Here is a 115,343-nt window from a genome sequence, read left to right on the forward strand (position 1 = left end):
GGATCGGGATTCCGGCAGACTTGTCCGGAACAAGGATGATTTTACTGCGGCAACATGGCAAGAGCTGCAAGCTGCGCTGACTGCTGCCAAGGCATTGCTGGCTCAGGGAGAATATACGCTGGAAGAGATCAAGGTGGCAACGGATCAAATGCGGATGGCGGTGGATAACCTTAGATACAGAAATGCTGCCCTTTTGGCTGCCCCTAGTGCCTCATACACTTCGGCATGGGAGTCTGTGTATGGCATTAATGATGGTTATATCCCTTATACTTCAGCAAGTATTTACAATAGCGAAGCAGAAACTCAGTATGGGAACTGGGGCGGTCCCGGTGAAAGCCACTGGTTGCAACTGACCTGGAAAGAGCCCGTGACTTTGTCAGGCAGCTCCGTGTACTTCTATGATGATGAAGGCGGTGTGCAGGTACCGGGAGATTACAACTTCGAATATTGGGATAAGGATGCTGGAAAATATGTACCGGTAACGGGCTTGAGCGAGAAAGGCAAAGCAAGAAATGCATTTAACGAGGTAACCTTTGACGAGGTGAAGACGGATAAACTCCGTTTGATTCTTAATAAGCAGTCCACCAGTATTTGGACAGGCGTTAAGGAATGGCGGGCTATTTCGTCTAAGCCAGAAGGAGAAGTTCCTGCTCCCGGCGACCATGGTGCGATTGTGAGCATTGAACAGATTGCGGTGAGTACGACAGTTAACGTCGTGCCTACGCTTCCAGCTAAGGTTACAGTAACTTACGCCGATAAAACGACAGGCTTGGCAAGTGTGGTATGGGAGGAAATTCCCCTTAACAAACTCACCATTGCTACAGACTTCACTATATTTGGTAAAGTGGCGGGCACCGATATTGCTGCCAGCTGCCGCATCAGTGTGAGGTACGATAAATCTAAACTTAAAGCAGCCATTGATACAGCGGAAGATCCTTCGGTAAATGAAGAGAATTATACCGGAACGCTTGAGCAATGGGAGGCACTACGCATTGCACTAGAGGCTGCTAAAGCCACTTATGCAAATGACGGTGCTACCGATGGTGATATTAATGTGGCATATTCCAATTTGAAAAATGCCTTTGAAGCCTTACAGCCTGTCGAAGCTCATGATGCAACGATCAGCGGAATCACAATTCCGGGCGGATCTATTGATCAGGTAGCCAAAGAAATTATTTTACCGGATACGACTACGCTTGATGAGCTGAAGGAAGGACTTACTGTTCCGGTAGGGGTTACCTTCGCTGTGTACGAACCCGATAGCATTACTATTGCGGGAGAAATCCAAACGGGTTACAAGGTCATTGTGACGGCACTGGATAAAACAACGACCAGAACGTATACCTTAACATTAGTTTCTGTAAATCCACCTCTCATAACGGCACCCTTGGAGGAGAAGCTTAGAGCAATAGAGACTCTGGATAAGAGCCTTTATGTAGAGGAGAGCTGGAATACTCTTGAGAAAGAGGTAGCACGTGCAGTGATGTTGCTGGAGAGTGGAACTGCCACTCAGGCAGACATTGATGAGGCATTAAGTCAGCTTAATGCGGCGGTTGCGGGCCTGAAGTTGCTTTCAGAAGTTACGCCAACACCTACGCCAACATCAACACCTGTACCGACAGCGACACCAACGCCAACGTCAACACCAAAACCAACAGAGGCACCGGGTACTTATGTGCCGGTAGCTACGGCCAAACCGTCTCCTAGCGCGTCTGCGACAGCCCCTGCTGTAAGCAGTGGTAAAATCGTGGTCCAGACGGTCATCGGAGCAGATGGAAAAGCATTGGCTGAACTCACTGCCGCAGATGTTGAAAAGGCAGCTAAAGATGCAAAGGATGGTATTCTGTCCATTGTCGTGAATCCTGCCGGAAACGCGAAACAAATTGTAATTGAGCTGCCACTGCAGTCACTGGCAGCAGCGGGAAATGTTAAATCCCTCAAGATTGATACAGGAACAGCAAGCATAATGCTGCCGGAAAGTTTCTTGAAGACTTACACAGATGCTAAGAACGGCAAACTTAAGCTTATTGTGGGCACTGGAGATGTATCCGGATTGCCACTGTCGGTAAGCAGTCAGTTGAATGCTGGTACAATTAAAGACATCAGTCTTAGCGTAGACGGTGTGGTTATTCCGAGTGATGTTCTGAAGACAACGGGGATCAAGCTGGCACTTCCTTATACGCTGAAGTCTGGTGAGAAAGCTCATAAAGTAGTGGTTTATTACTTGAACAGTAATCAGCAACTAGAGATCGTTAAGAACGGAAGATTTAATACAGGAACACAGATGCTTGAGTTAACTTTGCCGCAGCTTGGCAGTTATGTAGTGGGTCACTCGAATGTTTCATTCAAAGATATCGCTACAGCTAATTGGGCGGTAAACAGCATTGAAGCACTCGCAGCACGAGGTGCAATCGAAGGGATGGATGCTGAACACTTTAATCCAAGTGGAAATGTGACCCGTGCAGAATTCATCAAAATATTGATGAACGCTTTTGATTTACTAGATGAGACGGCTGTAAGCACATTTACAGACGTTAAGGATGGGGCATGGTATGCCAGTCCGATTGCGAGCGCTCAAAAGCTCGGCATTGTTAAAGGCAAAGCGGATGACAACTTTGGTGCAAGCGAGGAGATTACTCGTCAGGAAATGGCAGTCATGATTTATCGTTTGGCTCAGACGATTAATATCCCATTGACTGCCGGAACAAAGGCTTCTGGTGAAGCATTCTCTGATGTGAATCAGTTGTCTGCGGATGCAGCCAAAGCTGTAGAAGCGATGCGTATTAGTGGAATTATTAACGGTATGACATCCAACCAATTTGGGCCAAACGGTAAGGCTACAAGAGCGCAAGCAGCGACAGTGATCTTCCGCCTGTTTGAGCAGCTTCAATAATCGTGCAGCAATACAAGATATAAAAAACACAGGTGTCCTAGTCATGCCATTGACTGGTGGGGTACCTGTGTTTTTTTGCTGCTGACCGTATGTCCCGAACGCCAGCTTTATTAGTTCAAAGCTGCTAGCTCAAAGGTGCCAGCCCCAAACGCCTAACTCAAAGTTGCTGGCTCAGAGATGCCAGTGCCAAACGCATAGAACAAGCTGGCAACCCCTAAGGCCTAACTCAAAGTTGCTAGCATAGAGATGCCAGCCTCAAACGTCTAGATCGAAGTTGCTATCTCAGAGCTGACAACTCAAAAACACCTAATCACATGCTCGTATCCCCCATGCTCTTAAAACAAACTTTGCTTCATGGTATGTCATTTGCACGCAAGAGATCGCTAACGGACCCAGTAGCCGCTAAACACAGCATTTATCGACTTTTGGCTTGCTATCGGACTCCATAGTCACTATTGGCATGAAAAACGCCCAATATGAGCCTCTTTTGATAAAATAGCTGCACTGGAGTCCGAAAATGTGCCAAAAAGGAGATAAATGAGCAAATAACGCCTCCTGAGTCCGTAAGTGCCTGAGGATGCAAGTGGTGTTATCGCGGCTAAGTCCGTAAGTGTCTGAGGATGTGTTCGGTGTTATTGTGCTAGGTCCGTAAGCTCCCCGGGAAGAGGGTGTTTTGGCGCTAACGGACCCAGTAGCCCCTAAACGTAGCATTTATCGACTTTTGGCGTACTATCGGACCCCATAGTCACTATTGGCATGAAAAACGCCCGGTTTGAGCCACTTTTGATGAGATAGCTGCACTGGAGTCCGAAACTGTTCGCAAAAGGCAATAATTGAGCAAATAACGCCTCCTGAGTCCGTAAGTGCCTGAGGATGCAAGTGGTGTTATCGCGGCTAAGTCCGTAAGCGCCTGATGATGTGTTGGGTGTTATTGTGCGAGGTCCGTAAACCCCAAGGGATGAGTGTGATTCGGCGGTAACGGACCCAGTAGCCCCTAAACGTTGCATTTATGGACTTTTGGCGTGCTATCGGACCCCATAGTCACTATTGGCATGAAAAACGCCCAATATGAGACTCTTTTGATGAAATAGCTGCACTGGAGTCCGAAAATGTGCCAAAAAGGCGATAAATGAGCAAATAACGCCTCCTGAGTCCGTAAGCGCCTTAGGATGTACTTGGTGTTATCTTCCCTAGGTTCATAAGCATTTGAGGATGTACTCGGTGTTGCGTGCCTGAGCCGAAAGCGTCTGAGGATATATGCGGTGTTATCGTGCCTGAGTCCATAAGCGTCTGAGGATGTTATGCGGTGAGTCACTATTGGCATGACCCCAAGGGCTGATTGGGTTACTTACCTGCCGAACCCGGCGTATGGAGTAGTCTCGTTTCTTTCTTGTTGATCCCTTTTCAGTATAATTTTGGCGGATAGGATTTGGAGAGACGGGGGATAATTTCTAGGAAACCTAATTCTGACAGGAGTGACTACTGTGGAGGAACGGCCAGCAGGTGGAAACAGCAATACGTCTCAAAAAAACACAAAATCTGAGCAGACTCTGAGTACGTCACTGGATGAAATGATGACTTTGTTTCGAAACATATTCAAGGACGATGAAACGCTTAGAATCAGAGTGTTTAGCAACATGTTTACTGATAGTCTTCGCTTTGGGTTAGTCTATGTTGACGGAATGGTTGACAAGCATTTGATCCAGGAAGGGATTATTAAGCCTGTTATGGCTTTTGATTTTACCAAAAAGAATTGTGACAATAAAGCCGAGCTGATGGAGAACATCCGGACGCAGGTCATTAGCATTAGTGATGTGGTCGCCTCTGAAGATTTTGATGAAATGATTTATTCGATTATAGCTGGCAAGACCTTACTGCTGATAGACGGCTTTGCGGGTGTTCTGAACATTGGTGCGCAGGGTTGGGAGACGAAAGCTCTTGCGGAACCGGTGACCGAAAAAAGTGTCAAAGGTCCAAGGGAAGGATTTACGGAATCACTGTTAGTGAATCTCACCCTTATTCGTCGCAGGGTGCAAGACTCCGAGTTAAAGTTTGTTTTCAGTTCACTGGGAACACGTTCCAAAACACCGATATGTATCTGTTATATGGAGAGCTTGGCATCACCGGCTATTCTCAAAGAATTACAGAATCGAATTGAACAGATTGACATAGATCTTATTCTGGACACGGCATCTCTGGCGGAATTAATTAGAGACGAACCCTATTCGCCCTTTGAGATGACAGGAAGTACAGAGCGCCCGGATGCCGTAGTCAGTAACATGATGGAGGGCAGAGTTGCCGTGCTTATAGAAGGCAGCCCGTTTGCAATGACCGTTCCCTATCTATTTGTAGAGAATTTTCAAGCCAGCTCGGATTATTACATTAACTTTTATTTTGGTTCGTTCAATCGCATGTTAAGAGTTTTTGGAGCTTTTTTGTCGATCAGTATTCCTGCTCTTTATGTAGCTTTAGTTACCTATAGCCAGGAAATGATCCCCACCATGTTGTTGCTCAGTATTTCTACAGCAAGAGTAGCAGTCCCTTTTCCTACAATAGTAGAGGCGCTATTCATGTTAACTATTTTTGAAATATTAAGAGAGGCGGGCGAGCGGATACCTACCTATATAGGGCAGGCTATCAGTATCGTAGGCGCTCTCGTGTTAGGACAAGCGGCAGTGGAGGCCAGAATAGTGAGTGCTCCAATGATTATTGTAGTCGGTTTAACAGGGATCATGACGCTACTTAATCCTAGGTTGACCGGTCCTTTAATTATCGTAAGAACATTGCTGCTGGGTGCGAGTTTTTTCCTGGGGATATACGGATATTTTCTTGGAATGCTTGGTTTAGTAGTACATTTGATGAGTTTGCGCAGCTTTGGGGTTCCATACATGCTTGAAGTAGGCTCTATCCGTCCTCAGGACATTAAAGATACAGCGATCAGGGCGCCGTGGTGGCATATGTATCTGCGTCCGGCGTTGATTGGGGCACGAAATATGAGGAGAAAAGGTTCCAATAAAGTAAGGAGAAGACCATGAGCAAGCTGAAAAGGATACTTCTGATTGTTATATCCATGATGCTTCTGATCTGCAATACAGGCTGCTGGAACTACTTTGAAATTGACGATATGTCGATTGTTGCTGGGGTCGCAATTGATAAGGGGAAAAAAGACGGTCAGTTATTGGTAACGACAGAAATTGTAGATACGAAGGAAGGGTTGAAATCAAGTCAGGCTGGTTTCAAAATGATTACGCTCGCGGGCGAGACCATGTTTGATATTGTGCGGGGGATGATCTCGATTACTGGAAAAAAGTTATTTTGGAGCCATTCTAAGGCGATTATCCTCAGTGAGGAGATTGCAAGGGAGGGAGTCACCAAAGTAATTGATTGGTACAACAGGGATACGGAAACCCGATCAGATGTGTATATCTTTGTCGCTAAAGACAAACCGGCTCAAGAAATCATAAGCCTAAGTAGTTCAACTGAGAGTATTATGTCTTACGCACTTGCACAGCAGATGAGAACTGAGAAGAATGTCAGCACAGCGCCTGTTGTGGAAATCTGGGACTTCATTGACAAGCTTGAGGCTTCTGGAGAATATGCTATCGCTCCGTTAATTTATGTCCATGAACAAAATAAGATGAAGAATGCACGAGTTAGCGGAACAGCTATATTCAAAATGGATAAAATGATCGGTATGATCAGTGGCGAAGAAACGAAATACATGCTGTTTGCCAACAATCAAATCCAGGGAGGTGTGTTAATCGTAAAGGATGAAAGTGGAGAGCCTAACTTTTCGCTCGAGATTTTATCCAATCGCACAAAAATAAAACCTGTATGGGTAAATGGTAAGCTCCAAATAAAACTTAATACACTGACACATGCCGGATTGGACGAGGTCAAATCTTCGGGCGAATTCAATAGTCTGGACAGCAAGAAGACGATAGAAAGGTGGGCTGAAAAAGAACTAGAAGAGCAGATTTTCTCAGTTATTCATAAGGTTCAGAAGGATTACCATGCAGATATTTTTGGGTTTGGAGAGCTCCTTCATGAGAAAATGCCGCGGACCTGGGAGAAAATCGAGAAAAACTGGGTGAAAGAATTTTCCAACGTAGAAGTAGTAGTGAATTCCAAGGTGATTATTGAGAACAGTGCACAAACGACAAGGTCTATCAAGATTCATCAAAAATAGGTGATAATATTGGTTGTGGTGGTCATGTTTATCTATGTAGTAATTGTTTTAATCGATCCTTATGGTCTGTGGAAGCAGGGGATGAAGCGGGATTTTTATGTTTCTTCTGCATTATGTCTAATTTCATTCTGTATTGCCTTTGCATTGGCAATGAGATGGTCGATTCCTAGTCCGTCACCATTCCTTGTGTATTGGATCAAGAAGCTATTCTAGGTATTAGCCTAAAGGGAGAATAGAGTATGAATAAAGAGATCATATCAACAGGGCATGCTATTAGTATTGCTGTCTTATTTATTATGGGGACTTCAATATTTATGGGCGTACCGGGACAATCCGGTAACAGTAACTGGATCGCCGTATTGTTAGCTATGGTGCTGGTTGCCCCACTTTTGCTGATATATGCCAGACTCCACGTCCTATTACCGGGTAAGGATCTATTTGATATGTTGATTACCGTGTTTGGCGGAATCCTGGGTCGAATCATCTCCACTCTTTATATATGGTATTCCTTTCATTTGGGGGTACTAATTATTAGAAACTTTGGAGAATTCAGTCGCACAATTACCTTAACGGATACCCCTATGTTAGCACCTATGATATGTCTGGGACTATTGTGTGTTTGGGTGGTTAAGGCGGGGATTGAAGTGATGGGGAGAAGCGCTAAGCTCCTGTTGCTGTTTGCTGTATTTGTTAATTTAGTACTGATAACACTCGCCTTTTCCAGACTGGAATATCATCATTTACTTCCTCTGTTGGACAAAGGCTGGCAGCCTTTATTAAGCGACACTCTGGGTACTTTTTCTTTTCCATTTGCGGAGATTGTAATATTTCTGGGAGCATTCAGTAATTTATCGGACAAGAGCTCAATACGGAAGATATTATTTGGTAGTCTAGTAATTTCAGGGGTGATTATCATTATGGCTACTTTGCGTAACCTGTTGATGCTGGGTCCTGAAGTTCTATCCAGTTTATATTTTCCCGCTTATGTGTCTGCTGGCCGTATTAATGTAGGTGATTTTCTGACCCGAATTGAAGGTTCATCGGCAGTTGCTTTTGTAATCACTACTTTTATCAAGACAAGTTTATGTCTGTATGTAGCGAGTAGTGGGATAGCAAAAGTACTTAAGCTCAAGAGTTACCGCTCTGTTGTGCTTCAGATGGGACTACTCATGATCTATTTTGCGGATTTTGTGTACAAGGATATTATGGAAATGTACTATTTTTCTTACCATATTTATAAAATATACGCCTTTCCTTTTCAGGTGATTATTCCACTGATGTTATGGATTTGCGCTGAAATTGTTGTGAGCCGGCGTAAAAATAAACAGCTAGCGCCGCAGTCACAGCAATAGCTCTAATAGGAGGATACAGGTGTCTCGTAAGCCTTAAAGTGGCTGGTTGCCCGTGTCTTTTTTTATTTCGTTTTATTTGATCACATTTACGCTTTTAAAGCCGCGGGAAATGTGCAAATAGCGTCCTCTGAGTCCGTAAGTTTCAGGAGAAGGCGATGATGCTATAATGATAGATACATAGATAGAGTTTACTTTTTTATTGAGAACAGGGGAGCTGATCTATCATTGAATACATATATTCTTATATATGATAGCTTTGTGCAGTTTGAGGTTACATTGGCAGCTTATTTTATGAAAACAAAGGGCGAGGTCTATACCTTAAGCTTGGAAGATAAGGCGGTAATTTCCTGCGAGGGTTTTTCTGTGAATCCATTAGTATTGGTTGAAAATGTGGACGTTAGCACCATAGATTTATTGATTATCCCTGGTGGGGAAACAGATAATTTAATAGGGCAGGAGGCTCTATTAGATTTAATCAGAAGCCTGAATCGAGCAGGAAAAGTCATCGCGGGCATTTGCGGTGGGGTATCCATTCTTAAGGCTGCCGGAGTACTGGATGGTAAGGTTTATGTGGACAATGAATCTGGGGTATCTAACGTCGTTGTCGATGGAACAATCATTACCGCTAAACCGAATGGATATGTAGACTTTGCGCTTGAAATTGGGCGAATAATGAGTATCTATAAAGATGAGGCAGATTTGCAAGAAACGATAGATTTCTTTAAACATTTTAAATCCGTCTAAGGAGTAGAAGAGGGGAAACATGTATGAACGTTAGCAATATCATTATGTCCTCTTATTGGGGTAGAGAGGTTAAACATAAATATATCACCCAAGGGTCCAAAGCGCTGGCTGTTATTTTTCCGGGTAAAAATTATTCAGCTGATCGCTCTCTGCTAGATTATGCGGCTAAAGCTGCCCGGGAGCATAATTGTGATGTTCTGCTTTTAGAATATGGTTACCAGAGTGCAAGGGTGGATTTCAAACGTGAAGAAATGAGTATTATCATTGAGGAATGTAAAGCTGTGATCGCTTCTCTTCCGGATTATAAGAGATTTCTTTTTATAAGTAAAAGCATGGGCGCTGTTATTGCAGGTAGAATAGCTGAAGAGCTAGAAATACAGAAGAAGACGTCTCATCTATATATCACCCCGTTGCCTGAGGCGGTGCCGCTGATTCAGCGGAGTCGTGGTACTGTAATCTATGGCGGCAGTGACCCCTTATTTGGTCAAGAACATTCCGGTGAAATTAGTGGGCTGAATCATTTGAAGGTGTATAGAATCGATGATGCTAATCATTCGCTGGAGGTAGGCAGTGTCAATGAGTCACTAGCTATACTGTTGGTCATCATTAATTTCTATCATGAGTTTTTCCGTGATGCTTTAAATACATAACTTTAGGAGATGATGATTGTGATTTTGGAAGCTGCGATGCTGCAAGTAAAGCCTGGTTTGACTACTGAATTTGAGCAAAGCTTCAAGGAGGCGTCAAGTTTAATCTCCTCGATAGAGGGTTATATGGGCCATGAATTACAACATTGCTTGGAGGATGATCATAAGTATCTGTTGCTGGTGAAGTGGAGAACGCTTGAAGACCACACTGTTGGTTTTAGAGAATCCAGCCAATATCAGGAATGGAAAGCACTCCTTCACCATTACTACGACCCATTTCCGGTAGTTGAGCATTTTACCCGCATTAATCTGGACTAAATGGAGGATACCGAATGAAGGCGAAGCTTGTTGGGGAAGGCAGAACAGCGGAGATCTGGCAACATGACGATCAGAGGATTCTTAAATTGTACCGGGAGGATATAGCAGAGCAACACGTCAGCCGGGAATATAAAATCAGCCGGTTTGTACATGCGCGGGGTGTTCGGACCCCTCAGCCTTTTGAGCTTATTACTGAACAGAATCGACAAGGTATCGTTTTTCAACAAATTCAGGGTCCCTCTTTACTAAAGGTGATGGGTGAGAAGCCTTGGAAAGTTACCCAATATGCCAGGCTGATGGCGGGGCTTCATTGTGATTTGCATAAGCTTGAAACTACAGAGGAAATCGGCCAGCAAAAGGATATGCTGAAAAGTCAGATCATGGTTGCCCCTATGCTGAGCGAAGAGGAAAAATCCGTCATTTTGAAGTATCTGGAGAAGCTGCCGGAAGGCACTCGTTTATGTCATGGGGATTTTCATCCCGACAATGTGCTTATGGATGAACAGCTCTGGGTGATCGACTGGATGACGGGTGTAGTGGGAGAACCTGCTGGAGATGCTGCGCGTTCCGTAGTGATGTTCAGTTTGGGAGCTATGCCTCCGGGAGCTTCTGCCTTCTCCAAATTAATGTTAGGTTTTATAAGAAAAAGATTAACTAAGGGATACATTCAAGAGTATCTCAGATTATCAGGACACACTTATGAGGACGTAGACCGCTGGATTTTGCCGATCGCGGCCGCGCGTCTGGTGGAGGGGCTTTCGCCTCCAGAGAAGGAGCTGCTGGTAAAAGAAGTTCGTAAACGTCTACACACCTTAGCCGCAGAGGTAAGCTGATCATGGCACAAAACGGAGGCGTATTCTATGACTACCTATATAGCGCTGCTGCGTGGAATTAACGTCGGCGGGAACAAAATTATTAAAATGCTGGACCTGAAGGCGATGTTTCAAGCTCTTGGATTTGCAAATGTACGAACGTATATTCAGAGCGGAAATGTCGTATTTGAGAGTGATGAAGGTTCGGTGAGCCTGCTTAGCGGAGTCATTGAACGTCAGATTCATGAGGTTTTTGGATTCGAGGTCTCTGTTATTATCCGTACTTTAGCGGAGATGGAGAACGTGATCGCTAACGATCCCTTTCAGCTCTCCGAGCCAGAGGAATTCAAAAGATGGTATGTTACTTTTTTACCAGCCGAGCCTTCAGCGGAAGCATTGGATAAACTGCGCACTTATGAGAATGGACCGGATAAGGTGCGTTTTGTCGGCAGAGAGATGTATATATTATATGAGGTCAGTGTGAGCCAATCGCCGCTTTTTAAAGTCCCTTTTGACAAAATACTCGGGATGCCCATTACCGCACGCAACTGGAACACGGTGAATAAGCTTGTTGCCATAGGCAAGATGGAATAACATAGTTTGGATTGAAAAGAGTACCGAAAGGCTCCACATTGTGGGGTCTTTTTTGCGTTCTGGCAGCCTCATTTATTCAGCAAACATTCAGCTTGCACTCATTGAGAGTTAAGGTATGGATGAAATAATACACCTACGGAAAGCTTGGGCCGGAGTTACAGAACTGCCGGCATATAGAATGATCAAGGGATAGGAGTGAATGGAGATGAGTTTTGCTAAAAAAATAAGCTCGGATCTTATACTGTGGCTCATTTTAATACTCGCTGCTTTTTTGTACGGTTATGGAGTTTGGAATGACCACTATGTGAATACATACTACACCACTGCTGTGGGAAGTATGCTGCAAAACTTTCATAATTTCTTCTTCGCTTCACTCGACTCTGCGGGTTCAGTCACGGTGGATAAACCACCGGTCACCTTTTGGATTCAGACTCTTAGCGCGCTCATCTTCGGGCTTCATGGCTGGAGTGTAATTTTGCCTCAGGCGCTTGGGGGCGTGGGCTCCGTGTTGCTCGTATACCTTCTGGTTAAACCTACCTTTGGTAAAGCGGCAGCACGTTTAGCAGCGCTGGCCATGGCAACAACTCCAGTAGCGGCGGCTGTTAGCCGGACGAATAACATTGATGCTTTGTTAGTATTCACGTTACTGTTGGCGGTTTGGTTTTTATTTAAAGGAACGAAGAGTAATAAGCTGGGCAGTCTCCTTGCCGCATTCGCTTTAATCGGTGTTGGGTTTAATGAGAAGATGCTGCAGGCTTATATGGTTTTGCCGGCTTTTTATCTCTTTTATGTCTTGGCTGCGAAAGTGAACTGGAAGCGAAAAACTGGAGTATTAGCGGCCTCGACAGCTATATTACTCGTGGTCTCGTTATCCTGGGCAGTGATAGTGGATTCGATTCCCGCTAGTAAACGACCTTATATCGGCAGCAGCGGTACTAACTCCGTGCTCAATCTTGCCTTTGGTTATAATGGTGTCGCGCGATTGACGGGTGATCGGGGAACAGGTGGCGGAGGTGGAATGCCTTCAATGAATGGTGGTGAGATGCCGAACATGAATGGCGAGATGCCAGCTATGAACGGTGAAAGACCCGCTATGAACGGGGCAGATGCTGAAAATGGTACGGATAGCGGACGTGGAGCATTTTCGGGTCGGCAAGGCATAAATTCAACCTCAGACGGTCAAAATGGCGCCGATGATGGAGGTTCACCAGGGCAACCACCCGGCGGTGGAACAGATAATCAAAACCGGCAATTTGGTGGTGAAGGTGGGGGCCAAGGACAACGCAGCGGCATGAATGGCGGCGGAGGTGGAATGTTCAATACTGGAACCGCAGGTCCACTGCGCCTGTTCCAATCAGAGCTGTCAGGTCAGGCAAGCTGGATGTTGCCTTTTGTATTGTTTGGTTGTATTGGATTATTCGCTAATCTGCGGAGAAGGAACTTTACGCAAGGGCATAAAGAAGCTCTATTCTGGTTAGCATGGCTGGTCCCGGTGATGGGATTCTTCAGTATTGCGGGATTCTTCCATCAATATTATCTGGTGATGATGGCTCCGCCGATAGCCGCGCTGGTCGGTGCAGGCTGGTCAAAGCTCTGGAGTCTGTATCGCGAGCACTCTGGTTGGCTGTCATGGCTATTGCCAGTTGCGACGCTGGTTACAGCAGTTTTTCAATGGTACATTATTCATCCTTATGACGATACGATTGGCAGGGGCTGGTCGATTGGCATTCTGGCAGCCGGTATAGTTGTTTCTTTGGTGCTGGTCGTTCTTAAAGGCAAGCAGAAGCCATTTGTTTTCTCGGCAAGTATTGTCGCTGTACTAGTATTGTTAATTGGCCCGCTCTACTGGGCAGCTACCCCAATTACTTATGGCCTGAATAGCCAAACCCCTGAAGCAGGACCAGGCAGCAGTGAGGGCAGAGGAGGAATGGGCGGCAATTCTAGCAACTTTGGGCGTAATAGCGCCACAAGTGCGAATGAGAGTCTGCTGTCCTATCTGGAGGAAAATAATACTGGGGAGCCTTATCTGTTTGCCGTATTGGATTATGGCACAGCAGCTCCTTATATCGTCGATAAGGGGGCATCGGTTGTTATTCTGAACGGTTTTTCCAATTCGGACACAGTATATACCACAGATACCCTAAAGGCGTTAGTAGAGAGTGGCAAGGTGAAATACTTCCTGCTGAGCAGCGGCGGTATGGGTGGTGGACGTGGAGGGAATTCTACGCTATCTACCTGGATTACCGACAATGGCACAGAGGTTCCAGCAGCGGATTGGGCAGGAAACGACGCTGGCAACAGCGGAACGTTATACAAAGTTACAGTTAACTAGTTCAGTGTTTTAGGATACGAAGCGTGCTAATACATTTGCAGGCACGCTTCAGCATTCAAATTAAAGGAGGAGCTGCTCATGAGTATCAACGTGCGCTATTCCATTATTATACCGATGTTTAATGAAGAGGCAGTCATTCAGGAAACGTATCGTCGTATTAAAAAAGTGATGGCAATGACGGAGGAAGTATATGAGCTGATCTTCGTGAATGACGGCAGCACAGACAACTGTGCCCAGATGATCGAGGAATATAGCTATTGGGATGAGAGTGTGAAGCTGATCGATTTGTCACGTAACTTTGGACATCAGATCGCTATTACTGCCGGAATGGACTATGCCCTTGGGGATGCAGTTGTCATTATTGATGCTGATTTGCAAGACCCGCCTGAATTGATCTTGGACATGATTGCAGAATGGAAGAAGGGGTATGAAGTTGTATATGCTAAACGGGTGAAGCGAAACGGTGAATCCTTATTCAAAAAGTGGACGGCCAGCCTGTTTTATAGAATTCTGCGTTATTCAACCGATATTTCTATCCCTGTGGATACAGGTGATTTTCGGCTCATAGATCGTAGGGTTTGCGAAGAGCTCAAACGTCTACCGGAGAAAAACCGTTTCGTACGCGGACTGGTCAGCTGGGTTGGTTTCCGTCAGAAGGCGATTGAATATGAACGGGATGAACGTCTGGCGGGGGAAACAAAATATCCACTAAAACGTATGATCAAGCTCTCTTTGGACGGAATCACCTCCTTTTCTTATAAGCCGCTGAAGCTGGCAGGATATTTGGGCGCACTGCTGTCGGCTTCTGGTTTTCTGTACCTTATGTATGTATTGTACCTGGTAATTTTTACAGACTCAGTCGTTAAGGGCTGGGCTTCGATGATTGGAATTACGCTGACCTTTAATGGCTTCGTACTCATTATGCTAGGAATACTAGGTGAGTATATCGGCCGGATTTATGATGAAACTAAGGGACGTCCGCTTTATATTGTCCAAGAGTTCTATGAAGGTAAGGGGCAGCAAAAGAATGTTCGTGAGCACCCTGTGACCCATCTCCGTAAATAAACTGCAAGGGAGGGATTCCTGATGAAGATTAGAAAAGCTGTCATTCCCGCCGCGGGCTTAGGCACTCGTTTCCTGCCTGCAACTAAGGCTCAGCCAAAAGAAATGCTGCCCATTGTGGATAAACCAGCGATTCAATATATCGTAGAGGAAGCCGTTCGGTCTGGTATTGAAAGTATTATCATCGTGACCGGCCGTAATAAGAAGTCGATTGAAGATCATTTTGATAAATCGGTGGAGCTGGAGCAGACGCTTCTGGAAAAAGGGAAAGAGGATCTACTTCGTGAAGTCCAGCTAATTAGTGAGCTAGCGAGCATCCATTACATTAGGCAAAAGGAGCCGCTGGGACTAGGCCATGCCATCCTTTGTGCGGAACAATTTATCGGTGATGAACCTTTTGCTGTTCTGCTTGGTGACGATATCATGGTCTCGGAGGACCCGGCGCTGTTGCAGATGATGAGATTGTATGAGCAAGAGGAGCAGACCATCGTCGGTGTGCAGCATGTGCCACGGCAGGAGGTTAACAAATATGGGATTATCTCCTCCAGCGGCCCACTAAATGGAGTTCATGAAGTAAAAGGATTGGTAGAGAAGCCCTCGCCTGAAACAGCTCCTTCAGAGTATGCCATTATGGGGCGATATATTTTGGAGCCTTCGATATTCACAGTGCTGGCTAACCTCGAACGTGGAGCGGGCGGTGAATATCAACTGACGGATGCTTTGCACGAGGTATGCCGGCATGAAGGATTGCTGGCGCTCGATTTAATCGGCAAGCGTTATGATATTGGTGATAAATTCGGTTACATTAAGGCCACGCTGGAGGTAGGTTTGATGCGGGAGGATTTGCGCCCATTATTGGTTCCGTATTTGCAGGAGCTGGCTGCTAGTCTTAAGGGAAGAGAAGAAGAAGTGGACTCCTTGCATCGGAGTATACACAGTTGAGGGAGAGGAACTGTTTCAAATGATCATAACATCGGCTTCGGCGGTGGCATGAGGTTTTGAAGCAGTTTTTTTGCGTGTGGTGTTCAATGGGCAGGTGAGGGACGAGCAAATAGGTGTACTTTATACAATTAAAAGTATGGGGGGACAGCTGCAAATCGATTTAGTTGCACTTGATACATCTATATCTTCACATCTTAGCTATAATGCTCATTTAGCCTGTTTTTAGTTGCATAAAATACACTTAAAACAGCCGTGTGGGTGTTATTGTTTGAAATAGCTGCATCAAGTGCAGTTATTTTAAAATCTCGTAACTTGGTTCTCCTTGGTGACGAAAAAATCCGGAAGACCGATTCCTAAGAATCATCCTCCGGATTATGATTTGAGTACTGAAGATTAAGCTTTCAACACATCATGATCAACGTAACGCGCGCCATTTAACTCGCTAATTACATTAATAGCTACCTTCGCACCATCGCCTGCGGTAATAATGGCATGTACACTTACTCCAGCAACAGTACCAGCAGCCCAAATACCTGCGATATTCGTTTTGCCTTCAGCATCAACGGCTACTACAGTTTTGATTCTTGGCTCTGTACCATCCTTAGTCTCTACGCCAGCTTTGGCAGCTAGATCTGTAAGGGCGCCTGTGGCAAGAATAACATGTTTTGCTTCATAGATAATTCCATCTTCAGTTTCAATGACAAAACCGTTGCCGCTGGAGGTGAGGTTGATAGCCTGCTCGGAAACCAGCTCAGCGCCAAATTTAACGGCTTGCTTATGCCCAGTTTCGACCAGCTCAGGACCACCTACTTCGGAAATTCCATAAAAGTTCTCAAACCAACCTCTGCGGGTCATGCCCTTATCGTTGTCGATCAGCAGCGTTTTTTTGCCCGCCTTGGCGGCGAACAGGGCTGCGCTTGCACCGGCAGGACCGGCGCCAATTACGGCGATTTCGTACATGTATTTACCTCCTAAAAGTTTTGTGGAGCGATGCTCCTTAGAATGGACTACATAGCAAAACTGGCAACGAAAGCATACGCTTGGTTTTGTGGAGCAAAACTGGCAACGAAAGCATACGCTTGGTTTTGTGGAGCGATGCTCCAGTTCCTCTTAATTATAACGGTTGTTACTGTTCCTTGGCTAATCCTTCCTCACAAGGCAGGCTGACCGTAAATGTTGTCCCCTCGCCGACGGTGCTATTTACACTAATCTTGCCGTGATGCGCCTCGACAATAGATTTTGTGATAGAGAGGCCTAAACCTGATCCGCCATATTTACGTGTGCGAGAGGAGTCACTGCGGTAGAATCGATCAAAGATATGTGGGATATGCTCTGCGGGAATTCCGCAGCCATTATCCCGCACGCTTAAGAGAGTCTGATTTCCTGCGGCTTGTAAAGAGAGATGAATGCTGCCTGCCGCGGCATCGGTATGCTGAACTGCATTGTGGAACAGATTCAGAATCACCTGCTTGAGCTTATAGGGATCATATTTACCACGGATGCCATAGGAGATATCAAAAGTAACTTTACGTTGATCTGCGAGCAAAAGCAGATGCGGCTTCATTTCGTGAATTACCTCGCTGAGAATCAGGTCAGTCATCTGCAGCTGTGGAGCTCCATCCATTCGAGCGAGCAGTAGCAGATCCTCGACCAGCTTATTGATCCGTTTCGATTCACCATGCATGCTTCGCAACGAGTTATATAACTGTTCTTTATTATCGGCGGCGCCCCGCAGCAAGACCTCAAGAAAACCGTGTATTGAGGTAAGCGGAGTTCTAAGCTCGTGAGAAGCATCGGCAGCGAACCTGCGCATCTGCTCCTTGGCCTCCCGTTCATTATGAAAGGATATTTCGAGACGTTCGAGCATACCATTGAATGAATGAGCAAGCTTGTCGATCTCGGCCTGTCCTTGGTCAACTGGAAACCGAATGTCCAAATTACCGGCATTAATGATCTCAGCCGATTCTCCCATATTAGAAAGAGGAACTAACGTCTTTCGCAGGGCCGGCAAGTATAGGAATAATCCAGTCAATAAAGCAATCACTGACAAACCTGCGTAGATCAGCAGCTGCTGCATAATCACATCCGTTAATGGCCCCGTGCTCACACTCATTTGCAGCAGCAATCTAGTATTTCCAGGCCTATAAAGATTCATGAATATGGCTAGATGTTCAGTGCCGTCTTCAGCTTGGATGAGCTTGTAATTTCCTGTTGCCCTATCTGTGGTGTGAATCAGCAGCGCATCGTATTGCTCATTGGTCAGCCTGGGTGCTGCTATATCTGAGAGGGTTAATTGCTGTAAATCCCTGAAGGTGCCATCCGAGCTGTACATGGCGAGAGTTGTATGGGCATCAAGCAGAAGCGGGCGCCGGTTCTCGCCAGTTCGCAGCCCACTTGGCATTTTATTCATGTCTTCTCTTTCCAACGGGAAATTGCTGTTAAACTCATTGTTTGTGTCATTTATACCTGTGGTGTCCTCGTCATAGGAATTAAAAAAGTTAAAAAACATCTCACGGGGGACAGAACGTATTTGCGCTTCCATAGACTCCGCTCTATTGCTGTATATAAAATCTCGCATAAGGATATATTGTAAGACTCCAATTAGCAGCAGCAATCCTGATAGAATGAGCAGCGATGTGGCAAGCAGCTGTTTACGCAGGGAACGTGGTGCAGGTAGTCTGCGAAGCCATCTGAAGATGGGAGTGCTCATAGATCCACCCGGTAGCCTGCGCCCCGCAGGGTACGGATAATACGGTGCTCCTTATCTCCGAGCTTCTCACGAAGCGAACGGATATAGACCTCAACGATATTTTCCTCACCGCCAAAATCATAGCCCCACACTTTATCAAGAATCATAGGCTTGCTGAGTACAAGGCCGTGATTGATAACGAGATACTGCAATAACTCGTATTCCGTAGGGGAGAGCTCAAGTACTTCTTCCCTGAAGCGAATTTCCTTTCGCCGGCTGTCAATTCGGAAAGGACCGCAGCGGACCTCGCCTAGCAGCCCCGGAAACTGATTCCGCAGCCGCGCTTGGATCCGCGCTAGTAATTCATCAAAGCTGAAGGGCTTGACCATATAGTCGTCAGCACCAATAGATAGTCCTTTTACGCGATCATCCACTTCGTCTTTTGCAGTAAGCATGATGACAGCTACCTCTGTCTCTTCTGAGCGCAGATAGTGACATACCTCGAATCCATCCATACCCGGCATCATAACATCCAGGATAGCTACATGGGGCTTGAATTCAGCTGCAATCGAAATGGCGCTTAGCCCGTCCGACGCGGTTCGTACTTCAAAACCTTCGTTAAGGAGACCCAGCTCCAGGAACTGTAATATATGAGGCTCATCATCTACGAGCAGAAGTCGAACTCCTTGTACTGCTTTCATCATAGGTTCCTCCAAATCGGTGATAGATAGCTTCATTATGCCATATCCGGTTGAATGTTTGCTGAAGACCGGATGATTCTTTTTCTAGAATAAATGAGTGGATTTCTTTCACATGGCTTTAAATTGGTTAATCTAGTTATAAGGAATATTAACGTGTTTAATGACAAACAGGGTTAAAAATTCCGGATTTTCGGAATTGCGATAAAGGGTTTTGACGAAGAATATAGAACACTTTACAATAAGGATAATCTCCTGATTCAGGCTCCTGATTTTGGAGAATGCTCTCCCTATTTTAGGTTAGATCATCCGAACGTGTAAAATTTCCTTCCTCGTTTTTTCAACTTTGTCATCTTCCTATCAAGGCTCATTTCTTTCTGGTGTATTTCTTTTCTAATTCACTTCTTTCTGGAATTCTGTTCATTCATCCTAGGTTTGCTGAACTTTATATTACCCATAAGTCAAGGGAGGCTCTTCCATGAAGAAAAAAGAAATGGTAGCCATGCTATTGGCTGGAGGCCAAGGCAAAAGATTGAAAGGTTTAACCAAATCGCTTGCCAAGCCCGCTGTCTATTTTGGGGGCACTTATCGGATTATCGACTTTCCTTTAAGTAACTGCTCCAATTCGGGTATTGATACTGTCGGTGTATTGACACAGTATGAGCCACTTATACTACATTCTTACATCGGAGTAGGCAGTGATTGGGATTTGAACCGTAAGAATGGTGGAGTATTCGTATTGCCACCGCATGAACGTGAGAATGGAAGCAGCTGGTATCGGGGAACAGCCGATGCGATTTATCGAAATCTTAAATTTGTAGATCAGTTCGACCCCGAGCATGTCCTTATTCTATCCGGTGATCACATTTATAAAATGGATTATCATGCTATGCTGCAATACCACAAGGAGAGAAACGCAGATTGCACGATTTCTGTGATTGACGTTCCGCTGGAGGAAGCAAGTCGATTTGGAATCTTAAATACGGAGGACGATCTGAAAATTTACGAATTTGAGGAAAAGCCTGCACAGCCAAAAAGCACGCTAGCTTCTATGGGTGTGTACATCTTTAAATGGGAAATTCTCCGCAAGCATTTACTGGAGGACGGAGAGAATATAGGATCATCTCACGATTTTGGTAAAGATATCATTCCTTTGATGCTGGAAGACGGGAACTCTTTATTTGCGTACCCTTTTGAAGGGTATTGGAGAGACGTTGGTACGGTAGCAAGCCTGTGGGAAGCGAATATGGATTTACTGAGCGATAATCCACCGCTTAATCTAAATGATCCCAGCTGGCGCATATTTACACGCAATCCGAATCAACCCGCCCAATATGTCGCACCTGGGGCGAAAGTGTCAGGATGCATTATTAATGAAGGCTGCATTGTGCATGGTGAAGTGAAGCACTCGGTTCTTTTTTATGGCGTAGAAGTAGGTGAAGGCAGTGTGATTACGGACTCCGTAATTATGCCTAAGGTTAAGATTGGTAAGAACGTACGCATTCATAAAGCGATTATTAGTGAGAATACGGTAATCGACGATTATATGGAAATAGGCATCGAGCGGGAGAACGAGAACGAAATTCTGCTGATCGACAATAAAAGCAAGAAACGTAAATCAGCTGTGGCCAAAACCATATAATCAAGCTAAAACGCCTTCGGCGTCCTTCTAGGGACGGTAAGCGTTTATGCGAGATTTATAAGGATAAAGTATATAGTGAAACTTATACTTTCTTATAAATTATAAGAGGACGGTGGATTCCGATGAAGCAACTCATGGGTGTAATTAATCTGGATCATGAACTCGATAAACTAAATGAACTCACTTATTTCCGCTGTGGTGCAGCCGTACCTTTTGCCAGTCGTTATCGGTTGATAGATTTTGTGCTTTCCAATATGATGCGTGCGGATCTGGAGAGCGTGGGCCTGTTTGTTCGCCGTAAATATCGTTCTTTAATGGACCATTTGGGTGACGGGAAATCTTGGGATATGAATCGCAAGCATGGGGGACTATTTATTTTGCCTCCGGACTGGAATGATCCCACCGATACTTCTCTTGGCGACCTTCAGCATTATCATAATAATCTGGATCTTTTTAAACGGGGATCTGCTAAATATATTGTGTTTTCCGGTAGCCAGCATATTAATACTATCGATCTCCAGGACTTGTACAGCTATCATTTGGAGAAGGGTGCCGACGTTACAGTAGTATACAAAAAAATAGAGCAGTTGCAGCCAGAACATGAGTTATGCCAGCGTATTGAAGTGGACGAAGAGAATAATGTGACCAATATCCATCATGAGAAGGATCATCCCAATTTATATCTCGATATCTTCATTATGGAGAAAAAACTGTTCCTGGAGCAGGTGGAACATTGCATTGCACATGGTGAGAGTTATTTTTTCCGTGATGTGATTCAGAAAAACCGCCATAAATTCAAAATCGCTGCTTATGAATATCATGGCTATCATGCCGTAATTAATTCGTTGGAAAGCTATTATAAGAATAGTCTGGAGCTGCTTCAGCAGGAGAATTACTTTAGTCTGTTCAAAGAAAGTCCCGTGCAGACGAAGATTAAATATGAGGCTCCTACCCGATATTTAGAAAGCGCAAATGTCAGCAATTCACTGGTGGCTAACGGCTGCATTATAGCTGGAACGGTGGAGAACAGCGTGATCTTTCGTGGGGTTCAGGTACGTAAAGGAGCGAAGATCATCAATTCTGTAATTATGCAGAAGTGCATTATAGAGGAAGATGCTGTTATTGAGAATGTGATCATGGATAAGGACGTACATTTAAGTAAGAATCGAATTCTCGTCGGGGATAGTAAACGTCCATTTGTGATCGCCAAGAGCAGCAAAATATAAACCAACTGGATTAGATGAAACGAAACAGTATAACCTATCTGATCTACAGGCATAGTCTAATGCATCCCTAAAAAAAGCTTTTGTCAGGAGGAACCTGCTGTTGTTTAACGATAAAGAAACTTTCAAACAGGTGTTTCGCGAGACGCTCATCAGTAAATTGGGCAAACCTTTGGAGGAAGCCTCGAATGCTGATGTCTATAAAATATTAGGCAACATGATTCGCGAGAATGCCGGGAAAAATTGGGCGGATACCAATCAAAAGTACAAGACGGATAAGGATAAGCAGGTATACTATTTTTCTATGGAGTTTCTGATCGGAAGACTTCTGGGGAACAATCTGCTGAATATGGGCGTGCTGGAGGTCGTGCGTGAGGGATTGGCCGATCTTGGTTTCTCGCTGCAGGATATTGAGGAGGTAGAAGCCGACGCTGGGCTTGGCAATGGAGGACTTGGACGTCTAGCTGCTTGTTTCTTGGATTCACTGGCCTCCCTGCAATATGCGGGGCATGGTTGCGGTATACGTTATAAATACGGCTTGTTCGAGCAGAAAATCGTTGACGGGTATCAGGTGGAACTGCCCGATTACTGGCTGCAAAATGATAATGTATGGGAAGTGCGTCGTGAAGACAAGCAGGTAGAAGTAAGGTTCTGGGGCGTGATTGAGACTCGCGAGGAGAACGGGCGGCTTATCTTTGAGCATAGTCAATATGAGGCCGTTCGTGCAGTTCCGTATGATGTGCCTATCATTGGTGCAGATCGGCGGCATGTGAATACACTGCGCAACTGGAGTGCGGAGTCCATCACTCAGCCAGCGAGAACATTTGGCTCTTTTGCGGGTTCAGACTATCATAAATTCCTGGAATATAAGCGTTCCGTAGAATCCATCTCGGAGTTTCTGTATCCGGATGATTCACAATACGAAGGCAAGCTGTTGCGGTTGAAGCAGCAATACTTCCTCTGCAGTGCTGGCCTGCAAAGTATTCTGCGAACCTTTGGAAAGCTTGGACTCCCTATACAATCGTTGCCCGACAAGGTTGCACTTCATATCAATGATACACATCCGACGCTTGTAATCCCTGAATTGCTGCGGATTCTGATGGATGTACATGGATTAGGATGGGATGAGGCGTGGAGTATTACAACTCGTATGGTGTCCTATACTAATCATACGATCTTGAGCGAAGCGCTGGAGAAATGGCCTATTCAAATGGTCAGGGACTTGCTTCCACGTATTTTTCTTATTATTGAAGAGATCAATGCCCGCTTCTGCGGCGAGCTGATGAGCCGTTATCCCGGTGATCAGGACCGGATTTCACAGATGGCGATTATTCATGACGATCAGGTTCGCATGGCCCATCTGGCGATTGTGGCGAGCCATAGTGTCAATGGGGTAGCGGCGCTGCATACAGAAATATTGATGAAACGCGAAATGCGGCTTTTTAATGAAATGTACCCGCACCGCTTCAATAATAAGACGAATGGGATTACTCACCGGCGCTGGCTGATGCATGCCAATCCGGATCTGGCTAACCTTATCAATCAATCGATAGGAACCCGCTGGATGAGCCATCCGCAAGAAATGATTGGCTTGATTAAATATTGTGAGGATGCTTCCTTCCAAGAACAAGTGGCCAGCATTAAACGGCGGAATAAGCTCAAGTTGGCTGAATACATCTACAGCAAGCATTCAGTACATGTAGACCCCGACTCTATCTTTGATGTTCAGGTGAAGCGCCTGCATGCTTATAAGCGGCAGCTGCTTAATATTTTGCATATTCTGCATATGTACAACCAAATCAAAGATAATCCTTCGATGGATATGGTACCGCGCACGTTTATATTCGGAGCAAAGGCGGCACCAAGCTATCATTTGGCGAAGCGAATTATCAAGCTGATCAATACTGTGGCAGAGGCTGTCAACAACGATCCGGATGTTAGAGGCAAGATTCGTATCTTTTTCCTTGAGAATTATTCGGTATCTTTGGCCGAGAAAATCATTCCTGCTGCGGATATTAGTGAACAGATCTCTACAGCGAGTAAAGAGGCCTCCGGTACGGGGAATATGAAGTTTATGATGAACGGTGCATTGACCGTAGGTACGATGGACGGCGCTAACGTGGAAATGCATGAGATGGTAGGGGACAACAATATGTTCCTGTTCGGTCTTCGCGCTGAGCAGGTAATGGATTATTATCAGCATGGCGGCTATCACGCACGTGATATCTACAATGGGGATAGCCGTGTGAAGGAAGTATTGGATCAGTTGGTTAATCCGGGACCTATATGCTGTCATGGTGCGGAGTTTGAGACCATTTTCCATTCTCTTTTGGATAATAACGATGAATTCTTTGTGCTTAAGGATTTCGCAAGTTATGTCGAGACTCATGTCGAGATTGACCGGGCATACCGCAACCGTCAGGAATGGCTGAAGAAGTCTATTATAAATATTGGCCATTCCGGTAAATTCTCTAGCGATAATACGATTAGCCGCTACGCCGCGGAGATTTGGAATATCAGTCCGGTACGGCTATAGGCTCAACAAGATTAGGCTGTCTTATAAGTAGGAGATTCCTACAAATGAGACAGCCTATTTCTTATGCTTTATAAGGCAGAGCTGCTTTAGATAACTTCCGATACCAGGGCAGCGAACCGCTCTAGGAACCGGCGTTCCTCATCATCAAAACGATCTTTCAGCGGACTGTCGATATCGAGTACGCCAAGCAAACGATCATCCTTGATCAGCGGTACAACAATTTCGCTGTTTGAAGCGGCGTCACAGGCGATATGTCCCGGGAATGCATGGACATCTCCAACTACTAGCGTGCGTCGTTCCGCAGCAGCCGTTCCGCAGACTCCACGAGACAACGGGATGCGGATGCAGGCAGGAAGACCTTGGAAAGGTCCGAGCACAAGCTCCTTGCCATCAAATAAATAAAAACCGGCCCAATTCGTATCCGGCATAGCGTGTTTAAGCAGTGCCGAAGCATTGGCCAGGTTGGCCGTAGCACTTGGTTCGTCCTTTACTAATGCTTCTAGTTGGATTAGAACCGCTTCAAACTGCTCGTTGCGTGTTCCATCGTAAGGCATAGCTTGAAACATGAAGCATCACCTTCCTGTACTTTAAATTCAAATATGAACTCCTAACTGTAATTATCAACATAGTACAGCTAGACATGATACGTCAAGCGACAATACCAATCTGTAACAATATGGAATGTTCCTTGAAGTCCATGAAATGCGCAACAGCCACAATAATGTTTCCGAGGATCGGTCAGAGGGTAATGCTAGTATAAATACCGAAGGCTATATAGCCGGAAGAGGTGGAATATGCGCGCTGATGTACAGAACTTGTTCATAGGAATTCATATGCTTTATTGTGCACGGGATAAAGATGTGACGATCTCAGAGATGCTGCTCGGACTTGAAGATCTGGGGTATCGTGTAGGAGAACGCGAAGTGAAACAGGAATTGGAAAAGCTGACACTGGACAACTTTCTGACTGCCCATACCGAAGGGTACAGTATTACGGGGACTGGAATTGAAGAGTTCAAGGATATTCGAGCCAAACTTCAGGTGTTATGCAGTGAAGTTATTCATGAAGCGGAATGAAATCATTGTAGTTAAGTTTAATAAAAAGCGTCTGTATTAAGGGAGTGTATGCCCCCTGATGCAGACGTCTTTTTATGTTAACGCGTAGAATTTGTTCTTTTCAATGTTAAAGAATTTAGAACTTTTATCTTAAGGATATACTCTTGAATGATGTATAATTGATAAGTTGAAGGGGGGCAGAGATTTGTATATCTGCAATGGAGTGATACCCACACTGGTCGGCAGTAGATTGAAGCTGTGCGCTATGACTACTGAGCATGCTTCAGCATTATATCAGATCTGGTCTCATCCAGAGGTCACCCGCTGGCTGGGGGCTCCAGCATTATCCTCTATAGAAGAGACTAAGCAACTGATTGCTTTTTTATTACAGATGGCTCAGGAAGAGGAGAGCTTGCGCTGGAGTATTGTAGGACCCGAAGGTGAAGTTATAGGGAGCTGCGGTTATAACTATTGGCAGTTGCAGGGAGCTTACCGCGGGGAAATTGGCTGCGATCTGGCGCCTGCCTTTTGGGGACTTGGATATATGAAAGAAGCGCTTGGTTTAGTGCTCGACTTCGGCTTTAATAGGATGGGGCTGAATCGGATAGAAGCGCTGTGTCATCCTGATAATAATCGTGCGGAGAGGCTGGTTCAAACGCTCGGCTTTCAGAAGGAAGGTATACTGCGTCAATATCGCCAGACACCTTCCGGCTTTCAGGATGTGACCCTACATGCGCTTCTACGTGGGGAATGGGAATGATTTTATTACATAAAGAGAGGGTTTGGAACATTGAAGTCAACAGGGGATTTAGAACGTAAATTAATACTGATAGGGGTGCTGCTAGCTACCTTTCTAGCTGCGATTGAAGGAACGGTAACAGGACCAGCGGGTCCAGCTATCGTAGGTGAATTTCAGGGAATGCAGTGGCTTAGCTGGATATTCACTTCTTATTTGCTGGCAATGGCTATTACTACTCCTATTTTCGGCAAAATCAGTGATCTCTTTGGACGCAAGCCGGTGTTCATGTGGGGAGCAGCTGTTTTTTTATTAGGCTCGTTATTATGCGGTATTTCGCAAAGTATGGAGCAGCTGATCCTGTTCCGTGCAATACAGGGGATTGGCGCGGGTGCGCTCATTCCAATGACCTTTACCATCATCGGGGATATTTACAGTATCGAGGAGAGAGCGAAGACACAAGGATTACTTAGCTCTGTATGGGGGATTTCCTCTTTGGTAGGTCCTCTTCTTGGGGGATATGTAGTAGATTACCTAAGCTGGCGCTGGGTATTTGTTTTTAATCTGCCATTCGGTTTATTAGCAATGGTATTTATTGCCCGTTATCTGAAGGAAGAGAAGGTACGTCGGAAAGCACAAATTGATGTGGCAGGGGTGCTGCTGTTCGCTGCTGGTATGGGCGCATTGCTCTTCGGTCTCTCCACAGGAGGACAGAATCTGGAGTGGACATCCCCACTGCTAATCGCAACTCTAAGTGTGGCTGTTATCCTGCTAGTCTTATTTTTCTTTGTGGAGCGTCGTGCTCCTGAACCTATGTTGCCGCTGGGTCTATTCTCGAACCGCAACATAGCGGTATCTACTGGCGCTAACCTGCTGGTAAGCACATTAATTATTGGGCTTTCTACGTATGTGCCATTATGGGTGCAGGGTGTATCCGGAAAAAGCGCCGCCATCTCAGGTTTGCTATTGGCGCCGATGTCGGTAGGCTGGATGTTTGGTTCGATCGCCGGAGGGCGGATGATTCTAAAAGCAGGCTCGCGTCGAACCGCAATGCTTGGGTTGATTATGATCGCTGCCGGGGCTATTGGCCTGGCTTTCTTAACAGGTGAGTCTTCACAGCTGCTGCTTTTATGCTTGATGCTGGTCTGTGGAGTTGGCTTTGGGTATTCTTCTACAGTCTTTACGATTATTGCGCAGTCCTCTGTTGCGTATGAGCAACGGGGAGCATCTACAGCGCTTAATGCGTTCACGCGTTCTTTAGGACAGACTGTTGGGGTGGCTATTTTTGGTTCTTGGCTGAACTTGAATATTGATAAGCTGTTAAGAAAACAACCGGATTCGAACATCTCAGGAGATGATATTAATAAGCTGCTTGGATCGCATGCAGGAACTAACCTGTCTGGGGAAGTATCAAATAGTTTGCGTGATGCCCTTGAAGGTGGTCTTCATTCATTATTTATCGTAATGGCAGTTTTCGCTGTTTTGTCGCTGATAATATCCTGGGGTTTGCGCAAGGGTGTGCCTTCAGTAGAGGATGCTACATCGTCCTTGAAAAAGGCATAACTTATTAGGTAGATAGCGTGTTAAAGTGGTTGAACCATACGAATTGACTCTTGGAGTGGCGTACGGAGTGACACATAGAATGACGCATGGAGAGACACATGGACTAACGGACGGAGTAGCACATGGAATCACGCACGGAATAACGGACGGTGGCACGCCAGATTGATGTAACCTCTAGAGTAGAGAGTCGATGGAAGCAGTGGATAGACGCGTTTAGTTGTATTTCGTACAACTATAATCCTGCTGGTAACTTTTTCAATGGATATAGCTGTATTTAGTACACCTATTTTCTTGATTTACTCGCCTAGGGGTGGTTTGTCTGGTTTTTAATTGTACAGAATACACTTAAAGTTAGAATGAGCGGATTTGCATACGAAATAGCTGTATAGAATGCAGTTATTCCCTAAGTTACTGCTCAGGTTCATCAAGATCCGGCGCTGAAAATATAGCGGGTTACATCAAAAGTGAATTTTACCGAGAGCGATAGTAACGGTCAGCTGAAAGGGACGCCCAATCGGAAGCGTGCTCGCCAAGTCTAATCGGAATCGTGCTCGCAAGTCCCGCCTGCCGAATAAGGATGACTATGATCCGAGGGTTGCCAAAAGCGGACCTCAAAGTCCGTCTTCGGCATCGACTTACCGATCATCTGCTCAAGTAAGCCGGCGCAGAACAAAAAAACCAATAGGCGATTCTCAAATAAATCGGAGAATCGCCTATTGGTTTTCTTTTTACCATTAACAGAAATCAATAACAGCTTGTCTGTAACACATAAATAAGCGACTCTTACTTACGGGGAAGAGGGGACAGCTTCTCAGCTTGTAGACCCATCTTTTTGAGGAGAACAATCATTTGTTCCTTCTCATCATCATTCAGACCGCTGAAAGCAAGATGCAGGCGTTCTGAATATTTCGGATACATCTCATTCATGAGACGTTCACCTTCCGTAGTCAGCTCCGCAAAAATCACGCGGCGGTCGCTCGGACAAGGCTTACGCTGCAAATAGCCGCGTTCCTCAAGCTTATCGATTACGTAAGTAACGTTGCCGCTTTGCAGCAGCAGCTTGGCGCCAATTTGTTGAATGGGTTGTGGTCCCTTATAGTACAACACTTCCATAACGGCAAAGGCAGTCGGATTAAAACCTTCAATTTTGCTGCCGGTAACAGCATGTTCATTAATGCTCTTAAAAGACTTGGCAAATACCCGGTACAAATGTAGTGTTAATTGCGTATCACGTTCGTAAGATTGTATCATGCTTCTCCACCCTCTATCGTTAATCATGTGTGAACTCATCGCACAGTTTGCAATCAATAGTCATTAGTGCACGGGTTACCTGTGCAACGAACCTTGAGATAACCTTAGAATACGTGAAAGAGCGAATGAAGAACATGTGATTTGTCACAATGAGCACACTTTTAATTATTAAAAATCAAACAATTTTTTAAATACGATAAAAACGAAGGTTTTTTTGATTTCAGTCTTTGAAAGGATAAGAATTTCAGCCTTAGGTTCAAGCACTATTTACGCCTCCAGACGGATGATTGATGTTCTCCAATATTTTACTATTACTTCATCGAGAAATAGTAACGGGGAGTGAAGTAAGATGGAGGAACAGCTGGCTCATGATTCAAAAGAAGGAAAGCTGACGGCGAATAAGCCCTTTATGCTGCTTATTGCCGCACAGCTTGTATCGAATGTGGGAGACTGGTTGCATATACTAGCGCTACTGACAATGGTAGGTTTTAAATGGAATGCTACACCGTGGGAAATTACGGCTATATCTTTATGTATGGCTGTGCCGTTGCTCTTGGGAGGGCCGTTTGCAGGTTATTTAAGTGACCGGTTTAACCGCAAGGCGCTGATGATTGGTTCCGATCTTGCTCGTGCCGGAATCGTTGTTTGTTTGGTATTTGCAGGTTCTCTCTGGCAGGTATATGTCCTGTTGGTAGCTAAAGGGATCATGGATGTACTCTTTTCACCAGCCAAAAGCGGAAAGCTCAAGGAGCTTGTCCCTGCGGCCCAGATGGATAAAGCCATGGCGCTTAGCTCATCTATTGAACAAATAACTAAAATTGTAGGTCCTGCTCTCGGTGGACTGCTGGTTGCCGCATTTGGTATTGCTGCTTGTTATGTGATTGACTCGGCTACCTTCATTTTATCGGCGGTCATCTTAATAGGACTGCCGCGTACGGCTGCACTGAAGAAAGATGCAGCAGAGGATAGCACAGGGGAGAATGGTGCTCGGAAGTCTTTTCGCCAAGAAATGTCGGCGGGTCTGCAGGTGATCGTGGGAATGCCTGTAGTGCTTTGCGGGATTGCTATGCTGGTGCTAGTGCTGCTAATGCTGCAAATTGGTGATTCGCAGATTGTAACGTTATTCCGGGAAATTCCGGGTGTGAACGGAGATCTGCTGGGTTGGTGTGTGGCAGCCAGTGGTCTTGGCACCTTACTGTCAGCCCTGCTTGTAAGCCGTATAGGCAGTGGTAAACATACGCTCGTCTTCATGGGATTGGGAGCTGTAATTATGGGGGGTGTTTTCTCAAGTGCAGGAATTGTAACTGCCCACGGTCAGGCTGGACTCTGGATGAACATCGCTTTGTTTGGTTCTTTTATGTTTGCTGGTGTGGGGGCAGGCCTTGCGTTTATTCCCTTCAATTCTATGCTGCAACAGCGGACCCCTGCGGAATACACGGGCCGTGTATTTGGAACTATAGGCAGTCTAACAAGTGCGGCTGTTATCTTAGGACCTGTAGCCGGTGGGGCTTTAGTTACAGCGTCAGGACCTGTCCCGGCGTTCATTCTCTCTGGTACGCTTACAGCCCTGCTTGGAGTGTTGCTGTTAATGCTGCGTGGTAAAATCGAGCGGAGAGATGAAGCGGCAATTAAACGTGAGGAAGGAATTTCAGCAACAAATAACCTAGAGCTTCTCGGACAGACCTCTCTTTAATGGGAGGTTTCTTTTTAAATATAAGAGTAGTTCTCTTAGCTGTGAAAAAATCAGTATGCTTCCTTGGAGAAAGTATATATAGTACGATTAGAGAAGCTATCTTTCTGGATTGGAATTTCGATAATAATATTTATAAGAAATATTTAGGAGTTGGCGAATATGGAGAATGTAGAAATAACAGGGGATACCGAGAGCGACGAAGAGATTGTACTCGATGTTGAGATCGATGAAGCAGGCTATGAAGCAGGTGCCCCATGCATATTCGATATTTCATTTCAGGTGCGGCGTGGACAGCTGCTCGGACTGATCGGACCAAATGGTGCGGGAAAAAGTACTACAATCAAAACATTGCTCGGTTTGCTTAAGAATACCAAAGCTAAGGTCTCCTTTAATGGAGTTAATAAGTCCTATGCTTATGTACCGGAGCAGCCGGTGTTTTATGAGGATCTGACCTTATGGGAGCACTTAGATTTGGCTGCTGCTGCTTATGGACTAAAATATGAGCAGTTTCAAGAAACGGCGGAGAGATTACTGAAGCAGTTCGGTATGAATCATGTCCGTGATGATCTTCCAGCTGGCTTCTCTAAGGGTATGAAACAGAAAATGATGCTGATGCTGGGCTTTTTGGTACAGCCGGATGTTTATATTGTGGACGAGCCTTTTATCGGCTTGGATCCTCGGGCCACTAAAGATTTCCTGCGACTGCTGGAAGCGGAGCGGCAGCGCGGAGCTGGTGTATTAATGTCTACGCATGTATTGGATACTGCTGAGAAAATTTGCGATGATTTTGTGCTGATCTCGGGTGGCAGGGTTGCCGCTGCAGGAACGCTTGAAGATATACGTGATTATGCTGGGCTGCCGGAGGCGTCGTTGTTTGATTGCTTCGACGAACTGACATGAGTAAGCAGAAGCAGCGAGGGTTTGCTTTTCCTACCTCCAAAAAGCTATTCTGGCGGCGATTATTTTCTCATTGGCGTGAGCAATCTGCTATTATTCGTACGGCAGCCGATTGGACTGTGCTGTTATATATACTGATTCCCGGAGGATTTCTGGGAGGACGGTTATATTACGGGTTCTGGAATGAGGCACTGCCAGCTTGGAGTGCAGATTTGCCGTTTATGTTGATTCCTTCATTATTAGTGCTCCTGCTCTGTAGAGGTGGACTGGTGCTATTATTGCAGGAAGGGGATCTATTATTTCTAAGACAACGGCAGCGATGGATAAATACGATCATGTTTCGCGGGTTGCAGTACAGCCTGATCGTAACATCGTTGAAGTTCTGTGTAGCTTTTGTGCTGTTATTACCTTTCCTGGTTCGGGGATATGGAATGCTGTCATCCGAGGTATGGGCGCTGTTCGCTCTAACTCTGGCATGTAGCTGGTGCGTTAAATTACTTGGGCATATTGTAAAAGTACAAAAGCAAGGCTGGCGGCGCTGGCTGTGGCTGTTTCTGGCCATCTCCGTTCCCTGTGGGATTTATTTCCGTGCAGCTGCGTTTTGGAACAACCGTCCAGTTTTTATGCTGCTGATTGCAGCACTCTTTGCAGTCGTAGCGGTAATCGCTCTTCAGCGGCGTATAGTGATGCGTGGGACATTCATGAACGATGTGCGTGAAGATTATAAGCAGCGGATGAAAATAGCGGCCCTATTGCTCCGCGGCGTACTGGATAAGCCGCGTCCGACCCGCCATAAGCCGTGGATTTTCCGGAAATCACAGCCTTTGCTAAAATCAAAAACTGCCGAGAGCCGTTTCTCTGCGGCAGCGATTAAGGCACTTGTACGGAATCCGGCCCATTTAAAGCTCTACTTATCGTTTACTGCTGTGTCCCTTCTAGCGATATTTATCATTCCATCAGGGTTCAAATGGCTGGGCTTTATAGTTTTAGTTTCCCTCATGACCAATTGGCTGTTGTCGTTCTGGTCGTTATTCGTGGGAGATGATTACATCGGAATTCTGCCGTTTACGAAAGAACAAAAAGCCGAAGCGGGGCTGCGTGCGGTCCCTATCTTACTGTTTCCTTTTTCAATCATTTGTTCTGCGCTGATCTGTATTTCCTTATATGGATGGTTTGGGATTATCCTGTTCATCCCGCTAGGTTATATCGTTGCACTGTTTAGCTCTAGAATATTTGGAACATTTCGCTTAGCGAAATAAAGATATAAATAGAACGGAAGAGTGCCCCATAAGCCGTAAAAAGGCTGCTGGGGCACTCTTCTTTTTTTGTCTTGATTCGATCTATTGCACGCACGTACGTATGAGGTACCTAGCTAGCCTATCGGACACAGCTGCCCCTAAACATACTATTTTTCCACTTTTAGGATGCTAACGGACTCCATAGTTGCTATTGCCATGAAAAACACCATATATGAGCCTCATTATAAGGAATAGCGTCGTTGGAGTCCGAAACCCTGCCAATAAGGTGAAAAATACGCAAATAACGTCATCTGGGTCCGAAGCCGCAGTAGCTGATTAGGCAGACGCTCCACATAGCTAACGAACCCAAAACAGAGGAGCGATTCTCCAATTAATGAGAGAATGGCGCGGTCCGCCATTTTCAAAGCAGTAAGCTGCTTGGAGGATATTCACGTTGCACTAGAGATTATCCCAGTCGAATGTCAGCGGCGTGTTTGCCTGCTGTATATCCTGTTGAGAAGGCCGCTGTTATATTGTAGCCTCCTGTATAGCCATGGATATCGAGTACCTCGCCGCAGAAGAATAACCCCGGCATAAGCTTCGATTCCATTCTTTTGGGATCGATCTCCTTCAGATTTACCCCACCGCCGGTAACAAAGGCCTCGGATAGGGAACGGGTGCCATGCACATAAACTGGCATGCGTTTCAAAATCCCAGCCAATAGAAGCAATCCATTCTTGGAGACGTGATGACCGGTTGTATCCCCATCTAATTCAGCTTTAGTCAGCAAGAGGGGGATGAGACGTTCTGGCAACAGTCCTTTCAGCGAATTGCGGATCGCTTTCTTTGGTTCCTGATCCAGCTTATCCTGCAACATAGATTCTACTTCCTGTGCGTTCAGATCAGGGAAGAGATCGATGGACATCTCCACCGTATCTGTGCCGGATTTACGTTGGACTTGTCTCAGAAATTGGCTGCACCGCAGTGCAATGGGTCCTGATAATCCAAAATGGGTGAATATCATATCCCCTCGATGAGAGATGACTTTCTTTCCTTTAGGATTCCACACAGTAAGGACCACATCACGTAACGACAGACCTTGCAGCTCGCCGGACTTAATCCATTCTTCCCGTGAAAGAATCGGCACCTCTGTCGGGAACAGCTCGGTGATCGTGTGCCCTGCGGCTTCTGCCCAAGGGTAACCATCTCCCGTGGAGCCGGTCTGTGGTACGGACTTGCCTCCGGTAGCGATGATAACAGCAGTGCAGGCGATCGTCTTGCCCGAGCTCAGCTGGACTCCCTTAACAGCCCCTTCGTTATAGATTATTCTTGAGACGGGACTGTCGGTCATAATCTGTACGCCTAGACTCCGTACTTTGCTAATTAAGGCAGAGACGACACTAGAGGCCTTATCGGAAACGGGAAACATCCGCCCGTTATCTTCTTCTTTTAATGCAATGCCTAAACCTTCAAAAAAGGCGATGATATCCTGGTTATTAAAATGGTCGAAGGCACTATACAAAAAACGCCCGTTTCCTGGAATATGGGCGATTAGCTCGTCTCTTTCCTTGATGTTGGTAACATTGCAGCGTCCGCCACCAGATATTCCGAGCTTTCGGCCTAGTTTTGCTCCCTTGTCGATTAGCAGAACGGATGCCCCGTGTTCTGCAGCGGCCACGCTTGCCATTAGACCCGAAGGGCCGCCCCCAATGACGATCACATCGTAATTGCTCATGAAATTTAACTCCTTTACATGTTAAGACACGGAAGCCTATTCCGCGGGTATTCCTAACGGAATCATACCATTCTGATTCACATGTAACCAGTCTTGTCCAATCATTAGGTGATTATCGTTGTCAGGAGAGTAATCCTGTGCTTTAATCTAAGCATGTAGGGTAATTTGTCCATTTTGGGGTGTGATTGTAATTATGGGTGCGGTTAAGGATATCTTATTGCAAATATCGGCAGCATGCTCCTTTCTTTTTCTTTTTCAATGGTGGGTGGACCGTAGATTTGTGACACGGAAAAAGGGGAAGCTTCCAAATGATCAGACCTTTTTGATTTTGGCGTGTACGTTTAGTCTTATCCTGTGCTCTCTTCTTTCGACAACTTTGTTTGGTGTAGCCTATTTAAATTTAGGATTAATCCCTGCGTATATTGGTATTTTATATGGAACTACTCGTTCGGGCATTTTGCTGTCCATTTTTTTGCTTATCTGCAATGTAATCATCGCGGAGCCTACAGGAATCAGTAATGTGATATTGAATTCAGGGATTTTATTATATCCGCTACTGTTTGGACTGGCCAAACCTTTTAAGAAAGGTACAGTAGTTGAGAAGATCGGTATGTTATGGATGATTCTTTGTCCAAGCATGCTATTTATTGCGTTAGTCCCTATTATAGGCGGGAAAAATATATATGAATCTAATTCCGTGCAAGCATTTCTGATTACGGTATATCTGTTTTTCACCATCGCTTTAGGTGGTATTTTTGTATATTATGTTGAGATGGTTAGAAGTAGATTGCAGGATAAAGTACAGATGGAGAATATCAGTGAAAGTTTCCAGTGGGAGTCCGAGAAGCTGCAGCAGATTACCAATGTAGTCCCTCTGAGTATTATGTCTCTGGATGAACACGGAGTTGTAACTGACCTTAACGATTGCATGTTAGGAATGATGCGGGCTCATTATCCCAATTTGCGAAAAGAGGATATTATTGACGAACCGGTAAAAAAGTTTTTTCACAGCTCAGTGGATACACAGGCATATATGCGGGTAAGTGATAATATCCGCTCTAAACGGCGTTCCAGTGAAAAAATGATTCATGAGTCGCGCATCTATCAGATTTATTCAGCGCCGTTAATGCATAAGAGCTCAGGGGTAACAAGTGGTGCTGTAATTATTGTGCAGGATATGACCAATGAGGAAAAACTACGTGTAGAGCTCGATCATGTGGAACGTTTGAGCTTGGTCGGGCAGATGGCTGCTGGAATTACCCATGAGATTCGTAATCCTATGGCGGTAGTTCGGGGTTTTTTGCAGCTGATGAGAGAAAAGAGTGCTCAAGAATTGGATTCTTATTATCAGATTGTGATGGAAGAGCTGGACCGCGCTAATAGTATTATTAATGATTTTTTATCCTTGGCACAGAGCCGGGTTTCTGATAAAGAGAAGGTGCTGCTGCACCATATTATAGAAGAAGTTAGTCCATTGCTGTGGGCTGATGCTAATCTTCGCGGTCAAAGTGTTGAACTGAAGCTGAGCCCATCACTGCATGAATTAGAGCTGAATGTCCGGGAAATCAAGCAGCTCATACTCAATTTAGGACGCAACGGCATGGAGGCTATGGGACCTAAGGGGGTGCTGACGCTGGAAACACGCAGTACTCATGATAAAGTGGAGTTGATTGTCACCGATAGCGGCGTTGGTATGTCAGAAAGTCAACGTGAGAAGCTGTTTCTTCCCTTTTTTACGACGAAAATCCAGGGAACAGGTCTAGGCTTATCCTTGTGCCTAAGTATTGTGGAGCGGCATAACGGTAAAATAAATGTAGAGTCTGTAGAAGGAGAGGGGACGGTATTTACGATCTCCTTCCCATTGGATAAGGAGGAACCCAGCGGGGTTCGCTCTTAGATTGAATCACCCTCTACAGCATCTCTTGCTTTCACAGAGTATGAATGTATAATAAAGTTAGTAAGTACTGCTGTAATATTATCTGACAAACAGTTGAAAAGTGAAGGAGAGTGCAGAGAAATGTCCATGTCTTTTAATCAATATATGAGAGATTCAATTCAGCCTATGCGTGATGACCTGACAAGTATCGGGTTTCAGGAGCTTATGACTCCAGAAGAGGTGGAAGCTACTCTTCCAACCGCAAAAGGAACATCGCTTGTAGTCGTAAATTCGGTCTGTGGTTGTGCTGCTGGACAATGTCGTCCAGGTGTAGCTCAGGCTTTGCAAAATGAAATCACTCCGGATCACTTGTTCACAGTGTTTGCAGGTCAAGAGAAAGAAGCTACTGCTAAAGCACGTGAATATTTTGCTCCTTATCCGCCATCCTCACCTTCCATCGCACTGATGAAGGATGGAGAACTCGTTCACTTTATTGAACGTCATGGCGTAGAAGATCGTTCGGCTGCTGAAATTGCTGCTGAATTGAAAGAGGTCTTCAATCGTTTGTGCCAGTAAAAACAGTTATTCCATATAATCTCGCATCAGCCGGCAAATCGGCTGCATGCGGGATTTTTCAAAATATAAGAGCAATAATGGGATAGAATATGCTTAGAAGCATGAGCTTCGTTTGGGTGGATATTTTGATGGATATGGAACCATTTCTGATGGAACGAGGTGTGTTTGGTGAGTTTACAGAAGGAAATTATTGCGGATCTTGGCGTGAAGCCAACGATTGATGTAGAGGTTGAGGCACGCAAACGGGTTGATTTCTTAAAGTCGTACGTGCTGAACGCAGGGGCTAAAGGATTATTGATCGCCATTAGTGGTGGAGTGGACAGTGCGGTAGCCGCGGGTCTTTGTAAACAGGCTACGGACGAGCTGTCGGCAGAAAAAGGCACAGAGTATATGACGCTTGGAGTATTCCAGCCTTATGGGGTTCAGGAAGATATCGAGCACAGCTATGATGTTGCCAAAGCTTTTAATCTGACTCATACTGTGGAGACCAACATTGAGGAAGCTGTAAATGAAATTGCCCTTGAAGTTGAGCATGGTCTGAAATCAATAGGCCAACACCGCCATATGACGCATCAAGGCAAAGGAAATGTTAAAGCCAGAACACGTATGGTTATGCAATATGCACTCGCTTTTGAGAACAATCTGATTGTAGTAGGAACGGATCATGCTTCTGAAGCAATTACCGGCTTCTACACGAAGTGGGGCGATGGCGCTGTAGATATTACACCACTATCCACACTTAATAAACGTCAGGTACGTCAGCTGGCTGCACATATTGGTGTGCCTGCGGATATTGTCACAAAAGCACCTACGGCGGGCTTATGGCCGGGTCAGACGGATGAAACCGAGCTGGGCATTACTTATGACGATAACAGCGACTATCTGGAAGGTAAACAGGTTAATCCTGAGGTAGCTGAGAAGCTTGAGAATTATTACCGGAGAACGGCACATAAGCGTAATGTTATTCCGGGGATTTAGAATAGGTTGAACTAGAAATCGCCACGGGTCTGCGTAGCAGCAGAGCTCGTGGCGGTTTTTGTGAGTTGGATAGCTGGATAGACAAAGAAGAATAATTATTCTGTAAGCGTAAGTGTCTGATCGATAAAATTAGTTGTCGCAGCAATCGCGAGCTCTAATTGCGGAGTCGTGCCAGCAAAAGGATGCACAGTGTTGAACGTATGATTACCCTCAGGAACCTGCACCCAGCTAATATCTGGCCGAAGTTTGATGAGATGCTCAGACCCTTGGCGGAGATGTACTCCATCTTGACTGCCTTGAATAAGAACAACTGGGAAGGACGCTTTCTGTATGCGTTCAAGGATGTTATAGCGTTCTTTGTTGTTCTCCATATCTTCTAAAATTACAGCATCCAGCGGCATTTGTTGGCCAGTACGTCCATTAAGGACATAGGTTCTTCCTGTTTCCTTCATCTGCTGCTTTTGTTCTTCCGTCAGCAAATCGAGTTTCGTAACCCCGTTCCAGGAGATTACTCCGCTGATCTCATTGGGATGATCAAGCGTGTAGACCAAACAAATTCCCCCTCCGAGACTGTGGCCGAGAAGGAATAAGGGCAGGCTGCCGAATTTCGGGTGTTGGCTAAGATAGGACAACAGGATTTCCATGTCCTTTAAGCTGCGGCGATAGGTGTTGCGGGCGAACTTCTCAAGCTCAGTGAAATGCAGCAGATCTTCCCCGATGCCAGCATGAGAGAAGTTAAAAGTAATTACTTCATGCTCTTGGCTGAGAGTTGTGGCTATGTAAGGAAACATTCCCCAATCTTTAAAACCTTTGTAGCCATGGGCTATAACTATAACGCTTTTGGCTTTGCCTTGGGCTGGGAAGTGTGAGCAGCGGAGAACAGCTCCGTCTCCGGCAGGTATTTCAAAATTACGATGATTCATAGGGTAATCCCCTCTCCATATATAAAAATGAAGTAAATCAGCTAGTCTATCGTGAAGTCGCTGGATAGTCTTATTAGACTTAAAGTGCATTTTCTTTTAAGATAGCAGAAAGAATCTTGCAGGACTATTACTTTTAATAATACTTCATATGATTGATCATACCATTATTGAAGCAAAATGGGATACACGTCCATAAGGAGCGTGAAGTGTTGATTTACGGAATCGGACATGATGTGTTAGAAATTGAACGAATCTCAGAGGTAATAAATAGAGGACTGGGTAAGAAATTTAACCAGCGGGTCTTAACAGAGCAAGAATATCAACTTGCTGAAGAGCGAAGCGGGAGGTTGGCTGAGTTCGTAGCCGGGCGTTTTGCTGCCAAGGAAGCAGTTGTGAAGGCTTTAGGCTGTGGCATCGGCAATGTAGTTGGGTTTCAGGATATTGAGATATTGCCTGATGTTAAAGGAAAACCAGAGGTAACTTTATCGTGTGAAGCCTGGAGCAGACTAAATCTTCCAGATAGACAGAAGTACACCATTCATCTTACGATAACACATGGCCGTGATTTGGCTTCGGCTTTTGCCGTCGTGGAAGGGCTAGGTTCATAAATTGAACCATGATTATAGAAAGGCAAGGAGCGTTATAATGACACAACAAGATCTACAAGTTCAAGACGAACAGGAGCTGCGGGAGGCTAAGCAATATTTCAGCTATCATTTGCTGGAGTGGTATCAAGGGCAGAAACGGGATTTGCCTTGGCGTCGGCACCGCAATCCTTATTATATTTGGATTTCTGAAATAATGCTGCAGCAGACAAGGGTGGATACGGTAATCCCGTATTTCAATCGGTTTATCGAAAGGTTTCCTACCGTGGAGTCGCTCGCCGATGCACCAGAAGAGGACGTGCTTAAGTGCTGGGAAGGCTTAGGTTATTATTCTCGTGCCCGCAATATACAGCATGCGGCCAAACAGGTCAAAGAGCTGTATGGCGGGCAGGTGCCGAATGATCGCGAGGCTGTGTTCAGTTTAAAGGGAGTGGGACCTTATACGGCAGGGGCTATCCTTAGCATTGCGTTCAATCGGCCGGAGCCAGCGGTCGACGGCAATGTGATGCGGGTGTTGTCCCGATACTTCCTGATAGAGGATGATATCGCCAAGGGACCCACCCGCGTAAAAATGGAGCACCTGGCAGCTGAACTGATCCCGGAGGGGGAAGCGGCATCCTTTAATCAGGCCCTGATGGAGCTCGGGGCGCTCGTATGCACTCCTAAGTCACCGCGCTGTTTAACCTGCCCGGTGATGGAGCATTGCGCCGCGCGCCTGGCGGGCTGCGAGACCTCGCTGCCCGTCAAGACCAAGGCCAAGCCGCCGCGCCCTGAGGAGCGGCTGGCGGCCTTAATTGAGGGCCGCGGTGCCCACGCGGGCCAAGTGCTCATCCGGCAGCGGCCACAAAGCGGGCTGTTAGCCCGCATGTGGGAGCTGCCGCACTGGCCAGCGCCGCCTGTGGAAGGCGGCGCCAAAGGCGCGCGGCTGCCGGAAGCAGCGGCGCTGGACCGGCTGCGCCGGTCACTGCGGGAGGCCGGGATCTCTGCCCGGCCTGAAAAGCACTGGATGGCTGCTGAGCATATCTTCAGCCATATCGTGTGGACGCTGCAGGTGTACCGCTGCAGCGTAGAGGACGCCCTTCCGCTGCCGATAGCGGCAGAAGGACGGGCGGTGTACAACGCGGAAGCGGACTTGTTCTCAGGGATCGACAGCAGCATGCCTATCGAGAGATTTGAGGACGGGAACGCTAGTCCAGAGGACGGCGGAGCAGTGCGCTGGATCAGCCGCGAAGACATGGCTAACTATGCGTTCCCTAACGTTTTTCTGAAGCTACTGAACCTTTATTTTGATGAGCAGGAAGAGCGGGCGAAGCTAGAGTAGTAGAAGATTCGCCGTGTTGTGTTGCTAAAGCACTAAATGTACAAAACCTCAGTTTGATGTATGCGCCTAAGTAGAATCGTATGCACCTAAGTATGGTCGTGTGCGCCTAAGTAGGGTCGTATGCACCTAAGTAGGGTCGTATGCACCTAAGCATGGTCGTATGCACCTAAGCAGGGTCGTATGCACCTAAGTAGGATCGTATGCACCTAAGTAGGGTCTTATGCACCTAAGCATGGTCGTATGCACCTAAGTATGGTTGTATGCACCTAAGTATGGTTGTATGCTCTTAAGTATGGTTGTATGCACCTAAGTAGGGTTGTATGCACCTAAGTAGGGGCGTATGCACCAAAGTATGGTCGTATGCACCAAAGTACGGTCGTATGCTTCAGTCTCTTCGTAGCAAATATTTGTTTATTTGGCTTAGACTAGTTCAGTCTTGTTCCAACTAAATTCTTCTGGTGTTCCTATGGCTACGAGAGTGAGTGAAATTTAATTAGGGAATTCTTCCCTAAAAAAAGGTCGATTTGGCTTGTAATTGATCACTTTAGGGAAAACCTCCCTAATAATTGGGCGAATAACGGTTTTTTGCCCATAAAGGATGATTTTTAGGGAGTATTTCCCTAATTACATGTGTTTATGGAGCCTATCGCAGAATTTTAGGGAGTTATTCCCTAATCTATTGCTCAGCGACTCCAAAAGCAGATTTTCATAAGCCGAGTATAGATTTATTGCGATTTATTGCGATTTATTCCGATCCAGTGTATCCATTTAAGCGACGCAAGCGGCGTGAAATGCGGTGTCTGGGAGGATCTCAATCAATCTCTGTCTTTATCTTTATCTTTATATCTCTCTCTATCCAACCTAAACAAAGAAGGTATCCCAGAGCCAATTCGGCTCTGAGATACCTTCTTTTTTAGTTCCATAGCTTAAGCCAAATGTAATTTCTTATTTTGCGCTTTCGTAACGTTTGCCAACTTCTTCCCAGTTTACTACGTTCCAGAACGCTTTGATGTAATCAGGGCGTTTGTTTTGGTAGTTCAGGTAGTAAGCGTGCTCCCATACATCCAATCCGAGGATTGGAGTAGCGCCTTCGCTGATTGGGTTGTCTTGGTTAGGTGTGCTTGTTACTGCCAGTTTGCCATCTTTAACAACTAGCCAAGCCCAGCCGCTGCCGAAACGAGTAGTTGCTGCTGCTGCGAAATCTTCTTTGAATTTTTCGAATCCGCCCAGTTCCTTATCGATAGCTTCAGCCAATGCACCAGTTGGTGCGCCGCCGCCGTTTGGTCCGATAACTTCCCAGAACAGGGTGTGGTTAGCGTGTCCGCCACCATTGTTGCGAACAGCAGTACGGATAGCTTCAGGTACAGCGTTCAGATCTGTAAGAAGCTCTTCAATGCTTTTGCTTTGCAATTCAGGTGCTTTTTCCAAAGCTGCATTCAGATTAGTTACATATGTGTTATGGTGTCTGTCATGGTGAATTTCCATCGTCAATGCGTCGATGTGTGGTTCGAGTGCGTTGTTCGGATAAGGAAGTGCCGGTAATTGAAATGCCATGGAAAAATCCCTCCTGAGTTATATTAGAATTTTGTTATAGATAAAGAATTCTGGCGAACTAACGTCAAAATCCTTTATTGTAAATATGTACTATAGGGTATTCGCCCGATAGGATACCTTAATTAAACCGTATCTAGACCAATAATGCAACACTAAACAAACATAAATGTTTATAAAGTATAATTGGAGAGGGAAAGGGTTTTACAATTGTATTTGGAATGTTAAAATTAATAGTCCCCAATCCTATAGACATATATCCTTATAAATACCCTTTTAATGAAGAAATGAACCCCATCTAAAATGTAAACGCTTGATATTAAGCGCTTTCAAAAGAAAAATGATGATATCACGAGAAAAGTGTGCTTTAATAGATTTAAAAGCAGGTATTCCTCGGTATTTGATGCTTTTTTTTATTTTCTCTATGTTAAGGGAACCCCTTCTTTTTGTTAAATTCATAAGCCATAGACAAGGGAGATTTTAAAGAATGCACGTTCGTTCCTTTCAATTAAGCGACGTTAGCCCTGTGACTGATTTGCTGCAAACCGCATTATCGGAAGAGTGTTTCGAGAACACTATCGAGCCTTTCTCCAGGCAGCTTTCATGGGATTCAGATCTCATTGTAGTTGCGGAAGATGAAGAAGAAATTGTTGGAGCACTGATTGGTACGATTGAGAAAAACCACGGTTGTTATTTCCGGATTGCTGTACATCCTGATTATCGCCGCAGAGGAGTCGGCAGAAGTCTGGTATCGGCTATGGAATCCAGGTTTCAAGCTCGTAAAGTCAGTGGTATCTATGTAGCCGTCGATGAGCATAATTCTTTTGCTTTGCCATTGTATGAAGCTATGGGATATAGCGAGAATCAAATCTTCAAATCTGTCCGGAAGCTGAGCATTGTTGGGTAATTTTGATCACTCAGCTGCGAAAGCGGAAACATTTTCTAGAAAAAAGAACTATAGCTGACGATATAGTCTGTTTCATTCATACTCGAGCGTATTTCCCAGAAGTCCATTGCTAATGGCTGGGAGATATGCTTTTTTATTGTTATAATATCTGCAAGTATAATCTTCAATTATTGAGAACAAGAGGTGACATATTGAATCAGGAGCCCCAAGTAGATTACACGAGAAATAGGAAACAAAGACATAGATCCTCCAGATCCAAGACTACCCTGGGCGGTCGTTTGGTCTCGGAAATGAAGGATTGGCTGCTTACAGCTGTGATTGTTTTTGCTGTGATGTCTGTTCTTAATGTTTTTGTGTTCAATATATCAACAGTTAAAGGTCAGTCTATGCAGCCAACACTCTGGGAAGGAGAAAGGCTCTTCATTAATAAAATTTCATTGCTGTTCGTAAATCCAAAACATGGTGATGTTGTCATTCTTCATGATCCAAGTACCGGTCCTAGTCATAAGGAGTATTTAGTGAAGCGGGTGATTGGCATACCTGGAGATATCATAGAGGTACGGAATCATCAGTTATACGTAAATGGAAAAATAGTGAATGAGCCCTATATCGATACTGAGATTGAAGATCCGGATTTTGCAGCGTTAACCGTAGAAGGTGGCAATTATTTTGTAATGGGCGATAACCGTCATGCATCAGCCAGCAAGGACAGCCGTTACTTCGGCTCTATTTCACAGGATATGATTGTCGGCAGGGCTGATTATATATGGTGGCCTCTGTCAAAACTGAATAGATTATAAGAAAGTAAGCGAAGATATGAAAGGAGAAGGCGGAAATGACCAATACATTTCAGTCATCGTATGCTCCCCCGCCTTCCAAGTGGGCACAGCTTAAAGCAGAGATTCAGGAGGCTGCGACATCACTCGGTATTGATGATATCGGGTTTACAACAGCAGAACCTTTTTTATATTTAAAAAATATACTGCAAGACCATCGGGACAAAGGATATGAATCTGGCTTCGAGGAACCCGATCTGGATAAAAGGACAGTTCCAGCATTGTCTTCTGGAGACAAGCCGTTATCTATTATTTCGATTGCAGTAGCTTATCCATCTAAAATGGAGAAACCTCCTAAATCTGAGCCGGGTGCACGTAGGGGCATCCTCGCCCGGGCATCTTGGGGCAGGGATTATCACCATGTGCTGAGGGAAGCCTTAAGTAAGCTAGAGGAATTTATTCACGAGCGTGTACCGGAGGCTGTGCTGGAAAGCATGGTGGACACCGGTGTTCTAGTAGATAGAGCGGTAGCGGAAAGAGCGGGAATAGGCTTTAGCGGCAAAAATTGTTCTATCATCTCGCCCAAATGGGGATCATGGATTTATCTTGGGGAAATGGTTACGAACATTCCTTTTGCTCCGGATGAACCTGTTGAAGAAGGCTGCGGGGAGTGTACCAAGTGTATTGATGCTTGTCCGACCGGAGCGCTGGTGGGTCCGGGGCAGCTTAACGCACAGGCTTGTATTTCTTTTTTGACGCAGACTAAAGGGTTCCTTAGCGAGGAGTATATGACCAAGATCGGCAACCGTCTATACGGCTGTGATACTTGCCAGATTGTATGTCCCAAGAATAGAGGTAAGAACTGGAATCATCGCCCTCAGATGCAACCTGATCCTGAAATCGTGAAGCCGCTGCTGCTGCCGATTCTGGATCTTAGCAATCGTGAGTTCAAAGAGAGATTCGGCAATAGCTCAGCAGCCTGGAGAGGCAAAAAGCCGATGCAGCGAAATGCGATCATTGCCCTAGGCAATTTCAAGGAAGCCGGGGCTGTGCCAAAGCTATCAGAAATTGTTCTGAAAGAACCGCGGCCAGAGATGCGGGGCACTGCTGCTTGGGCGCTTGGACGTATTGGCGGTGATGAGGCTCTAGCGGCTGTAGAAGCGGGTTTAGAGCGCGAGGAGGATGGCACGGTGAGGGAAATGCTAAGCCGGGCGCAGGATGTGCTCCTTACTGGGAAGAAGGCACGGGAGGACAGCGATATTAATGGAGGAAAAAGTTCATAGACAGGTTGCATATTGCCAATTGCTGTCCAGTTCCTGAAATGCTATGATAGATTCGCGTGCCATATGGCGATGCAGACAATAGAGTGTAGAGGTGGGCTTTAGATGAGTATCGCATTACCTATTATTACATTGGTCGTAGGTCTCATCGGTGGTTTTTTCATCGGTGTATATTATCTGCGCAAACAAATGACAAACATGCAGAATGATCCTGAAATGCTGCAAAAGGTTGCAAAGCAAATGGGTTATAACCTGAACGGGAAGCAAATGCAGCGTGCCCAGCAAATGATGAAGACTCAGGGACAGCCAGGTGCGCGCCCTGGAGCAGCTAAAGGGAATAAACGTAGAAGTAAGTAACCGGGTCCGGATAACATGTATACGGGTGCGGAAGGGGGAGACATCATGGGGAACATCAAGGAATATGTGAACGGTAAAGTTGCAGAGAACCGTGAGCAAATCGAGTATCACGTTGAGAAAATATTAGAATTAATCGGTGAAGATACCGGCCGCGAGGGACTGCTGGAAACACCGGCACGTGTTACGCGGATGTACGAGGAGATATTCGGCGGTTATTCGATAGATCCCCGCGAAGCGCTCGGCGTTACTTTTGATGAGTCTCATGAAGAGCTAGTGATCGTTAAGGATATCGTCTATTACAGCCAATGTGAACACCACATGGCTCCTTTCTTTGGTAAAGTGCATATAGGATACATTCCGAGCGGACGTATTGCTGGGCTCAGCAAATTAGCTCGGCTTGTTGAAGCAGTAAGCCGGCGTCTACAGGTTCAAGAGCGCATTACGGCGCAAATTGCTGATATTATGACGGAGGTGTTAGGCCCCCACGGTGTTATGGTTGTTGTGGAGGGAGAGCATCTGTGTATGTGTGCACGCGGAGTGAAGAAGCCAGGCAGCAAAACGGTAACTATGGCTACTAGAGGGGTCTTCCGTGAGGATGCCGCCGCTCGTGCGGAGTTTCTAAGCTTGATTAAGGAATAAATATCGGGGTGCATACCTCGAAATTGGAAGGACCCATCGTTCACGTAATGTGAATGATGGGTCCTTTTTGGTCAGGCTGTGGGAATAAGAGTGATGTTCACTGTGAATTGAAATAATATCAAAAGGGCTTCCAGGCCAGTTTACTGGCAGCAGCATAACGTTCTGAGACGTAAGGCCAGTTAACGACCTTCCACCAATCCTCAATATAATCGGCCCGATTATTCTGATGTTTAAGGTAATAGGCATGCTCCCATACATCCAGAGCCAGTAACGGAACAACGTCCCATTGTGACAGGTTCTGATGTTTCTCCGCAGTCAAAATCTCCAGTCTATGACTGCGTGGACTCCAGACGAGAATAGCCCAGCCGCCACCTTCAACCTTATTCGCAGCTTCTGTGAACTGTTTCTTGAAGTTGTCATAGCTGCCGAAGCTTTGTTCAATGGCTTCCAGTAAGGCTCCAGTTGGACGCCCGCCACCTTGAGGTGACATTACGTTCCAGAAGATTGTATGGAGATAGTGGCCAGCCCCATTAAAGGCTAGCTCCCGTTCCCAATGCTTAACAAGATCGAAATCTCCTTTCTTGCGAGCCTCGGCTAGCTTGTTCTCCGCTTTGTTTAGTCCATCTACATAACTTTGATGGTGTTTATCATGATGAATCCGCATGGTTTTCTCATCGATGTATGGTTCCAGCGCATTATAAGCATAAGGCAATGGAGGCAGTGTATGCCCGCCAATTGGCACAGCACTCATTTCACGAATATCAAGGATAGTATCTGTAGAAGGAATAAGTCCCTCATTCCGCGTGACATTGTCCTCTTCTGTTCTTACGACATAGTCGGCTGCTGTATAATCTCTCATAATTTGCGTGAGCTGTCCGGGCGAGCTCAAAGTGTGTAGTACGGCAAGGAAATACTCTGATTCACGAATAATATGCAGGATCACAGTGGTAGCAAGGGGGACGGCTTTGACGGCTGCGCTGCTTTCCATGATGGCAAAAAGCTGCCGAACAAATTCTTGGGATTGGGTACAGGAGATGTGCAGCAGCTTTTCTGTTTCCGCAGTGAGTTCAGCCTGACTTGGTGGAGAAGCAGAGAGGGCAGAATTCAATAACTGTTGAGCGGCCATCTCTGTGGCACCGAAGACCACCGCCCATTCATCCAGCAGTTTAACATAGGGCTCCTCCAGGTTAGGTACGATTGCTTTGATAACCTCGGTATGCTCTTTCTCTTGTGTTTTCCAGAATACGATTTCTTCTAAAATACGTACTGGCAGCATCGGCCCGTATACATATAACATTCCAAGAAAACCTCCCGTGATATGTCTTCATCAGTCCATTATATGTGTGCTCATGATAGCTTATGAAGAGCATAAGAACGCGATAATAATATCGTTGACAACCGTTTGATATGGTGAAATAATACAGGAAAATAAAGGCAATGATACCGAAAGGTACAACCTCGCGAAAAGGAGGGTGTACCTTTTTTTGTCGTGTGGACCGATTAATGAAATCCTTTGGGGTAGCAGAAAAACTTTGAGAAATGAGATGAGGGTATGAACAAGCTTGAGAAGAAACAATTTTATAATCAGCTGTTAAAATTAGCGGTACCGATATCCCTCCAAAGTCTAGTCATGGCGGTGCTGTATTTAGTAGATCAATTGATGGTAGGGCAGCTTGGGGGAGTAAAGATCGAAAGAGCATCACACCACTACTGGGATTAAGTCTTGGAATTGGCCTGATATTGTCGGGTTCATTTACGATAGTTGTTTTTTTCAACCCTCGGCTATGCCTGTCTATTTTTACAACGGATAAAGAAGTGTTGGAGAAGGGGTACATTTTTCTAAAAATCGTTGCCCTCAGTTATATTCCAACGATGTTGACGATGCTCTATTCGGCGGTTCTACGAAGTTCAGGACATGTAAAGTATCCAATGGGTGTGAGCATAGCTGCTGTAGGACTGAATATTATTTTAAACTATGCGCTTATTTTTGGGCATTGGGGGTTTCCAGAGCTTGGACTTGCAGGTGCGGCATATGCAACGTTAATCTCACGTATAGTCGAAAGTACCTTGATCATCGGAGCTGTGTATCGCGGGAAACTGCCGGGTGCCGGAGGAATTAAGGAGCTGAGTTCGTTTTCGAAAGCGCTGTGTATACCTTTTTTAAGAACGATAGCGCCTATTGTTTTAACGGAATTGGTTTGGGTTTTAGGTGAAGCTTGTTATTCCGTAATATATAGCCGTATGGGCACAGCAGAGATGACCGCTATGACAGTGACCTTTCCGCTGCAGGGGTTGACGATTGGACTTCTGGCTGGGCTTTCTGGTGCAGCTGGGATTATGGTCGGACATAAGCTGGGAGAGAATAATAATGCAGGTGCTTTTCAGTATGCTCGTTTTTTTGTTCGAATAGGAGTAGGGATTTCATTGCTGCTTGGTGTTCTTATTGCTGTTCTAGCCCCGCTCTACGTCTCAGCCTTTAACTTAACAGTGGAAGAACGCCGAATGGCCACTTCTGTTATCTGCTTTTTTGCTCTTTTTTTATGGATAAAGGTGGGCAATATGATGATTGCGGGAGGGATTCTGCAGAGTGGTGGCGATAGTAAGTTCGTCTTTATTATGGAAGCCTCTACAACTTGGTTGCTTGGGGTGCCTCTAGGGCTACTGTTGTCATGGGGATGGAAACAGCCTCTTCCCTGGGTATACTTCTTTCTGTCCCTGGAAGAGGCTGTTCGATTGGTTATAGGTTACGTGCGTTTTCGCCGTGGTAAATGGTTGAAGCAACTGACCCATCAGGGGACAGAGGCGGATTGTAGTGCTTAACTAGTTACTTGCCATCGCCGGCTGATTGCCATTGTAGGTTTTGGCTAGTTGAACATTTCCTAAGAAAGCAGAGACTCGCCGCAAATACTCACGCGGGTGCTCACGGAACAGCAATTCATGATGGCTGCCCTCTACGACCCAGGAATCTGAGAACGGATTGCTTTGGTTCGCGGCCAGCTTTTCTGCAATAGGATAAGGAGCTTTATCATCTTCGGTTCCATGCATGAGTAGAATAGGGAAAGGATAATCTTCGGATTTGACCTTCGCATAAGGAATTTGATTCAGCCCCGTACCGTTCAGAACTGGGAACAGCATTTCCATAATCGCCAGGGAAGGCTGGCGGGGCAGATCAATATTTTGCTTAATATTATGATACAGCGTATCTGGCTCTAACAAAAAGGTACTGTCCAGAATCATCGCGTCAATGTCCTCTGATACTAATCCTGTTTGCAGTGCTGTGCCTGCTCCCATGGAGAAGCCCCATACAACTAACTCCTCAGCTCCACGTTCCTTAGCAAAATCAATAGCGCCTAGAAGCTGCTGGGATTCTTTTTTACCCCCGGTTGCAATATCCTTGTTGCCTTGGGCAGCAAAGCCGTAATCAAACATCACGACATTGAAATTCAGACTGTGTGCATAGTGAGCGAGATCGTACATAGGTACCCAAGATTCTTCACGGTTGGCGCCATAGCCATGGCTGAACACGATCGTTTTGGTAGCCCCTTCGGAGGGAATATACCAGCCGCTCATCATTCGACTGCCGTCTTTAGCTGGAAACGTCACATCCTCGTATGCGAGACCTTTGGCCTGCATGGGATTGGAATACAGAGGTGCGACCGTTGGATTAGATAATACCCAGGCGATATAGCCATGAAGTGAGACAAAGCAGAAGGCTAAAAAGAAAAAAATAGATAATAGCAGTGCAACGATAATATGCTTCACACGAATCATCCGCAGCGATAGCCGGGACGAACTGCCTTGTTTAGGTAGTTTAGGTCGACGGGAGACGGTTGTGCCGGTTTGGCGAGTTGCCAGATCCATATGGTCCCCTCCTAAGAATGATGTGAGTACTAGTGCCTAGAAGAATTTGTAAAAATGATTCTAAAGCATCAGTAGATAATTTAATATGTTAATCGTATGAAAAAGCCCTTACAAAGTCAATGAATTAGACGCTTTTGTAATGTAACTGTAAAGTGCGGCCCAACCTTTTCCGGCACATTTTTGGCACAACTCCGGAGGAGTGAATATACTGGACTTTCCATAGAGTTTTGCACTAAGATAGAGTTAGTTATAATGTAACCGAGTTTCATTTGATGAAACACGAGGGGGAGATTGTCATGGAGGACCGAAAGCTTACAGTGCGTGCGGTAGAACGTGCGCTTGATATATTGCTTTGTTTTACGCAGGACAGAGATTTAGGGTTGACGGAGATCGCTTCAAAGATTGATTTACATAAAAGTACCGTCCATCGGCTGCTGGCAACCTTGGAGGAAAAGGGCTTCCTCATTCGTAATCCGGCCACTGAGAAATACAGCCTGGGTATACGAATTTGGGAATTGTCTACGCATTTGCCTGCTTTTGATGAGTCGGCTGCGGTATTGTTGCCGTCAATGGAACGGCTGCGGGATCGGCTAGGGGAGACCGTTAGTTTATACTTACGCGACGGCATAGAACGTGTGCGGATTCAGGCGGTTCAGAGTCAGCAGGCCATACGGCGAGTGGCGCAGATCGGTGCGAGATTGCCTTTATCTGTGGGCGCATCAAGTAAAGTGCTGGCAGCCTATGCTCCTCCAGAGGTGCTGAAAGAATTGCTGGAGAGTTCGGGATGGCCGGACTACGTTGAGAAGGATGTCTATCAAGAGCAGCTTAATGACATTATCCGGCTCGGATATGCCACCAGTTTCGAGGAACGCGAGCCCGGCGCGGCCGCGGTGGCGGTGCCTGTTACGGGGCGCAGTGGAAATGTGATCGCGGCGTTATCACTGTCAGGTCCAGTAAGTCGCCTATCAAGGGATACGTTAGTGGAATATGCCGCGGTACTGAAGGAAGCGGCTAGTGAAATGGGCATGATGATTCCTTAATTCGCTGGCTGAGACATATAAGAAACTAAGCAGCGATCTCTCTGTTACTGGAGGATCGCTGTTTTGATGTTTTGGGGAGGGATGCTTAGTCGATTGTGGGTAAAGTGGCAGGAAACGATGGGTAACTGAGGGGGAATTGATGGCCTGATGAGTGACTGATGAGTGACTGATGGGTAACTGATGGGTAACTGACGGTCTGACGGGTAGCTGATGGGATGATAGATGCGTAACTGATGGCTAATCAACAGCTAACTGATGACTAACTAACGGCTCCCCACCTTGCGTTTGTATGGTGAGCTTCAGTGAATATACGTACCTTTGGGAGCCTCAGTAACTCGTAATGCTGAGGCACGAGCGTTTGAACCCAGGGCCTAGATAGGCAGAGGGACGGAGGGGCGGGAGGGTAGAGAAACCACCACGAACCCACGAACCCATGAACCCACGAGCCAATGAACCCACGAGCCAATGAACCTACGAGCCAACGAGCCAACGAGCCAACGAACTCACGAGCCAACGAACTCACGAACCCACGAGCCAACGAACTCACGAGCCAACGAACTCACGAACCCACGAACCTACGAGCCAATGAACCCACGAACTCACGAGCCAACGAACTTACGAGCCAATGAACCCACGAACTCACGAGCCAACGAACTCACGAACCCACGAGCCAATGAACTCACGAACCCACGAGTCAATGAACCCACGAACCAATGAACTCATGAACTCATGAACTCACGAACCCACGAGTCAACGAACCCACGAGCCAAGGAACCCACGAACCCACGAACCCACGAGTCAACGAACTCACGAACCCACGAACCCACGAACCCACGAACCCACGAACCCACGAGCCAATGAACCCACGAACCCACGAGTCAATGAACCCACGAACCAATGAACTCATGAACTCACGAACTCACGAACCCACGAGCCAATGAACCCACGAACCCACGAACCCACGAACCCACGAGTCAACGAACCCACGTATCTCATAACTCGTACACAAGTAATCTCGGGTTGTTATTTAGATCTTCCCTGAGGCTTCCGGACTCAGAAGACGCTATTTGCCCATTTAAAGCCTTTTGGGCATAGTTTCGGACCCCAGTGCAGCTATTCGACCCAAACGGGAACCTTTAGTGTGTTTTTCATGCCAATAGCGACTATGGAGTCCGATCGCACGCCAAAAGTCGGATATTCGAGCGTATAGAGTCATCTGGGTCCGATAGCGCGGAATCCTAGGCGTCCCCTGAGACGTGCGGACTCAGAAGACGCTATTAGCCCATTTAAAGCCTTTTGGGCATAGTTTCGGACCCCAGTGCAGCTATTCGACCCAAACGGGAACCTTTAGTGTGTTTTTCATGCCAATAGCGACTATGGAGTCCGATCGCACGCCAAAAGTCGGATATTCGAGCGTATAGAGTCATCTGGGTCCGATAGCGCGGAATCCTAGGCGTCTCCTGAGGCGTGCGGACTTAGGGGACGCTATTTGCGAATTTACAGCCAGTTTGGCAGAGTTGCGGACCCCAGTGCAGCTATTCGACCAAAACGGGAACCTTTAGTGTGTTTTTCATGCCAATAGCGACTATGGAGTCCGATCGCACGCCAAAAGTCGGATAATCGAGCGTATAGAGTCATCTAAGTCCGACAGCACGCCAAATATCGGATAATCCAGCGTATAAGGTCAGCTGAGTCCGATAGCGCCGAATCCTACTGATGCCCGAGGCTTACAGGTCCCGAAGTCGGATATAGCTACGTTTAAAGCCGGCTGATTCCGTAAGTTGTCCGTGAATTGCTTCGAGCTGCTCCTATGCGCGAATATCATCGAATCAAACGACGCTTGGAGTTTGGAACCAGCAACGCAGCAATGGTGAAGATCCAAAAGACAAGGGCACCCCACCCGCCACAAATTGGCTGCTGGAACCACCCCATAAAAAAGGGACTGCTCACAGCCACTCATGGCCGTGAAACAGTCCCTTTTTAAGTTACTTTAAACCTATTCTACCGACACCGCGGAAGAGTCTGTAGCATCTGCCAGCATCTGGCGAAGAACAGTCTGCAGGATACCGCCGTTGCGATAGTAATCAATATCGACTGTACTGTCGAGTCGTGCAATGACAGGGAAATCGAATTGTGTGCCGTCTTCACGGGTAGCCGTGACAGTTAGCTCTTGACTTGGTGCCACGTTGTTATCGAGACCAGTAATATTGAAGGTCTCGCGTCCGGTCAGTCCCAAGCTGCTCCAGCCGTGGCCTTCTTGGAATTGAAGTGGGAGTACACCCATACCGACCAGATTGCTGCGGTGAATCCGCTCAAAGCTTTCAGCGATAACTGCTTTAACGCCAAGCAGAAGCGTACCCTTAGCTGCCCAGTCACGTGAGCTTCCTGTACCGTACTCCTTACCAGCGATGACGATCAGATTTTGTCCAGCATCCTGATAGAGCATGGAAGCATCATAGATGGACATAACCTCGTCGCTTGGCAAGAAGGTAGTAACGCCGCCTTCTGTACCAGGAGCTACTGCGTTACGAATCCGAATGTTAGCGAACGTACCGCGCATCATGACTTCGTGGTTTCCGCGGCGGGAGCCGTAGGAGTTGAAGTCTGCACGTTCTACACCATGATCGCGCAAATATTCGCCAGCAGGACCAGAGGTAGAGATATTACCCGCTGGTGAGATATGGTCGGTTGTCACGGAATCAGCAAGCAGCGCTAGAACGCGTGCATCTTTGATATCCTTGATGTCTCCCAGACCGTCTGCCAGATGTTCGAAGAATGGCGGATTCTGGATGTACGTGGAATTATCATCCCACTCATACAGCTCGCCTTGCGGAACAGGAATCGAATTCCAACGTTCGTTAGCGGTGAATACATTTTCGTATTTGCTACGGAACATCTCCGGACTAAGGGAGAGACCAATGGCTTCACGAATTTCAGCAGTAGTTGGCCAGATATCTTTCAGGAATACTGGCTCACCTTGTGGATCAAATCCAAGTGGCTCAGTCTGCAAATCGATATTTACTGTACCAGCCAGTGCGTAAGCAACTACGAGCGGCGGTGAGGCCAAGTAGTTAGCTTTTACCTGAGCATGTACGCGGCCTTCAAAGTTCCGGTTACCGGAGATGACTGCGGCTACGGTCATGTCATTGTCAGTAATGGCTTGACTAACTTCTTCAGGCAATGGACCGGAGTTACCGATACAAGTGGCACAGCCATAACCAGCCAAGTAGAAGCCTAATGCTTCGAGTGGCTTCAGCAAGTCTGCTTTTTGCAGGTATTCAGTAACCACCAAGGATCCTGGAGTCAAGCTGCTCTTAACGTAATCTGGTTTGGTCAGACCACGTTCCACAGCTTTTTTCGCCAAAAGACCTGCTCCAAGCATAACGCTAGGGTTAGAAGTATTCGTACAGCTAGTAATAGCTGCGATTACGACTGCACCTGTGCTGAGCTTGCTAGTAGTATCGTTTTTGTGCTGTACTTCTACGACTTGAGCGATTTTCTCATCGCTGAGACCATAACCGCCTTTGTCTACAGGTGTACGGATAATGCCTTCGAAATTTTCTTTCATATGCGTAAGTTCGATCCGGTCTTGCGGACGTTTTGGTCCAGCCAAGCTAGGAACGACAGAAGCTAAGTCAAGCTCAATCACATCGCTGAACTCAGGGTCTGGCGTATCCGAGGTACGGAACATCCCTTGCGCTTTGTAATAAGATTCAACCAACGCCACCAGATCATCCGGACGACCCGTGCTGCGAAGATAAGCGAGTGTCTCGTCATCTACAGGGAAGAAACCAATAGTTGCTCCGTATTCTGGCGCCATGTTGGCAACAGTTGCCCGGTCAGCCAGACTGATGTTAGCAAGGCCGGGTCCGTAGAATTCGACGAATTTGCCGACTACGCCCTTTTTACGCAACATTTCAGTTACTGTCAGTGCCAAATCCGTTGCTGTAGCCCCTTCGATAAGGCTGCCTGTAAGCTTGAAGCCCACTACATCAGGTGTAACAAAATAGAGCGGTTGTCCAAGCATTCCTGCTTCAGCCTCAATGCCACCTACACCCCAGCCCACAACACCCAGACCATTGATCATCGTGGTATGGGAGTCCGTTCCTACAAGGGAATCTGGATAAACGACAGTTTCACCATCGATAGTTTTAGTAGTGGCAACGGAAGCTAAATACTCTAGATTTACCTGGTGCACGATACCTGTTGCCGGTGGAACTGCACGGAAGTTGTTAAAAGCTGTCTGTGCCCAACGAAGGAAACGGTAACGCTCCTCGTTGCGTTCGAACTCAACGTTCATATTGTATTCCAAGGCGTCTGCTGTACCGAAAGCATCAACCATGACAGAGTGGTCAATTACAAGGTCAACCGGGACAAGCGGATTGATCTGTTTAGGATCTCCTCCGGCTTTTTTTACAGTATCACGCATAGCTGCGAGATCCACGACTACCGGAACTCCGGTGAAATCCTGAAGCACGATACGAGCAGGGATAAATGGAATTTCTTTATTACGGTCAATGTCACCTGACCAATCGGCCAGTTGTTTCACATGTTCTTCAGTAATTGCCCGTCCGTCAAACTGACGAACAGCAGCCTCTAGTAGGACTTTGATCGAAAAAGGCAGGGAAGAAATAGAGCCCAATCCTTGTTCCTCAAGGGACTTCAGATCATAATAGCGATAAGATTTGCCGCCTGATTCCAGGGTCCGAGCCAATGAAAAATGATCCTTGCTTGGCATATATGCGCCTCCTTGTTTCGTCTAATGAAACCCAATTTCAAATTGCTTCTAGCTTAATTATAACGGTTACAAAGTGGGGAGTAAAGTTTTTTTTCCTACATCTAAAGCCCGAATTATGCCTGAGAAAATGCCAAGCTACCCTTCCATTGTTATATTGTATCGTTTCGGGATATTCTTTTTACCTCAAAAAGAGCCATTAAAAGGAGATAATACGAAGGAATTCACCGGAATCCTTGGTTTTACTTATTTATTAGGGGAAATGCAGGCAGAATTTCTCTTCCTCAGTTATTAGGTGATATGGTCCTCGTTGTCGATGTTTGATTGAGATGTCGTACTTGGGGTTAGAGTTTTTACTTGAAACATCCTTAACTATTCAACCGATCTGTATAGCGGCCTGTTTCCTTTCATATACATAGAACAGCAGTTAAAAGGGAAAGAAGGGGCGCGAGTATAATGGAACAACAGTGGAAGCAAAGTCTTTATGTATATGTTGATCAAGTGAATAAGGCCAGGGTGGAGCCTAAGTCATCATCGCATACCGTTTCCGTGTCCGTTAAGGATCCGCGTTTTCTGGTAGAACAAGGGGAGCGTTCAAGACGTCTTGCTGAGTGGTATAAAGAACGTGGGATAACTCCTTTGCGCGGAGAGACAGGGGTTAAGACTTTGCGGACCGTCCGGCAGACTCCGACCGAGGTAGTAGCAGAGGTTACACTGCATAGTGCGCTTTATTATGAAAAAGGCGGCGTTAACCACCGCGAGGATATTATCGAGCTGGAGCGGCTGACCTTTGTACGGGACGGTGGGGGCTGGGAGATTGCTGGAGTGGAACGAAGTGTCCCTGAAAGAAATACGGTTCATCGGGCAGAGGTAGAGCTATCGGGCAGACTATCCAAATGGGGAGAGGCTTTGCCGGCACCGCTGCCATCACAGCCCCTGCTTAACCGGAATGTTCTCGGAGAAATTGCCGGTTCAAGAGAGGTTCGTTATAACCGTGAAGAAGCTGTGGCGTATGCCGACCGCTGGTGGAAAGACGGCAATCCGGAGTTCGAAACCTTCGAGGTGGACTGCACAAATTATGTCTCCCAATGTCTCTTTGCAGGGGGAGCACCTATCAACTATACTGGTAAAAGAGAAACGGGCTGGTGGTACAAAGGTTACCAAGGCAAACAAGAATGGTGGAGCTATAGCTGGGCTGTATCAGACAGTCTGCAACGCTATTTGAGCGGAAGTCGGAGCAGTGGCTTGCGTGCGGAAGTCATGGAGCGGCCGGAGCAATTGATGCTGGGCGATATCATTCAATATGACTGGGATGGCAACGGGCAGTATCAGCACAGCACAATCGTCACAGCTTTTGATGCAGGAGGCATGCCGCTTGTGAATGCACGTACCGTTAGCAGCCGTCATCGCTATTGGGACTATCGTGATTCCTACGCATGGACTGATCAAACGAAATACCGTTTTTTTCATATTAACGACTACTTATAGTACAGAAAGAGGTTAAGGGAATGGGGAACGCAAAACTAACCGTAGGGCTGGTGTACGGGGGCAAATCAGGAGAACATGAGGTATCGCTACAGACGGCTTTTGCCGTGATGAACTCATTTGATTATGATAAATATGAGATTATACCTTTTTACATTTCAAAACAGGGATTGTGGAAGGTTGGAGAGAAGTTATCAGCGCCTTACAGCCAAGTGGAGCAGCTCAAGCTTGCAGAAGCGACCGAAGATATGGGCACAGCCCTGAACGTGGTATTTAGTGGGTTATCCGGTGCGGACAAAACAGTGGACGTAATGTTCCCGCTGCTGCACGGCACGTATGGTGAGGACGGAACGATTCAAGGGTTGTTCGAAATGGCGAATATTCCTTACATCGGTGCTGGTGTTCTTGCCTCTTCGGCAGGTATGGATAAGGTTGTCATGAAGAAGCTGTTCGCTGATGCCGGCCTGGATCAATGCGAGTATTGTTATTTCAACATCAGCGCTTGGAAAAGAAAACGTCATGAGTTGATTGTTGGTGTAGAGGATAAACTGGGATATCCGGTATTCGTGAAGCCTGCCAATCTAGGCTCAAGTGTAGGTATTTCTAAGGCTGCTGATAAGGATAGTCTTGTAAAAGCAATTGATTTTGCTTTCCGTTATGACACCAAAGTTATTATTGAGGAGTTTGTGGATGCGCGTGAGGTAGAGGTTGGCGTGCTTGGAAATGATGAACCAGAAGCCTCTGTTCCGGGTGAAATCGTTTCTTCTGGTGAATATTATGATTACGCAGCCAAATATACGGACGGCAAATCGCAAATGATGATTCCTGCACCAGTGGATTCTGAAGTGGCCGATCGTTTGCGGGAGTCCGCGATAGTTGCTTTTCGAGCGATTGAGGGCAGTGGAATTACCCGGGCAGACTTCTTCTTGCGAAAATCGGATGGTAAAATTCTAATTAACGAAGTGAACACGATGCCTGGTTTCACTCCTTACAGCATGTATCCGCTATTGTGGCGTGAGACGGGTGTATCTTATAGAGCTCTGTTAGACCGAATGATTGAGTTAGCCTTGGAGCGCTATAATTTTAAACAAGGTCTTAAGTACGACAATGAGTAATAGAAGCTATAGCGGGAATATCCCGACTGGAAGGAGAGAAGAACATGGGTTTTCAAACAGAATTCAACTCCGTCTGCAAATTCAAGAGTGAACAAGAGCTGTACGAGCTGCTGGAATATGGGCGCACCAAAATGGTGAAACAAGGCTTTCGTGTGTATCCAACAGGTCAGAAGGTTATTGCTTACACCCCTGAGAACGTAGCTGTAGCCATTGTCAAAATTTCAGCCTCGATTGCAGAGATTAATTTTCAAGGACATGAGGTTACCGCGGTAGAGATGGAGCTTGTGCGTAAGCTGAATGAAGAAGAGTCCAGAGTGCAGACGGCTTTGGCTGAGGAAATGTTTTTTGGAGCACAGGGATGATTGTCCGCTTCGGATATGTAGCGATGTCCACCGTTATCAAAGACTGCTCCCCATCTAAGACAATGACGATGGCCTCTTTTAAGAAGCTGGATGACCGTGAAGCGGCACTTCGGCGTTTGGAGAACATCGCTAGAATGAATCTGCATAATACGCTGCGGTTGATGAAGCATAATGTGGCTTCGGACATCATGGTGTACCGCCTCACTTCCAAAATCATTCCTCTGGCGACGCATCCGGATTTGCAGGACTGGAATCCGTTTGCGGCGCTCGCCGAGGAATTTGCGGAAGTGGGCCAATATGTGAAAAAGCACGGGCTGCGTGTTTCTTTTCATCCAGATCACTTTACAGTACTTAGTACACCCCGTCCGGAGGTGCTGATAAACTCCGTACGGGATTTGCAGTACCATGTGGACATGCTGGTTGCTATGGGGCTTCCTGCCATGGCGAAGAACAATATCCATATTGGCGGAGCTTATGGGGACAAGCCTGTAGCGGCGAAGCGATTCGAGGAGCATTTCCGCGCGCTGCCGTCAGCGCTGCAGGAGCGTATAACGCTGGAAAATGACGATAAGACATTTACAGCTCCGGAGACACTGGCAGTCAGTCAGAGCGTAGGATTACCGATGGTGCTGGATATTCACCACCAATGGGTGAATAATGAAGGAGAGCTCCCTTGGGAGCTGTGGCCTGACATTTTGAAGACATGGCGAAGCGAGCTAGCACAGAAGGATGTTCCTTCGGGAGAGCTTTTGCCGCCTAAGATTCATGTTTCCAGTCCGCGCAGCCCGTCTGATCCGCGCAGCCATGCGGATGGCGTGGAACCTGCGCCTTTGCTGGCTTTTCTGAAACGTATCGCCGCAGATACGCCTGCTGTCGATGTTATGATTGAGGCGAAACTAAAAGATGGCGCGTTATTTGGATTGATGGAGGCTATGAAGGAGCTGGCTGAGGCTGGTAACGGAATTTCCTTATTAAATGGGGCAAGCGTGAATATTGAACCTTAAACAATGAAAATAAGGAGATAGGTCCCGAATACGGGTCCTATCATGACTTGATATGTAACTTGAAATAGGGTACGTTGAATGAAACTTTAATCGCTTATCGTCTTTATATGGACCTAGGGCATTTATGCTCGCAGGTGAGAATTGGGTCCTCTTTTGGCGGAAGTTTGGGAACTTGGGGAACGTTTTGACGTATTGCACGGTATTGTGAATAGGATTGCTTTAGAATTAAAGCCATTGGCGATTATGTTCAAGAAAGTGGAGTGAAGATATGAGTCCTTTAAATCCAGAGGGTAAGAATGAACGTGAACCCTATGTAGTAACAAGCAAGGGACATACGGCGGTGGCCATTAATGCGGCTGCCAAAGCAGGAGAATGGATAAAGAGCAGACAGGGTCTCGTGAAGGAGCTGAATACAAAGACTTCAGCACAAGATCTGGTTACGGAAGTTGATAAAGGCGTTGAGCAAATGATTCGCAGGCTGATCCTGACACATTTTCCCGACCATGCCATTCTCGGGGAAGAAGGGGTTTCCCCGGGAGCAGCAGCGGCTACCGCTGCATTGGAAGAAGCTCGTGAGCATGAATATTTGTGGATTGTAGATCCTGTAGATGGTACGACTAATTTCGTACACGGATTTCCTTTTTACTGTGTCTCCATAGCATTGGTGATTCGCGGTGAACTAACAGTAGGCGTTATTTATGATCCGACTCGTGATGAAATGTTCGTCGCTGAAAAAGGAAAGGGAGCTTACATGCACGGTGTTCCTACCTCGGTTTCTACGGAGACTGATTTTGGGGACAGCCTGATCGCTATGGGCTTTCCGCCGGATCGTGAGTTTGCACAACCTGTGAATATGGCCGGACTGCAAAGTATTCTTCCGCAGATTCGTGGTATTCGTGCCGGAGGCGCGGCTGCTCTACATTTAGCTTATGTGGCGGCAGGCCGGGTAGATGGCTATTGGGAAGTGGGCTTAAGCCCTTGGGATTGTGCAGCAGGAGTACTGCTTGTACTTGAATCAGGAGGCAAGATTACGGATACCCTAGGACGTTCATATGATATTGGTACACGCCATGTAGTAGCAAGTAATGGCCACATTCACGAATATTTGGTTTCGTCACTGAAGAATGCTGAAGCAACAGGATATAAGCTTTAGGGAGGACGATACAGCATGAGTGAGAAGGATGATTTGGAACGCAAGCTGAGCGAAATGTTGGTAGATGGTGAGATGGAACAAGGCGATCGTACGGCTAAAGAAATCCGGGAAATCTCACCTAAATATGAAATTCGTATTCAGACTACGCTCGATCCTATTGTGGAAGAAACATTGCGTTATCGTAAGATTGGATATGAGCTGGATGACCGGTATGATAAATATCTGGAGCGTGCAGGGCAGAAGTTAGAGTCAGATGAAGATTCAGACAAATAATAGCCAGTGATTTGCGAGGGGCGGTTTCCTGAATATAGGAGGCCGCTCTTTTGCGTTGCTACCCTGGGATGGTAGAATGGAATTAGAACAATTTGGGAGGGATACGATGCTAGGCAATTGGAAAAAAATTTGGGCAGCTGGCATAAGCAGCCTGCTTTTGTTATCTGCGCTGATTAGCGTAGGAGCAGGCACGGCAAATGCGGCTGACACGACTGCAATACAAGACTCTGGGCAGGATGTCTTTCGCATCGTAGCTCTAGGTGATTCCATTACTGCTGGCTACGAGCCAGGAATGACGGACGTGAATACCAAGCCATACGGCTATGCGGAGAGATTGCTTGAGCAGGGCTGGTATCATGGCAGAAGTGCACTTACTAATTATGGTATCCTAGGCCTGACTACGGCCGGATTACGTAATTACACAGGAGCAATCAAGGATGGTTCAGTGATTACTGCTGAAGGAGTTCAGGCAGGTCTCCCAGATCCACGAATAGAGCAGTTCGTGAAGCTAACTCCGCAGATCGCAGCAGAGCTTAAGGAAGCTGATCTGATTACCATTACGATTGGTGGGAATGATGTAAGCAGTCTGTTCTTGCAGTTCAAGGAGCTGACGGATGCGGATTTCCAAACACAGCTGGACCAGCGGTTAGCGGATTATCAAACAAATGTGAAGGCAGTGCTGGAGAATATTCGTGCGGTAAGTCCGCAAGCGACGATTATACTGGCCGATCAATATCAACCTGCCCCTAAGGTCGCGCTTGGTCAAATGTACAACAGACTAATGACGGCAGCGGGCAAATTTACGGAAGCAGCGGATAGTGTAGCTGCAAGCGTAAATCAAGAGGGAGCGAAGGTGCTTGTAGCTCATGTTGCGGCAAAGTTTGCCGGGGTAGAAGGCTCGCTGACACATATTATTGGAGCAGGGCAAACTGATTTTCACCCAACGCAGCTTGGATATGAGACTATTGCTAAGGTTTTCGCGGAGTTACAATGGGGAGAGTATCGTGTTCCTACTGTAGCTACAATGGCTACTGCATCGGTACCGATGTCGATTGTAGTGAAGGGCGTGGAGTTGAATACACCCAATAAGCCTATCCTTAAAAATGGGCAGAATTTTTTGGCGCTGAAAGATATTCTAAATGCCGTGGGCGCAAGCGGGAAGTGGGATAACAAAACCTCCAGCGCTACCATCGTGTATGGCGGAAGAACCGTTGTGATCACCATTGGCTCGAAATTTATTAAGGTGAATGGAGAGAACGTGGCTATTGATACTCCAGCTTTTCTGCAAAAGGTAGGTAAGGAGGACAAAACCTACTTACCCCTTGCCGCTTTGGCGACAGGACTTGGATTCGATGTTAATTACAGCAGCAAACTGCGAACTGCTTTCATAAATCCATAAAGCTGCATACTATACATCATAAGAAATTAAATTAAGCCCGTAAGGAAAAGGTGGATGGAATATTGTCTAGTTCAAAATATAATGCTGAATATATCATCACCATGGATGATATAGTGCGGGAGGGTCATCCCGTACTTCGTACCGTAGCACAACCAGTGGAGCTTCCATTACAGGCGGAAGATCGTGAGGCTTTGCAATGTATGCTTCAATTTCTGAAGAACAGTCAGGACCCGGAGATTTCCGAAGAATATAAGCTGCGCTCTGGCGTAGGTCTGTCGGCGAATCAAATCGGACTGGAGAAGCGTATGTTCGCGATGTATCTTACAGACGAGAGAGGGCGGGCTGTAGAGCATGCTTGGGTTAACCCTAAGATCATAAGCCACTCCTTGTCTATGGTGTACTTACCAGAAAGCGAGGGCTGTCTGTCCGTTGATCGTCCCGTGCATGGCTTTGTACCTCGGTATGAAACCGTGAAGGTGAAGGGTTATGATCTGGAAGGCAAGGAGGTTGTCCTTAAATTTAAGGGCTACCAAGCTATCATCATCCAGCATGAAATAGACCATCTCGATGGGATTATGTTCTATGACCGAATTAACAAGGAGAATCCGTTTAAGCTGCCTCAGGGCGTGGAGATCCGGAACTTATATGAGTAGGAGAGTAACTCTGAATTAAAAAGCGGGCGACCTTACAGCGTAAAGCTGATGGTCGCTTGTTTTTTACCTATCGGCAAGATTATGATATTTCAAATATTTTACAAATCAATCGAAAGGATGTACCCTTACAATTAATGGATTTAAATTAGTAATAAGAGGAGGGCGTTAAATGAACTGGAGCAGAATGCCAATTAGAGGATTCGCCAACGAATATAATGATGAGGTTAAAAAGATTGATGAGCAGATTTTGAGTCTGATTCAGGAACGTAAAGCTATAACAGGCAAGAAACGATTATCCCCTGATAGTAAGCTACTTGAGGAATGGGCAACTAGATTCGAGATGAACACTACTCAGATTGTGCAGCATTTGCACCTTCTGAATGAAGCTGTACCCAGAAGACAATATTGGGAAGAGCCTGGTTTATTGCTGGGAGTGCTTCCGATTGTAAAGCGGACGGTCGTTGAAGAATGTGAATATATACTTACGCATGCTATGCAGTATGAAGCCTTCAGCATAGTTACTGTGGAAATCAAATATTTAAAAGAAGCTGTAGGACATATTCATCTTCGAACGGCTTTAACGCTTGAAGTGGCGGGTGAGAATGAATATGAAGTGCAGCCGCATGGTGGTCATGGAGGTGGAGCGCATACACAAATGCAATTCTTGGTCGCCCCAACGCTGCCGGAGCATCTGGAGGGTGTAGAGTTTTCGCTGGTACCCGGGAGCGAGCAAATGTTAAGACCATTAATGACTGAGATTACGTTGGACAAGCAGGTGGATTTTACATGAGAGCAGTAGAATATTTGGACTTCTAAACGCTGTTAGCGGATGAAATCCGTAGATAAAGTGTATTTGAGCTTTTTGCGGTGTGAGCTACAGAGTTATTAGGGAAAAACTCCCTGAAAATAACCTATATTCTCTGTAAATGAACAGAATTAGGGATTTTCTCCCTAAAAAACGGGGTAAGTTCTTTATTTTCCACTAAATTAGCTAAATTATAGGGAGGATTTCCCCAATTATTAGTTTAATGACCAGAAATCCCTGAATTTAAGGTAAATTTTCCTAAATATCTATCGAAGCTCCCTAACCCTTGTACTTAACACAGAGAAGGTCCGGCGATACCTGTTACGTAGCATAGAGAAATTGACGCTTGAGATCGGCTGGCTTAAGCTTGCCACAAGCTACAGATGCAGACCGTGGATGAGTAAAAATGCAGAGCAGCGATCCTCCAATACAGGAGAAACGCTGCTCTTTTAACATTTGCGGTTTATGGGACTGGGACAGCCCGTTAATCTATTCAGCTTTTTTTTAGCTTATAGAGCACTGCGTTTCAAAACAATCTTATTTCTCAGCCACCATAGCGCGGAAGGATTCTTCAGCTGCGATAAGTGTAGCATCGATATCTGCATCAGTATGTGCTGTGGTCAGGAACCAAGCTTCGTATTTCGAAGGGGCAAGGTTAATGCCACGATTCAGCATATGACGGAAGAAGCTGGCGAACAATTCGCCGTCTGTATCCTGAGCCTCGTCATAATTCGTAACCGGATGGTTACAGAAATGAGTGGAAAACGAACCACGGATGCGGTTGATTGTCAGTGGAATGCCATGACGGTCGGCAGATGCTTGAAGTCCATCGGCGAGGCGGATTGCAAGCCGATCCATTTCTTCGTATACACCCTCTGCACTCAGAACCTCTAAACAAGCAATCCCTGCAGAGATAGACGCAGGATTACCTGCCATTGTGCCAGCTTGATATGCCGGTCCAAGTGGAGCTACCTGTTCCATAACATGCTTGCGGCCGCCGTAAGCGCCGATAGGCAGGCCGCCACCGATGATTTTGCCAAGTGCAGTAAGGTCAGGAGTGATGTCCTCATGATTATCCAGCCCTGCATAGGTTTGTGTAGAACCATAATGGAAGCGGAAGGCAGTAATGACTTCGTCATAAATAACAAGGGAGCCATTATCGTGAGCCAGCTTGCAAAGTCCTTCGAGGAAACCAGGCTTAGGCATCACCATGCCGAAATTTCCTACAATCGGTTCAACCATAACAGCTGCGACATCTTCGCCCCATTTCTCCAGCGCCTCTTTCAGGCTGTCCAGATCATTAAAAGGAACGGTGATTACTTCCTGGGCGATACTGCTTGGAACACCGGCACTGTCTGGAATGCCAAGTGTAGAAGGTCCGGATCCTGCTGCTACGAGCACCAGATCGGAGTGGCCGTGGTAACAGCCGGCGAATTTTACGATTTTGCTGCGTTTTGTATAGGCACGGGCTACACGAATCGTTGTCATAACCGCTTCGGTTCCGGAATTGACGAAACGTACTTTATCCATAGATGGAATGGCTTCCTTTAGCATTTTAGCAAGTTTGATTTCGAGCTGGGTTGGGGTTCCGTAAAGAACACCATTTTCTGCTGCTGTAGTAATTGCTTTGGTAATATGAGGGTGGGCATGGCCGGTAATGATCGGTCCATAGGCTTGGAGATAATCGATATATTCATTGCCGTCTTCATCCCAGAAGTGAGATCCACTGGCGCGTTTCATAAATACGGGTGCTCCGCCGCCAACGGCTTTGAAGGAGCGGGAAGGGCTATTTACACCTCCAACGATATGCTGGAGGGCTTCGTGATAAAGTTGTTCAGATGTGGAACGATTCATAATGTGATCATCCTTTCGATTGTTGGTGCTCAAGGGAACGGGCGAACAACGGTGTTTTCCGTTGTCCGCCCGTATTATACCAAGTCACTGCTTTGTGTACATGTGAACTTTGCTTGTCAGGCCCTTAATTGGTCCCGCCAGAACTGCTATTGGAGGTGTTCTCCGATGCAGGGGTTGGTGTTGGCTCAGGACCATTTATGGTATCCTGTATAAATTCTTTTAGCTTCTTTTCGCTACGAATTCCAATAACCTGTGATCCGTCACTTGTAGTTTCCTCGGTGAGCAGATCCATTGGCGGAATTTGCTCGCTGCCACCCATACTGCTATTATACCCTACGCTTGCCAGCTTCCACATATCATTAACTGACATATTGGTTTCAATATAAGGCGTAACCTGCGACAGGATATTTGGCAGCTTGACGATGGAGGTGGTACTGATCAGCTTATCAGCCACAGCCTTGAGAAAACCGCGTTGGCGCTCGGTTCGAGTGAAATCGGAGGTAGCGTCATGCCGAAAGCGAACATATTGTAGCGCCATGTTGCCGTCAAGATGCTGGTATCCTTTTTTCAGATCAATATCATATTCCGGACCGTCTGCAACGGTTTTGTAGACCATATCTTTTTCGACTTCATAATCCACACCCCCAACGGCATCAACCAGCTTGATGAATCCTTGGAAGTCCGTGTAGACATAATATTGAATTGGGATACCGAGCAGATCGCTGACGGTCTGCATCGCAGTATTAGGTCCATAAATAATCGCTGTATTAATACGCTTCTCGCCATGATCCGGAATCGGAACGTACGTATCTCTCAGTATTGAAAATACACTGATTTTCTTCTTCACAGGGTCAAGAGAAGCGACGAGCATTGTATCTGAACGGGGGATTTCCCCTTTCTTCACACCTCGGGCATCCACACCCATTAATAGGATATTGACCGGCTCTGTACCTTCCCATTTAGGAGGCTCAGGGGTGTCAACATCAACGGTCTCTGCATTTTGGAAAGGTGAATCTTCAGTATTCGACATGCTACCAAGCTCATTGTAAATGGTTGTAATGTAGAAAATGGCCCCACCGATAATAAGGAGGAGTATAATGGCCAACGTCCAAAGCAGCGGTTTCTTTTTTGACTTACCAGTCTTTGCGTGCCTTTTCTTTCTAGGTGGCATTTCTCGTTCTTCCTTTCGCATTCACGTTGACTACATTATAATTTCTTTTGGGGATACGTGCAATTTAGGAATAATTCCCCAATCTTAAGAAGGAGTGGATCTATCTTGAACGAAGTAGCTATTGGACAAAAAGTACCCAATTTCACCCTTCCCTCTTCCAATGGGCATGAGGTTAGTTTGAGTGATTACTTGGGCCGAAAGGTCATCTTATATTTTTACCCTAAAAATATGACACCAGCCTGCACGCAGGAGGCCTGCGAATTCCGTGACGCTTTTGATCAAATCACGGCGGTGGGTGCGGTTGTTCTGGGCATTAGTCCGGACTCTTTGACATCGCACGCTAAATTTACAGAGAAGCATAGTCTGCCCTTTCCACTGCTGTCTGATGAGGATCATAAGGTAAGTGAAATGTTCGGCGTATGGCAGCTTAAGAAACTTTACGGCAAAGAGTTTATGGGGATTGTGCGATCTACTTTTCTGATTGATGAGCAGGGGATATTAGTGGAAGAATGGCGGAAGGTACGGGTAAAAGGGCATGTCGCAAACACGATAGCAGGAATAAGCGAATCATAAATTTTACTAATTACTTTTTATAGATGTCTATTACATTTTTAACAGCTTATATAAGGTGTTGTCATGATATAGTTTCCTCATAATTGCTTCAAATTTGGAGCAAGAAGAGGTGGTGGAGTGATAATGCTGCATATTGGGCTTGATATCGGATCAACTACTGCTAAATTAGTTGTCATAGAGCGGGACATCATTGTTTATCAAGACTATGTAAGACATTATAGCGATATTAAAAAAGCGGCCCTCTCTCTTCTGTCTGATGTACGCGACAGATTCCCAGAGAGGGGAGCTAGGCTTACTGTAAGCGGTTCCTCGGGTTTGTCTTTATCCAAATTAGGTGGAGTTCCCTTTATTCAGGAGGTGATAGCCTGCACGAAGGCGATCAGTGCGCTGATCCCGGAATGTGACACGGCGATTGAACTGGGTGGAGAGGACGCTAAGATAATATATCTTCGGGGCGGCATTGAGCAGCGTATGAATACAGCCTGCGCGGGCGGAACGGGAGCGTTCATCGATCAGATGGCAGCGCTGCTGCAGACCGATCCGGCAGGCTTAAATGTTTTGGCGGAGAAGCATGAGCGAATCTATCCCATAGCTTCACGCTGTGGTGTATTTGCCAAAAGCGATGTACAGCCGCTGCTTAATGAAGGAGCACGCCGGGAGGATGTGGCGGCTTCGATCTTCCAGAGTATCGTTAATCAGACGATTAGCGGTCTTGCTTGTGGACGTCCGATTCGAGGACGGGTGGCTTTTCTTGGCGGCCCGCTGACCTTCCTGCCTGCCTTGCGGCAGCGTTTTGCGGAAACGCTGGAGCTGGCGGAGGAGGATATCCTGTTCCCGGAACGCTCACAGTATTTCGTGGCGATTGGAGCTGCGCTCTCCGATGCTGATCCAGTCGTGTTGCCACTTTCAAGCTGGATCACGCGAATTGCGGCAGTTGATTTTACTGCGGATCGAGCTGCGGATGCTGAATTGCCGCCGCTTTTTGAGAATGCCGCCGAGCTTGCAGAATTTCGGCTTCGTCACGGCAAAGCCTCTGCAGCGAGATCAGATTTAGCCTTATATCGTGGACCCTGTTATCTAGGGATTGATGCCGGCTCAACTACAACTAAACTCGTGTTAACCGGTTCCGCTGACGAAATTCTCTATACCTTTTATGGCAGCAACAAAGGCAACCCGCTGCATTCGGTCAGCGATGCACTGAAGGAGATCTACCGGGTTCTGCCTGAAGGCTGCCACATTGCAGGCTCATATGTGACAGGGTACGGTGAGGGGTTAATCAAGGCCGCTCTGCGGACGGATGGCGGAGAAGTAGAGACTGTTGCACACTACAAGGCAGCTTCCAAGTTCATGCCAGAAGTAGATTTCATACTGGATATCGGTGGTCAGGACATGAAGTGCATTAAGATCCGTGGCGGTGCTATCGACAGCCTTATGCTCAATGAAGCCTGTTCAGCGGGGTGTGGCTCTTTTCTGGAGAGCTTTGCCTCTGCCCTGGGACTTGGCATCGAGGAATTTGCTAAGACTGCACTCGAAGCGACTCAGCCTGTTAATTTGGGCTCGCGCTGCACGGTATTTATGAACTCTAAGGTTAAGCAGGTTCAGAAGGAGGGCGCGTCATTAGCGGATTTATCGGCGGGTCTTGCCTACTCTGTGATCAAGAATGCTCTGCAAAAGGTAATTAAAATCCGCAATCCGGAGGACTTAGGGCGAAATATCATCGTTCAGGGCGGTACCTTCTATAATGAAGCTGTATTGCGCGCCTTTGAGTCCTTGACGGGGCGGACGGTGGTTAGACCGGATATAGCTGGCGTAATGGGGGCTTACGGCTGTGCACTGATTGCGCGTGAGCAAGCCGGGGTTAACGGATCCAGTACGCTGCTTGGACCAGAGGAGCTTGCCAGCTTTAAATATGAGGTTTCTTCAGGCCGCTGTGGCCGCTGTGGGAATAACTGTGCGCTGACGATCAGTCGTTTTCCGGATAAGAGCTTTTATGTGACCGGCAATCGCTGCGAACGTGGCGCAGGAGTCAAAAAAGAGAAAAATGTCCTGCCGAATCTGATGCAGTATAAATATGAACGGTTTTTTGAGTACGAGAGTTTACCGGAAACAGGGGCATGGCGGGGGACCGTCGGGATTCCGCGTACCATGAATATGTTTGAGAATTACCCGTTCTGGCACACCTTTTTCACCAAACTTGGCTATCGGGTGATTCTCTCCCCTAAATCCAGCAAGAAGCTTTTCGAAAGCGGAATGGATACAATTCCTTCAGAATCGATATGTTATCCTGCGAAGATGGCACATGGACATGTGCAAAGCCTGATCGGTAAAGGTGTCGATTTTATTTTTTATCCAGCGGTGGTGTATGAGAAAAAAGAAGATGAAGCCGCGGATAATCACTTCAATTGTCCAGTGGTCGCCTCGTACCCCGAAGTCATTCGCAACAATATGGATGGGTTAAAGGACAATGGAATCAAGCTTGTCAGTCCATTCCTGACCTTTGATGATATTTCTGCGCTGACCAAAGGGCTGGTGAAGACATTTACCAGCATTCCGCGAGATGAGATTACGTCCGCGGTGCAGGCGGGACTTACAGAGGCTGATAACGCCAAAAGTGATGTGCGTACTAAAGGTGAGGAGACCCTTGTGTATCTAGCTGATACTGGAACCAAAGGAATCCTGCTCTGCGGGCACCCTTATCATGCCGATCCTGAGATTAATCACGGGATAGCGGATATGATAACCGGGATGGGACTCGCCGTGCTGACAGAAGATTCTGTCTGCCACCTGGACCACAGCGAAGGAGATGTGGCTGTTGTGAATCAGTGGACCTACCATGCCCGGATGTACCGTGCAGCCCGCCTTGCTGCAGTCCGCTCGGATCTGGAGCTTGTTCAATTGACTTCCTTCGGCTGTGGGATCGATGCGATCACTTGTGATGCCGTACAGGATATTATGGAAAGACATAACAAGGTATATACATTGATCAAAATCGATGAGATCAGCAATCTTGGTGCAGCGCGCATTCGGCTTCGTTCATTGCTGGCGGCAATGCGTGAGCGTGAAAAAGGTAAGGTAGTGCCGCAAAAGCCGCCAAAAGTGCAGGCTAATGTGTTATTTACGAAGGAAATGAAAGAGACCTATACCATTCTTGCACCACAGATGTCGCCTATTCATTTTGAATTGTTTGAACAGGTGTTTCGCGATGCCGGATACCGTCTGAAGATACTTGAGACGACCGGACCCGAAGAGACAGAAGAAGGTCTGAGATACGTTAATAATGATGCGTGTTATCCGGCAATTGTGACGATTGGCCAGATTCTATCAGCGCTGAAGAGTGGGGAATATGATCCGGATCGTACTGCTGTGATTATGTCACAGACGGGTGGCGGCTGCCGGGCTACGAATTATATTTCTTTGCTGCGCAAAGCCTTAAAGGATTCAGACCTTGAACAAATTCCGGTGATTTCACTCAATGCTTCAGGGATGGAGAATCAGCCGGGTTTCCGCATCAGTCTTAAGCTGGCGAATCGGTTGATAGCTGCCGCTTGTTATGGTGATCTTATGATGCGGATGTTAAATCACTTTAGGCCGCATGAGGTTGTTCCAGGAAGTGCGGAAGTTCTATTCCGCAAAGGGATGGAGCGTTGCAAGGCAAGCTTATCCAACTTTTCATTCCGAGAATACAAACGCCTGATTCGTGAGATTGTTGCAGAGTTCTGCAAGCTGCCCGTTACGGGTATTGCTAAACCAAGAGTGGGCATTGTCGGTGAGATCCTGATCAAATTCCATCCGGATGCCAATAACCGCATTATAGAGATGATCGAGGCAGAGGGCGGGGAGGCGGTAATGCCGGACTTCCTGGATTTCATTTTCTATTGTGTATATAATCCGATCTACAAAGCTGAGCAATTCGGCAAAAGCAAACGGCTCGGCTATATCAATCCCATGCTGATCTCTTATCTGGAAATTTACCGTAAGCCGATTAAGGTTGCCCTTGAGGATGCGGGGTTAGCTAAAGGACGGGAGAATATTTATGGTCTTGCCGAGAAGGCCAGCCGACTGGTGTCCGTAGGAAATCAGATGGGTGAGGGCTGGTTTTTAACCGCAGAAATGATGGATTTGTTGGATAATGGAGTGAACAACATCGCCTGTATTCAACCGTTCGCGTGCCTGCCCAACCATATCACCGGGCGTGGGATGATTAAAGGTCTTAAGGAATTATATCCGGGTGCAAATATCGTGGCGATTGACTATGATGCTGGAGTCAGCGTAGTCAACCAAGCGAATCGGATCAAGCTGATGATGTCAATTGCCAGCAGCCAGGAAGAGACTAAGCCGTCTAATTTAAAACTGCCGGATAAGCCTCAGCAGCAGACTTTACCTGAAAGTTCATACAGCTTAACCTGAGCATTGTTCAGACGAAAAAGCGGACCAAGGATCTACCTTGGTTCGCTTTTTTATGCTTTGTGCACTTATGTATGATTTTCATGTTTTTCCTGCAATATAAAATTACCTTTCAGAAAGTTACAGCAAATTATTGACCGAAATTTAGTTAAGGTGTAAAATAGTACGCATGCGAACTATTAGATGATCTAACTAATTAATTCTTTGGAGGTGAAGATTTGGAAGATAAGGAGCAGCAATTAGATGATATTTTCTCCTCTTTTCGCCGGATTAGCCATGCATTCCAGCAGTTGCTGTGGAAGGATGCCGAAGAGCTGGACATCACACCAACACAGTTAATGGTTCTCCGCAAAATATCTGCAAATCCCGATATTGGCATTACAGATCTTGCCGAGCTATTACATTTGGGGAACAGTGCAGCGAGCGGCGTAGTGGACCGGATGGTGAAAGCCGATTTGATCACAAGACAGCGCTCTGAGGTAGATCGGCGTATATACAACTTGGCGATTACTGAAAAGGGCAGAGAGATCAGGGAAAGAAGTAAGCAATCGCTCAGAAGACACTTACTTCCACTATCCAATATACCTGCCAAGGATGCAGGTGAATTACTTAGGATTCATAACGAAATCATTCAGATCTTAGAGCAGGGGAGAGACAAATAGAATTTATGAGTACAATTACAGGTAACGCTGCAGCGGCAACTAAGGGAATACGTAGAGGACCGATTATTGCAGCGCTCTTAATAGGTGCGTTTGTCGCACTTTTGAACCAAACACTTCTTAATGTGGCATTGCCGAGCATAATGGACGATCTAAAAATCGCTACGAATACGGCACAGTGGCTAACAACGGGATTTATGCTCGTGAACGGTGTGCTGATACCGATTAGTGCATTTCTGGTGGAAAAGTTTACGACCCGCCAGCTATTCATCACCGCGATGTCACTTTTTTCGTTAGGCACACTTGTCTGTGGAATCGGAACAGGCTTTGAAATGATCATGGTCGGCAGAGTCATACAGGCGGTTGGCGCAGGGATTTTGATGCCGTTAATGAATATTGTGTTTCTTCGTATCTTCCCAATTGAAGAGCGGGGGAAAGCGATGGGGCTAATGGCGGTAGCCATGATTTTTGCTCCAGCTGTAGGTCCAACGTTGTCAGGCTGGGTAGTTCAGAACTATTCTTGGCGCGTATTGTTCTTTATCGTTCTTCCGCTGGCCATTCTTTCTACCTTGCTAGGTATGAAAACAATGCAAAATGTAGGGCAAACAACCTCTCCGAAACTGGATAAAACGGGTGTTATCCTGTCTACAATTGGTTTTGGGGGATTGTTGTACGGCTTCAGTGATGCTGGAACCGATGGTTGGGGAAGTGCAACAGTCATTACCTGCCTCATTGTGGGTGTGATTGCACTGGCTTTATTCGTATGGAGAGAGCTTAAGGCTGAGACACCACTGCTTGAGTTCCGGATTTTCAGATACAATATGTATTCACTCACGACATTAATCAATATCATCATTACGATGGCTTTATATTCGGGTATGATTTTGCTGCCGATTTATTTGCAGACGATCCGTGGTTTTACACCAATGGAGTCCGGTCTTATGCTGCTGCCGGGAGCCATTCTAATGGGAATTATGTCTCCAATCACGGGGATTATATTTGATAAAATCGGGGCAAGATGGCTGTCTGTGGTAGGCCTGATTATTACAGTAATTACGACTTGGCAATTCAGCCAGCTTACAGACAGTACGACGTATACGCATATGATTATTACTTACACGGTTCGGATGTTAGGCATGTCGATGTTATCGATGCCGATTGTAACGGCTGGACTTAACCAGCTTCCACAGCGTTTAAGCTCGCATGGTACAGCAATGTCGAATACGCTGCGGACGGTCGGGGGCGCGCTGGGAATGGCGTTGTTCGTCAGTCTAATGACCAATAAGACGAAGAGCACAATCACTGATACGCTTATGAGCGGAACGGTTTCGTTAAACGATAAAGCAGCCATGCTTAAGCTTACGCAAGAGGCTACAATTAGCGGGGTTACGCATGCCTTTAACATTGCTACCTGGATCACTGTAGTTGCTTTGGTATTGGCTTTCTTTATTAAAAAGACTTCACCGCAGCCAGACTTCCTGAAGACGGAAGAAGTGCAGCCACAGCAGGACAATCAATAAAAAGCTGGGCAAAAAAGAATGAAGAAAAAGAGCGTCCTACAAACCGTTATGGTTCCGTAGGGCGCTTCTTTTTGTTGTGCTGCTATTAGTTAGCTGGAGACACAGCTGCAGGATCGCTCCAACGTTTCAGATGTGGCAGCTGCTCCGCGAGAAGTTTACGGGCAACATTCTCGTCCATTCCTTCTTCGACCATATAGCCTGTACAAATGTCAGCCATTTCTTGCAACGTGATGTTAGGCTGTTTGAATGCACCATTCTCATAGCAGTACACGCAGTAATCTTCGATCTTGTTGCCATCCTGGTCCGTTCCAAGCAATTCTGCCGTAGGCATTGGCATCCCACAGCTTTGACAAATTTTAAGATCTCCTTGCTCTACATGTTCATGTCCCATATTTAACACTCCTTTAAAGGTATGCAAGCTCTCGAGCGCCCGCTTTAAGTTCAGTATAGAACAATAAACCTGACGGCATTCCGTCAGGTTTATTGTTAGGTTGTATATTTTGCTCCTATGCCTGCTGCAAGCTGCCCCAGCTTTTGCCGAATATGCGGTGGCTCTAAGACCTCTACATGCATCCCGAAGCTTAGCAGGAAACCATATAGCCATCCATCCTCAGGATAGTTGATGGTAACCTTGTAACCTCCATTACCGTCGGGCAGTAGCTCGGTAGAATCAAACCGCTCTTCCGCTAGATGTTTGCTTTCAGCCTTAAACTGCAAAACGATGGGTGTTGCTGTTGTTACGGTTGATCTCTGATACTCGTTGCTCCAAGGCAGCTCGCTTGCATCTACATCTTTTGCAATAAAAACTTGGGTATTCTTAACGAGCTCTTTCATGCGCAACAGCTTAAACAGACGGAAATCCTGACGATTCAGACAAAATCCATATAAGTACCAGGCTTGCCCCTTCAGCACTAAAGTATAGGGCTCTACCGAACGCTGGCTTGTCTGACCCGCAGCATCTACATAATCAAAGTTTACGGTCACGCTTTCCTCAAGTGCTTCTTTTAGAGTGGCAAGCTTCTCTTCCAAAATACGTTGAAGACCCCATGGGGAGAAGTCGATGATGAGCTGAGTCGTTTTGCTGCGGAAGGCGGCGGATTGGGAGGGCGGGATTACGCTGCTGATCTTTTCCATGAGCAGCGTATGTTCATTTCCTCCATAAGACGAGACGCTCTGCAGAGCCGTGAAAATATCCGCCAGCTCACGATCCGTCAAGACATTGCGGTCCAGCCGGTATCCTTCCATAAGCCCGATCCCACCGTTAGCTCCCTGATAGGTGACGATAGGAATTCCGGCTCCATTAATGCTTTCAATATCACGATAAATCGTGCGCACAGATACCTCGAACATATCGGCTAGCTCCTTCGCCTGAATTAGGCGGCGGTTCATTAGCAGGATAACGATAGAGAGCAATCGATCTATTTTCAAAAGACAATTCCTTCTTTCCCGGAGATTTCCGTGAAGTAATGCTGTATTTCATCTTAGCAAATCCTTGAAAATAAAGCATTGTCATAAATTAATGATTCGATTAACATCTAATTAGATGTATGTATAAATAGATGAAATGAGGTTTATTTTATGAATAATCACTCAGCTGTTGCGATGTTTAGGAGTCATAAGGGATATTCACGATTGTTCACAGCCGGCTTGATCAATGGAATTGGTGATCGTTTTACTAGCGTTGCAGTACTGGCGCTGGTTCTGCAGTTGACGGGATCAGGCATGGCGGTGGGGATTTCGTTAGGTGTGAGACTGCTTCCTTATTTATTTCTGGCCCCGCTTGGAGGCATACTTGGCAGTAAAATTCCACGCAAATATATCATGATAGCTACAGATATGCTGAGGGTCCCAGTAGCCTTAGCCTTTTTATGGGTGGATGGGGAGGAGAACCTGTGGTTGTTATATATGGCAAGTTTTTTGCTGGCAGCGGGCGAAGCCATTTACAGCCCTGTTCGTAAGTCCACTATCCCTTTGCTCGTCACCAAAGATTCTCTGCTGACCGTCAACGGACTAGAGCAGTTAATGAGCGGCTGCGTGCTGATCCTTGGGGCGTTCAGTGGAGGGGGGGTGTCGATGTGGTTTGGTCCGGAGGCAGCGTTCATTATGAATGCAGTGTCTTTTTTAATCGCGGCGATGTTAATTTACGGTATCGAGTTTCCACAACATACGGAAATGGCGACGGTGGCTAAGAAGGCTACATATTCACCTGAGGGGGACTTAGAAAAATCCAATAAAGAAGCACAATACGGTCAACTGCGTGCTCTGGGAATGGTAATTGGCGGAAGCCTAACGTTGCAGGTCATTTTCGGTTATGAGCTGTTGGTGCCGTTGCTAAATGGTCTGGATAATGTACTGATCAGTGTCTATGCGATACAGGTATTTCACGCGGGGGATATTGGAGTAGGGGCATTTTATGCGGCGCTTGGCGTCGGTCTTAGCCTTAGTTTTTTCACCTCACGTTATTTAAAAAAGGGGCTGCTGATTGTAGCCATCGGAGGGCTTTTACTTGAAGGTGTATTATTGATGGGCATCAGTGTCAGCAATCATTTTGCGGCAGCATTTATGTTATATATTCTGCTGTCATTTGCCGGGGGGACGGGGAATGCCTGTCTGGATACGCTTGTTATGCGGAAAGCGCCATCTGCTATACAGCCCTTTGTGTTTGGACTTCTGTCTGCAGTAGGAAATACGCTGCTGGGGTTATCTATGCTGTTCGCCGGGTGGCTATTAGAAGGGGTGGAGCCAAGAATGGTAGGGTTTGTTGGGGGAGCGGGATTTGCCGCAGTTGCGCTTTTGCTTGCAGGATATGCGGGGGTACGCAGCAAGAAAAAACGTACTTAAAAAGGGCGGTGGCTTCACCGTCCCTTGGAAGTTTTTTTAACCTGTGTCTGTAGCTTTATGGCAGCTTTGCGCGGGAACAGGCGGATGCTTATCTTTTTGCGGTAGCGATACAGGATTACAAGGGCAGCTATAGCTACACCGCCGGAGATAATCCATAGTGCATATAACTCGAATAAATGGAAAATACCCATCCACTGCGGACCAAATACCCGTCCTATGCCAAGAAACAGCACTACCCAGAATAATGCTCCACTATAAGCGTAGAGGGCGAATTTACGGAAGGGCAGCGCAACTATACCAGCAAAATAGCCGGTGAAGTGACGAACGCCTGGAATAAAATATCCGATGGAAATAAGGATGCTGCCGTATTTCTCGAACCATTTTTGCGTTTTATCCAGCTTGGCAGGGGAGAACAGCAACCACTTGCCGTATCGCTGGATGAAGGGCATTCCGGCTTTTAATCCGACAAAATAGGTGAGGGTCATCCCGGCGGTGGTCCCTGCAAACGCCACTAGAATCAGCGTTATGAAATCAAGTCTTCCCGTATAGGAAAGGAAACCTGCAAAAGCCATGGTAGTTTCTCCGGGAAACGGCAAGGCAACGAATTCGAGCAGCAATCCAAAAAACAATACGCTATATCCATATTTGCTGAATAATTCTTGTATAAAGTTCAGCATTTCCATAAGATTCTCACTCTCCAAGGGGCAGTTGCCTTATTCTATTTTGAAGCTTGTCTTCATACAATCTACCAAATGGCTTTTGAGCCAATAGAATGCTGGAGGTAGAGAAGATGAAAGGTAACAAAAACACTCACGGCCGCCGAAACTTGATAAGCGGATTGCTTGTTATGGTTGTAATCGTCATCGTAATGCTGGGATGGAACGCAGGGGAGAGTGTAGATTCTTGGATGAATCGTTCATTACAGTCCGCAAGCGCGGAGTCTGTCTCTGTTAAGAATAATCTCCCGTTAGTGGCGATGCAAGAATTGCCTCCTAAAGCAGAGTCCATTGTGACTGCTTCTCCAGAAGTTAAATTGAATTCCAGTACGGCACAAGTATCCAAGGTGTCAACAACATATTCGGCAATCACAGCCGCAAAGAAAGCTTCAAAAACAGTCTATATTACATTTGACGACGGACCGAGTGACAATACCTTCAACGTTCTTGAAATTTTACAGCAGCAAGGTGTGAAGGCGACCTTTTTTGTCCTTGGTAATCAAGCGAAAAGCCATCCAGAGCTAATTAATGCCATATGGGAACAAGGACATGCTATTGGCAATCATACCTATAATCATAATTACCATGATTTATATAGTGGATTCACTGAATTTTGGAGCCAGATTAAAAAGACCGAAGAAATTATTCGGGGCATTACAGGGGTTCGCCCACAACTTATCCGCGCCCCGGGCGGAACCTTTGATCACTTTGATAATACCTACTTCAATTTGTTGAAGCAAGCCGGTTATATCGTTACGGATTGGACGGTGGACAGCGGGGATTCCAAACGCAAAGGGGTACCGGCGTCAGAAATCTTAAAAGGGTCAACCGCGGATCTGAAATCCTCTCGGGTTATTCTGCTGCTGCATGATGGCGGCGGCCATCAGGAGAGTGTTAAAGCACTGCCTGATATTATTGCGCGTTATAAGGCTGCTGGATACAGCTTTGGCCTTTTAGATGAGACGGTGGAGCCTGTACAATTCAGAGTCTCCTCAAAAGCCAATAGCTTGGGCAGAGTGAAACCTTCGGAAGCTTGGATCACCTCGAATATCATACCGAACGCAGAGCTGTTTGCGCCCGGCAAACCTTTGGTGCTGGAGGTTGGAAAGCTGGAGACGAAGCTGGCGCCAGGTGAATATACTCTGCAAAAAGGAAAATATATGGTGCCACTTCGCGCTGTGATCGAACGGCTGGGAGGGCAGATTAGCTGGGATGCGGGCAGTCGCAGTGGAAGGATTGCCTGGAACGGCAAAGATATCATCGCGGATGTGGCGAACAAGGAACTCCTTTTAAATCTTCCTGATCATGTTCAAAAGATAAACGGTGCCAGTGTGGAGATGATTGGCGGTTCTATCTGGGTATCGCTGCGTGAGCTGCTGGAGACAGCCGATCACCCTCCTTTAAATATAAGCGTGACGGAAGGTGAGCGCCGGGTAATAGCCTTCTGAGATTTAGCGCTCGGGCAGTTTTTCTAAAAGAAAAAAACAATGTCTGGGCACCCTTTTTCATGGGAAGAATAGATAGTAATAAGTTCCTCAGCTGGGAACAAGTCTAGACCCAAAGGAAGGGTGTTCCATTGTCCTCTTCAAAAAAAGTAGAACACAAATTAAATAACAAGACTGAAAGAGTTAGAAGCTTCTCCTATCCGCGTAGCCGTAGTGCATTGGCTGAATGGTTGCGGGTGCTGACTGTGGCTGGAATTATAGGTGTTTTATATGCATGGCGCGGAGGCGCATCACTCTTATTTCTGCTGATCGCTGTAGGCGTTATCATGGTTGGCGGACTTATCGTTCAACTTTCAGGTCCACGGGCGATAAAGATTGAACGTACAATCACTCCTGTAAGACCGATAGCTGGAAATACACTGCTTGTGAAGGTGCGGGTGAATTTCTCTTCCCGGCTTCCACTGCCATGGCTGACTATCGCTGATTTTTGGGGGGACAGAGGACATCACAAGCTACTGTTTCCGGGATTCAGACGCTCTTTTGAATACACCTACATTCTTGAGAATATGCTACGCGGACATCATCATTTGCAGGGCTGTAGAGTAACCTGGGGAGATTTGCCCGGCTGGTTCACAGGCCGATCTGAGCCTGCTGAAGAGCATAGCATTAAAGTGCTGCCAGCCCCCCTATATTATGGCGGAGCAGTACCGGACAGCGGCTTTATTAGCGGTGATTCGCTCTATTCCAGAAGGGGAAGAAACAGCAATGATGAGACCATGGAATCGCGGGAATATGAGCCCGGTGATCCACTTAGCCGAATCCATTGGAAGAACAGTGCCCGGCTAGGGAATCTGCAGAGCAAAGTTCCAGAGCGTGAAAAGGCAAAAATGAGCTGTATCGTGTTGGCTAATGATCCAAAAAGCTATGAGATTCCAACCAATGCACTTACACCTCGTGGCAGTCGGGAAGAGCAGCCACCGGTATTTGAGAAGGCGGTGTCAACGGCGATGGGGCTGATGCTCTTTGCTGAGCAGTCAGGTGCTTATGTCCAGTTATTCAGCGGAGGCTGGCCGGAAGGAATGGCTAGGCATGAAGGACTGGGCAAAATCCCAGGGAGAGTGCTGGATATTCTAACTGATATTTCTCCGAATGGAACAAGAACCCTGTCCGAGCTGTTGGAGGATGCTTCTAGAGGCTGGATTCCGGGAATGACCGTTGCTATAGTGACCGGAAGATTAGAGGAACAATCCGCTAAGGTTATCGCTAAATTCTTAGTGCAAGGTGTAAAAGTTGAGCTCTATTATGCTTGGGATCAGCCAGCTCCGGTGCCTGCGGAGGTAACGCTGCAGGAGATCCGCCAGCCTGTGCGGGGAACGGTTGGGGATAGTCTGGGTCGTCTGGGAGCACGGATGTTTTGTCTGGATGATGCATTGCCAGCTTACAGGCTCAGGGAGGTAGAGTACCATGAATCATCCGGAAAACCAACGCTACGGTAAGCGGATACCGGGTGACACAAGCTTCTCTATGAATGGGCAAAGTGGGAAGGAACCAAAGCAGCTCCATTTGGAAAAACTAGAGAGCAGTCATGCCGGTAAACAGAGAAAGATACCTCTGTATTATCGCATGCTGTTCTCTTTGGCTATTTTGGGGCTGTTTTTAGAATGGCTGCTCCCTTTATATAGAACGACTTCATTGGAAGATACTGCTAGATTGCTGCAGATTCTGATGATTTCTGCTGCCGTGCTGTTGATGTGGGGAATCCTTCAGATTCCCGGATGGCTATTGCTAAGTATCCAATGTTTGATGATCGGCACGGCTTGGCTATATCTATGCAGTGAGAGCGTAGGGACAGGATGGTTGGGCATTTATGCAGTAGAAATTCCAAATGATCTGATTTTGCTCTTTTCAGGGCATGTTTCTCAGCTTAGCGAGATCAGCAGACTTTTGATTTTGATTGTTGGCTGGGGGCTGCTGGTATCTTCGGTGCAGCAGCTTGCACTTTTCAGAGGAAGCACGCTGCTGTTTACAGCGGTGACCCTCATTTATCTATTGGTTCTGGATATTGGCTTTGGCGTTAATACGACAACGGATGTTGTAATATCAGTGGGGCTTATTGTATGGATGCAAGCAATGAGTGGTTTGCTCCGTCTGCGGGAACGGGTGGGCAGCATTCACCTGCCGTATGCCCGATGGGGAGTTTTGGCATTAGCGGCTGCCATATTCGTAATGATGACAGCATGGTTCGGTGGGCAGGTATATGAAGTACGACCGCCTAACCAAACTACACTCCAGTCAACCTTTGAAAAGCTGCAGGAATGGGCTTCGGGCCATATGCCGGAAGATAATGAGGCTATACCTGCAGGAACAACAGGGTATAGTACAAATGATGGAGAACTGGGTGCTCCATTGTCACGCAATACCGAGCCAGTCTTCGCAGCATTGACCAGCCTGCGTACCTATTGGCGCGGGGAGAGCATTGCCTATTATGACGGACGCCGTTGGATCAGAGGGGGTGAGGAATTTACTCCGCTTAACTTGTCCAGCCTGCCTCAGATTCCGGCGACGGTAACTACTACTAATGGTGGACGGACTTTACAACAGCGGATACAATTTGCCAGCCCTTCTTCCGGAGGAATTCCTGTATTCAATGCGGGCACCATAACGGATGTTGAGACAGTTCAACTATCTAATGGCAGCCAGCTTGGTTATGTTCTGGCGAATAAGGACAGGGATACCTTTCGTCTGCCAGATTCGGCGGGTTCAACTCGGATCACTGAGTATATAGTTGATTCTATACTTCCCGAGAGTAATCCAGTACTGCTGCGCGGGTTGGGTGATGCTGATCCTCAAGAAATAAAGAACAAATATTTGCAGCTACCTGATTTATTACCTGAGCGAGTGAAAGCTCTGGCAGAGAAGCTCACAGCTTCCTCGGGTAACCGATATGACTCCGCAACCGCCATTCGGGATTATTTGCAAAACGGGTATTCTTACACGCTGGATACCATGGTTCCGCCAGCTGGCGCTGATTTTGTGGATCATTTCCTGTTTGAGACCAAGCAAGGTTATTGTGTGCATTTTGCAACAGCGATGACCGTATTGCTGCGAAGCACAGGCATTCCAGCGCGGTATGTTCAAGGGTACGGACCTGGAACCCAGCAGGAGGAAGCCATGCCGGCGAAGTATTTAGTCACCCAAGGGGATGCGCATGCTTGGGTAGAGGTTTATTTTGCCGGCGCAGGTTGGGTTCCTTTCGATCCGACGCCGGGTCCTGCGCTTGCGGCTGGCTTCCCCGCGCCGGCACGGCCTGCGGCAGCGGCGCTCGCGCCGCAAGCAACGCGCAGCGCGGAACTACCCGTCCTGCCGCTGGCGGGCGGACCCTTTTCAGCGCCGCTGACTGCCGCGGCGCTGCTTCCCGCCGCCGCTTGGCGCTGGCGGCGCAGTCTGGCTCTGCTGCTGGCCGCGTGTCGCGGCAGCAGCTTGAGCCGTGAGAGGCAGCTGCGCGCGGCCTCTCTGGCTTGGCACGGGCTGGCGGAGCGGTTTGGACCGCCGCCGCCCGGCGTTACTGGCAGGGAGTATGTGGACTCCCTGCGGATTTACGATGCCGGACTATACGTGGCCGTCCGGCAGTTCGTCCGCCAGTGGGAGACCTTGGCGTACGCGCCAGCTTTGGCATCCACAGCCGTGATCTCTGCCCGCGGCAATTCCTTAAAATCCGCTCCCGACCTTGGCGGCGAACCTGCGGCTTCTGATGCGAACGCGTTTATCCGCGAATGTCTGCTCATTACCTTCCGTTTAACATAAACGGCCAAGAACGCTTAGATCCGCTATCTAATTTATGCCATAGCAAGGAAGGTTCTGCATGAAGTTTTATCACTCTCTGATTATGAGAGGCGTGTCCTCCTTTCCTTGACGATGAGAATTAACCATGAGTATAATGAATCCAATAATCAAGGGAGGCACGTAATGAACAAGCCAAATGAAATTATCGTCGTTCTCGATTTTGGAGGACAATACAACCAACTTATCGCGCGCAGAATTCGGGACCTGGGAGTATACAGCGAACTTTTGCCGTACAATACGCCAGTTGACAAGATTAAAGCACTTTCACCTAAAGGAATTGTCTTCTCTGGCGGACCTAGCAGTGTATACGCTGAAGATGCACCACACGTAGATCCGGCTATTTATGATCTAGGAGTGCCGATCTTCGGTATTTGTTATGGTATGCAGCTGATGGCTCATCAGCTTGATGGTAAAGTAGAACGTTCAGCTAAACGGGAATATGGTAAAGCTGATGTTGACTTTGCAGAAGGAACTGCTTTAGTTGCAGGATTGGAGAACCGCCAGACTGTATGGATGAGCCACGGTGACCATGTAGTTGTGCTTCCAACAGGCTTCAAGCTGGATGCAGGTACAGAAAGTGCTCCAATTGCAGCAATGAGCAATGCGGAGCGCAAATTGTTCGCTGTGCAATTCCACCCAGAAGTACGTCACTCCGTTCAAGGTAACGAGATGATCTCGAACTTCTTATACCAAGTTTGTGGTTGCGACGGCAAATGGACAATGGAATCGTTTATCGATGAAGCCGTTCAAGATATTCGCAATCAAGTCGGAGATAAAAAAGTACTCTGCGCTCTTAGTGGCGGAGTGGATTCTTCCGTTGTGGCTATGCTTATTCACCGTGCAATTGGAGATCAATTGACTTGTATGTTTATTGACCACGGCCTTCTGCGTAAAGGTGAAGCAGAAAGCGTTATGGAGACTTTCGTAGGCAAATTCGATATTCATGTAGTGAAAATCGATGCACGCGATCGCTTCATGAGCAAACTTGCAGGTGTTGAAGACCCTGAGCAAAAACGTAAAATCATTGGTAACGAGTTTATCTACTGCTTCGACGAAGAGTCAGCTAAGCTCGGAGATTTTTCATTCCTTGCACAAGGTACGCTTTATACGGATATCGTTGAGAGCGGAACAGCTACAGCGCAAACCATTAAATCCCACCACAATGTGGGCGGTCTGCCAGAAGATATGAAATTCAGCTTGATCGAGCCGCTAAACACCTTGTTTAAGGATGAAGTTCGTAAACTCGGTGAAGAGCTGGGCATGCCACGTGCGATCGTATGGCGTCAGCCTTTCCCAGGTCCAGGTCTTGCTATTCGTGTCTTGGGTGAAGTAACAGAGGACAAGCTTACCATCGTTCGTGATTCTGACTACATTCTGCAAGAAGAAATTGCTAAAGCGGGATTAGACCGTGAAATTTGGCAATACTTCACTGCCCTGCCTAACATGAAGAGTGTCGGAGTTATGGGTGATGCTCGTACGTATTCCTACACAGTAGGTGTCCGCGCAGTAACTTCCATCGACGGCATGACAGCTGACTGGGCACGTATCCCATGGGATGTTCTTGAAAAAATCTCTGTACGTATTGTCAACGAAGTTGAGAATGTAAACCGCGTAGTGTATGACATTACTTCGAAACCACCTGCAACGATTGAGTGGGAATAGGATATAGCAATAAGAAACCTGCAGCTCCTTATTTATTAAGGGACTGCAGGTTTTTTTATTAACCGTGAAGCTTGTGACGGACCCTATATAGCAACTTTAGAGAATGTGATAAACTGGGAAAAATAAACTTACAGGAGCCATTAGAATGGGATTCTCACTTATTGGAACACTAATAGCTATGGTTATTCTTGCCCCAAGTTTACTGATGATTAAGTTTCCGCCCGATCATGTTCCCAGCGGTTTAAAAGATGCCGGCATCGTCTATACCCTTTTGGAGAGAGTAGGGCAGTTGGGGTGTATAGCCATTCTTGCGATTTCAAAGGATAACTTCGAAAATGTAGAATTCGGGATCTGGGCTGCACTTATCTTTGTGTTTATCACGATTTATTACGGTTTATGGATTCGTTATATGGTTAAGGGACAGCAATTCAGATTATTATGGGCTCCATTATTGTTTCTTCCGATTCCCATGGCAGTTCTCCCTGTTTGTGCATTTGGATTTGCGGCTATATGGGGCAGATCTTTCTGGTTAGGTATTGCAGTGATTTGTTTAGCTATAGGGCATTTTGCTAATTCTTGGCATAGCTATCAGTATTCCAAAGGCCAATAAGCTAGGGCATGTTGAAACTGTTTTATAGGGAAAAATACACATTTGATAAGGCTTTTGATAGTTAATAAGCTGCATGATTTAATGGATTTTGGGGTTGGAGTTAAAGATAAAAATGTATGAATTACGAACGATAGAAAAAATAAAGTCGAAAATGTTCGCTTTTTTCATTGACAACTTATGTGATGTCCCCCTAAAATGATAAAGCACAACAACATAATTCTTTCGTATATTTCCGGGAATAGGCCTGGAAGTTTCTACGAGGTCACCGTAATGACCTGGCTACGATTAAGAAGAGCTGAGCAACCCGTATTGTCCTGAATCTAGGGCTATAGTCATGGGTGCTACTCTTTTTTTCGAGCCGGTGTCGATCAGATACCGGCTTTTTGTTGCTGTCAGCCACAACATACCTTAGGGGGAGAACAATTTGAATCGGTTTTTCAAGTTGAAAGAGAACGGCACTACAGTACGTACAGAGATAATGGCCGGCTTGACTACGTTCATGGCTATGGCTTACATCCTGTCGGTTAATCCGAGCACATTAACAGCATTTGGCCGCATCGATATGGGCTGGTACTCTGTATTTCTAGCGACTGCGCTGGCAGCAGGTATTTTCACCATTGCAATGGGCGTGTTTATAAACTTTCCAGTAGCATTGGCACCAGGTATGGGACTTAATGCATACTTTGCTTCCGTAATTTTGTCTTCTGCAACCTCAGAACATCCATTCACTTGGCAAATGGGTCTGACTGCAGTATTTATTTCCGGTTTGATCTTCATCCTGCTCACGGTTACCCGAGTGCGGCAGATCTTACTGACAGCCATTCCTGACAGCTTGAAGCATGCCATTACCGTAGGTATCGGGATGTTCATTACAATCCTTGGGCTTAAGAACAGTGGTTTGATGACGATTGGTGTCGAAGCTGGTAAAGATATTTCCGCCAATACATTCACAGACGTCCTATCCTTTGAAACAATCATTCATATGGGTAGTCTAGAGAACACTGATGTACAATTGGTAATTATCGGATTGCTTCTTATTTCCATCCTGATGGTACTGCAAGTTAAAGGTGCGATTTTATTCGGTATCTTGGGTACAACCCTCGCGGGTATACTGATGGGTGTAGTTGATTTTGGCTCATTGTCCAGTCCGACAACCCCTTGGGTGCCTGACCTGACGCAATTGAACTTTTTCGAATTTGACTGGGATGGTATCCTGCACACCGGTATTGTTTCAGCAATCGCAACATTCACTTTTGTAGAATTGTTCGATACATTTGGTACACTTGTAGGTACTGCTCAACGCGCTGGTATTATGGACAACCCTGAAGAAGGTAACAAACGTGTAGGTAATGCAATGTTTGTCGATGCTATCGCTGTAGCTGGTGGTGCGGCATTGGGTACTTCCACTACTACTGCTTTTGTAGAAAGCGCGGCAGGTGTTGCTGAAGGTGGACGTACAGGTCTTACAGCTGTAACAACGGGTGTGTGCTTCTTGCTTGCGTTATTCCTTGCACCAATAGTGGCTCTGATCCCTGGATCTGCTACAGCCGCAGCATTGATTGTCGTAGGCGTGCTCATGGCACAATCGATTCGCGAAATTGATTTTCAAGATATGGTTGTTGCGATTCCAGCGTTCCTTACTCTAGTAATCATGCCTTTCACTTATAATATTGCTAATGGTATTTCCTTTGGTATCGTAACTTATGTAATCCTTGCTTGTGTAGCTAACCTTGCTGGCAAGAAAAAATACGATATTCACTGGATGATGTGGGTACTTGCTATTCTGATTATTCTCCGTTATGTATTTCTTGGTAGTGCGGGCTAATTCATATATAGCATACAGATGTGCATTCAAAGGCTCCTTCATAACTGAGGGGGCCCTTTTTTTATATTTTTGTTGGCACTTAACCATTCAGGTTAGTCTATGTTTCTAGCTTTTCATCATCTATGATTTAGATTATATTGTTGAAGAGGTGATGTTCAGGACGAGGCAGCCTTGGTGTTAGAGTCCAATTTGTTACCCACCTTGATCCTGATCTCTGTTTTTTTTGCTCCGGCATTTGCTTTAGCCACTGCGATTCTTCTATTCTATATAAGAGTCTATATAAGAGCCTTGAAGCTTAGGCGATCCTATGGAATGGAGTATTGTGGATGGAAGGGTTTGCGATCCAGATAAGGTAAACATGCCCTATATTTATATGCTCTTTTATGAGAAAATCAATCCAAATGATTTCTTAGCAACGGTGAAATACACTAATTCGGGAGCTGTTTTTCAGAAGGTATATGCTTTTGGCTGGACTAAGATGAATATAGGACGAGGTGAGGTTGGGACGATGATCAAGAGTACACGTGCGGCCGTAATGACTGTATTGATGCTGTTATTGTTTGTGCTTCCTGTAACAAGCATTTATGCAGAGGGGAATCTATTGCAGAACCCTGGCTTTGAGGAGGGGGGAGATGATGCGCCTTCTAACTGGACTAAGGATATGTGGATTTCAGGAGACAACTCAGGCCTACTTTCAATCCAATCGGAGGAAGTTCATTCCGGCAGCAAGGCGGCAGTCATTGAGAATATCGAACCCAATCATTTGAAATGGGTGCAGACGATTGAGGCTACGCCGAATAGTTATTATAGAATCTCTGGATGGATCAAAGTAGTAAGTACAGCAGGCGAGGGAATAGGCGCCAACATTCTTGCCGTTGGAGTAGGCGGGGGGTATCCCAGCGTAACTGATACGGCAGGTAAATGGCAGTATCTTGAATATATCGGCCAGACAGGACCGGAGCAGAAGTCATTTGGCATAGGCGCAAGTCTGGGCGGCTACTCTAGCTTAATTCAAGGTAAGGCTTATTTTGATGATTTTGCTGTAGAAAAATTAGACGCGGCTCCCGAAGGGGCTAACGTCATTTCGCTGGATAGTGCAGCGGTTAGTCCAGATGCAGGCGACAAAAAGGCAGACACTCCACATAAAGTATCTCCAACTAAGATGTTGCTGATCTCAGCGCTGTTTAGTGTGTTTTTTGCAGTGCTTTATACTAAAGCATTCCGTAGTGAGAAGCTTATGAAGCAGCCTGAGAATATTTATTCCAAATGGCTGAGTATTGCCATCGGAGTTGCTTTTATCCTGAGGGTGTGGATTGGTCTTACCGCGCAAGGATATCAGAATGATATGAATACCTTTATTTCTTGGGGACAGCGTATGGTGGATTTAGGTCCAGGCAAATTTTATGAAGAAGGTTATTTTGCCGATTATCCTCCAGGCTATTTGTACATATTGTACGTGCTTAGCGCCATACGTGGCGTTTTAGGATTCACTCAGGGCTCAGGTGGAGAGAATTTACTCTTCAAGCTCCCTGCGATTCTTTCTGATTTGGTGCTCGGCTACTTCATTTATCAAATGTCACGCAAAAAACTCGGCACAGGAATTGCTTTCGGCTTGATGTTGTTGTTTCTGTTTAATCCTGCGGTACTTATTAATTCAGCGGTTTGGGGACAAGCAGATTCGTTCTTTTTGATCTTCCTGCTGCTCAGTATCCACGGCGCTGCGAACAAAAAGTTTGTTCGCTCCGCAATTTTGTTTGCCTTAGCGACGCTAATTAAACCGCAAGCGTTGATATTCACGCCGGTATTGTTGTTTGCTTTTTATCATCACCGCGCTTGGAAGCAGCTTGGATTCGGAGCTTTGTATGGATTAGGGATCTTCGGATTGCTTGCGGCACCATTTTTCTGGAATAACGGAGGTCTGGTAGGGATTATTGATCTTTACAAGAGTACGTTATCTTCCTATCCGTATTCTTCAGTGAATGCATTTAATCTGTATGCACTGACTGATCCGATGTGGTCATCCCTTGATCTAACCTGGCTTGGCATTCCATACCGTGTATGGGGCTTCATATTTATTTTAGTGGCTGTAGCTGTTGCGGCATTTTATTCCTTTAAAAAGGATCGCTTGGACCTGACCAAATCCTATTTTATCGGCATGGTGCTTATAGTAGTGGTCTTTGTGCTTGGCACCAAAATGCATGAACGTTATATGTTCCCTGCTCTTATTCTTTGTTTGTTTACTTATATAGAAAGTCGGGACCGCCGCTTTTTATCGCTATTTCTCGGATTCAGCTTAACTCAATACATCAATGTGGCGTACACCTTATCCCACCTGAATGCAGATGTTAGCCCGGGTGCAGACGGAATCGTATTAGTGACTGCTATAGCTAATCTAGCATTACTGCTTTATATGCTGAATATCGGTTACGATGTGTATGTCCGCAAGGGTATAAAACCTCTTCCAGCACCAATTACACTGGAAGAACAATATGAAGAAGATTTGAGAGTTGTCGGGCAAATTAAACCGCATCAGAAGGGAGGGCGATCTAACGATGAAGTTTAAGCGTATAGATTGGATATGCCTAATAGCTATTACGGCCGTTTACGCAGCGCTTGCTTTATATAATCTTGGCTCTACTAAATCTCCAGAGACTTTATGGGAGCCTGCTGCCAGTGGTGAAAGCTTCTATGTAGATTTGGGACAGAGTAAACCATTGGAACGGGTCAATATCTTTGGTGGCGTGGGCACGGGTAAGTTCAAGCTGGAATTCAGCGACAATCCTGAGGTCTGGAGCAGTCCGATGGATGTCAGTGAGGATGTCGGGAATGTCTTCATCTGGAAAAGCCAACCCCTGAACGTTACTGCGAGATATGTGAAGTTTACAGTTACCTCTCCAGGGTTCACTTTGAACGAAATGGCCTTTTATGAGCAGGGGGGAGAAAGAATACCCCTTCCTATTGCTGGTGTGACACCGGATGCTAACGCAGTTCCTAAAAGAGGAGCAGCGGCCAATCTTTTTGACGAGCAGTCGCTCATTCCGGAATATTCTAACTTTATGAATAGCACTTATTTTGACGAGATCTATCATGCGCGAACAGCTTATGAATATACACACGGGATTGTGCCTTACGAGAATACGCATCCACCGCTTGGTAAGTTGTTAATTGCCATAGGGATGGAGCTGTTCGGGGTCAATCCATTCGGCTGGCGTATTATCGGAACCTTGTTCGGAGTTGCCATGTTACCTCTCATATATGTAATGGCGCTGCGTTTGTTTAAGAAAAGCAAATACGCCGCCCTCGCGGCAGGATTGTTTGCACTGGATTTCATGCATTTCACACAGACAAGAATCTCCACGATTGACGTATACGGAGTATTCTTCATTATGTTGATGTTCTATTTCATGCAGCGGTATTACACAATGAATTTCTACAAGCAGCCTTTGAGAAAAACATTAATTCCGTTATTCTGGTCTGGCTTATTCTTCGGAATCGGCGTAGCTTCGAAATGGATTGTGCTCTATGGAGGAGCAGGGCTGGCCATTATGCTGGCTATCTCCCTTTTTGAACGCTACAGAGAATACCAAGCCTCCGGACGCCTGCTGGCCGAGGGGAAGATTAAAGACAAGGAATTGCTGGGCACCTGTCGTGAAGCGGTAGATTCTTTTTGGAAAAAGACTATTATTACGTTGGCTAGTTGTATCGGGTTCTTTGTAATTATTCCAGTAATTATTTATAGCTTATCTTTTGTGCCAGGGTTATCTGCATCAGCAGAGGGCTTCACTATAAAAGGTTTGATTGATTCCCAAAAGAATATGTACAACTACCACAGTCAGCTTGTAGCTACACATCCCTTTGCTTCCTCATGGTGGCAATGGCCGTTTATGAAGAGACCGGTCTGGTTCTTTAGCGGCGGTGAAGGTTTGCCGGAAGGTCAGGTCAGCAGTATAGTGACTATGGGGAATCCTCTTATCTGGTGGACGGGTATTTTTGCGATGCTGGCAACGCTGTGGATTACGCTGAAACGTAAAGATAAGAACCTCTACATGATCTGGATCGCCTTCTTCTCGCAATATGTTCCGTGGATGCTTGTCCCAAGAGAAACATTTATTTACCATTATTTTGCTATGGTACCATTTATGATTCTTGGTATTGTATATATAATGAAGTTGCTGGATAGTAAATTCCCTGAGGCCCGTTACGTACAGTATGTCTATGTAGCCGTTGCTTTGCTGCTCTTTATCGCTTTCTACCCGGTACTGTCAGGGATGCAGGTCAGTGGAGATTACGTGAAAGATATGCTGCGTTGGTTCCCTACTTGGGTTTTCTAGGATTTAATAAAAATCTATAAAATAAGTTTATGCATGCAGCGTTATTATGAAGTGTAGATGGATGTAACGCTCCAAAAAGCTTGTAGGAGGAATAAAGGTGAAAGCCAGATATAGTGTGATTGTACCCATGTTCAATGAGGAGCAAGTAATTAGCCATACTTATGAACGTTTGAAAAAAGTAATGGACGAGTGCGGCGATACTTATGAGCTGGTCTTCGTCAATGACGGCAGTCGTGATCGTTCCGCCCAGATGATTCGGGAGATCTGTGAACGAGACGAGCATGTCAAGCTGATTGACTTCTCGCGTAATTTCGGACATCAGGTAGCGATTACAGCTGGCATGGACTATGCCGAAGGTCAAGCGGTTGTTGTTATTGACGCTGATCTTCAGGATCCTCCGGAGGTCATTTTGCAAATGATCGAGAAGTGGAAAGAGGGCTACGACGTTGTATATGCGAAACGCCTGAAGCGCCACGGAGAAACGATGTTCAAAAAGGTCACCGCGAAGCTTTTTTACCGCCTGCTCAGCAGTATGACAAGTGTGGATATTCCTACGGATACAGGCGATTTCCGTCTTATTGACCGTAAGGTATGTGATGTCCTGCGGGGACTTAAAGAAAAGAACCGCTATGTCAGAGGTTTGGTGAGCTGGGTTGGCTTCAAGCAGACTATGGTGGAATATGAACGGGAAGAACGTTTTGCCGGAGAAACCAAATATCCGCTGAAGAAAATGATTCGTTTTGCGTTAGATGGCATCACCTCTTTTTCACATAAGCCGCTTAAAATTGCTACGTATATTGGATTCTTTCTTTCATTCTCTAGTTTTCTTTATTTATTTTTCGTCTTGTTCCAAAGGATATTTTTCACCTCCTGGACGGTTCCGGGCTGGGCTTCCATTGTAGGCGTCAATCTGCTCTTTAACGGTATCGTTCTGATGCTGTTGGGTGTGATTGGGGAGTATATCGGACGGATTTATGACGAGTCTAAAGATAGACCGCTATATATTGTTAGTGAGACTAAAGGCTACCAGAACGAAGAACAACTGGACCGCCGGAAGGACCACAATGATGTCAGATAAGAACTTGCGCGCTGCATTCATACAGTTCCTCAAATTTAATGCCGTAGGTTTACTCAATACGCTGATTGATTTTGTGATTTTTACATTGTTGAATTCACTAGGGATGGTATACGCATTGGCGCAGGTGATCTCCTATAGTGCAGGTACGGCGAATAGCTTTATTTTGAATAAAAAAGTAACCTTTCGTGATCGCAACCGGGGTAATAAAGAAGGCTTCGACCGCGTGCAGCTGGTCAAGTTTATCGTGCTGAATCTGGTAGTGCTCGGAATATCACTGCTGCTAATGCATCTGTTGACAGACAAACTAGGTATTCAAGTCTTGATCTCCAAGGTGCTGGTTACCTTTATCACGGTGATCATCAATTTCTTTGGAAGTCGTATATGGGTATTTTAAACATTAATTTCAGGCAGAAGGAGTTGCTATGCTTAAAGGCAAGTAGCTGTTTCTGCTTGATTTGTATATAACCATAGAAACAATATACGGAGGTGAATAACATTGCGTAAATTCTCCTATCTACTCATACTGGCTGGGATACTTATCATGTTATATCCGACAGCTAACGAATGGTACAACGACAGGCAGCAGGAGAAGTTATTAGAAACGGCTGAACTAAGCACTGCCGATAGTACTCCCCAGCCAGATTTGAAGAGCAGGTATGCTGAAGTTACTCAGCTGTTAGCAGAGGAATCGGTTCTGGATGCTCAGGCACAGCCCCAACCCCAAGAGACAGAAAAGCCTGAACCGGAGATTGAGGTCGGTGGCAAAGTAATCGCACTAATTGAAATCGGTAAGATTGATTTGAAGCTGCCTGTATTAGAAGGGGCTACAAAAGCTAATATGAAACATGCTGCAGCCCATATGAAAGAAACGGCACCCCTTGGAGAGATCGGAAATGCTGCAATCGCGGCGCATCGGGCTCGAACTACGGGTCGTTTGTTTAACAGATTGAATGAGGTTGTTGTGGGGGATGTTATCACGGTAAAGACTAGTGATCAGGTGTTTAACTATGAGGTATACGATATTTCTGTTGTAGATCCGAGTGATGTCTCCGTTCTTGACGGGAATGACAAGGATAAGATTCTTACTCTGATTACATGTGATCCGCTAGTGAATCCAACGCATCGGCTGATTGTTCATGCCAAATTAACAAAAGGAGAATAGTGAATGACAAGAAAACACAAATACCGGGAGATATTTATAAAATAATGGGTAATCTAGTAAATTAGGTCTTGTTCACAACTATAAATATGATAGTATTATACTATGAAAGCTAAACACGATAACGGCAAACCTTCCGAAAGGTAGGGACGCAAAGCTAAAGGGCCTTTTCCCGAAAGGATGGCAGCCAGCTACCGAATGAAGAGGCTTTTTTTGTTTGTTTCAAATGGATTCTATCAACTATATCTAGTAAAGCTAGAACAGATAGAGCTTATACGATAACGGCAAACCTATCGAAAGGTAGGGACGCAAAGCTAAAGGGCCTTCCCGAAAGGATGGCAGCCAGCTACCGAAAGGAGTTTTATCCGTGAAAAAGGTTTATTTTATGCTGGTGGCGCTGTTCGTCCTAATGACTTCAGTTCCGGTAAGTACAGCTCAAGCTGCAAGTGCAGATGCCAGCTGGTTGATTACATCCAAAGTGGCTCAAGGTGTTATTGGTATTAACTATGATATTCCGAAAGATAAAAGAATCAAACTCATGATCACCAAAGATAACAGCAGCTATACTTATAACTTGTATGCTTCTGGACAAGCTGAGGACTTCCCTTTGCAACAAGGAAATGGGACTTATAAGGTTTCTGTTCTGGAGAACACAACCGGTAATAAATACAAAGCGTTATATTCCGAAGTAGTAGACGTAACCATGAGTGACTCGAATTCCGTATATTTGGGCTCCGTACAGAATGTGAAATGGAGTTCTTCTGATAAAGCGATTGTCAAAGCTAAACAATTAGTACAAGGCAAAACAACAGACGAAGAGAAAGTTAAAGCGATCTATAACTATGTAGTTGCGAATGTACAATATGACTACTCTCTTGCTAATAGTGTAACTACTGATTATATTCCAAGCATCGATAAGACATTGACTACTAAAAAAGGGATTTGCTATGATTACGCTTCTCTTTTTGCCGCAATGCTGCGGAGTGTAGATGTTCCTGCTAAGTTGGTAATGGGGAATACAAGCTACGTTACGCAATATCATGCATGGAACGAAGTGTTGCTTAATGGGAAGTGGGTTACCATTGATACTACAGTGGATGCAGGACTTGCAAAGAGTGATAAGAAAACCGATTTAATTAAAGCCTCAAGCAAATATACTGCGGCAAAATACTATTAAATTCGTTGCTATAAACATAACTCTATTAAATAAACAACTAGCTTAATTATTAAGCTAGTTGTTTATTTTTATATTAGGGGTTGCTTTTCTATTAATAGTTGGGGTATTATAGGTAAGCGTTGTTAGACAGCGTACAGGCGATACAAACGAGGCTGATAAAAAGCTTCGAAAAATAAAGCTTGCATTTCTGAAAACAACATGATATATTATAAGAGTTGCTGCTGAGGCATTAAACGGCGTCAACGAGAACTTGATCTTTGAAAACTGAACAACGAGTGAGTAGGAAATCACGTAAGTGAAATCCAAAATTAGAGAATTAATTTTCTCGTCAGATGTTTCAAAATGAGCATATCGCTCTTTTCAATACTAATTGGAGAGTTTGATCCTGGCTCAGGACGAACGCTGGCGGCGTGCCTAATACATGCAAGTCGAGCGGAGTTACTTTGAAAGCTTGCTTTCAAAGTAACTTAGCGGCGGACGGGTGAGTAACACGTAGGCAACCTGCCCTTCAGACTGGGATAACTACCGGAAACGGTAGCTAATACCGGATAATTTCTTTTTTCTCCTGAGAGAAGAATGAAAGACGGAGCAATCTGTCACTGAGGGATGGGCCTGCGGCGCATTAGCTAGTTGGTGGGGTAACGGCCCACCAAGGCGACGATGCGTAGCCGACCTGAGAGGGTGAACGGCCACACTGGGACTGAGACACGGCCCAGACTCCTACGGGAGGCAGCAGTAGGGAATCTTCCGCAATGGGCGAAAGCCTGACGGAGCAACGCCGCGTGAGTGATGAAGGTTTTCGGATCGTAAAGCTCTGTTGCCAGGGAAGAACGTCCGGTAGAGTAACTGCTACCGGAGTGACGGTACCTGAGAAGAAAGCCCCGGCTAACTACGTGCCAGCAGCCGCGGTAATACGTAGGGGGCAAGCGTTGTCCGGAATTATTGGGCGTAAAGCGCGCGCAGGCGGCTATTTAAGTCTGGTGTTTAAACCTTGGGCTCAACCTGAGGTCGCACTGGAAACTGGGTGGCTTGAGTACAGAAGAGGAAAGTGGAATTCCACGTGTAGCGGTGAAATGCGTAGATATGTGGAGGAACACCAGTGGCGAAGGCGACTTTCTGGGCTGTAACTGACGCTGAGGCGCGAAAGCGTGGGGAGCAAACAGGATTAGATACCCTGGTAGTCCACGCCGTAAACGATGAGTGCTAGGTGTTAGGGGTTTCGATACCCTTGGTGCCGAAGTTAACACAGTAAGCACTCCGCCTGGGGAGTACGGTCGCAAGACTGAAACTCAAAGGAATTGACGGGGACCCGCACAAGCAGTGGAGTATGTGGTTTAATTCGAAGCAACGCGAAGAACCTTACCAGGTCTTGACATCCCTCTGAATCTGCTAGAGATAGCAGCGGCCTTCGGGACAGAGGAGACAGGTGGTGCATGGTTGTCGTCAGCTCGTGTCGTGAGATGTTGGGTTAAGTCCCGCAACGAGCGCAACCCTTAACTTTAGTTGCCAGCAGGTAATGCTGGGCACTCTAGAGTGACTGCCGGTGACAAACCGGAGGAAGGTGGGGATGACGTCAAATCATCATGCCCCTTATGACCTGGGCTACACACGTACTACAATGGCCGGTACAACGGGAAGCGAAGCCGCGAGGTGGAGCCAATCCCATCAAAGCCGGTCTCAGTTCGGATTGCAGGCTGCAACTCGCCTGCATGAAGTCGGAATTGCTAGTAATCGCGGATCAGCATGCCGCGGTGAATACGTTCCCGGGTCTTGTACACACCGCCCGTCACACCACGAGAGTTTACAACACCCGAAGTCGGTGGGGTAACCCGCAAGGGAGCCAGCCGCCGAAGGTGGGGTAGATGATTGGGGTGAAGTCGTAACAAGGTAGCCGTATCGGAAGGTGCGGCTGGATCACCTCCTTTCTATGGAGAATCGTTCTCTGCAATGAGGACATTCAAATCGGAAGCTCAGCTTCCAAAACTCAGGTTTAGGCCTGTTACTCACTCGTTGCTCAGTTTTGAGAGTTTAAGCTCTCAAGTAAGACTTGATCCTTGAAAACTGGATACCGAAACGAATTTGCGTTTTAGAACATCTTTTAGCAACTTGTGAAAACAAGTAAATGTTATTAGTGAGATTTTTCTTCGGAAGAATCAAGGTTAAGCTAATAAGAGCACACGGAGGATGCCTAGGCGCCAGGAGCCGACGAAGGACGTGGCGAACAACGAAACTGCCTCGGGGAGCTGTAAGCAAGCTTTGATCCGGGGGTGTCCGAATGGGGAAACCCAGCTGTGGTAATTCGCAGTTACTCATACCTGAATACATAGGGTGTGTAGAGGCAGACCAGGGGAACTGAAACATCTAAGTACCCTGAGGAAGAGAAAACAATAGTGATTCCGTCAGTAGCGGCGAGCGAACGCGGAACAGCCTAAACCTAAGAGCTTGCTCTTAGGGGTTGTGGGACGTCTCACATGGAGTTACAAAGGAATATGGTAGGTGAAGAGGTCTGGAAAGGCCCGCGATAGAGGTAAAAGCCCTGTAACCTAAACTGTATTCTCTCCGAGACGGATCCCGAGTAGTGCGGGGCACGTGAAACCCCGTATGAATCCAGCAGGACCATCTGCTAAGGCTAAATACTACCTGGCGACCGATAGTGAAACAGTACCGTGAGGGAAAGGTGAAAAGCACCCCGGAAGGGGAGTGAAATAGAACCTGAAACCGTGTGCTTACAAAAAGTCAGAGCCCGATCTATGGGTGATGGCGTGCCTTTTGTAGAATGAACCGGCGAGTTACGTTTAACATGCAAGGTTAAGCCGAGAAGGTGGAGCCGCAGCGAAAGCGAGTCTGAATAGGGCGATTTAGTATGTGGACGTAGACCCGAAACCGTGTGATCTACCCCTGTCCAGGGTGAAGGTGCGGTAACACGCACTGGAGGCCCGAACCCACGTACGTTGAAAAGTGCGGGGATGAGGTGGGGGTAGCGGAGAAATTCCAATCGAACTCGGAGATAGCTGGTTCTCCCCGAAATAGCTTTAGGGCTAGCCTCGGTATAAGAGTAGTGGAGGTAGAGCACTGATTGGGTGCGGGGTCCGCAAGGATTACCAAGCTCAGTCAAACTCCGAATGCCATATACTTATTGCCGGGAGTCAGACAGTGAGTGCTAAGATCCATTGTCAAAAGGGAAACAGCCCAGACCATCAGCTAAGGTCCCCAAGTGTGTGTTAAGTGGGAAAGGATGTGGAGTTGCACAGACAACCAGGATGTTGGCTTAGAAGCAGCCACCATTGAAAGAGTGCGTAATAGCTCACTGGTCGAGTGACTCTGCGCCGAAAATGTAACGGGGCTAAACACACCACCGAAGCTATGGCTAGATACTATGTATCTGGGGTAGGGGAGCGTTGTGTAGGGGTTGAAGGTGTACTGAAAAGAGCGCTGGACACTACACAAGTGAGAATGCCGGTATGAGTAACGAAAAGATCAGTGAGAATCTGATCCGCCGAAAGCCCAAGGTTTCCTGAGGAAGGCTCGTCCGCTCAGGGTAAGTCGGGACCTAAGGCGAGGCCGAAAGGCGTAGTCGAAGGACAACAGTTTGAAATTACTGTACCACCGTAATCCGCTATGAGCGATGGGGTGACGCAGGAGGGTAGTGACGCGGACTGATGGATGTCCGTCTAAGCAGTGAGGCTGATGTGTAGGCAAATCCGCACATCGATAAGGCTGGGCTGTGATGGGGAGCGAAAATTATAGTAGCGAAGGTCATGATCTCACACTGCCAAGAAAAGCCTCTAGCCAGGAGAAGGTGCCCGTACCGCAAACCGACACAGGTAGGCGAGAAGAGAATTCTAAGGCGCGCGGAAGAACTCTCGTTAAGGAACTCGGCAAAATGACCCCGTAACTTCGGGAGAAGGGGTGCCCCGGTAGTGTGAATAGCACGAGGGGGCCGCAGTGAAAAGGCCCAAGCGACTGTTTAGCAAAAACACAGGTCTGTGCGAAGCCGCAAGGCGAAGTATACGGGCTGACGCCTGCCCGGTGCTGGAAGGTTAAGGGGAGTGGTTAGGGGTAACCCGAAGCTATGAACCGAAGCCCCAGTAAACGGCGGCCGTAACTATAACGGTCCTAAGGTAGCGAAATTCCTTGTCAGGTAAATTCTGACCCGCACGAATGGCGTAACGACTTGGGCGCTGTCTCAACGAGAGATCCGGTGAAATTTTAATACCTGTGAAGATGCAGGTTACCCGCGACAAGACGGAAAGACCCCATGGAGCTTTACTGCAGCTTGATATTGAATTTGGGTACGATCTGTACAGGATAGGTGGGAGCCGTAGAAATCGGAGCGCAAGCTTCGGTGGAGGCGCCGTTGGGATACCACCCTGATCGTATCTAGGTTCTAACCTAGTACCCTTACCGGGTACGGGGACCGTGTCAGGCGGGCAGTTTGACTGGGGCGGTCGCCTCCTAAAGAGTAACGGAGGCGTTCCAAGGTTCCCTCAGAATGGTTGGAAATCATTCGCAGAGTGCAAAGGCATAAGGGAGCTTGACTGCGAGACCTACAAGTCGAGCAGGGACGAAAGTCGGACTTAGTGATCCGGTGGTACCGCATGGAAGGGCCATCGCTCAACGGATAAAAGCTACCCTGGGGATAACAGGCTTATCTCCCCCAAGAGTCCACATCGACGGGGAGGTTTGGCACCTCGATGTCGGCTCATCGCATCCTGGGGCTGAAGTAGGTCCCAAGGGTTGGGCTGTTCGCCCATTAAAGCGGTACGCGAGCTGGGTTCAGAACGTCGTGAGACAGTTCGGTCCCTATCTGTCGTGGGCGCAGGAAATTTGAGAGGAGCTGTCCTTAGTACGAGAGGACCGGGATGGACGTACCGCTGGTGCACCAGTTGTTCCGCCAGGAGCATGGCTGGGTAGCTACGTACGGACGGGATAAGCGCTGAAAGCATCTAAGCGTGAAGCCCCCCTCAAGATGAGATTTCCCAATTAGTAAGACCCCTTGAAGACGACGAGGTAGATAGGTTGGAGGTGGAAGTGCAGCAATGCATGGAGCTGACCAATACTAATCGGTCGAGGGCTTATCCTATACTTAGAATGCAGATTCGTTTCGGATTCAGTTTTCAGGCATCAAGCCTGAAATACGCTTAGAAATTCATTGTCACTTCTGGTGATGAACCGAATTTCACGCGGCAGCGTCTGTTTCACAGACGCATGTTTGGTGGCGATAGCGGAGGGGTTCCACGCGTACCCATCCCGAACACGACCGTTAAGCCCTCCAGCGCCGATGGTACTTGGACCGAAGGGTCCTGGGAGAGTAGGACGTTGCCAAGCACACGAAGCCATTGTTGATTTATCAACAATGGCTTTTTTGTTCCCTTTATCGCTTAATTTAAATAATGTGGATAAGTTATGGGGAATTAACGAAATTATAAAAGTTACTAACATGTGGATGAAATAATAAAATATATTCAAAAATGAAAGTAGTCCCCAATTTATGTGGATAGAGCAGTGGTATATGTGGATACTTCAAGTAAATGCAAGGATATTTTGCATGGCAGGAGGATAAACAATGAACAACAGTAGCAATCTTGTGTGGATAGAAGATTTTTCTGTACATGCGAGCGACACGGATTATCGTTCGCAGGGTAAGTTATCCTTTATTCTGGATATCATGCAATGTGCGGCAGACTTCGCAGTGGGTAATTTGGGGATAAGTGTGGAAGAGATTCTGAATGCAGGAATGGGCTGGATGATGATTACGTTAGATCTTGATTTTAAGCGTATTCCCCGCCCAAATGATGTGCTTAGCGTACATACCTGGAGTAAAGGTACTAAAGGGGCTTTATGGCAACGGGATTATCGTATTTTCGATGCAGATCATATAGAAATCGCCACAGCACGATCCATATGGGCTTTAGTAGATATTGAGAAGAGAAAGATACTCAGACCGAATGCCCTTCCAGTTCAGGTTAAGCACTATAATGGCGATTCAGTAGGCGATATGCCTGTTAAGGTAACGATCCCTTCTGATATTACTATGGAAGAAGCTTATCGGTATCAGGTAAGATATAGTGGGCTGGATAGCAACGGACATTTGAATAATGCCCGATACGGGGATTTATGTTGTGATGCGCTCACTTTAGCGGAATGGGATAATGCAGAGTTCACACGCTTCCGGATTACTTATCTACAAGAAGCTAAGTTTGGGGATGAACTGACTATTTTACGTTCAGCTGTAACGGATGATGGTATATATGTACGCGGTCAGAATAGTGATACTGTGTATTTTGAAGCATGTATAGCGTTAAAAGTGTCAAATAGTACGAATGAGTAATTAATTTATAAATATGGAATATTATTATAAAAGCGATTTCTCCGAACTTCAATCGGGGCAGTCGCTTTTTTTATTGAAAAACGGATAATGTTTCTAACATATTTGGAAAAATTTTTTGAGCCTGTCACAATTAAAGGGATCACATTCGTTATATAGTTGTAGTCAATAACAAGGAGGTGATTCTTTGGAACGTCGCAGCCCCGGGGTCCAAGTGAATCAAACAATAATTGAAGAGGCTATCGATCAGGTTCTTGCGGGTAACCGCGAAGCCTATAGAACTATAATACAAGCCTATGAAAGAAAGATTTATACGTATTGCTATTATATTTTGAGAAGTCATGAAGAAGCAGAGGATGCTGTGCAAGATATATTTGTAAAAGTGTATCAGGAACTCAGACGTTATGAGAAACGAGTCTCTTTTAGTGCATGGCTGTATAAAGTGGCCTATCATCATTGTCTGGATCAGGTTCGCAAACGCAAGCGAAGAAAGCGTCTGTTGTCGCTATATAAAGAGCAGCAGCCCAAAGCCTATTATAATCCTAACGATGAGGAGCCATTGCAGAAGTTATTTATGGATGACCTGACAGCCGAAGAGAGCAATCTTTTGATTCTTAAGGTGGTTGAGCAATACAGTTTTGAAGAAATGGGTCAGATTATGGATTGTAATTCAGCTACTTTACGCAAAAAATTTGAACGTCTACGCAAAAAGTTAGTCCGGCAAAGAATGAATGAAGGAGGCAGCCCTCATGGAGAAATGGCAAGATCCAACTGAAAGTCAGAAGATGGAGCACATTCGTCAAACATTCCAAAATTATGAAATGCCGGTAGACAGTTTCAGCGATTCAATTATGAAGCGAATAGGAGACGAGGGAATGGAAAAACGAGCGTCAAGAAAGAATGGAAATAAGTTCCTGAAAAAATCATTGGTGGCTGCCTCGGCAGCAGCAGTGTTGGGTGCGGGCATAATCGGTAGCGGATTTGTATCCCCGGTCATGGCTGAAACGTTGAAGCAGATTCCTGTTGTAGGAAGTATTTTCAAGGGAATTGACGATAAAGGTCTAAATGCTGCTGAGGAAAAAGGATTATCTACTGCCCCTAACCAAAGCGTTACTCATGATGGAGTGACCTTAAAGGTTACCGATGCCTATTATGACGGCTCGCGGTTGGCATTTGCGATTGAACGGGAAGGCATTGATAATGATAAGATGATGGCTGAGATGATTATTGAACCGATTGAGTTCGATCCATCGCTAACAGAACAACATGCGAAAGTGACAATGAACCAGTCCGAAAAAGGGTTGTTGGGTTCAGCAGAAGTGAAATTGCCGAATGGGAAAAAACTGGAGAGCCAAATGTCATCTTTTGGTGATGTTGAGGGAAAAAAGAATGCTATTTTATACGATTACAGAAATCTAAATAATATAGAGGCTTTGGGGGATGAATTTGAATTAAGCATCAGTGTGCCGGTTACACAAATTGCAGAGCCTTTTGTAATCAAGGTGCCGGTGAAAAAAGTAACGGAAGGAATTATCAAGCTTGATCTGAACCAAACAAAAGAGGCAGAAGAATTCAGTTATACGATTACCAAGCTGGAATTAACTCCAGCCACAAGCAGATTACAGCTCAGCGAAGAAGGTAAAGCGCCAACTGTGAAAGAAAAGGATGGATACACAACCTCTGAAATGTTCTATGAAATTGTTGATGAACTAGGCAATGCGTTCTCATCGGGCGGGTCATTTAACTTGCCAGCTATAGTCTATCCTTTGGTAGACAAAGATTTCATACCGTTCGCGCAAACACCAAAGACAATTACAGTTAAGCCGTTTACTTACTCCATCGATGAAAATCATAAAGCATTAAGGGATGAAGAGGGAAAACAAGTTAAACATTATTATCCGGAGCTTGAACAAACGATTCAGGTGGAGCTAAAGTAACTGTTAATCCCATAAGCAAAAAAAGTCCGTGTCTGCATAGCAGATACGGACTTTTTATTAAAAGAGAAGAATTTATAAGCTACACAACTATAACATCTTTATATTTCTAAAAGAACCGGTTGTCATCTATAAAAGACGACAACGTGGTCTCTTCTTGTAAAAATTCTAATGGAATATAAATTTCACTCACCGAGTTTTCGTTATCTGGTCCAAGGTACAATTCGCCATAATATTCCAATTCAAATGGAATGGACATCCTGTATTCTGTTTTCGGCAGCCAGATTCCGTAGATATATTTATAGGTAGAAGGGATATCACAAGACCGGCCTTTATGGATGAATTTCAGATAACGTATGGGTGGTAAGATCTGAAGGGGGAAAGTCTGATTGTGGTCTGCTTTTATAGGACTAATTTCGCAGGCACACATGATCGAAAACCCATTACTCTCATAGTCATCTGGCCAGAAGCCAAGCTGATAATATTTTTCAGGCTGTATTCTATCCGATATAGTGGCTACCTTATTGAAAAGCAAAGGCCAAGTATCAGAAATGACGGAGAAATCATGGTCTACTTTAACTACGGGTCCTTGAAGTATAATTTCTCCGAAATCAACGAGCTGGGGGGAGAGATCACTATCAGAAAGGACTTGAAGTAGATCTTGTTCATTTAGTCTAGGGAGCAAAGGGAGTATCCCATTTCTTTGGAGAGGACAGCTACAGGAAGAAACGTGGTTAAGCGATCCTCAATGAGATCTAAGGCTTGAATGATTAGTTGGCGATTGTTCAAGAGATGTCCTCCCATAACAGTTAATAGAAATGGTGTCTAGCACGATTACTTCAATTATTTGCTGTCCAGTCGCCCCAAGCAGCAGCCCAATCGGGAACGGTCACTTCCATTACGCGATCTGCACTAGGAAAATAGGCTTTGATGTCGAGAACCGGTGTACCCGGATAGGCATCAAGCCCGGCCACCTCTACTATTCCAGAGTCTACATCGACGGACAGGATTGCTGCTACACTAAGCCCAATTGGATTAGGGCGAATAGGGGAACGGGAAGCAAATACTCCAGTTAAGGTCGCCTCATAAGGAGGCTGAATCTGTGTAGTCTGCCGGAAATGATCATCTGCAAACTCATGCAGCCACCAAAGCACTTGGCAATGACTAAACTGAGATAAACCTTTAAGCGCCGGTCTGAATTCTGGGTTGATTTCAAGCCGCAAATTTTGTGCTGTACCTCTAACCCATCCTATAGGTACTATATTATAGCTTTCTTGTTCATACATTGACTATGACTCCTTTCGGGTATCAGATATGATCTAGTGTATAACAGAGGCATACGGTAAAGCCTGACGATATTTGCTAACATTCATTTAATGCTATAATGAAATTTGATGTGGAAAGGGGAGCATTATGAAGACACTAGTATTGGCGGAGAAGCCGTCTGTTGCACGCGAGATTGCACGGGTCATGGGATGTAATAATAAACAGAAGAGTTATATTGAAGGTCCAAAATATGTGGTTACCTGGGCGCTTGGTCATTTGGTCGGCCTGGCAGAGCCTGAGGATTATAATAAAAAGTTTGCAACTTGGGCCTTGGAGGATCTGCCGATTTTGCCGGAGAAGACCAAGCTGAAGGTGCTGCGGGAGACCAACCAGCAATACAAAGCTGTCCAGCATCTAATGAAACGTCAGGACATTGAGGAGCTTATTGTTGCTACAGATGCTGCCCGTGAAGGGGAGCTGCTGGCTCGCTGGATTATGAATATGGCAGGATGGAAAAAGCCATTCCAGCGGTTATGGATATCCTCGCAGACTGATAAGGCAATTAAAGAGGGATTTGCAAAACTCCGTCCGGGTCGGGAATTTGATCGGTTGTATGAATCTGCACGTTGCCGCGCAGAGGCGGATTGGATGATTGGACTGAATGTCACGAGAGCTTTGACCTGTAAGTTCGGTTCGCCGCTCTCAGCAGGACGGGTACAAACGCCGACATTAGGGATGATCATGGATCGTGAACAGGAGATTACGGGTTTCCGTTCCGTCGATTTTGAGACGCTGACTGCTGATTTTGGGGATTTCCAAGCGGCATGGCGGGCCAGTAACGGTGATGGCCGGATATTCGAAAAGGATAAGACAGCCAGCTTAAAGGATAAGCTTACAGGACGCAGCGGCCGTATTATTAAGGTACAGAAGAGTGAGAAAAGTGAACCTCATCCACTGGCTTATGATCTGACTGAACTGCAGCGTGATGCGAACCGGAAGTTCGGCTTCTCCGCGAAGCAGACCTCCAGTGTGCTGCAGCGGTTATATGAGCAGCATAAACTTGTCACATACCCGCGTACGGACAGTCGTTACTTAACTTCAGATATGACGGGCACACTCAAGGAAAGACTGGATAGTGTTGCGGTCGGTCCATATGCAGCGTTAGCACGTCCATTGCTGCGCAAGCAGCTGCCGATTACGAAACGAATCGTGGATGATAGTAAAGTCAGTGATCACCATGCTATTATTCCTACAGAACAGACCGTATTGTTAAATGGTCTGAGTACTGAGGAACGTAAGTTGTATGATCTGATTGTGCGGCGTTTTATAAGCTTGTTCTATCCGCCAGCTCGTTATGATGCGGTAGCTGTAACCGTCAATGTAGAAGGCGAAAATTTTCATGTCAAAGGGACGACGGTTAAAGATGCCGGTTGGCGCGAAGTATACGGCGGAGATATGAGTAGTGATGACGAGGAGGAATCTGTGGACGAGCCGGCAGCGGGCAGTGTAAAGCTGCCTGAGCTGCGCGAAGGGGCTGCTGTCACGATTAGCCGCTGTATGGTGCGTGCTGGCCGAACGCAGCCACCGAAGCGTTATAATGAAGCTTCGCTGTTGACGCAAATGGAGAAACACGGCCTCGGAACCCCGGCTACCCGCGCGGATATTATTGAGAAGCTGGTAAGCTCCGATACGATTGAGCGGCAAGGTAATCTCCTGCATCCGACAGGAAAAGGTAAGCAGTTAATCGAGCTGGTATCCACTCAGCTACGTACCCCGGATCTAACCGCACGTTGGGAAGCTGAGCTGGAGAAAATAGCGCGTGGTCAAGGCAAACCGGAGCTCTTTTTACAAGGTATCCGCAGTATGGCACAGGAATTGGTAACAGGTGTGAAAACTAGCGGAGCAGAATATAAGCCGCATAATGTCTCTAACAGCCATTGTCCGGAATGCGGTACAAGACTACTCGAGAAGAAGAGCAAACGAGGGAAGCTGCTGGTATGTCCTGCAGATAACTGTGGTTACACCCGTGCAGGTGAGAAAAGATTATCGAATCGCCGCTGCCCACAGTGCCATAAGAAAATGGAGCTTAAAGAGGGTAAAGCAGGCATGTTCGTACAATGTCTAGGCTGTGGAATCACAGAGACCTTAGATAAGGATCACAAACATGTTAATAAACGTGAACAGCAAAAGCTGGTGCAGCAATACAGTAAGCAGGAAAGCATTGGTTCTAACCTTGGGGAACTGCTGAAAGCAGCGCTTGAAGGACAAAAGAAGGATAAGTAGTAGGAATCATCGGATGGTTAGCTTCAATTAAAACGAATGATTAGAATAATGAAGGCTGCTGAGTGTGCTCAGTAGTCTTTTTTATATCCTAGTAAGTTTATGTGGTCTACGGATAGGCTTTGAATTAGAATGGTAAGCAAATGAGTGGAGCAGGTGATTAGGTGGCAGCTGAGCAGCAGGCGAATCCGTTGAAAGCGGCAGATCGCCCACAGGGGCAAGGAAGCAGCAGGTTTTTCTTTTTGGTTATTGTATTTATGTTTTGGTTCTCTTCTTATATTTATGTGCCGGTGCTTTCACCATATGTTGAGCATTTGGGATCATCGTATTTTATGGTGGGTATGGTGCTTGGGATATATGGGTTAATGCAGATCCTATTCCGTATACCCATTGGCATCGGTTCAGATTATTTAAATAGGCGGCGGCCGTTTATCTATCTGGGATTGATTGCGAGTGGAGTCAGCTGTTTTCTTTTTATGTGGGGAGCACAGCCGGGTTGGGCGTTGGCAGCACGTGCGGTATCCGGGATAGCAGCATCGGCATGGGTTGTGTACTCTGTGATGTTCGCAGGATATTTTCCAAAAGAGGAAGCTGGAAAAGCGATGGGCATGCTGCAATTTACTACAGTAATCGCCCAATTGACCAGCATGATGATCAGCGGCTATATGGTAGAGCATTGGGGCTGGAATGCCCCCTTCCTGATTGGTGGAATTGTAGCTATTGCGGCACTAATTCTTGCGCTTCGGTTACCGGAACAAAAGCAGGAAAAACGGCAAAATGCCATACAGATCAAGGAGCTGGCTGGTGTCGTAAAGGAACCTCTGCTGGTAAAAGTCTCGCTGTTGTCTGTGCTGGCGCACTGTGTGCTATTTATAACGATGTTCGGATATACTCCGAACCAGGCGCTGAATATCGGAGCAAGCAAAGAAAGTTTGGGCTGGCTAACACTCGCTTTTATGATTCCGCATGCCATCGCAACACTCTACGGTTCACGTCTGTTTGGAGGGCTACTGGGTGATAGAGGGAAGCTTATGCTAGGCTTTGCGGGAAGCGCACTGTTTACGCTGCTCATTCCTTCTATGCCGACATTAGCGGCGCTTTGTCTGACTCAGGTGGGGAATGGTTTTATGCAGGGACTTATTTTTCCGCTGCTGTTGAGTAAATCCGTATCAGAAATAGATCCCTTTAAACGGGCTACAGCTATGGGGTTCTATCAGGCCGTTTATGCGATAGGGATGTCAGCAGGGCCATTTGTAGCAGGTTGGATGAGCTCTGTATATGGCTTGACCGGAGGATTCTGGTTAGGTGGGATTGCGGCGGCGTTGGCTACAATTTTATCCTGGGTATGGATGAAGGATACGAAGCAGAAGCAGCTAAAAGAAACTTAACAGACTTGGCAGAGCGTGTAAGGATGATTGGTTTTTTGTGCAAAAGGGGAATATAATAGAGATAGGAAGCAAGGAGGAGGAGCCCGGGAGAATGGTCAAGGTTGTAATGTTGTGGTTTGTGGTAATTAATATTATCGGGTATGTAGTGATGTCCGAGGACAAGAACAAAGCCCGCAAAAGGCGGGAACGTGTACCTGAGAAAACACTTTTTCTGCTGGCAGCCATGGGCGGCGCACTAGGTGTGCTGATTGCCATGTACCGTAAGCGCCACAAGACGCGTCATACATCCTTCAGGATCGGAATTCCGCTTCTGCTGCTGCTGAATATCTTTTTGTACAGCTATTTTTTAAGATAATAGTCTTTAGGATTACAAACTAGAAAAAGAGGTGGCGTACATGTTATTCTCTAAAATTTTGCTAGCCTATGACGGTTCAAAGGCTTCTAATCAAGCATTGGAGCGCGCAATTGAACTCGCTAAAGTCACACCAGGTTCTATATTGCATGTCGTACACGCATTTGAATTCCCAAGATTTTTTATCGGAGAAGCTCTTGCACCTCTACCAGCTTCAGTAAATAAAGAATATTATGATTTGGCAGTGCAGACTACCGAAGAAGTGAAGGGACGCCTTGAGGCTGAAGGCCTGAATGCTGAGGTTGAGCTTTTACAAGGATCTCCTGCGGAAGTGATTTTGAAATATGCTAAGGAAAATGCTATAGACATCATAGTTATCGGCAGCCGCGGGCTTGGCGGTATACGTGAATTTGTTCTGGGCAGTGTCAGCCATAATGTAGTACAAAGCGCTCGTATTCCAGTGCTGGTTGTAAAATAATATAGAGTTCAAAGGGACGCTGATAGCGTTCCTTTTTTTCAATTTAAGGAAGTATAGGTCGTATTCTGGAGCTTAAACAACATAGAGTGTTAGAGCTAGGAGTGTACGGAAAGAAGTCTTTCTTGACAAAATAAAAGGTTGTTGAGAATTTAAATTCGTCCAAAAGCGAACATTTATTATGGTGTTTTTACCAATGTTCGTGTTTGAGTTGACATCATGTGTAGGGGATTGTTAAACTGATGTCATGAAGAGCTCGTATAAAACCGGGAATATGGCCCGGAAGTTTCTACCCGGGAACCGTAAATTACCGGACTACGAGGAAATAGGATGCTAGAATGCGATAGTTCAGTCCATATAATGGAGTGATGCATTGTGCAGCTTTCCGCGCTTAATGCCAGTTTGGTAAGAGGCAAGCGGGAGTGTTTTTTCCTAATTCCTTTACTAGTCCGATCCTCCCGCAGCAAAATGCGTCTGGACATCGGGCTTTTTTAATATAAGGAATAAGTTACACGTAATATATCAACCTTATATTATTAAGGAAAACGATAGTCATCCCTGAAGGACGAGAATGTAGTCTCTGCTTGTTCGGATTTACAAGATAAAGATATCTCATACTAGTGATTGGAAGGTAGGTCGAATCATGTCTGTGCAGGTAGCTGTCATCATGGGTAGTAAGTCGGATTGGGATACGATGGAGCACGCTTGTAGGGTGCTGGAAGAGCTGGGATTGTCTTATGAGAAGAAGGTAGTATCCGCGCACCGTACACCGGACCTGATGTTCCGCTATGCGGAGGAAGCCGCAGGCCGCGGCATTCGCGTGATTATTGCAGGAGCAGGCGGCGCCGCGCATTTGCCGGGTATGGTGGCTGCAAAGACAATCCTGCCAGTGATTGGAGTGCCAGTGCAGTCAAAAGCACTTAATGGGCTGGATTCGCTGCTCTCCATCGTGCAGATGCCTGGAGGCATACCGGTAGCAACGGTAGCTATTGGTAAGGCAGGCGCTGTAAATGCAGGCCTGCTGGCCGCACAGATCATCGGAGCGTTCGACCCTGAAGTGCAGCAGCGTGTGCAGCTGCGTCGGGATGCGATCCGCGATGAAGTATTGGAAAGCAGCGACAGCTTATGAGACCGGAGGAGCTGAAGCTGCAGGAGGCTGGCGGCGCAGCTTCGCCAGCCGCACAAGCGTCCGGTGCGGACACCGTCCGGACGCTGCTGCCCGGCTCGACCGTCGGCGTGCTCGGCGGCGGGCAGCTCGGGCGCATGATGGCGCTGGCCGGCAGCGCCATGGGGTACCGCTTCGTGGCGCTGGATCCTGCGCCGGATGCGCCTAGCGGTCAAGTTACGCCGCAGATCACGGCGGCGTATAACGACCGGGACGCGGCGCGGGAGCTGGCCCGCCGCGCGGACGTCATCACGTACGAGTTCGAGAACGTCGACGCGGGCGTAGCCGCGCTGCTGGCGGAGGAATCGTACGTGCCGCAGGGCAGCGCGCTGCTGTATACCACGCAGCATCGGCTGCGCGAAAAAGCCGCCATCGAGGCGGCGGGCGTTCCGGTCGCCCCGTACCGGAAGGTGGACAGCCTTGCGGAGCTAAAACAGGCGGCGGCTGAACTTGGACTACCTTGTGTGCTCAAGACAGCCACAGGCGGTTATGACGGCAAGGGTCAAGCTGTGATTCGTCAGGAAGAAGAGCTGGAAGAAGCTTTCCGGCAGGTTGCACCCGGTGAGGTGATTCCGGAGCTGGTGCTTGAGAAGTTTGTAGCTTTTCAATGCGAAATATCCGTTGTTGCTGCACGCAGTGCATCTGGGGAGGTCAAAAGCTTCCCGCCTTCTGAGAACATTCATGTAAATAATATTTTGCATCTGTCCATTGTACCTGCAAGAGTGTCAGCAGACATTCAGCGCAGAGCTTGCGAGCTGGCTGAGACTTTAATCGCAGGGCTGAATGCGGTTGGACTGCTTGCCGTGGAAATGTTCGTCACAGCGGACGGTGAATTGTTCGTCAATGAGCTGGCACCAAGGCCGCATAATTCCGGCCATTACACCATGGATGCTTGCGTGACCTCACAGTTCGAGCAGCATGTCCGGGCGATTTGTAATCTGCCGCTGGGCGATACAACGCTTTTGACACCTGTAGTTATGGTAAATGTATTAGGTCAGCATTTGGATGGTGCTATTAAAGCGACCTGTACACATGAGGAAAAAGATAATAAGCTGGGTATTGTACCTAAGCTTCATATATATGGCAAGACTGAGAGTAAGACTGGTCGTAAGATGGGTCATATCAATCTGCTGTGCAAGGATACCGGAGACGGCCTATCCTGGGTGGAGCAATCTAAACTTTGGAGGAACTAAAGAATATGATCGAACGTTACAGCAGACCCGAGATGCGGGCCATTTGGACTGAGGAGAATAAATTCAAAGCGTGGCTGGAAGTGGAAATATGCGCTTGTGAAGCATGGGCGGAGCTGGGAGTCATCCCACATGAAGACGCTGCTAAGCTGCGTAAGGATGCTAAATTCGACATCGCACGTATTGATGAAATCGAACAGGAAACACGTCATGACGTAATTGCCTTTACACGTGCGGTTTCCGAAAGCCTTGGCGCAGAACGCAAATGGGTACACTACGGCCTTACTTCCACAGATGTGGTGGATACAGCACTGGGTTACTTGCTGCGTCAAGCGAATGAGATTCTAGAGAAGGATATCATCAACTTTATTGAGATCCTTAAAGATAAAGCTATTGCTTATAAAGATACACCGATGATGGGCCGTACTCATGGGGTTCATGCTGAGCCAACTACTTTTGGTCTGAAAATGGCATTGTGGTACGAAGAAATGAAACGTAACCTGGAGCGTTTCCGCCATGCTGCGAACGGTGTGCAATTTGGCAAAATCTCCGGAGCCGTTGGTACGTATGCCAACATTGATCCATTCGTAGAAGAATTTGTCTGCCGTAAGCTGGGTACAAGCCCTGCACCGATCTCGACACAAACTCTACAGCGCGACCGTCACGCTGAGTATATGGCAGCTCTTGCTCTGGTAGCAACCTCGCTAGACAAATTCGCTACCGAAATCCGCGCTCTGCAAAAGAGTGAGATTCGCGAAGTAGAAGAAGCTTTTGCCAAAGGTCAAAAGGGTTCATCTGCTATGCCGCATAAACGGAATCCTATTGGCTGCGAGAATATTTCCGGTCTGTCCCGCGTGATTCGCGGACATATGGTTACAGCTTATGAGAACGTGCCGCTCTGGCATGAACGCGATATCTCGCACTCTTCAGTGGAGCGTATCATCCTTCCGGATGCAACGATGCTGCTGAACTACATGCTGAACCGTTTCGGAAACATCGTGAAGAACCTGACTGTATTCCCAGAGAATATGAAGCGTAACATGAACCGTACCTTCGGCGTTCCTTTCTCTGGCCGGATCTTAACCAAGCTGATTGATAAAGGCTTCAGCCGCGAGCAAGCGTACGATACCGTTCAACCACGTGCGATGCAAGCTTGGGAAGAGCAAAAGCAGTTCCGTGATATCGTGGAAGCTACACCTGAAATCACTAATGTCCTCACCCCAGAAGAGATTGAAGATGCATTTAACCCTTCTTGGCACCTTAAGCATGTGGATACCATCTTCCGCAAGCTAGAACTTATCTAAAAAAGATAAGTTAGTGGTGAACTAAGGAGCTAGGAATAAAAAAATCGGTCGAAGGAGTAATGGAGAGGAAGTTTGGAACTGTAGAAGCGTTAGCGTTCGCCTTTATCCTCGGATTTCTACCGCAGCAGCGGTTCAATCAGGAAATCTGAGGATAACAGCGATCGGAAGTCCAAATATTCCTTGGAATTACGCCTTTGAGACCAGATAGTTATTAGGAAGATCATTAGTTCAAGGGAGGAAAGGTCATGACATCATCGGCCGTATCCACAGCCGTGGAACTCATCAATGCGCCGCTGCTCTACAAAGGGAAGGTTCGCGAGCTATACGATTTAGGGGAAAATGTACTGATCGTAGTTACGGATCGGATATCTGCTTTTGACTATGTGCTGGACCCGGCGGTCCCTGAAAAGGGTAATGTGCTTAACCGTCTGAGCGCGTTCTGGTTCGGAAAGACTAAAGAGCTGATGGAGAATCATGTCGTTCATATCGATGTGGATCTGCTTGGCGACGTAGTTAAGGACAAAGAGGCCCTCAGAAACCGTGTCATGGTGGTACGCAAAGCGGAGCGCATTGATATCGAATGCGTAGTGCGTGGATGCATCACTGGCGGCGGCTGGAGACAGTATCAAGAAACAGGCAAGGTAAATGGTATTGAGCTTCCTGCTAACCTCCGCAAAAACGCGCTGCTGGCAGAGCCGATTTTTACCCCTGCGGCTAAAAATGATGTAGGTCACGATGAGGATATTCCGTTTGAGAAAATGCAGGAATTAATCGGAGCTGATCTGGCGCTTGAGCTGCAGGAAAAGAGCTTAAAGCTGTTCGCTTTTGCTAGAGAGTATTGTGCTGAGCGGGGGATCATTCTTGCGGACTGCAAATTCGAATTCGGCTTGTTGGACGGCAAGGTGATTCTGATCGATGAGATTTTTACACCGGATGCTTCCCGCTTCTGGGCTAAGGATAAATACGCGCTTGATATTGAAATTGATAGTATGGATAAAGAGCCTGTTCGTACGTATCTATCTGCATCTGCCTGGGATAAGAATAGTAAACCTGATCCGCTCCCAACTGAAGTAGTAGAAGAAACTACACGGCGTTATCTGGACATTTATCATCGTCTTACTGGCAAGTCTTTATAGTTCAACATAGTGTGTGCACTCATGGGAATAAATTCAGTATATATTTTTGAAGCTAAATGTACTCATTGTAGAATTTCAGTTTCAGAGGGTATGCTCATTAAAATTTAGGAGGAACTACAAGCATATGTTAAAAGCGACGGTATATGTCACCATAAAGAAAAGCGTTCTTGATCCACAAGGGGTAGCAGTACAAGGAGCACTTCATTCGGTAGGCTTCCAAGAAGTTGAAAGCTTGCGTATCGGGAAATATATGGAGCTGACTTTGGATACGGATAACCGTGCTGAAGCGGAAGTGCGTCTCAAGGAAATGTGCGAAAAGCTACTTGCCAACACGGTGATCGAGGATTACCGCTACGAATTGGAGGACTAAACGACATGAAATTTGCTGTACTTGTCTTCCCAGGCTCCAACTGTGATATTGATTGCTACAAGGCGGTAGAGGACAGTCTCGGCGAACCAGTCGACTATGTGTGGCATACAGCGACGGATTTGTCGGCGTATGATTGCATTTTGGTTCCAGGCGGATTCTCATATGGTGATTACCTGCGCTGTGGCGCGATTTCCAGATTTGCTCCTGTTATGGCGGAAGTTGCTAAAGCAGCAGAGCAAGGGAAATACGTGCTGGGCATTTGCAATGGGTTCCAAATTCTTACTGAGGCTGGTTTGCTGCCAGGTGCGCTTCGCCGCAACATGTCGATGAAGTTCCGCTGTCACGATACAGTGCTTAAGGTTGTTAATAATGAAACCCCATTTACTATTGACTATGCTAAAGATGAAGAAATCATCATCCCAATCGCACACGGTGAAGGAAACTACTATTGTGATGACGAGACTTTGGCAGAGCTGAAAGCTAACAATCAGATCGTGTTTACCTATAGCGATAATCCTAACGGCTCCGTAGCCGATATTGCGGGTGTTAGTAACGTACAAGGGAATGTGGTTGGCATGATGCCTCACCCTGAGCGCGCGGCTAATAGTTTACTTGGTTCAGAAGACGGCAAAAGAATGTTTACATCCATACTGAAGACTTGGAGGGATCGTCATGACGCAGCAAGTATCCGTTAAGGAACCGACCGCAGAACAGATTGCGGAGCAGAAAATTTACAGCCAGTTCGGTGTGTCGGACAGCGAATATGAGCTGA

The 115,343-nt window shown here is 46.4% G+C and carries 94 protein-coding genes, 3 rRNA genes, 1 pseudogene and 4 riboswitches (2 of these 102 only partly in view); of the genes and pseudogenes, 79 read left to right on the forward strand and 19 right to left on the reverse strand.

The window, feature by feature from the left end; genetic code table 11:
* The 13 genes from MKZ16_RS02820 to galU form a co-directional block, all read left to right on the forward strand.
* Positions 1–2,893, forward strand: the end of a protein-coding gene (locus MKZ16_RS02820) for an S-layer homology domain-containing protein (RefSeq protein ID WP_076103913.1). Its footprint begins 3,485 nt before the window's first position; 2,893 of the gene's 6,378 nt are visible here — the last part of the coding sequence; its start codon lies beyond the left edge, outside the window; its stop codon occupies positions 2,891–2,893.
* Between the two features lie 1,484 nt (positions 2,894–4,377).
* Positions 4,378–5,928 carry a spore germination protein gene (locus MKZ16_RS02825; protein ID WP_218641692.1) on the forward strand — a complete coding sequence of 517 codons (1,551 nt, stop codon included), beginning with the start codon at positions 4,378–4,380 and terminating at the stop codon, positions 5,926–5,928.
* Entirely contained in the window at positions 5,925–7,082 is a 1,158-nt protein-coding gene (locus MKZ16_RS02830) for a Ger(x)C family spore germination protein (RefSeq protein WP_036676759.1), read from the forward strand. The genes MKZ16_RS02825 and MKZ16_RS02830 overlap by 4 nt, the downstream gene beginning before the upstream one ends.
* Before the next feature lie 24 nt (positions 7,083–7,106).
* The gene (locus MKZ16_RS02835) at positions 7,107–7,295 is read left to right on the forward strand and encodes a hypothetical protein (RefSeq protein ID WP_143760483.1); all 189 of its coding nucleotides are present in this window, start codon (positions 7,107–7,109) and stop codon (positions 7,293–7,295) included.
* A 26-nt stretch (positions 7,296–7,321) separates the two neighbouring features.
* A complete protein-coding gene (locus tag MKZ16_RS02840) occupies positions 7,322–8,434 on the forward strand; it encodes an endospore germination permease (RefSeq protein WP_076105948.1) in 1,113 nt (370 codons plus the stop codon).
* Positions 8,435–8,659: 225 nt separating this feature from the next.
* Positions 8,660–9,178 carry a DJ-1/PfpI family protein gene (locus MKZ16_RS02845; RefSeq protein ID WP_076105951.1) on the forward strand — a complete coding sequence of 173 codons (519 nt, stop codon included), beginning with the start codon at positions 8,660–8,662 and terminating at the stop codon, positions 9,176–9,178.
* 23 nt (positions 9,179–9,201) lie between these two features.
* A complete protein-coding gene (locus tag MKZ16_RS02850) occupies positions 9,202–9,828 on the forward strand; it encodes an alpha/beta hydrolase (protein WP_036676765.1) in 627 nt (208 codons plus the stop codon).
* 18 nt (positions 9,829–9,846) lie between these two features.
* Positions 9,847–10,143 (forward strand): antibiotic biosynthesis monooxygenase, encoded by a 297-nt coding sequence (locus tag MKZ16_RS02855; protein WP_036676767.1) that lies wholly within the window; start codon positions 9,847–9,849, stop codon positions 10,141–10,143.
* Between the two features lie 14 nt (positions 10,144–10,157).
* The gene (locus MKZ16_RS02860) at positions 10,158–10,976 is read left to right on the forward strand and encodes an aminoglycoside phosphotransferase family protein (RefSeq protein ID WP_038568584.1); all 819 of its coding nucleotides are present in this window, start codon (positions 10,158–10,160) and stop codon (positions 10,974–10,976) included.
* 27 nt (positions 10,977–11,003) lie between these two features.
* Positions 11,004–11,549 (forward strand): DUF1697 domain-containing protein, encoded by a 546-nt coding sequence (locus MKZ16_RS02865; protein WP_036676770.1) that lies wholly within the window; start codon positions 11,004–11,006, stop codon positions 11,547–11,549.
* Positions 11,550–11,754: 205 nt separating this feature from the next.
* Complete coding sequence (locus MKZ16_RS02870) at positions 11,755–13,881, forward strand: glycosyltransferase family 39 protein (protein ID WP_076105953.1); 2,127 nt, start codon at positions 11,755–11,757, stop codon at positions 13,879–13,881.
* 78 nt (positions 13,882–13,959) lie between these two features.
* A complete protein-coding gene (locus MKZ16_RS02875) occupies positions 13,960–14,946 on the forward strand; it encodes a glycosyltransferase family 2 protein (RefSeq protein WP_036676773.1) in 987 nt (328 codons plus the stop codon).
* A gap of 18 nt (positions 14,947–14,964) precedes the next feature.
* A complete protein-coding gene (gene galU / locus MKZ16_RS02880) occupies positions 14,965–15,885 on the forward strand; it encodes a UTP--glucose-1-phosphate uridylyltransferase GalU (protein WP_218641946.1) in 921 nt (306 codons plus the stop codon).
* A 393-nt stretch (positions 15,886–16,278) separates the two neighbouring features.
* Here galU and MKZ16_RS02885 read toward each other — a convergent pair whose 3' ends face one another.
* From MKZ16_RS02885 to MKZ16_RS02895, 3 genes are all read right to left on the reverse strand, one after another.
* On the reverse strand, positions 16,279–16,845 hold the full coding sequence (locus MKZ16_RS02885; RefSeq protein WP_036676776.1) for an FAD-dependent oxidoreductase: 567 nt from the start codon (positions 16,843–16,845) through the stop codon (positions 16,279–16,281).
* A 166-nt stretch (positions 16,846–17,011) separates the two neighbouring features.
* Positions 17,012–18,595, reverse strand: coding sequence for a HAMP domain-containing sensor histidine kinase (locus tag MKZ16_RS02890; protein WP_076105955.1), 1,584 nt, complete (start codon positions 18,593–18,595; stop codon positions 17,012–17,014).
* Positions 18,592–19,275, reverse strand: coding sequence for a response regulator transcription factor (locus MKZ16_RS02895; RefSeq protein ID WP_038568592.1), 684 nt, complete (start codon positions 19,273–19,275; stop codon positions 18,592–18,594). The genes MKZ16_RS02890 and MKZ16_RS02895 overlap by 4 nt, the downstream gene beginning before the upstream one ends.
* 475 nt (positions 19,276–19,750) lie before the next feature.
* Here MKZ16_RS02895 and MKZ16_RS02900 point away from each other — a divergent pair, with 475 nt between their 5' ends.
* The 3 genes from MKZ16_RS02900 (at position 19,751) to MKZ16_RS02910 (ending at position 24,673) form a co-directional block, all read left to right on the forward strand.
* Positions 19,751–20,914: a glucose-1-phosphate adenylyltransferase gene (locus tag MKZ16_RS02900; RefSeq protein ID WP_038568594.1), complete on the forward strand. Its 1,164-nt coding sequence runs from the start codon at positions 19,751–19,753 to the stop codon at positions 20,912–20,914.
* 122 nt (positions 20,915–21,036) lie between these two features.
* Positions 21,037–22,140, forward strand: coding sequence for a glucose-1-phosphate adenylyltransferase subunit GlgD (glgD, locus tag MKZ16_RS02905; protein WP_036676786.1), 1,104 nt, complete (start codon positions 21,037–21,039; stop codon positions 22,138–22,140).
* A 100-nt stretch (positions 22,141–22,240) separates the two neighbouring features.
* Positions 22,241–24,673, forward strand: a complete 2,433-nt coding sequence (locus MKZ16_RS02910; protein WP_076105958.1) for a glycogen/starch/alpha-glucan phosphorylase — start codon at positions 22,241–22,243, stop codon at positions 24,671–24,673.
* 86 nt (positions 24,674–24,759) lie between these two features.
* Here the strand turns inward: MKZ16_RS02910 and MKZ16_RS02915 are convergent, their stop codons facing one another.
* Positions 24,760–25,239: a GAF domain-containing protein gene (locus tag MKZ16_RS02915; RefSeq protein WP_036676791.1), complete on the reverse strand. Its 480-nt coding sequence runs from the start codon at positions 25,237–25,239 to the stop codon at positions 24,760–24,762.
* 228 nt (positions 25,240–25,467) lie between these two features.
* Between MKZ16_RS02915 and MKZ16_RS02920 the strand changes: the two genes are divergently transcribed.
* The 3 genes from MKZ16_RS02920 to MKZ16_RS02930 all read left to right on the forward strand — a co-directional run bounded on the left by MKZ16_RS02920 (position 25,468) and on the right by MKZ16_RS02930 (position 28,027).
* On the forward strand, positions 25,468–25,749 hold the full coding sequence (locus MKZ16_RS02920) for a hypothetical protein (RefSeq protein ID WP_036676794.1): 282 nt from the start codon (positions 25,468–25,470) through the stop codon (positions 25,747–25,749).
* A gap of 184 nt (positions 25,750–25,933) precedes the next feature.
* Entirely contained in the window at positions 25,934–26,488 is a 555-nt protein-coding gene (locus tag MKZ16_RS02925) for a GNAT family protein (RefSeq protein ID WP_076105960.1), read from the forward strand.
* 30 nt (positions 26,489–26,518) lie between these two features.
* Complete coding sequence (locus MKZ16_RS02930; RefSeq protein ID WP_076101386.1) at positions 26,519–28,027, forward strand: MDR family MFS transporter; 1,509 nt, start codon at positions 26,519–26,521, stop codon at positions 28,025–28,027.
* A gap of 783 nt (positions 28,028–28,810) precedes the next feature.
* On the opposite strand, the gene MKZ16_RS02935 is transcribed toward MKZ16_RS02930, so the two are convergent.
* Positions 28,811–29,278 carry a MarR family transcriptional regulator gene (locus MKZ16_RS02935; RefSeq protein ID WP_036676802.1) on the reverse strand — a complete coding sequence of 156 codons (468 nt, stop codon included), beginning with the start codon at positions 29,276–29,278 and terminating at the stop codon, positions 28,811–28,813.
* A gap of 349 nt (positions 29,279–29,627) precedes the next feature.
* On the opposite strand from MKZ16_RS02935, the gene MKZ16_RS02940 reads away from it, so the two are divergent.
* The 3 genes from MKZ16_RS02940 (at position 29,628) to MKZ16_RS02950 (ending at position 33,127) form a co-directional block, all read left to right on the forward strand.
* Positions 29,628–30,971, forward strand: a complete 1,344-nt coding sequence (locus MKZ16_RS02940) for an MFS transporter (protein WP_076105963.1) — start codon at positions 29,628–29,630, stop codon at positions 30,969–30,971.
* Between the two features lie 159 nt (positions 30,972–31,130).
* A complete protein-coding gene (locus MKZ16_RS02945) occupies positions 31,131–31,871 on the forward strand; it encodes an ABC transporter ATP-binding protein (RefSeq protein ID WP_036676805.1) in 741 nt (246 codons plus the stop codon).
* The gene (locus MKZ16_RS02950) at positions 31,868–33,127 is read left to right on the forward strand and encodes an ABC transporter permease (protein ID WP_076105965.1); all 1,260 of its coding nucleotides are present in this window, start codon (positions 31,868–31,870) and stop codon (positions 33,125–33,127) included. The genes MKZ16_RS02945 and MKZ16_RS02950 overlap by 4 nt, the downstream gene beginning before the upstream one ends.
* Before the next feature lie 445 nt (positions 33,128–33,572).
* On the opposite strand, the gene MKZ16_RS02955 is transcribed toward MKZ16_RS02950, so the two are convergent.
* Entirely contained in the window at positions 33,573–34,841 is a 1,269-nt protein-coding gene (locus tag MKZ16_RS02955; protein WP_076105967.1) for an NAD(P)/FAD-dependent oxidoreductase, read from the reverse strand.
* Positions 34,842–35,121: 280 nt separating this feature from the next.
* On the opposite strand from MKZ16_RS02955, the gene MKZ16_RS02960 reads away from it, so the two are divergent.
* The 3 genes from MKZ16_RS02960 (at position 35,122) to nadE (ending at position 38,271) form a co-directional block, all read left to right on the forward strand.
* On the forward strand, positions 35,122–36,738 hold the full coding sequence (locus MKZ16_RS02960; protein ID WP_081394564.1) for an ATP-binding protein: 1,617 nt from the start codon (positions 35,122–35,124) through the stop codon (positions 36,736–36,738).
* Between the two features lie 120 nt (positions 36,739–36,858).
* Positions 36,859–37,293, forward strand: coding sequence for a BrxA/BrxB family bacilliredoxin (locus MKZ16_RS02965; RefSeq protein WP_036676813.1), 435 nt, complete (start codon positions 36,859–36,861; stop codon positions 37,291–37,293).
* Positions 37,294–37,461: 168 nt separating this feature from the next.
* The gene (gene nadE, locus MKZ16_RS02970; RefSeq protein ID WP_036676815.1) at positions 37,462–38,271 is read left to right on the forward strand and encodes an ammonia-dependent NAD(+) synthetase; all 810 of its coding nucleotides are present in this window, start codon (positions 37,462–37,464) and stop codon (positions 38,269–38,271) included.
* Positions 38,272–38,366: 95 nt separating this feature from the next.
* Here nadE and MKZ16_RS02975 read toward each other — a convergent pair whose 3' ends face one another.
* Positions 38,367–39,194: an alpha/beta fold hydrolase gene (locus tag MKZ16_RS02975; RefSeq protein WP_036676817.1), complete on the reverse strand. Its 828-nt coding sequence runs from the start codon at positions 39,192–39,194 to the stop codon at positions 38,367–38,369.
* A 209-nt stretch (positions 39,195–39,403) separates the two neighbouring features.
* On the opposite strand from MKZ16_RS02975, the gene acpS reads away from it, so the two are divergent.
* Positions 39,404–39,802, forward strand: coding sequence for a holo-ACP synthase (gene acpS / locus MKZ16_RS02980; RefSeq protein ID WP_076101391.1), 399 nt, complete (start codon positions 39,404–39,406; stop codon positions 39,800–39,802).
* A gap of 37 nt (positions 39,803–39,839) precedes the next feature.
* Entirely contained in the window at positions 39,840–41,120 is a 1,281-nt protein-coding gene (gene mutY, locus MKZ16_RS02985; protein ID WP_076105969.1) for an A/G-specific adenine glycosylase, read from the forward strand.
* A 945-nt stretch (positions 41,121–42,065) separates the two neighbouring features.
* Here mutY and MKZ16_RS02990 read toward each other — a convergent pair.
* Positions 42,066–42,674, reverse strand: coding sequence for a superoxide dismutase (locus MKZ16_RS02990; protein WP_036676820.1), 609 nt, complete (start codon positions 42,672–42,674; stop codon positions 42,066–42,068).
* 484 nt (positions 42,675–43,158) lie between these two features.
* Between MKZ16_RS02990 and MKZ16_RS02995 the strand changes: the two genes are divergently transcribed.
* From MKZ16_RS02995 to folE, 5 genes and pseudogenes are all read left to right on the forward strand, one after another.
* Complete coding sequence (locus MKZ16_RS02995; RefSeq protein WP_036676822.1) at positions 43,159–43,578, forward strand: GNAT family N-acetyltransferase; 420 nt, start codon at positions 43,159–43,161, stop codon at positions 43,576–43,578.
* Positions 43,579–43,769: 191 nt separating this feature from the next.
* Complete coding sequence (gene lepB / locus MKZ16_RS03000) at positions 43,770–44,378, forward strand: signal peptidase I (protein WP_036676825.1); 609 nt, start codon at positions 43,770–43,772, stop codon at positions 44,376–44,378.
* A gap of 35 nt (positions 44,379–44,413) precedes the next feature.
* A pseudogene (gene queG, locus MKZ16_RS03005) lies at positions 44,414–45,568 on the forward strand (tRNA epoxyqueuosine(34) reductase QueG); the annotation flags it as partial.
* Between the two features lie 171 nt (positions 45,569–45,739).
* Positions 45,740–45,991 carry a YneF family protein gene (locus MKZ16_RS03010; RefSeq protein WP_036676828.1) on the forward strand — a complete coding sequence of 84 codons (252 nt, stop codon included), beginning with the start codon at positions 45,740–45,742 and terminating at the stop codon, positions 45,989–45,991.
* A 45-nt stretch (positions 45,992–46,036) separates the two neighbouring features.
* Entirely contained in the window at positions 46,037–46,630 is a 594-nt protein-coding gene (gene folE / locus MKZ16_RS03015; protein WP_036676830.1) for a GTP cyclohydrolase I FolE, read from the forward strand.
* A gap of 118 nt (positions 46,631–46,748) precedes the next feature.
* Here the strand turns inward: folE and MKZ16_RS03020 are convergent, their stop codons facing one another.
* Positions 46,749–47,927 carry a Fe-Mn family superoxide dismutase gene (locus MKZ16_RS03020; protein WP_076105973.1) on the reverse strand — a complete coding sequence of 393 codons (1,179 nt, stop codon included), beginning with the start codon at positions 47,925–47,927 and terminating at the stop codon, positions 46,749–46,751.
* A 255-nt stretch (positions 47,928–48,182) separates the two neighbouring features.
* Between MKZ16_RS03020 and MKZ16_RS03025 the strand changes: the two genes are divergently transcribed.
* A complete protein-coding gene (locus tag MKZ16_RS03025) occupies positions 48,183–48,350 on the forward strand; it encodes a hypothetical protein (RefSeq protein WP_256715522.1) in 168 nt (55 codons plus the stop codon).
* 8 nt (positions 48,351–48,358) lie between these two features.
* Entirely contained in the window at positions 48,359–49,450 is a 1,092-nt protein-coding gene (locus MKZ16_RS03030) for an MATE family efflux transporter (RefSeq protein ID WP_256715524.1), read from the forward strand.
* On the opposite strand, the gene MKZ16_RS03035 is transcribed toward MKZ16_RS03030, so the two are convergent.
* Positions 49,451–50,491: an alpha/beta hydrolase gene (locus tag MKZ16_RS03035; RefSeq protein ID WP_139329954.1), complete on the reverse strand. Its 1,041-nt coding sequence runs from the start codon at positions 50,489–50,491 to the stop codon at positions 49,451–49,453.
* Between the two features lie 296 nt (positions 50,492–50,787).
* On the opposite strand from MKZ16_RS03035, the gene MKZ16_RS03040 reads away from it, so the two are divergent.
* Entirely contained in the window at positions 50,788–51,531 is a 744-nt protein-coding gene (locus tag MKZ16_RS03040) for an IclR family transcriptional regulator (protein ID WP_036676839.1), read from the forward strand.
* A 727-nt stretch (positions 51,532–52,258) separates the two neighbouring features.
* Here MKZ16_RS03040 and MKZ16_RS03045 read toward each other — a convergent pair.
* Together MKZ16_RS03045 and acnA are read right to left on the reverse strand one after the other, a co-directional pair.
* Positions 52,259–52,438, reverse strand: a complete 180-nt coding sequence (locus MKZ16_RS03045) for a hypothetical protein (RefSeq protein ID WP_339204381.1) — start codon at positions 52,436–52,438, stop codon at positions 52,259–52,261.
* Between the two features lie 1,089 nt (positions 52,439–53,527).
* Entirely contained in the window at positions 53,528–56,269 is a 2,742-nt protein-coding gene (gene acnA, locus MKZ16_RS03050; RefSeq protein WP_076106042.1) for an aconitate hydratase AcnA, read from the reverse strand.
* A 450-nt stretch (positions 56,270–56,719) separates the two neighbouring features.
* Here acnA and MKZ16_RS03055 point away from each other — a divergent pair, with 450 nt between their 5' ends.
* The 9 genes from MKZ16_RS03055 to MKZ16_RS03095 all read left to right on the forward strand — a co-directional run bounded on the left by MKZ16_RS03055 (position 56,720) and on the right by MKZ16_RS03095 (position 64,500).
* On the forward strand, positions 56,720–57,754 hold the full coding sequence (locus tag MKZ16_RS03055) for an amidase domain-containing protein (RefSeq protein WP_036679850.1): 1,035 nt from the start codon (positions 56,720–56,722) through the stop codon (positions 57,752–57,754).
* A gap of 20 nt (positions 57,755–57,774) precedes the next feature.
* Complete coding sequence (locus MKZ16_RS03060; RefSeq protein WP_036679852.1) at positions 57,775–58,866, forward strand: D-alanine--D-alanine ligase; 1,092 nt, start codon at positions 57,775–57,777, stop codon at positions 58,864–58,866.
* A gap of 44 nt (positions 58,867–58,910) precedes the next feature.
* Positions 58,911–59,228, forward strand: coding sequence for a hypothetical protein (locus MKZ16_RS03065; protein WP_036679853.1), 318 nt, complete (start codon positions 58,911–58,913; stop codon positions 59,226–59,228).
* Positions 59,225–60,232: a UV DNA damage repair endonuclease UvsE gene (uvsE, locus tag MKZ16_RS03070; RefSeq protein WP_076106044.1), complete on the forward strand. Its 1,008-nt coding sequence runs from the start codon at positions 59,225–59,227 to the stop codon at positions 60,230–60,232. Before MKZ16_RS03065 ends, uvsE begins: the two co-directional genes overlap by 4 nt.
* Positions 60,233–60,500: 268 nt before the next feature.
* A complete protein-coding gene (locus tag MKZ16_RS03075; RefSeq protein WP_036679857.1) occupies positions 60,501–61,385 on the forward strand; it encodes an inositol monophosphatase family protein in 885 nt (294 codons plus the stop codon).
* Between the two features lie 15 nt (positions 61,386–61,400).
* Positions 61,401–61,658, forward strand: coding sequence for a hypothetical protein (locus tag MKZ16_RS03080; RefSeq protein WP_036679858.1), 258 nt, complete (start codon positions 61,401–61,403; stop codon positions 61,656–61,658).
* Between the two features lie 106 nt (positions 61,659–61,764).
* Complete coding sequence (locus MKZ16_RS03085) at positions 61,765–63,057, forward strand: stalk domain-containing protein (RefSeq protein WP_076106079.1); 1,293 nt, start codon at positions 61,765–61,767, stop codon at positions 63,055–63,057.
* Positions 63,058–63,158: 101 nt separating this feature from the next.
* Positions 63,159–63,710 (forward strand): peptide deformylase, encoded by a 552-nt coding sequence (gene def / locus MKZ16_RS03090; RefSeq protein WP_036679906.1) that lies wholly within the window; start codon positions 63,159–63,161, stop codon positions 63,708–63,710.
* Positions 63,711–63,879: 169 nt separating this feature from the next.
* Complete coding sequence (locus tag MKZ16_RS03095; protein ID WP_076106047.1) at positions 63,880–64,500, forward strand: hypothetical protein; 621 nt, start codon at positions 63,880–63,882, stop codon at positions 64,498–64,500.
* 552 nt (positions 64,501–65,052) lie between these two features.
* On the opposite strand, the gene MKZ16_RS03100 is transcribed toward MKZ16_RS03095, so the two are convergent.
* Together MKZ16_RS03100 and MKZ16_RS03105 are read right to left on the reverse strand one after the other, a co-directional pair.
* Positions 65,053–66,369, reverse strand: coding sequence for a glutamate-1-semialdehyde 2,1-aminomutase (locus MKZ16_RS03100; RefSeq protein ID WP_038568626.1), 1,317 nt, complete (start codon positions 66,367–66,369; stop codon positions 65,053–65,055).
* Between the two features lie 124 nt (positions 66,370–66,493).
* Positions 66,494–67,540, reverse strand: a complete 1,047-nt coding sequence (locus MKZ16_RS03105) for an LCP family protein (RefSeq protein WP_076106049.1) — start codon at positions 67,538–67,540, stop codon at positions 66,494–66,496.
* 105 nt (positions 67,541–67,645) lie between these two features.
* Between MKZ16_RS03105 and bcp the strand changes: the two genes are divergently transcribed.
* The 4 genes from bcp to MKZ16_RS03125 all read left to right on the forward strand — a co-directional run bounded on the left by bcp (position 67,646) and on the right by MKZ16_RS03125 (position 74,696).
* Positions 67,646–68,113 carry a thioredoxin-dependent thiol peroxidase gene (gene bcp / locus MKZ16_RS03110; protein ID WP_080742389.1) on the forward strand — a complete coding sequence of 156 codons (468 nt, stop codon included), beginning with the start codon at positions 67,646–67,648 and terminating at the stop codon, positions 68,111–68,113.
* A 123-nt stretch (positions 68,114–68,236) separates the two neighbouring features.
* Complete coding sequence (locus tag MKZ16_RS03115; RefSeq protein ID WP_081384003.1) at positions 68,237–72,520, forward strand: 2-hydroxyacyl-CoA dehydratase; 4,284 nt, start codon at positions 68,237–68,239, stop codon at positions 72,518–72,520.
* A 215-nt stretch (positions 72,521–72,735) separates the two neighbouring features.
* Positions 72,736–73,179 (forward strand): MarR family transcriptional regulator, encoded by a 444-nt coding sequence (locus tag MKZ16_RS03120; protein WP_036679864.1) that lies wholly within the window; start codon positions 72,736–72,738, stop codon positions 73,177–73,179.
* Positions 73,180–73,184: 5 nt separating this feature from the next.
* Positions 73,185–74,696, forward strand: coding sequence for a DHA2 family efflux MFS transporter permease subunit (locus MKZ16_RS03125; RefSeq protein ID WP_076106051.1), 1,512 nt, complete (start codon positions 73,185–73,187; stop codon positions 74,694–74,696).
* A gap of 85 nt (positions 74,697–74,781) precedes the next feature.
* Here MKZ16_RS03125 and MKZ16_RS03130 read toward each other — a convergent pair whose 3' ends face one another.
* Together MKZ16_RS03130 and MKZ16_RS03135 are read right to left on the reverse strand one after the other, a co-directional pair.
* The gene (locus MKZ16_RS03130; protein ID WP_051491091.1) at positions 74,782–75,087 is read right to left on the reverse strand and encodes a zinc ribbon domain-containing protein; all 306 of its coding nucleotides are present in this window, start codon (positions 75,085–75,087) and stop codon (positions 74,782–74,784) included.
* A 95-nt stretch (positions 75,088–75,182) separates the two neighbouring features.
* Positions 75,183–76,124, reverse strand: coding sequence for a YafY family protein (locus MKZ16_RS03135; protein ID WP_076106054.1), 942 nt, complete (start codon positions 76,122–76,124; stop codon positions 75,183–75,185).
* Between the two features lie 150 nt (positions 76,125–76,274).
* Here MKZ16_RS03135 and MKZ16_RS03140 point away from each other — a divergent pair, with 150 nt between their 5' ends.
* Positions 76,275–77,537 (forward strand): MFS transporter, encoded by a 1,263-nt coding sequence (locus MKZ16_RS03140; protein ID WP_076106056.1) that lies wholly within the window; start codon positions 76,275–76,277, stop codon positions 77,535–77,537.
* Positions 77,538–77,551: 14 nt separating this feature from the next.
* Here MKZ16_RS03140 and MKZ16_RS03145 read toward each other — a convergent pair whose 3' ends face one another.
* Positions 77,552–78,220, reverse strand: coding sequence for a DedA family protein (locus tag MKZ16_RS03145; RefSeq protein WP_076106058.1), 669 nt, complete (start codon positions 78,218–78,220; stop codon positions 77,552–77,554).
* Between the two features lie 107 nt (positions 78,221–78,327).
* On the opposite strand from MKZ16_RS03145, the gene MKZ16_RS03150 reads away from it, so the two are divergent.
* The 18 genes from MKZ16_RS03150 to MKZ16_RS03235 all read left to right on the forward strand — a co-directional run bounded on the left by MKZ16_RS03150 (position 78,328) and on the right by MKZ16_RS03235 (position 103,648).
* Entirely contained in the window at positions 78,328–79,701 is a 1,374-nt protein-coding gene (locus tag MKZ16_RS03150; protein WP_076106061.1) for a polysaccharide deacetylase, read from the forward strand.
* Between the two features lie 128 nt (positions 79,702–79,829).
* Positions 79,830–81,194, forward strand: coding sequence for a DUF58 domain-containing protein (locus MKZ16_RS03155; RefSeq protein ID WP_076106064.1), 1,365 nt, complete (start codon positions 79,830–79,832; stop codon positions 81,192–81,194).
* Positions 81,163–83,502, forward strand: coding sequence for a transglutaminase-like domain-containing protein (locus tag MKZ16_RS03160; RefSeq protein ID WP_076106067.1), 2,340 nt, complete (start codon positions 81,163–81,165; stop codon positions 83,500–83,502). The genes MKZ16_RS03155 and MKZ16_RS03160 overlap by 32 nt, the downstream gene beginning before the upstream one ends.
* A gap of 162 nt (positions 83,503–83,664) precedes the next feature.
* A complete protein-coding gene (gene guaA / locus MKZ16_RS03165) occupies positions 83,665–85,203 on the forward strand; it encodes a glutamine-hydrolyzing GMP synthase (RefSeq protein ID WP_076106069.1) in 1,539 nt (512 codons plus the stop codon).
* Positions 85,204–85,348: 145 nt separating this feature from the next.
* The gene (locus MKZ16_RS03170; protein ID WP_076106071.1) at positions 85,349–85,813 is read left to right on the forward strand and encodes a hypothetical protein; all 465 of its coding nucleotides are present in this window, start codon (positions 85,349–85,351) and stop codon (positions 85,811–85,813) included.
* 202 nt (positions 85,814–86,015) lie between these two features.
* Positions 86,016–86,115, forward strand: a riboswitch (purine riboswitch).
* Positions 86,116–86,237: 122 nt separating this feature from the next.
* Positions 86,238–87,638 (forward strand): NCS2 family permease, encoded by a 1,401-nt coding sequence (locus tag MKZ16_RS03175; protein WP_036679893.1) that lies wholly within the window; start codon positions 86,238–86,240, stop codon positions 87,636–87,638.
* Between the two features lie 307 nt (positions 87,639–87,945).
* On the forward strand, positions 87,946–90,201 hold the full coding sequence (locus MKZ16_RS03180; RefSeq protein ID WP_076106073.1) for a glycosyltransferase 87 family protein: 2,256 nt from the start codon (positions 87,946–87,948) through the stop codon (positions 90,199–90,201).
* Positions 90,191–91,969, forward strand: coding sequence for a phospholipid carrier-dependent glycosyltransferase (locus tag MKZ16_RS03185; RefSeq protein WP_076106075.1), 1,779 nt, complete (start codon positions 90,191–90,193; stop codon positions 91,967–91,969). Before MKZ16_RS03180 ends, MKZ16_RS03185 begins: the two co-directional genes overlap by 11 nt.
* A 97-nt stretch (positions 91,970–92,066) precedes the next feature.
* Positions 92,067–93,047, forward strand: a complete 981-nt coding sequence (locus MKZ16_RS03190) for a glycosyltransferase family 2 protein (RefSeq protein ID WP_036679898.1) — start codon at positions 92,067–92,069, stop codon at positions 93,045–93,047.
* Complete coding sequence (locus tag MKZ16_RS03195; protein ID WP_076106077.1) at positions 93,034–93,441, forward strand: GtrA family protein; 408 nt, start codon at positions 93,034–93,036, stop codon at positions 93,439–93,441. The genes MKZ16_RS03190 and MKZ16_RS03195 overlap by 14 nt, the downstream gene beginning before the upstream one ends.
* Before the next feature lie 102 nt (positions 93,442–93,543).
* Positions 93,544–94,209, forward strand: a complete 666-nt coding sequence (locus tag MKZ16_RS03200; protein WP_244886418.1) for a class D sortase — start codon at positions 93,544–93,546, stop codon at positions 94,207–94,209.
* A 113-nt stretch (positions 94,210–94,322) separates the two neighbouring features.
* A riboswitch (cyclic di-GMP riboswitch) is annotated at positions 94,323–94,405 on the forward strand.
* A 74-nt stretch (positions 94,406–94,479) separates the two neighbouring features.
* Positions 94,480–94,560: riboswitch (cyclic di-GMP riboswitch) on the forward strand.
* A gap of 13 nt (positions 94,561–94,573) precedes the next feature.
* Positions 94,574–95,383 carry a transglutaminase-like domain-containing protein gene (locus MKZ16_RS03205; RefSeq protein ID WP_038568647.1) on the forward strand — a complete coding sequence of 270 codons (810 nt, stop codon included), beginning with the start codon at positions 94,574–94,576 and terminating at the stop codon, positions 95,381–95,383.
* A 367-nt stretch (positions 95,384–95,750) separates the two neighbouring features.
* Positions 95,751–97,308 (forward strand): 16S ribosomal RNA (locus tag MKZ16_RS03210).
* A 232-nt stretch (positions 97,309–97,540) separates the two neighbouring features.
* A 23S ribosomal RNA gene (locus tag MKZ16_RS03215) occupies positions 97,541–100,466 on the forward strand.
* A 128-nt stretch (positions 100,467–100,594) separates the two neighbouring features.
* A 5S ribosomal RNA gene (gene rrf, locus MKZ16_RS03220) occupies positions 100,595–100,711 on the forward strand.
* The 16S, 23S and 5S rRNA genes sit together here, the layout of an rRNA operon.
* A gap of 238 nt (positions 100,712–100,949) precedes the next feature.
* Entirely contained in the window at positions 100,950–101,714 is a 765-nt protein-coding gene (locus tag MKZ16_RS03225) for an acyl-ACP thioesterase domain-containing protein (RefSeq protein ID WP_038568649.1), read from the forward strand.
* Between the two features lie 184 nt (positions 101,715–101,898).
* A complete protein-coding gene (locus tag MKZ16_RS03230) occupies positions 101,899–102,486 on the forward strand; it encodes an RNA polymerase sigma factor (RefSeq protein ID WP_036680935.1) in 588 nt (195 codons plus the stop codon).
* Positions 102,461–103,648 (forward strand): DUF4179 domain-containing protein, encoded by a 1,188-nt coding sequence (locus MKZ16_RS03235; protein WP_038568651.1) that lies wholly within the window; start codon positions 102,461–102,463, stop codon positions 103,646–103,648. Before MKZ16_RS03230 ends, MKZ16_RS03235 begins: the two co-directional genes overlap by 26 nt.
* A 106-nt stretch (positions 103,649–103,754) precedes the next feature.
* Here the strand turns inward: MKZ16_RS03235 and MKZ16_RS03240 are convergent, their stop codons facing one another.
* Together MKZ16_RS03240 and tsaA are read right to left on the reverse strand one after the other, a co-directional pair.
* Entirely contained in the window at positions 103,755–104,330 is a 576-nt protein-coding gene (locus MKZ16_RS03240) for a GyrI-like domain-containing protein (RefSeq protein WP_076104167.1), read from the reverse strand.
* Positions 104,331–104,484: 154 nt separating this feature from the next.
* Positions 104,485–104,931, reverse strand: coding sequence for a tRNA (N6-threonylcarbamoyladenosine(37)-N6)-methyltransferase TrmO (gene tsaA, locus MKZ16_RS03245; RefSeq protein ID WP_076104166.1), 447 nt, complete (start codon positions 104,929–104,931; stop codon positions 104,485–104,487).
* A gap of 127 nt (positions 104,932–105,058) precedes the next feature.
* Between tsaA and MKZ16_RS03250 the strand changes: the two genes are divergently transcribed.
* The 12 genes from MKZ16_RS03250 to purL all read left to right on the forward strand — a co-directional run.
* Positions 105,059–107,194 carry a DNA topoisomerase 3 gene (locus MKZ16_RS03250; RefSeq protein WP_076104165.1) on the forward strand — a complete coding sequence of 712 codons (2,136 nt, stop codon included), beginning with the start codon at positions 105,059–105,061 and terminating at the stop codon, positions 107,192–107,194.
* Between the two features lie 161 nt (positions 107,195–107,355).
* A complete protein-coding gene (locus MKZ16_RS03255) occupies positions 107,356–108,579 on the forward strand; it encodes an MFS transporter (RefSeq protein ID WP_052096757.1) in 1,224 nt (407 codons plus the stop codon).
* Positions 108,580–108,670: 91 nt separating this feature from the next.
* On the forward strand, positions 108,671–108,934 hold the full coding sequence (locus MKZ16_RS03260) for a DUF1294 domain-containing protein (protein WP_036680925.1): 264 nt from the start codon (positions 108,671–108,673) through the stop codon (positions 108,932–108,934).
* A 40-nt stretch (positions 108,935–108,974) separates the two neighbouring features.
* Positions 108,975–109,409: a universal stress protein gene (locus MKZ16_RS03265; RefSeq protein ID WP_036680923.1), complete on the forward strand. Its 435-nt coding sequence runs from the start codon at positions 108,975–108,977 to the stop codon at positions 109,407–109,409.
* Between the two features lie 233 nt (positions 109,410–109,642).
* Positions 109,643–109,744, forward strand: a riboswitch (purine riboswitch).
* A 305-nt stretch (positions 109,745–110,049) separates the two neighbouring features.
* The gene (gene purE / locus MKZ16_RS03270; protein WP_038568659.1) at positions 110,050–110,535 is read left to right on the forward strand and encodes a 5-(carboxyamino)imidazole ribonucleotide mutase; all 486 of its coding nucleotides are present in this window, start codon (positions 110,050–110,052) and stop codon (positions 110,533–110,535) included.
* Positions 110,504–110,740 (forward strand): hypothetical protein, encoded by a 237-nt coding sequence (locus MKZ16_RS03275; RefSeq protein WP_249267791.1) that lies wholly within the window; start codon positions 110,504–110,506, stop codon positions 110,738–110,740. Before purE ends, MKZ16_RS03275 begins: the two co-directional genes overlap by 32 nt.
* Positions 110,643–111,764 (forward strand): 5-(carboxyamino)imidazole ribonucleotide synthase, encoded by a 1,122-nt coding sequence (purK, locus tag MKZ16_RS03280; protein ID WP_235219449.1) that lies wholly within the window; start codon positions 110,643–110,645, stop codon positions 111,762–111,764. Before MKZ16_RS03275 ends, purK begins: the two co-directional genes overlap by 98 nt.
* Positions 111,765–111,769: 5 nt before the next feature.
* The gene (purB, locus tag MKZ16_RS03285) at positions 111,770–113,065 is read left to right on the forward strand and encodes an adenylosuccinate lyase (protein ID WP_036680917.1); all 1,296 of its coding nucleotides are present in this window, start codon (positions 111,770–111,772) and stop codon (positions 113,063–113,065) included.
* Positions 113,066–113,310: 245 nt separating this feature from the next.
* Positions 113,311–114,201: a phosphoribosylaminoimidazolesuccinocarboxamide synthase gene (locus MKZ16_RS03290; protein ID WP_076104164.1), complete on the forward strand. Its 891-nt coding sequence runs from the start codon at positions 113,311–113,313 to the stop codon at positions 114,199–114,201.
* Between the two features lie 124 nt (positions 114,202–114,325).
* On the forward strand, positions 114,326–114,571 hold the full coding sequence (purS, locus tag MKZ16_RS03295) for a phosphoribosylformylglycinamidine synthase subunit PurS (protein ID WP_036680912.1): 246 nt from the start codon (positions 114,326–114,328) through the stop codon (positions 114,569–114,571).
* Between the two features lie 5 nt (positions 114,572–114,576).
* Positions 114,577–115,266, forward strand: coding sequence for a phosphoribosylformylglycinamidine synthase subunit PurQ (gene purQ / locus MKZ16_RS03300; RefSeq protein WP_036680909.1), 690 nt, complete (start codon positions 114,577–114,579; stop codon positions 115,264–115,266).
* Positions 115,244–115,343 carry the 5' end (the start) of a phosphoribosylformylglycinamidine synthase subunit PurL gene (gene purL / locus MKZ16_RS03305; RefSeq protein ID WP_076104163.1) on the forward strand. Its footprint extends 2,147 nt past the window's final position, so 100 of the gene's 2,247 nt are visible here — the first part of the coding sequence; its start codon is at positions 115,244–115,246; the stop codon falls past the right edge of the window. The genes purQ and purL overlap by 23 nt, the downstream gene beginning before the upstream one ends.

The sequence above is a fragment of the Paenibacillus sp. FSL R5-0928 genome, from assembly GCF_037970385.1.
Taxonomy (GTDB): domain Bacteria; phylum Bacillota; class Bacilli; order Paenibacillales; family Paenibacillaceae; genus Paenibacillus_AQ; species Paenibacillus_AQ odorifer.

What these genes read in the sequence shown, in the direction of transcription:
- MKZ16_RS03010 (WP_036676828.1), top strand. Translation starts at nt 45,740, where the DNA reads ATGAGTATCGCATTACCTATTATTACATTGGTCGTAGGTCTCATCGGT.
- tsaA (WP_076104166.1), bottom strand. Translation starts at nt 104,931, where the DNA reads ATGTATGAACAAGAAAGCTATAATATAGTACCTATAGGATGGGTTAGA.
- MKZ16_RS02955 (WP_076105967.1), bottom strand. Translation starts at nt 34,841, where the DNA reads ATGAGCAATTACGATGTGATCGTCATTGGGGGCGGCCCTTCGGGTCTA.
- MKZ16_RS03290 (WP_076104164.1), top strand. Translation starts at nt 113,311, where the DNA reads ATGACATCATCGGCCGTATCCACAGCCGTGGAACTCATCAATGCGCCG.
- MKZ16_RS02990 (WP_036676820.1), bottom strand. Translation starts at nt 42,674, where the DNA reads ATGGCATTTCAATTACCGGCACTTCCTTATCCGAACAACGCACTCGAA.
- MKZ16_RS02915 (WP_036676791.1), bottom strand. Translation starts at nt 25,239, where the DNA reads ATGTTTCAAGCTATGCCTTACGATGGAACACGCAACGAGCAGTTTGAA.
- MKZ16_RS03145 (WP_076106058.1), bottom strand. Translation starts at nt 78,220, where the DNA reads ATGGAAATGCTGAACTTTATACAAGAATTATTCAGCAAATATGGATAT.
- MKZ16_RS02950 (WP_076105965.1), top strand. Translation starts at nt 31,868, where the DNA reads ATGAGTAAGCAGAAGCAGCGAGGGTTTGCTTTTCCTACCTCCAAAAAG.
- MKZ16_RS02835 (WP_143760483.1), top strand. Translation starts at nt 7,107, where the DNA reads ATGTTTATCTATGTAGTAATTGTTTTAATCGATCCTTATGGTCTGTGG.
- MKZ16_RS03250 (WP_076104165.1), top strand. Translation starts at nt 105,059, where the DNA reads ATGAAGACACTAGTATTGGCGGAGAAGCCGTCTGTTGCACGCGAGATT.
- MKZ16_RS02995 (WP_036676822.1), top strand. Translation starts at nt 43,159, where the DNA reads ATGCACGTTCGTTCCTTTCAATTAAGCGACGTTAGCCCTGTGACTGAT.
- MKZ16_RS02945 (WP_036676805.1), top strand. Translation starts at nt 31,131, where the DNA reads ATGGAGAATGTAGAAATAACAGGGGATACCGAGAGCGACGAAGAGATT.
- MKZ16_RS03020 (WP_076105973.1), bottom strand. Translation starts at nt 47,927, where the DNA reads ATGTTATATGTATACGGGCCGATGCTGCCAGTACGTATTTTAGAAGAA.
- def (WP_036679906.1), top strand. Translation starts at nt 63,159, where the DNA reads ATGGATGATATAGTGCGGGAGGGTCATCCCGTACTTCGTACCGTAGCA.
- MKZ16_RS03040 (WP_036676839.1), top strand. Translation starts at nt 50,788, where the DNA reads ATGGAGGACCGAAAGCTTACAGTGCGTGCGGTAGAACGTGCGCTTGAT.
- glgD (WP_036676786.1), top strand. Translation starts at nt 21,037, where the DNA reads ATGAAGCAACTCATGGGTGTAATTAATCTGGATCATGAACTCGATAAA.
- MKZ16_RS03160 (WP_076106067.1), top strand. Translation starts at nt 81,163, where the DNA reads ATGAATCATCCGGAAAACCAACGCTACGGTAAGCGGATACCGGGTGAC.
- MKZ16_RS02940 (WP_076105963.1), top strand. Translation starts at nt 29,628, where the DNA reads ATGGAGGAACAGCTGGCTCATGATTCAAAAGAAGGAAAGCTGACGGCG.
- MKZ16_RS02900 (WP_038568594.1), top strand. Translation starts at nt 19,751, where the DNA reads ATGAAGAAAAAAGAAATGGTAGCCATGCTATTGGCTGGAGGCCAAGGC.
- MKZ16_RS03125 (WP_076106051.1), top strand. Translation starts at nt 73,185, where the DNA reads ATGAGTACAATTACAGGTAACGCTGCAGCGGCAACTAAGGGAATACGT.
- MKZ16_RS02885 (WP_036676776.1), bottom strand. Translation starts at nt 16,845, where the DNA reads ATGTACGAAATCGCCGTAATTGGCGCCGGTCCTGCCGGTGCAAGCGCA.
- MKZ16_RS02935 (WP_036676802.1), bottom strand. Translation starts at nt 29,278, where the DNA reads ATGATACAATCTTACGAACGTGATACGCAATTAACACTACATTTGTAC.
- MKZ16_RS03150 (WP_076106061.1), top strand. Translation starts at nt 78,328, where the DNA reads ATGAAAGGTAACAAAAACACTCACGGCCGCCGAAACTTGATAAGCGGA.
- purE (WP_038568659.1), top strand. Translation starts at nt 110,050, where the DNA reads ATGTCTGTGCAGGTAGCTGTCATCATGGGTAGTAAGTCGGATTGGGAT.
- MKZ16_RS03185 (WP_076106075.1), top strand. Translation starts at nt 90,191, where the DNA reads ATGAAGTTTAAGCGTATAGATTGGATATGCCTAATAGCTATTACGGCC.
- MKZ16_RS03085 (WP_076106079.1), top strand. Translation starts at nt 61,765, where the DNA reads ATGCTAGGCAATTGGAAAAAAATTTGGGCAGCTGGCATAAGCAGCCTG.
- MKZ16_RS03105 (WP_076106049.1), bottom strand. Translation starts at nt 67,540, where the DNA reads ATGCCACCTAGAAAGAAAAGGCACGCAAAGACTGGTAAGTCAAAAAAG.
- MKZ16_RS03065 (WP_036679853.1), top strand. Translation starts at nt 58,911, where the DNA reads ATGGGTTTTCAAACAGAATTCAACTCCGTCTGCAAATTCAAGAGTGAA.
- MKZ16_RS03060 (WP_036679852.1), top strand. Translation starts at nt 57,775, where the DNA reads ATGGGGAACGCAAAACTAACCGTAGGGCTGGTGTACGGGGGCAAATCA.
- MKZ16_RS02865 (WP_036676770.1), top strand. Translation starts at nt 11,004, where the DNA reads ATGACTACCTATATAGCGCTGCTGCGTGGAATTAACGTCGGCGGGAAC.
- MKZ16_RS02840 (WP_076105948.1), top strand. Translation starts at nt 7,322, where the DNA reads ATGAATAAAGAGATCATATCAACAGGGCATGCTATTAGTATTGCTGTC.
- MKZ16_RS02830 (WP_036676759.1), top strand. Translation starts at nt 5,925, where the DNA reads ATGAGCAAGCTGAAAAGGATACTTCTGATTGTTATATCCATGATGCTT.
- folE (WP_036676830.1), top strand. Translation starts at nt 46,037, where the DNA reads ATGGGGAACATCAAGGAATATGTGAACGGTAAAGTTGCAGAGAACCGT.
- MKZ16_RS03115 (WP_081384003.1), top strand. Translation starts at nt 68,237, where the DNA reads ATGCTGCATATTGGGCTTGATATCGGATCAACTACTGCTAAATTAGTT.
- MKZ16_RS02850 (WP_036676765.1), top strand. Translation starts at nt 9,202, where the DNA reads ATGAACGTTAGCAATATCATTATGTCCTCTTATTGGGGTAGAGAGGTT.
- MKZ16_RS03080 (WP_036679858.1), top strand. Translation starts at nt 61,401, where the DNA reads ATGAGTGAGAAGGATGATTTGGAACGCAAGCTGAGCGAAATGTTGGTA.
- MKZ16_RS02965 (WP_036676813.1), top strand. Translation starts at nt 36,859, where the DNA reads ATGTCCATGTCTTTTAATCAATATATGAGAGATTCAATTCAGCCTATG.
- MKZ16_RS03170 (WP_076106071.1), top strand. Translation starts at nt 85,349, where the DNA reads ATGGGATTCTCACTTATTGGAACACTAATAGCTATGGTTATTCTTGCC.
- MKZ16_RS02860 (WP_038568584.1), top strand. Translation starts at nt 10,158, where the DNA reads ATGAAGGCGAAGCTTGTTGGGGAAGGCAGAACAGCGGAGATCTGGCAA.
- MKZ16_RS02870 (WP_076105953.1), top strand. Translation starts at nt 11,755, where the DNA reads ATGAGTTTTGCTAAAAAAATAAGCTCGGATCTTATACTGTGGCTCATT.
- purB (WP_036680917.1), top strand. Translation starts at nt 111,770, where the DNA reads ATGATCGAACGTTACAGCAGACCCGAGATGCGGGCCATTTGGACTGAG.
- MKZ16_RS02895 (WP_038568592.1), bottom strand. Translation starts at nt 19,275, where the DNA reads ATGAAAGCAGTACAAGGAGTTCGACTTCTGCTCGTAGATGATGAGCCT.
- MKZ16_RS03225 (WP_038568649.1), top strand. Translation starts at nt 100,950, where the DNA reads ATGAACAACAGTAGCAATCTTGTGTGGATAGAAGATTTTTCTGTACAT.
- MKZ16_RS03075 (WP_036679857.1), top strand. Translation starts at nt 60,501, where the DNA reads ATGAGTCCTTTAAATCCAGAGGGTAAGAATGAACGTGAACCCTATGTA.
- MKZ16_RS03095 (WP_076106047.1), top strand. Translation starts at nt 63,880, where the DNA reads ATGAACTGGAGCAGAATGCCAATTAGAGGATTCGCCAACGAATATAAT.
- MKZ16_RS03045 (WP_339204381.1), bottom strand. Translation starts at nt 52,438, where the DNA reads ATGAGTTCATTGGTTCGTGGGTTCATTGACTCGTGGGTTCGTGGGTTC.
- MKZ16_RS03025 (WP_256715522.1), top strand. Translation starts at nt 48,183, where the DNA reads ATGAACAAGCTTGAGAAGAAACAATTTTATAATCAGCTGTTAAAATTA.
- MKZ16_RS02875 (WP_036676773.1), top strand. Translation starts at nt 13,960, where the DNA reads ATGAGTATCAACGTGCGCTATTCCATTATTATACCGATGTTTAATGAA.
- MKZ16_RS02920 (WP_036676794.1), top strand. Translation starts at nt 25,468, where the DNA reads ATGCGCGCTGATGTACAGAACTTGTTCATAGGAATTCATATGCTTTAT.
- MKZ16_RS03140 (WP_076106056.1), top strand. Translation starts at nt 76,275, where the DNA reads ATGAATAATCACTCAGCTGTTGCGATGTTTAGGAGTCATAAGGGATAT.
- purS (WP_036680912.1), top strand. Translation starts at nt 114,326, where the DNA reads ATGTTAAAAGCGACGGTATATGTCACCATAAAGAAAAGCGTTCTTGAT.
- MKZ16_RS02975 (WP_036676817.1), bottom strand. Translation starts at nt 39,194, where the DNA reads ATGAATCATCGTAATTTTGAAATACCTGCCGGAGACGGAGCTGTTCTC.
- acnA (WP_076106042.1), bottom strand. Translation starts at nt 56,269, where the DNA reads ATGCCAAGCAAGGATCATTTTTCATTGGCTCGGACCCTGGAATCAGGC.
- MKZ16_RS03180 (WP_076106073.1), top strand. Translation starts at nt 87,946, where the DNA reads ATGGAATGGAGTATTGTGGATGGAAGGGTTTGCGATCCAGATAAGGTA.
- mutY (WP_076105969.1), top strand. Translation starts at nt 39,840, where the DNA reads ATGACACAACAAGATCTACAAGTTCAAGACGAACAGGAGCTGCGGGAG.
- MKZ16_RS03275 (WP_249267791.1), top strand. Translation starts at nt 110,504, where the DNA reads ATGAAGTATTGGAAAGCAGCGACAGCTTATGAGACCGGAGGAGCTGAA.
- MKZ16_RS03035 (WP_139329954.1), bottom strand. Translation starts at nt 50,491, where the DNA reads ATGGATCTGGCAACTCGCCAAACCGGCACAACCGTCTCCCGTCGACCT.
- guaA (WP_076106069.1), top strand. Translation starts at nt 83,665, where the DNA reads ATGAACAAGCCAAATGAAATTATCGTCGTTCTCGATTTTGGAGGACAA.
- purQ (WP_036680909.1), top strand. Translation starts at nt 114,577, where the DNA reads ATGAAATTTGCTGTACTTGTCTTCCCAGGCTCCAACTGTGATATTGAT.
- MKZ16_RS02890 (WP_076105955.1), bottom strand. Translation starts at nt 18,595, where the DNA reads ATGAGCACTCCCATCTTCAGATGGCTTCGCAGACTACCTGCACCACGT.
- MKZ16_RS03195 (WP_076106077.1), top strand. Translation starts at nt 93,034, where the DNA reads ATGATGTCAGATAAGAACTTGCGCGCTGCATTCATACAGTTCCTCAAA.
- uvsE (WP_076106044.1), top strand. Translation starts at nt 59,225, where the DNA reads ATGATTGTCCGCTTCGGATATGTAGCGATGTCCACCGTTATCAAAGAC.
- MKZ16_RS03260 (WP_036680925.1), top strand. Translation starts at nt 108,671, where the DNA reads ATGGTCAAGGTTGTAATGTTGTGGTTTGTGGTAATTAATATTATCGGG.
- MKZ16_RS03100 (WP_038568626.1), bottom strand. Translation starts at nt 66,369, where the DNA reads ATGAATCGTTCCACATCTGAACAACTTTATCACGAAGCCCTCCAGCAT.
- MKZ16_RS03265 (WP_036680923.1), top strand. Translation starts at nt 108,975, where the DNA reads ATGTTATTCTCTAAAATTTTGCTAGCCTATGACGGTTCAAAGGCTTCT.
- MKZ16_RS03235 (WP_038568651.1), top strand. Translation starts at nt 102,461, where the DNA reads ATGGAGAAATGGCAAGATCCAACTGAAAGTCAGAAGATGGAGCACATT.
- MKZ16_RS03130 (WP_051491091.1), bottom strand. Translation starts at nt 75,087, where the DNA reads ATGGGACATGAACATGTAGAGCAAGGAGATCTTAAAATTTGTCAAAGC.